This is a genomic window from Microvirga terricola (genome assembly GCF_011777495.1).
Lineage (GTDB): Bacteria > Pseudomonadota > Alphaproteobacteria > Rhizobiales > Beijerinckiaceae > Microvirga > Microvirga terricola.
In genome coordinates this window covers 453,793-562,906 of record NZ_JAATJS010000001.1, presented here as the reverse complement: position 1 = coordinate 562,906, position 109,114 = coordinate 453,793, and the positions used below count along the sequence as shown (strand labels likewise).

Below are 109,114 nucleotides of genomic sequence, written 5' to 3'. Positions count from 1 at the left end.
TACAGCCCTGTCTCGGAGATTTCCATGATTCATCGATTCGATGTCATCGTTGTCGGCGGCGGCCATGCCGGTGCCGAGGCCGCGACCGCTGCCGCGCGCATGGGCGCGCGCACGGCGTTGGTGACGCACAAGGCCGCCACCATCGGGGCCATGTCGTGCAACCCGGCCATCGGCGGTCTCGGCAAGGGACATCTGGTCCGCGAGATCGACGCCCTCGACGGCGTGATGGGGCGCATTGCCGACCAGGCGGGCATCCAGTTCCGCCTGCTCAACCGCCGCAAAGGCCCCGCCGTGCGCGGCCCCCGTACCCAAGCCGACCGTAAGCTCTATGCCCGCGCCATGCAGGCTGAGCTGGCGCAGACACCCAACTTGACCATTGTCGAGGGCGAGGCGGACGACATTCTGGTCCGGGACGGCCGGGTCACAAGCCTGCTCCTGAGCGATGGCCGCCGACTTGAGACCGGGGCCGTGGTGCTCACCACCGGCACGTTTCTCTCCGGCCTCATCCATATCGGCGAGCGCAAGATTCCGGCGGGGCGGATGGGCGAACGCCCGTCCCTCGGTCTCCCCAAGACCTTTCAGCGGCTCGGCTTCACCCTCGGGCGTTTGAAGACCGGCACGCCGCCCCGCCTCGACGGCCGCACCATCGATTGGGCCTCGGTGGAGAAGCAGGCCGCCGACGACGAGCCGGTGCCGTTCTCGGCCCTGACCTCCAAAATCACCGTGCCGCAGATCGAGTGTGGCATCACCCGCACCACTGCGCCGGTCCATGAGCTGATCCGGGGCAATCTGCACCGCGCGCCGATGTATTCCGGCGACATCCAGGGAAGGGGTCCGCGTTATTGCCCCTCCATCGAGGACAAGGTGGTGCGCTTCGGGGACCGGGATGGGCATCAGATCTTTCTGGAGCCGGAAGGGCTCGACGACATCACCGTCTATCCCAATGGCATCTCAACCTCCTTGCCGGAGGACGTGCAACTGAGCCTGCTGCCTCACATCCCCGGCCTCGAAAAGGTCCGCATGATCCAGCCGGGCTATGCGATCGAGTACGATTATGTCGACCCGCGCAACCTCACCCCGAGCCTGGAGACCAAGGCCGTGCGGGGGCTGTTTCTGGCAGGGCAGATCAACGGCACGACGGGCTATGAGGAGGCCGGAGCGCAAGGTTTGGTCGCGGGCCTCAATGCCGCTCGCCGGGCGGCCGGTCAGGATGGCGTCGTCTTCGACCGGGCGGAATCCTATATCGGGGTGCTGATCGACGATCTCGTGACCCGCGGCGTGAGCGAACCCTACCGCATGTTCACCTCGCGCTCGGAATATCGCCTGAGCCTGCGCATCGACAATGCGGATGAGCGGTTGACGGGCAGAGGGCTCGATATTGGCTGCGTCGGTGCCGAGCGCGCGGCCCACTTTGCGGCCTCGCAGGAGGCTATCCGCAGCACCACCGTGCAGCTCCAGGCCCTGGCGGTGACGCCGAAAGAGGCTGCCCGATACGGCCTCGAGCTCAATCAGGACGGCATCCGGCGCAGCGCCTATCAGCTCCTGTCCTATCCCAATATCGGCTGGGAGAAGCTGGTGACGGTCTGGCCGGAATTGGCCTCCGTGCCGGCCCCCGTCAAGGAGCGGCTGGAAACCGACGCGACCTACGCGGTCTATCTCGACCGGCAGAAGGCGGATATCGCCGCCTATCGCCGGGATGAGGGCGTGGTGTTGGAGGAGAGCATCGACTTCCAGAGTCTTCCCGGCCTGTCGAACGAGATCAAGGCCAAGCTCGATCTGGTGCGCCCGCAGACCTTGGGGCAGGCGGCCCGCATCGAGGGTATTACGCCCGCCGCGCTGACCCTTCTCGCTGCGCACGCCAAGAAGCATGCCGCGCGGACGACACCCGACATGGATGCCTTTGCCTCATGACCACCACTGCGGACCTTCTCGCGCCCTTCGATGTTTCACGTGAAACAGAGGAGAGGCTCTCCCTTCTCGCGAGCGAATTGCGCCGCTGGCAGGCGATCAAGAACCTGGTCGGGCCGGGCACCCTTGATCACATCTGGGACCGACACATTGTCGACTCGCTCCAGCTTCTCGACCTTCAACCGGAGGCACGGACCTGGCTCGATCTCGGATCGGGGGCGGGCTTTCCCGGGCTGGTGCTGGCCATCGCCGGTTTCGAGCGCGGCCTCACCGTCCACATGGTCGAGAGCAATTCGCGCAAATGCGCCTTCCTCCGTCACATCGCCCGGCTGACCGGGGTCCACGCCAAGGTGCACGAGGCGCGGATCGAGACAGTCATTCCGGATTTCGTCGGCGTCGCCGATGTGGTTTCCGCAAGGGCACTCGCCTCGCTAACCAAACTTCTGGAATGGACTGAACCATTGTTGAAAGCGGGGACAACTGGCCTGTTTCCGAAGGGCCGGGAGGTCGAGTCGGAATTGACCGAGGCGCGGGAATCGTGGACATTCGAGGCAGAGATCCTGCCAAGCCGGACCGATTCCGAGGCCAGGATCGTTCGTATCACCTCCATCGAGAGCCTGTCATGACCACCGACCCCAGCGGATCCGAAGCCGGAACGCGTCCGGGCAAGCCCCGCATTCTGGTGCTCGCCAATCAAAAGGGCGGCGTCGGCAAAACGACGACAGCCATCAACCTCGGCACGGCCCTTGCCGCCATCGGCGAGAAGGTCCTGATTGTCGACCTTGATCCTCAAGGCAACGCGTCGACCGGCCTTGGCATCGACCGCAAGAGCCGCAGCGTCTCCACCTATCATGTGCTCGCCGGCGAAGCGTCGCTGGCCGAGGCCATCACCGAGACGGTGGTGCCGCGCCTCTTCGTGGCGCCCTCGACTCTCGACCTGTTGGGCATCGAATTGGAGATCGCCAGCGAGCGCAACCGCGCGCACCGGCTCCGCTCGGCCATCGAGGCTCTGATGGGCGGTGAGGTAAGCGATCCCTTTACCTATGTTTTGATCGACTGCCCGCCTTCGCTAAATCTTTTGACAATCAATGCGCTCACGGCCTCTGACGCCGTTCTGGTGCCGCTCCAATGCGAATTTTTCGCGCTGGAAGGCCTCAGCCAGTTGCTCAAGACGGTCGAACAGGTCCGCTCGGCCCTGAACCCGCAATTGTCGATCCACGGCGTGGTGCTGACCATGTTCGACCCGCGCAACAACCTGGCAGGCCAGGTGGTGGCCGACGTGCGCGAGTTCATGGGCAACAAAGTTTACGAGACGATGATCCCGCGAAACGTTCGTGTGTCGGAAGCGCCGTCGCACGGCAAGCCGGTGCTGCTCTACGACCTGAAATGCGCAGGCTCGCAGGCCTATCTTCGACTCGCTTCCGAAATCATTCAGCGCGAGCGCGCCTTGCGCGCCGCGTGACAGTTAAAAAGTCAAAGCAATTGAGAAAACCGATGGCAGAAGAAGGTAAGTCGCGTTTGGGTCGGGGATTGGCGGCGCTGATCGGGGAGGTCGGCGACGAGATCGGCACGGTCGAGCGCGGCGGCGGCAAGGGCCAGCGCAAGGTGCCGGTGGAGTTCTTGCGCCCCAACCCGCGCAACCCGCGCAAGCATTTTGAGGATGGCGAGCTGCAGGAGCTGGCGCAGTCCATCAAGGATCGCGGCATTATCCAGCCCATCGTCGTGCGTCCCGTGCCGAACAAGGCGGATGCTTACGAAATCGTGGCGGGCGAGCGGCGCTGGCGTGCTTCGCAGGTCGCGGGCCTGCATGAGGTGCCGATCGTCGTGGTCGATATCGACGACAAGACCTCGCTCGAATACGCGATTCTCGAAAACGTCCAGCGCGCGGACCTCAACCCCATCGAAGAGGCGCTGGGTTATTCGCGCCTGATGGCCGAGTTTTCCTACACGCAGGACAATCTCTCAAAGATCATTGGCAAGAGCCGCAGCCATATCGCCAATATGATGCGTCTCAACGACTTGCCGGATTCGGTGAAAACGCTTCTGGTCAACCGCCAGATCACGGCGGGCCACGGTCGCGCTCTCCTGGCGGTGAAGGATCCACTCGGCGTCGCCAAAAAGATCATGAGCGCGGGCCTGAGCGTACGCCAGGTCGAGGAGATCGCGCAGACCGATAACGCCGAGCCTTCCAAGCTCGAGACGAAATCGGCCAAGCCGAAGCCGGCAAAGGACCCCGACACCCGCGCCCTCGAAAAGGCGCTGCAGGACGTGCTGGGCCTTGCCGTCACCATCGACCACAAGGGCGACGGCGGCGAATTGCGCATTCGCTACAAGACCCTGGAGCAGCTCGACGGCCTCTGCCGCCGGCTGAATCCGTAAGCGCGAAAAATCTTATTTATCAAAGGGTTGGGCAGGGAAGACCATGAGCGCACAAAGTCAAGATAACCCCGCCCTTCCGACGTATGAGGACGTGGTCGCTGCCGCCGGGCGGATCGAGGGAATCGCCCATCGCACGCCCGTGCTCACGTCACGCACGGCGGACGCGAAAACCGGCGCGACGCTGTTCTTCAAGGCCGAGAACCTGCAGCGGGGAGGGGCCTTTAAGTTCCGCGGGGCCTATAACGCCATTGCGCGGCTTTCGGGCGATGCGAGAAAATACGGCGTCGTGGCCTTCTCCTCGGGCAATCATGCCCAGGCCATCGCCTATGCGGGCCAGCTGCAATCCGTGCCGACCGTCATCATCATGCCACAGGATGCGCCGCCCCTGAAGATCGCGGCGACGAAGGCCTATGGCGCGGAGGTCGTGCTTTTCGACCGCTACAAGGACGACCGCGAAGAGATCAGCCGACGGCTCTCCACCGAGCGCGGCCTGACCCAGATCCCACCTTATGACCACAACGACGTGATCGCCGGGCAGGGCACGGCCGCCAAGGAACTGATCGAAGAGGTTGGTCCCCTCGATATGCTCGTGGCTTGTGTCGGCGGCGGCGGTCTGCTCGCCGGCTCGGCATTGGCGGCAAAGGCGCTTTCGCCAAACTGCCGCATTTTCGGCGTCGAGCCGGAAGCGGGCAATGACGGCCAGCAATCTTTTCGGACCGGCTCTATCGTCAAAATCGGCGTGCCGAAAACCATCGCCGACGGCGCACAGACTCCCTCTCTCGGCCAAAAAACCTTCCCTATTATCCGCGCTCTGGCGACGGACATGGTGACCGTCACCGACGCAATGCTGGTGGACACGATGCGCTTCTTCTTCGAGCGCATGAAGATTGTGGTCGAACCCACCGGCTGCCTTGCGGCGTCGGCGGTTTTGAACGGTGTCGTTCCCACCGCCGGCAAGCGCGTCGGCATCATTGTGAGCGGCGGCAACGTGGACCCGAAGGCTCTGGCGGGGCTTTTGGCTGACTGACGAGAGCGGCCCCTGAGACGCTTCGAAAATGACCGGTCTTTACCCAGAAATCGAACCCCATGACGCTGGCATGCTCGATGTCGGCGACGGGCATCGCATTTATTGGGAGATCTGCGGCAATCCTGAGGGCAAGCCCGCGCTCGTTCTGCACGGCGGGCCCGGCTCCGGCTGTACTCCCGGCGCGCGACGGTCCTTCGATCCTGACGCCTATCGCATCGTTCTGTTCGACCAGCGCGGATCCGGTCGAAGCACGCCGCATGCGAGCGAGCCCGGCATCGATTTGTCCGCCAACACCACCGCTCATCTGTTGGCCGATATCGAACGGCTGCGGGAGCATCTCGGAATCGAGCGGTGGCTGGTGCTCGGCGGATCATGGGGATCGACGCTGGCGCTGGCCTATGCCGAACGTCACCCTGATCGTGTGACCGAGATGGTGCTCTTCAGCATCGCCCTCACGTCAGCCTCGGAGATCGATTGGATCACGCGCGGCGTCGGCATGTTCTTTCCCGAAGCTTGGGCCCGCCTTCGCGACGGTGTCCGGGAGGCGGAACGCGACGGCTGCCTTGTCGAAGGCTACCATCGTTTGCTCATGAATCCCGATCCTGCGGTCCACGAAAAGGCGGCGCGGGACTGGTGCAATTGGGAAATGGCCATCGTCGCGGTTCATCCTAACCACAAGCCCCATCCCCGTTATGAGCAAGCGGCGTTCCGGTTGGGCTTCGCCCGCCTCGTCACACATTATTGGCGCCACAGAGGTTGGCTGGTGGACGGGATTCTGGTGCGGAACGCGGGCCGTCTCGCGAGTATTCCTGGCGTTCTGATCCATGGCCGCGTGGACATCGGCGGTCCGCTCATCACGCCCTGGCGGCTCAAGGAGCACTGGCCGGGGAGTGAACTCATCGTCGTCGGCGAGGCCGGCCATGATGCGCGTGATCCGGGCATGACCGAATCGATCGTCGCCGCCACGAACCGTTTCGCTGTGCGCCGCCACGTCTGAACTGCGGCCTCACCGCCGCGCCGCACGCGCCAAATCGAGCAGTGTTTTCGCCGCGATGGTATCGGCCAGGTCCGCCTGACGGCGGGTATCCAGCAGGCTCGCCTGGATCTGCGCGATCGCCTGCTTCAGACTTTCGCTCGTCCAGCGCTGCAACTGGCGTTCCACCAGCGGTTTGCGGCGAAAGTGCAGGCCGCGCAGGCTTTCCACCGCTGTGCTGACGGGGCGGCCTTCCTCGACGATGAGGCGGGCGGAGAGCAGCGTGAGCGCATGGCGCAGGGCCGCGCCCAGCACTTGTGAGGCATGGACACCCTCGGCCGCCAGACGGCGGGAGCCGGTTTCGAGGCCTGCGCCTTCGCCGGCAAAGGCGGCGTCCACCACCGCATCCATGGCGAGGCTCGAAACGTCGCTCATGATCGCGTCCACGTCGGCGAGCGTGATTTCGCCCTGGCCGTGGGCGTAGAGCATCAGCTTTGCGAGTTCTCCGCGCGTGGCGAGCCGGTCGCCGCCGAGGCTGGCCAAAAGGGCGGTGCGGGCATCGCGGCTCAGTGAGAAGCCACCTTTCTGCAAGGTCTCATCCACGACCGCGCCGAGATCGCGGCCGGTATCGCCGTAACAGGGCAGGGCGAGCGCGCGTTGCGAGCGTTCGCAGACGGTGCGCAAGGGCGCGGTTTTGGCGAGGTCGCCGCCTTCGATGACGATGACCGTGTCCTGCAACTCGCCTTTGAGCACCGCATCGACGGCGGGTGCGATGTTGCGGGACGTTGCCTTGATCCAAAGCGCCCGTTTGCCGCCGAATAGCCCGACCGTTCCCGCTTCGTCCGCCAGCCGTGCTGGATCGGAGGCGATGTCGTCGCCGTCGATGCGAATGAGCTGGAACGGGTCGGCGGGATCGTCGACCGAGCGCTCCGCAACCAGGCGGGCGCGCTCGTTGATCAGGCCGATATCGGGTCCATAGAAGAGATAGACGCCAATGCGTGGGTCGACGCGCCGCAGCACGCCGTCCACATCATTGGCCTTGACGGCGACCATCGATCAGGAGCGGGCCTGAAGGGTAGCCGCAAGCCGCGTCTTGACCTGTTCCGTCAGAGTTTTTGCGAGCCGGATCTCCGCCTCGCGCGCGGCGCGCACGCTTGCGAAACGCTGCTCGAACCGGTCGTAAGTGGCCTGCGAGGTCGCCGTACCCTTGGTGATCACGGTGGCGCCGTCGGGGGTCGTCAGCGTGTAGGTCAGATTGCCGACCAACGTTGCCGATTGTGCGCGGCCCGATTGGGCGTCGACGATCGGCGTGTTGAGTGTCTGAGCAAGCGACAGGTTCAGCACGTATTTCTTCGGCGTGGCCGAGCCCGAGCCATTGAGGGCATAGATCAGCTCGCTGCGCAGGTAATGGCCGATGCGCGCCTGCTGATCGGGCCATTTGACCTCCGGCACGTCGATGGAAGCCAGCACCGACTGGAGCGATTCGCCCGAAGCCGTCGGCCCGTAGAGGGGCCGGAAGCAGGCGGAGACGCTGAGCGTGAGGCCTGCCGCGAGAGCGAGGCGGGCGAGACCCGTGAAGTTCAGGCCCTTGAGGTTAAGCGACGACATTCACGATCCTCTGTGGGACGACGATGATCTTGCGAGGCGGCTTGCCTTCCATAGCCTTTTGCACGGCCTCAAGCGAGAGCACAGCGGCTTCGATGGTGGCCTGATCCGCATCGCGCGCCACGGTGACGTCGGCGCGCTTCTTGCCGTTCACCTGCACGGGCAGGGTGATGGAGTTTTCCACCAGCAACGAGCGGTCCACCGCCGGCCAGGCGGCCTCTGCGGCCAGCCCCGATTCGCCGAGCGCCTCCCAGCATTCCTCCGCCAGATGCGGCATCATGGGCGCGAGCATCTGGATGAAGATGCGGCCCGCTTCACGGACGGCCTGGGCCAGGCCCGGTTCGTTGGCGGCCTTCCCCTGCTGCACGAGGTCATGCAGGCTGTTGGCCAATTCGTAGAGCTGGGCGACGCCGCGGTTGAAGCGCAGGCGCTCGATGTCTTCCTCCACCGCGGCCAGCGCCTTGTGGGCGGCCTTGCGCAGGGCGGTGGCAATGGGGCCGTCCGCCGCCGCGCCGTCGGACGCGGTCGAACGGTCGGCGATTTCGCCGACGAGACGCCACACACGTTGCACGAAGCGACCCGCGCCCTGCACGCCTTCCTCGGTCCAGATCACGTCGCGCTCCGGCGGCGAATCGGACAGCATGAACCAGCGGGCGGTATCCGCGCCGTAGGAAGCGATGATCTCGTCCGGATCGACCGTGTTCTTCTTCGATTTCGACATCTTCTCGATGGAGCCGATGGAAACCGGAGCGCCCGTGGTGACGTGAAAAGCTTTTCGCGTGGCGCCGTCAGACTCGAAGCGCACTTCGCTCGGCTGAATCCACGCGCCGCTCGTGTCCTTGTAGGTCTCGTGTACCACCATGCCTTGCGTGAAGAGGCCGGCGAAGGGCTCGTCGAGCCCCGCATGGCCGACCTTCTTCATGGCGCGGGTGAAGAAGCGCGAATAGAGCAGGTGCAGAATCGCGTGCTCGATGCCGCCGATATACTGATCGACCGGCAACCAGGCATCGACCGTCGCACGGTCGGTGGGCTTGTCCGTCAGTGTCGGATCGGTGAAGCGCGCAAAGTACCAGGACGAATCGACGAACGTGTCCATCGTGTCCGTCTCGCGCCGGGCTTTTCCGCCGCATGTCGGGCACTTCACGTGCTTCCAGGTCGCGTGCCGGTCGAGCGGGTTGCCCGGCACGTCGAAGGACACATCCTCCGGCAAGGTCACCGGAAGCTGGTCCTTCGGCACGGGCACCACGCCGCAATCGTCACAGTGGATGATCGGGATCGGGCAGCCCCAATAGCGCTGGCGCGAAATGCCCCAGTCGCGCAGGCGGAAATTCACCTTGCGCTGGCCGACCGACTTGTTGCCGCGTGTTTCTGTCTCCAGACGGCGGGCGACCTCTTCCTTGGCATCCGCGATGGTCATGCCATCGAGGAAGCGGGAATGGATCATCCGGCCCTCACCGTCATAGGCCGTGTCGGTGATGACGAAGGTGGCGGGGTCCACGTCCGGCGGGCAGACGACCGGCGTGTTGCCGAGGCCGTACTTGTTGACGAAATCGAGGTCGCGCTGGTCATGCGCCGGGCAGCCGAAAATCGCGCCCGTGCCGTATTCCATGAGCACGAAATTCGCCACATAGACCGGCAGCGTCCATGACGGATCGAAGGGGTGAACCGCGCGGATGCCCGTGTCGAAGCCGAGCTTCTCGGCCTTGTCGATGGCCTCTTGGGCCGTGCCGGTGCGTTTGCACTCCTCGATGAAGGCAGCGAGATCCGCATTCTTTGCGGCGACGGCCTTCGCCAGCGGATGGTCGGCGGCTATCGCCACGAATTTTGCGCCGAACAGGGTGTCCGGGCGGGTGGTATAGACTTCGACCTCGGCCTCGCCGTTCGGCGCGCTCTGGGGCTGGAGTGCGAAGCGGACCAGCAAGCCCTCCGAGCGGCCGATCCAGTTGCGCTGCATCAGACGCACCTTTTCCGGCCAGCGGTCGAGGGTGTCGAGCTTGTCGTTCAGGTCCTGCGCGTAATCGGTGATTTTCAAAAACCACTGGGTCAGTTCGCGCTGTTCCACCAGCGCGCCCGAGCGCCAGCCGCGCCCGTCGATGACCTGCTCGTTGGCGAGCACGGTGTGGTCCACCGGGTCCCAGTTCACCTTGGCAGTCTTGCGGTCGACCAGGCCCCCCTCGAGAAAATCGAGGAACATGCGTTGCTGGTGCTTGTAATAGCTCGGATCGCAGGTCGCGATCTCGCGGCTCCAGTCGATGGCGAGCCCCATGGATTGCAGCTGGCCGCGCATGGTCGCGATGTTGGCGTAGGTCCATTCCTTGGGGTGGACCTTGTTCTGCATGGCCGCGTTTTCCGCCGGCATGCCGAAGGCGTCCCAGCCCATCGGGTGGAGCACGTTGAAGCCCTTGGCGCGCTTGTAGCGCGCCACCACGTCGCCCATCGTGTAGTTGCGGACGTGGCCCATATGGATGCGCCCCGACGGATAGGGGAACATCTCGAGCACGTAATATTTCGGCCGCGGGTCGTTATTGTCGGTCTTGAACAGATCGCGGTCGTTCCAGACCTTCCGCCATTTCGGCTCAGCTTCCTTGGCGTTGTAGCGCTCGGGCCTCATTTTTCTTCGATATCCGTCATTACAGCGATGGTGGCAGCTTGCGCCGCCGGGTTGGCGCGGACTAGGACACACCTCATCCGCGCGGTCAACGGCTTCGCGCGCGAGAGGAGGCTAAAGACGCCATGAGCGACACCGATTCCGTCGAACGCCTGAAAGAGGTCCAGGCCAGCGTGAAGCGCTGGGCTGGCGATTACGGGCGCGATCCCGCCTCGGTGATCCTGGTCGCGGTCTCCAAAACCTTCCCGGCGGAAGACATCGAGCCTGTGCTTGCCGCCGGACAGCGCGTGTTCGGCGAGAACTACGTGCAGGAGGCGAAGGCCAAGTGGCCGGCCCTGCGCAAGCGCTATCCCGGCGTCGAACTCCACCTCATCGGCCCGCTGCAATCCAACAAGGCCAAGGAGGCGGTCGAGCTTTTCGACGTGATTCACACCCTCGACCGGCCCTCGCTCGCCGAGGCGCTGGCAAAGGAAATCGCCAAGCAGGGCAAGAAGCCCCGCCTTCTGGTCCAGGTGAACACGGGCGAGGAGCCGCAAAAGGGCGGCGTCGCGCCTTCCGAGCTCGACGCGTTTCTGGAGGCCTGCCGAAACAAATACGGCCTCGTCGTCGAGGGCCTGATGTGCATCCCTCCGGCGGAGGACCCGCCGTCCCCGCATTTCGCCATGCTCAACACGCTGGCCAAGCGCAACGGCCTGACAATTCTCTCCATGGGCATGAGCGCCGATTACGACGCGGCGATCCAACTCGGGGCGACGCATGTGCGGGTGGGCAGCGCGATTTTCGGGACGAGGCCGAAGGCGGGCCTCAATTAAGTTGAGAAACTACCACCGGTAAAAAATCGAGTCGGATCAAATGTTTAGCTAAGTATTTGGTTTTTCGGCGAGAATCCTTGAAATCTTGGGATCAATCGTGTATACAACGCTAAGGCAGCCATGCGCCGGAGCAACCCAGAGCAGTCGAGAGATTGCAGGCGAGAAATCGCAATTATGGGCCGGGGGGCTGCCGACTTCATTTAAAAAGATCGATTAAACGTCTTTGCTCTGCGTTAAGCGTCATATCATTGTGCCGCGGTACGAGCTTAAGCCCGTAACTCAGATAGTTGCCATTCCGCTCGTAAACCGTCCGCTTTAGAAGCTCCGCATATCGCGACTCGCAATTCCCATACTTGTCAGCCTCAACCCCGCTTGCGAAAGCCGAAGCAACTACATCAGCTAATTGAAGGCCTGCGTGGGTAGAGTGATCTTTTGCATCGATGCCGTCTATATCGATAACCGGCCAGTGAATTTTTACATCGTTATCTTGGGCACTTCTTAAGCGCTCCAAATACGACCTAAAATCTGGGTATGACATGCCGCCGCGGCGGGAAAAGGTGATCATAACTCTTCCATCGCCTTGTGGTACGCGTGGACGCAAATCTCGGCAAAGCCAGGAAAGTCTCTCAATCAAATAACGAGTCAAATAGAAATAGAGCTGATTTTTATCGGTATATGTGCCGTCCGGAATAGTCGTTTTATTCGAGAGAATACTCAAAGAGCGAATTGGACGTGCTGCGAGGCTCCTGCAGGCGGCAAGTTTTTGCCCATGGGCCATGTGTGCAAAATGTATAGTTCTTTTTCGTTTCTCCGGCATCAAGGCGGAGATTTCATCACGCCAACCAACAGCGTCCAGATCAAACGACTTGCGAAAAACGCAGGCAGAAATCACAAGCCAACTTGATGAACCGCCATGTGCTCCGGGCTGGCGAAAATTTCCGATCCCATCATCTCCGGATTCATCAATGTAAGCGACAAAACTATGAGTCATGCCGCTTACGCTAAACGATGACTCAGCTTGGGAAAAAGCCACCTACAGCGCTTATCCCACAAAGAATTAAGTCCGCTTGAATTCTCGATTTGAGTTGAAACGTTCAAAAATCATGCTTAAGTTTCTCGATCCGCCACACGAACCAGGGAGGGCTGCATGTACAAGCGAATTCTGCAACGCATGTTTGGCCCCTGGCAGGCCCTGCAGCAGCTTGTTGCAGGGCGGACCATCGAACGGATCTAAGGGCTTCTCTCCCTTCAAAATCTCTTCCGGTCGGCTCTGAACGGCTTTTCGCGTCCGCCCCTAAAACGGGTCCGGCGCGTCCCAAAGGACGTTTGCGTTTCGCGCGCCTCAAAATGAACCCTCGCGGTCGGCGCGCTTTCTGACTGAAGAGATTTTCTCATGGGCTCCATCAGCCTTCGCGATGTTGCTGTCATCGCCTCCACGCCTCTTTTTCGAAATCTGAACCTCGTCATCGGCGAGCGGGACCGCCTCGGTCTCGTGGCCGGCAATGGCGCGGGTAAATCGACGCTTCTCAAATGTCTCGCGGGGCTCATCGAGCCGACCTCCGGCGAGATTATTCGTTCGCGCGGAATGCGCGTCGCGCTCGTCGAGCAGGATGTGCCCGAAACGTTGCTCGATCTCTCGCTGCATGATGCAGTGTTGAACGCGCTTCCGCCGCTCGAGCGCGACACGCAGGAATGGCGCGTGCATGTGGTGCTCGATGAATTTGAGACGCCGCCCGATCTGCGCGAGCGTCCTGTGCGCGCATTGAGCGGCGGCTGGCAGCGCCTGGCGCTGATTGCGCGGGCCTGGGTGACGGAGCCCGATGTACTGCTCTTCGACGAACCCACCAACCACCTCGACCTCGAAAAGCTTCTTCTGCTGGAACGCTGGATCGCGAATGCGGCGGGGTCGATTCCGATGGTGATCGCCAGCCACGACCGCGATTTTCTCGACGCCTGCACGACCAAAACGCTTTTCCTGCGCCCCGAGACTTCAGTGATGTTCGCGCATCCCTATCGCCGCGCGCGGGGTCTCTTGGCCGATCACGATGCAGCGCTCGCCGACAAGAACGAGAAAGATCGGCGCGAGATCAAACGGCTGCGGCAGAATGCGGGCGAATTGCGCAATGTCGGCATCAACAGCGGCAGCGATCTGTTGTTGACCAAAGCCAAGCAGCTCAACAAGCGCGCCGAGGCGCTGGAGGATGGCTTGCAGGCGCTTCACAAGGAGCGCTCCGGCGAGATTCGCCTCGGCAATCGCGGCACGCATGCGCGCGTTCTCCTGACGCTTGAAAATGTCACCGTGTGCAGGCCCGACGGCGCGCGACTGTTCGAAATCCCGAAGCTCGAAGTCGCTCAAGCCGACCGCATCGTCCTGTTGGGCAAGAACGGCGCGGGTAAATCCCAGCTCATCCGCCTGCTGCACAAAGCCATGAGGGCGCAAGGCGGTGAGGCGGGGATCAAGGTCAGCCCCTCGGTGGCTTTGGGCTACACGGATCAGGATATGTCGCAGCTGCCAGACAAGGCGACGCCGTTCGACTTCATCCTCTCCACCTTCCGCCTCGGCGACCAGAAGAGCATGGGCTTGCTCGCGGGCGCCGGCTTTTCGGTGGAGAAACAGCGTCAGCCGATCGCCAAACTCTCGCCCGGCCAGAAGGCCCGGCTGGGATTGTTGGCGCTGCGGCTCGTCGAGCCGAATTTTTATCTCATGGACGAACCCACGAACCACGTGGACATCCCCGGCCGGGAGGCCTTGGAGACCGAGATCCTCTCCACCGAGGCGACCGGCATCCTGGTCTCCCACGACCGCAGCTTCGTCAAAACCGTCGGTACGCGTTTCCTCGTGATCGAAAGAGCGCGGCTGCGGGAAGAGGACTCGCCGGACGTGTTTTTTGCGGCGCTCGCTGGAGATGCACCGTCCCGATAAGCGCCAAAAACTTCGGGAAGGCGGCTCAAATGCCTTCCCGGAGTTGTCCGGTCCTGGTCCAGCTAAAGTATAACTCTAGGATCCCTGTCCGGCGGTCGCTGTAACCCTAGATTGGTCCATAGCCTGGGAGTGCGCCTTCTGGGTGACCCGGGGGCTGAAAGGATTTTGCGGCGTTTCCGCGCCGATTTTCCATTGAGGCGACGTCATCGGGTCGTGTCGCATCGAGACGATGGGATCGGACCATGAGCTATCTGGATTTTGGCGCGCTTGCGAAAACGCCGCTGACGAAGCAGCCCTTCGACTATGTGATCGTTCCCAATTTCGTGAAGCCGGAGGCTTTCCGCAAAGTCGTGAGCGACTTTCCGGATGTGCCCGGCGCGGGCTCGCATCCGCCGGCGGAATTGAAGATCAGGGGACATTTTGCGGAACTGATCAAAGAGCTGCACGGAGACGCCTTCCGCAAGGCCGTCGAGGAGAAGTTCGACATCGACCTCTCGGGCCGGCCGACCATGTATACGGTGCGCGGTTTCTTGCGAAAGAAGGATGGGTCGATCCACACCGACAGCACGACCAAGATCATTACCGTGCTGCTTTATCTCAACGAGGATTGGGACTTTGACGGCGGACGTCTGCGCCTGCTGAACAACGGGACGGATCTTGAGGATTACGTCACCGAGGTGCCGCCGGTGAACGGCACGCTTCTGGTGTTCCGTCGCTCCGACAATTCCTGGCACGGGCACAAGCCCTATGAGGGCCGCCGCCGCGCCATCCAGTTCAACTGGGTGACGGAAGCGAAGGTCGTGACGAAGGAGCAATCGCGCCACCGCCTCTCGACCCGGCTCAAGAAGATCAAGAGCTTCTTCCTTCCTTCTGCGGCCTGACCTCACGGTGCATCATGACCTCTCTTCTGAACACCGAGGCGATCAGCCAAAGCCGCTATTCCGCCGAGCCCTATCCTCACTTTCTCGGCGCAGGCCTTCTGCGCGAAGAGGCGATCCCGGCCCTGCGCCGGGATTTTCCCAACATCACGAAGCCGGGCTACCTGACGGTCGATGATGTCGATCTCAAAGGCAGCTTCCGCGCGCTCATCGATCAGTTGGAGAGCCCGGAACTGACCGAGGTGCTCTCGAAGCGGTTCGGGATCGATCTGCATCCCTATCCCCGCCTGACGACCATCATGAAACAATCGCAGCCGAAATACGGCGTGATTCACACTGATGGTCCCTCCAAGGTCATGACCATGCTCGTTTACATGAACGACGCGTGGCAGGAAGGGGAGGGCGGGCGCCTGCGCGCGCTCTATAACGGCACCGATTACGAGCCCTATGCCTGCGAGGTGCCGCCCACCATGGGCACGGTCTTCGGCTTTTTGCGCACGGACAATTCCTGGCACGGGCACAGGCCGTTTGCCGGCGAGCGGCGCGTGGTGCAGATCGCCTGGATCAAGGACCAGAAGGAATTGGAGCGCAAGCGCCGTCGCAACGGCTTCGCGCAGATTTTGAAGGGCGTGTTCGGCCGTTGACCGCTTATGTTTCCGAGATGCGCCGCGAGGGGTTCGTGGAGGTCCCGTTCGGGATCTTCGCGCCCACCAATGCTGCCCGTTTCGGCATCGCGCTCACGCGCCGCCTGCCGCCGGGCTGGTTCGGCCGCCGGGCGGCGCTCGTCATCCGCCGCGTGGTGCGGTGGGTTCTGGCCGGGCGGCCGGTGGATACGATGGTCTTTGGCGCGCGGATGCGCCTGTTCGCCTCAGGCAATACCTGCGAGGGACGCATCCTCTTCACGCCGCATCATTTCGACCCGGAGGAGCTTGAATTCCTCGATGCGCGCGTGCGCGCCGGCTTCAAGTTCGTCGATGTCGGCGCGAATATCGGGCCCTATACATTCTTCGCCGCGACGCTCGGCGCGCATGTTCTGGCCTACGAGCCGCAGCCCGACCTGTTCGATCGACTCGCGTTCAACCTACGCCAGAACAACCTGCCGAATGTGAAGGCGATCAATTGCGCGCTCGCCGACCGCGACGGCGACGTGGTGATGTTCATCGACCCGAAAAACAAGGGTCAGTCGAGCATCCAGATCATGCCTGGCGGCGAGATTCTGAACAGCTTGAAGGTGAACGCTATCACGCTCCAGCGCGCGTTGGAGGACGAAGGTTTCGGGCGGCCCGATCTCGTGAAGCTCGATGTGGAAGGCGCCGAAGGCCTCATCCTCGAACCGTTCTTCCGCGAGGCGCCGAAAACGCTCTGGCCCGTCATGGTCATGACCGAGCGCACCCACCGCACCGCGACGAACGACGCGGCGGGAATTCTGGAACGAGCCGGCTACACCCTGATCCTGACGACGCGGCTCAATGTGGTTTATGAGCGGCTGCCGGAGACGGCCTGAGAAGGGCTCTGCCGGTTCAATCGACGAGCGAAGGCCGCAGCGAAATTTTCCGCGCTGCCGGGTGCGAATTCGCAATAGAGATAGGGCTCGATCAGCTCCAGCTCCATCAGCATGAAGCCATCCGCGCGGGCGAGACCATCGACGCGCGCGTAAAGCGGCGTTTCGGGTAGGAGAGCGAGGTAGCGCGACGCTGCTGCAATCACCTCCGGGCTCACATCGACCCGCTCCGGCGTGATGCCGTGCTGCTCGTTGGCTCGCCATTCTCCCGCTTTCAGAATGCGGCGGACGGCGTGGGAAAAGACGCCGTCGATGAAGGTCAGGGTCGTCTCACCCAGGTCACTGATATCGGGCTGGAATTCCTGAAGCAGCGCATCGCGTTTCACCGCATCGACAGGCCAGGTGTTGTCGGCCCGTTCCACCTTCCGCACGCCATGGCCGCTTTGACCGGAGGCGGGCTTGAGAACCGCGCTCTGCCAGCCTTCCTGCTGCATCCGCTCCTCGACCGCCCGGTGGTTCGCGTCAGGCAGATGAAAAGTCCTCGGGACGGCGAGGCCCGCCTCAGCCATCTCGAGCAGATAGGTTTTGCGGAGATTCCAGCGCAGCATCGCTGGCGGATTGAAGAGCCTTGCGCCCCTCGCTTCGAGATCGCCGATCCAATTCTCGAAGCGGGCGGGATCATCATGATAATCCCAGCAGCACAGCGGCAAAACCGCCTCGGCATCCGCGAAAACCTTTGGCGCGGTCTGCTTCCAAGGATGATGCGTCGCGGAAAGCCCCAACGATTCCAGCGCTTTCAGCAAAGCCGCCAGATTCGGGGTCGGGTGCGGATAATCGTTGCAGGTCGCAATCAGGATCATGCAGACCCGCTATCCCACGATCTCGATCTTCGTGTTCGGCCCGATGCGCTCCAGAAGCCGCCGGATCATGCGCGGGTCCACGGCGACGCAGCCCTCGGTCGGTGTGAAGCCGGGCCGGGCGAGGTGGAGGAAAATGGCGCTGCCCCGGCCGCGCCGGATAGGGCCGCGATTCCAGCCGATATCGATGACGATGTCGTAGAGATGATCGTCGCGCCACATCTTTTCGTGGCTGGTGGCGCAGGGCAGGGGGACGAGGCGGTTATAGCGCCGGTCCTTCGGATCATCGGACCAACCGTCGCTGTGGCGAATGGGTCGTAAGCGCAGGCCCGAGCGGGGCCGGGGGCCACGATCGGCCCGGTAAAAGGCCTGAAGCAAGCTGAACCGCCCGACCGGCGAGGCCCCGTCGCCCTCGCGCTTGGCATGGCTGGTGCCGGAGCGCCCGAGCGCGCAGGGTATGACGAGGTTTCCCGCCTGCAAGCGCCCCTGGCGATGGTCGAGCGGCGAGCGGAAGACCCGAATGAGGTTGACGTGGCGGTGCTTCATCGGCAGTGGAAGGGGTGGCGAAGGGCCTTGTTGTCAAGCTGCGAGTGACTACTCTAACGGTGAGAGCGTGATCCGGAAAAGGGGTTCGGGCCGCGTTCATGCGGATCATGCGTGAATAACAGGTCGCGGGCGCGATGGCTTGAGGGCAGGCTGGCGCGTTTCTTTTGCACCGCTCGTTGAGTTCCATTGTGTTGAAGGGTTTGAGATGTCGAATGCCAGCCGCCTCCTCGTCGTGGATGACGATAAGGACCTGCGCGACACGCTCGCCGAGCAGCTTGGATTCGACGAGGAGTTCGAGGTCGTCACCGCGGAAACTGCGACCGAGGCTCTGCAAGCGGTCAAGGCGGGCCGCATCGATCTCGCGATCATGGATGTGGGCCTGCCCGATATGGACGGGCGCGAGGCGGTCAAGATCATGCGGCGCGACGGTTTTCGCAGCCCGATCATCATGCTGACCGCGCAAGGCTCCGACACCGACACCGTCATGGGGCTGGAGGCAGGCGCCAACGACTATGTAGTGAAGCCCTTCAAATTCGCCGTACTTCTCGCCCGCATCCGCGCGCAGCTGCGTCAATACGAGGCCAGCGAGGACGCGGTTTTCCAGATCGGCCATTACACGTTCCGCCCCGGCTCCAAGCTTCTGACCACGGAAAAGGGCTCGAAGCTCAAGCTGACGGAAAAGGAAACCGCGATCCTGCGTTATCTCTACCGCGCCGGTCAGGCGGTCGTCGGGCGCGAAACCCTCCTCACCGAGGTCTGGGGCTACAATTCCAACGTCACCACCCACACCCTCGAGACGCATATCTACCGTCTGCGTCAGAAGATCGAGACCGACCCCTCCAACGCCCGCATCCTCGTCACCGAGCCCGGCGGCTACAAGCTGATTCCGTAAGAAAATGGCGCTCGAAGACGATATCGCGATTCTGGCCAGCGCGCCCCTGTTCAACCTGTTGGACCGGGATGCCCTGCGCCTCGTGGCCTTCGCCGCGGAGAGCCGCAATCTGCGCGCCGGCGACACGCTTTTTCGCAAGGGCGACCGTTCGGATGGCGGCTTCGTCGTCGCCAAGGGTGCCATCGCGCTTGACGCGCAGGACGACGGTTCGCCCGCCGCCTTCGTCGCGGGGCCTGGAGCGGTGATCGGCAAGGCGGCCCTGTTCGCCCGCATCGAGCGCCCCGCCACCGCCACCGCCACCGCTCGTGACGCCACGACCGTGATCCGCGTCAGCCCAAGCCTGATGCGCCGCGTGCTGGAGGAGTTTCCTAACGCGGCGGCGGCGATGGAACAGGCCATGGCCGAGGAACTGACCCGGCTTTCGCGCGGATTGGAGCAGGTGCGCCAGAAGCTGATCGCCATCGACGGCGAGGAAATTCCGGCCAAAATGCCGGATGGGGAGGAGTGAGGGCCTTTCGCCCTCACGCCGCCTTCACTTCCCCTAAGAAGACATCGACCTCACGGCCGAGATTTTCCGCGTGCCGCGACAACTCCTGAGCCGCGCCCAGAACTTGGCTCGCCGCTGCCCCGGTTGCGCCCGCCCCCTGACGCACATCGCCTATATTGCCGGTGACCTGCTCCGTTCCGCGGGCGGCCTCCTGCACGTTGCGGGCGATTTCCGCCGTGGCCGCGCCCTGTTGTTCCATGGCGGCAGCAATCGACACCGAGATCTGCGACATTTCGGCGATGGTCGTCGCGATCTGCTGGATCGCCGCGACGGCCTGTTCAGTCGCCTGTTGAACAGAGCCGATCTGATGCGAAATTTCCTCGGTCGCCTTTGACGTCTGCGTCGCCAATTCCTTGACCTCGGAGGCCACTACGGCAAAGCCCTTGCCAGCTTCCCCAGCCCGCGCCGCCTCGATGGTGGCGTTGAGGGCCAAAAGGTTGGTCTGGCCCGCGATGGTGTTGATTAGCGCAACGACGTCGCCGATCTTTTCCGCCGAACTGGCCAGTGTCTGGACTGTTCCGTTGGTGCGCTGCGCATCGGTCACCGCACGTTCGGCGATCTGCGAGGATTGGCTGACCTGGCTCGTGATCTCGCGGATTGAGATGGACAATTCCTCGGTTGCCGCTGCGACGGTTTGAACATTGGCCGAGGTCTGTTCGGCGGCGGCCGCGACGGCCACGGATTGGGTGTTCGTCTGCGCGGCGACCGCCGTCATGGATTGCGCCGTCCCTTCCATCTCGGTGGCCGAAGCCGCCAGAGTCTGCACGAGGTGACCGACCTTGCTCTCGAACGCCCCGGCCAGTTCCAGCATGGCCCGGCGCTTCTCCGCGCCGGCGCGCGCCGCCTGGGCCTGGCTGTCTTCTTCCAAGCGCTGGCGCTCGACCGCGTTGTCCTTGAACACGAGCACGGACTTGGCCATGTCGCCGATCTCGTCGCCGCGCGCCGCCTGCGACATGTCGACATCAAAGCGGCCACTCGACAGGGCCGTCATGATGGATTTCAGCGCCGTTATTGGCGACAGGACACGTCGGAACAGAACCATACCGGAAGCAGTGAGCGCCAAGCCGAGAATGCCGAGGCATACGGACAACCAGCGCTCCCAGCTGTCGGCCGCCGCGGTCGCTTGCGCGACCGCATTGGCGGTCCGCGTCTCCATCAACTCGAAGAATTCATCGACCGGCCGCATGATTTCGGCCTTATAGCGATGGTATTCCGCCGAGTGCAGCAGGTCGCGGGCAAGCTTGAGGTCCGGCTCTTTCTTGACCGTGTACTTGCCGGCGCTGTCGGCAAAAAGCCCCTTCACCGCGTTCATGGCCTTGACTTCGAGGCCGACGAGGCCGTCCGATTTGGCGGCGGCCAGCTCCAGCTTCTTGAATTCCTGATCGGTGAAGCCTGCCTCCTCCATCAAGGTAAGCAGTGCCTTCGTTTCGCCATTCGGGCGCGGCCGTTTGCCGTCTTCGCCGACGAGATCCCAATAAATCCGATGCGCCAGCTGTGGGCGCGGCTTCTCGCCGTTGCGCATAGCGATCACGTCGAGATACTGCGCCTCGTAGCGCGCGTCCCCGCTGATCGCATAAGTCCGAGCAAGGCGGGTGAGATCGTCGGAACTCTGCCGGAACTCGTCGGCAAGAAGATAGGATTGATACTGCCGCTGATAGGCCTGCACGAGATCGTGCGCCGATTCCTTTTGCTTGTACCAGGTCAACGCGACACCGCCGATGGCGAGGGCGTTGATGCCGAGCAAGGCGATGAAGGCGTTGCGAATGGAGAAGCTGAAGCCGTTGGACATGCTGTTTTGCTAGGGCCCGCCCGCAGCGCCGCGGGAAGCGCGCACCCCCGTGATGCGAACACTCTCAGGCACAAAAAAGCTAGGCTTCTTTGTTTACAGGATGGTTAATATGGCTGTCGTCGAAAGTAATCATTCGCACTATGAGCGCGTGATTATTATATGATGGAACTTTATTACTTATAAATAGAAGATATTATATGGCAAATTAGGATAATTTTCTAAGATTGAAAGTAACTCTGCCTACGGATCCGCCATAAAGTCCGGCGTAAGGGTGTGGACCTCTCAAAGCTCCAGCATCGCCGTCACTGGCGCGTGGTCGGACGGGCGGTCCCAGCCTCGGGTCTCTTTGGTGACTTCGACGGAGCGGATGGCGCCCGCGAGGCTCTGGGACAGCCAGATGTGGTCGAGGCGGCGGCCTTTGTTGGCGGCGGCCCAATCGGGCGAGCGGTAGCTCCACCAGGAATAGATCTTTTCGGGCTCGGGCCGGATATGCCGCATGGCGTCGGTCCAGCCGCCTTCCTGGCGCAGTTCTTCCAGGGCGGCGGTCTCGATGGGGGTGTGGCTGACCACGTCCAACAGCTGCTTGTGGCTCCAGACATCGTGTTCCAGTGGCGCGACGTTGAGGTCGCCGACGAGGATCGCGGGCGAGGCGGTGGGCTTGGAGCGTCCGCCCCAGCCGCGCAGCTCGTCCATGAATTGCAGCTTGTGGCGGAATTTTTCGTTGAGGTCGGGGTCGGGGATGTCGCCGCCGGCGGGCACGTAAAAATTATGGATCACGAGGCCCGAGGCTGCTTTCGCCTGGGGTGAGAGCGTCACCGTGATGTGGCGCGCATCCTGTCGGCCGCACATCTCCATCACGCTCGTCTGCGAGAACGGATAGCGCGAGAGGATCGCAACCCCGTTGTAGCCCTTCTGGCCCATGTGGACGACGAAGGGATAGCCTGAAGCTTGCAGGTCTTTGAGCGGAAACTTGTCGTCCGGGCACTTGGTCTCCTGAAGGCACAGGATGTCGGGCCGCTCATCCTGCAGGAAGCGGCGGACCTGGTCGATGCGCAGGCGGACGGAATTGATGTTCCAGGTGGAGACGGACAGTTTCACGCGAACAGACCCCTTTGGCAGAACCCTTTGGGGCTACGACAGATTTGTCCGCGAGGAAAGGGACATGGTGGCTCGCCCAAAGTCGAGGGCGCGCGCAAAAGCCTCATTCAGGGGAAGCTGACAGTCACCTACCGACTGACCCCGCCCCGGTCGGCGCATTGGGGATGCGGAACAGGCTCTGGTCGATGCTCCGGCTGCGGTCGATCTTGTTGAGCACCACCACGGTCTGGAAGCCTTGCGGATCGACAATCCGCCATTGGGTGAGGCTTTTCACCTCGGGGTCGAAATAGAGCACGATGCGCGATGTGCCGCCGAGCGTCGAACGATCCTCGAGGCTGACGCGCACCGCGCCGGCCTCGGTGGTAATGCCGGTGATCGGGATGTCCTGTCCGAGATTGACGTTATCACGCAGCAGGAATTTCAGCGGCGTCTGCTGGATGAAATACATGTCCTGCGTCAGCAGCTTCTTGTCACGCACGGAGATCGAGGTGCCGTCGGCGATCACTTCGAGGGTCGCGGGGGGATCGTATTCGAAGCGCAACTTGCCGGGGCGCTGCAGGTAGAGCGTTCCGCCGAGCTTGCGCCCGTCGCCGCCCACTTGCGTGAAATCGGCGACGAGAGTGCGCATGTTGGTGAAATAGGCGTTCGCTCGGGCGACGATCTCGTTGTTGGAAAGCGGCTCGATGCGCGTGGCGGCAGTCTGTCCCGGCATCGCGCCGATGATCGGCTTTGCCGCGATGACGACGGCATCGTCCGCCTTGTATTCAGCCTGCGCGACCGGGGTGACGGGCCGCACCGGCGGCAGCGGCGCACGCGCCGCGAAGGTCGGCTCAGGCTTGGCGGGCTCGGGAGCCGCGCTCGCTTGGGGTTCGCTCACCTGGGATTTTGGCGCGTTCGGCCGGAACGCGTGGGCAGGTGGCGGCGCGGAGGACAGGGTGAAACCCTCCGCCGCCGAGGAAATGCTGGCCGGGGTGCTGGCTGGCCGCTGCGGCGGCAGAAACATGTCCATCGGAAGGACCTGAGCCGCAGCCGGAAACGCGCCCGCGCCGATACCGGCGAGGACCGTCACAAGGCGAGCGAGGCTCGAAAACCGCATCCGAAAGAACTCCTGAACTGTCAGCACGGCCGGTGCGCTAGCTTTAACCTATGGCTATTCAATGGCTTGGCTGTTCGTTGACGCACCCGACGGGATTCGGTTCCCAAGCTTATCCCTATTCGTCATCCATGCCGGCGGTTTCAAGGAGGATCTCGCGTTTGCCCGCATGGTTTGCGGCGCCGACGATGCCTTCCTTCTCCATGCGCTCCATGAGGGAGGCCGCGCGGTTGTAGCCGATCTGCAGGCGGCGCTGGATGTAGGAGGTCGAGGCCTTCTTGTCCCGCAGCACCACGGCGACCGCCTGATCGTAGAGATCGCCCGAGCCGGAGCCGAACTCGCCCTGGTCGAAGACCGGCGTATCGCCGCCACCCTCGTCCTCGTCCGCCGTGACGGCTTCGAGATACTGTGGCCGTCCCTGGCGCTTGAGGTGGGCCACGACCTTCTCGACTTCCTCGTCGGAGCAGAAGGGGCCGTGCACGCGGGTGATGCGCCCACCGCCCGCCATGTAGAGCATGTCGCCCTGGCCGAGCAGTTGTTCCGCGCCCATCTCGCCGAGAATCGTGCGCGAGTCGATTTTTGACGTGACCTGGAAGGAAATGCGCGTCGGGAAATTCGCCTTGATCGTGCCGGTGATGACGTCGACCGACGGGCGTTGCGTTGCCAGGATCACGTGGATGCCTGCGGCACGGGCCATCTGTGCGAGGCGCTGGATCGCGCCTTCGATGTCCTTGCCTGCGACCATCATCAGGTCGGCCATCTCGTCGACGATGACGACGATGTAGGGCAGGGGATCGAGATCCATGATCTCGTCCTCGTAGATCGCCTGTCCCGTCTCCTTCTCGAAGCCGGTCTGCACGGTGCGCGTAATCACCTCACCGCGTGCCTTGGCTTCCGAGACGCGCGAGTTAAAGCCATCGATGTTGCGCACACCGAGCTTCGACATCTTCTTGTAGCGATCCTCCATCTCGCGCACCGCCCATTTGAGCGCGACGACGGCCTTTTTCGGATCGGTGACGACGGGCGTCAGAAGATGCGGAATGCCGTCATAGACGGACAGTTCGAGCATTTTGGGATCGACCATGATCAAGCGGCATTCTTTCGGCTTGAGCCGGTACACCAGCGACAGGATCATGGTGTTGATGGCGACCGACTTACCGGAGCCGGTGGTACCCGCGACGAGCAGGTGCGGCATGCGCGCGAGATCCGCGATCACCGGCTCGCCGCCGATAGTCTTGCCGAGGCACAGCGCCAGCTTCTGCTTGGTCGATTCGAAATCCTGGCTCGCGAGCAACTCGCGCAGGAAAACGGTTTCGCGCTTGTGGTTCGGCAATTCGATGCCGATGGCGTTGCGGCCCTGCACCACTGCGACGCGGGCGGAGATCGCGCTCATGGAGCGCGCGATGTCGTCGGCGAGCGAAATCACGCGCGAGGATTTGGTGCCTGGCGCGGGTTCAAGTTCATAGAGCGTCACGACGGGGCCGGGACGCACGTTGATGATCTCGCCCTTCACGCCAAAGTCTTCGAGCGTGCCTTCGAGAAGCGTGGCGTTCTGCTCCAAAGCATCGGCGGAGACGATCGGACCGGCGGGCTTCTTCGGCTCGGCGAGCAGGGTGAGCGCCGGCAGCGTGTAGTCGCCGCCGTCGTCCAGAAGCGAAGGCTGCGCCTCGCGCGCCATGCGGCGGCCGGGTTTCGGCGCGGCCGGGGCCGGGCCGACGCGGCTTGGCACGGGCGGCTCGGGGCGCGCGTTGACGCGGGAAGGGGTCTGCGGCGCGAGAGCATAATCCTCCTCCGCGTCCCAGGGCTCCTCGTCCTCGTCGTGCATCGGGGCTGCTGCAGGCGCGGTCCGCGCCCGCGGCGGGGGCGCGCCATCGAGAACCGGCTCACGGCGTTCGGCTTGGCTGCGTCGGCTCGGAGGCGGAAGGTCTTCCTCGTCCTCATGGCGGCGGCGCTCGCTCCAGCGTCGGGCCGCGCCGCGCAGGCTCATCAGGCCGTGGGCGAGCGCGCCCAGGGACACGATGCCCCAGCCAGGCTCGTCGTGACCGGAATCCTCGGTATCGTCCCAATCGGAGGCCTTTGCCTTCCGCTTGGCGGGGCGGGGGGCGTCGAATTCCTCGGGCTCGGGGCGCCGCCTGTCTTCTTCCGACGGGCTCAGGCTGCAGGCGGCAGTCAGGCTTAAGATGGCGATGCCGGCAAAGACGAAGCCGAGAAAGCCGCTGGAGCTGCCCGACAGGCCGGTCACGGCCTTTCCGCCGGCGAGAATCGCATCGCCCACCACCCCGCCGAGGCCGGAGGGAAGCGGCCAGTGGTCGGTCGGGGGCAGCGCGCTCGCGAGAGCCGTCGCCGCACCTGCGCCGAGCACCCACAGCACCAGCCGCAGCTGCGTGCGGCCGAGCTCGCCCGATTTCATGAGGCGCCAGCCCCAGAGCGCGAGCGGCAACAGGGCGGCGATGGCGCCGAGGCCCAAAAGCTGCATCAACACGTCCGCGACGATGGCGCCTGGCCAGCCTAGCGTGTTGCGGACGGGCATGTCGGTGGCGTTGTTGAGGCTCGGATCGTCCACCGACCAAGTGGCGAGCGCCACCGCCACGGCTCCGGAGAGCGCAATCAGGAACAGGCCGATCAATTCCTGCGCCCGGCGGGCGAAGAAGGCCCGCAAGGCGCTGGCGAGGCCGTCATAGGTGGAATGGGAGGAACGGCGGGCCGTACGCATCAACCGACTCAGATCAATCTCAATAATGTGTGACTCGGCGTCACCCTAGAACAGTCGGGTTAAGGGTCGTTTAACCGTACTCTTGCGGGCATGCCTGTTGACGACGCGCGGCGAAGGCGTCATGTCCCACGCATGGAAAACAGGGCATTCATGACCGGGTGGAAGCGGGCCGCGATTACGGCGGTCGTCGCCTATGCCCTGGCGCTTCAGGCCCTTTTCCTATCCTTCAGCGGTGCGGTCCATGCCGGCTCGGTTGCGGGGCCGCAGGGTATTCTCTGCGCGTGGGACGCCACACCCGCGCCGGATCATTCGCCCGCCAAGGCCCATGATGGCCTCTGCTGCATCCTGGGCTGCGGCGTCTCGTCCGCCGCTGCGGGGCCGGTTCCCTCCGCCATCGTCCTCGACCGGCTTGTGCCGGTCGCGACGCTCGTCGGCTTTTCCTTTGAAACGCCGCTCCTGCGTGTTGCATCAAAAGTCCTGCCTGTCGGTTCGCGCGCACCGCCGCGCCTCGGTTGATCGTTCTTCGACCCTATCAACCAACTTATCAGGACTGACTCTTATGAAATCGTCGCTCTTCCGCGGCGCGCTTGTCGCGGCCGCTTCCATCGGTCTTGCATCGCCCGCTTTCGCCCACGCCACGTTCGAGACCGCGCAGACCACGCCCAATTCCACCTACAAGGCGGTTCTGCGCATCGGCCATGGCTGCAAAGGTCAGCCGACCTTGAAGGTGCGCGTGCAGATCCCCGACGGCATCATTGCCGTCAAGCCGATGCCGAAGGCGGGCTGGACGCTGGAGACCACGAAGGCCGCTTATGCCAAGACCTATCAACTCTATGGCGACGCGCTCTCGGAAGGCATCACCGGCATCACCTGGACGGGCTCGCTGGATGATGGCCATTACGACGAATTCGTCTTCCAGGCGCGCGTGACCGACGCCTTCCAGCCGGGCGAGACGGTCTACATTCCGGTCGTGCAGGAATGTGCTTCCGCGAAGGAGGAATGGACGCAAATTCCCGCATCCGGACAGGACGCCCACAGCCTCAAATCGCCCGCACCGGGCGTGAAGATCGTCGCCGCTGCCGGCGCGCCGGCGAGCGTCAAGGCAGGCTCCCTCACCATCGAGCAGCCCTGGTCGCGCGCGACCCCTGCGGGCGCGAAGGTTGGCGGTGGATACTTACGCATCACCAATACCGGCAAAGAGTCCGACCGGCTGATCGGCGGTTCGTTCCCGCTCGGCTCCAAGGTCGAGGTGCATGAAATGTCCATGCAGGACAACGTCATGCGCATGAAGCAGGTCGAGGGCGGACTCGAGATCAAGCCGGGCGAAAGCGTGGAACTGAAGCCCGGCGGCTTCCATCTCATGCTGATGGATCTGAAGGAGCCGCTCAAAGAGGGCCAGACCTTCAAGGGCACGCTCGTGTTCGAGAGAGCCGGAACGGTGAATGTCGAGTACACAGTGCGCGGCATGTCCGGCCAGGGCGGCGGGGCCGCCGAGCATAAGCACTAGGCTTTCCTCTCACCGGATGCCCTGCTGTCGCGGGGCATCCGACTTGGAGACAACGATGGTTCTCAAACGCTCTCTCTTGTTGCCGCTCGGACTGTTTCTCGCGGCGGCGCTGACGCTTCTCGTCACCGTGCTGCTGCTGGTGCCCGACTCGAAGCAGAACGTCTCGCGGGCGCTGATCGGCGGCCCGTTCAAACTGACCTCGCAAGAGGGTAAGCCCTTCACCAATGAAGATCTGACGGGCAAGCCTTTCGCGATCTTCTTCGGCTACACCCATTGCCCGGACGTGTGCCCGACAACGCTCTACGACCTGACGCAGGATCTCGAATCCCTCGGCAAGGACGCGGACAAGATGCGGGTCGTCTTCATCACCGTCGATCCCGCGCAGGACACGTCGGATCTGATGAAGACCTATCTCTCCTCCTTCGACCCGCGCATCGTCGGGCTGACAGGAACGGACGAAGAGATCGCCGCGGTGGCGAAAGCCTACAAGGTCTACTACCGCAAGGTCCCGACCGATTCCGGCTACACCATGGACCATACGGCGACGATCTTTCTGATGGACAGCAAGGGCGACTTTTACGGCGCGTCGAATTTCCAGGAATCGGAAGAGATCCGTCGCGCGAAGCTGAAGCAGCTCATCAAGAACGGCTGATCCGCTCACCGACGGAGCAACAGCGACAACGAAAAAGCCCCGGCCTTGCGACCGGGGCTTTTCCATTTCGAGCCCTCTGGAAGGCTTACGTTTTTGTCAGTAATTATAGGCGCGCTCGCCGTGGTCGGCGAGGTCGAGACCTTCGCGCTCGGCTTCCTGCTTCGGACGAAGGCCGACGACGGCGTCGACGATCTTGAACAGGATGGCTGAGCCGATGCCGGTCCAGGCGATGGTGATCACTACGGCGATCACTTGCGTCCACACCTGGCCGCTGATGGAGTACTCACCCGCGCCAAGGCCGCCGAGCGACGGCGCCGCAACGATACCGGTGCCGATGGCGCCGACGATGCCGCCGACGCCGTGGATGCCGAACACATCGAGAGCGTCGTCATAGCCGAGCGCGTTCTTCACACTCGTCACAGCGATGTAGCAGACGACACCTGCGACGAGGCCGAGCACGATGGAGCCCATCGGACCCGCAAGGCCGGCCGCCGGAGTGATGGCGACGAGGCCCGCGACCACGCCCGAGGCGAGACCGAGGAGCGAGGCCTTGCCCTTGCCGAAGGCTTCGGCGCCCATCCACGCCAGACCTGCAGCCGCAGGAGCGACGATAGTGTTGATGACGGCGAGCGCCGCCGTGCCGGTGGCTTCGAGGTTCGAGCCCGCGTTGAAGCCGAACCAGCCGACCCACAGCAAGCAGGCGCCGACGAAGGTGAGCGTGAGCGCGTGCGGAGCGAGAAGATCCTTGCCGTAGCCGATGCGCTTGCCGATCAGCAGCGCGCCGATGAGGCCCGCGACGCCGGAATTGATGTGCACCACCGTGCCGCCTGCGAAGTCGAGCGCGCCGAGGCCGAAGAGATAGCCTTCCGAGAACCACACCATGTGCGCGATGGGGAAGTACACGAACGTGGCCCACAATGCCGTAAATAGCAGCACCGCGCCGAACTTGATGCGCTCGGCAAATGCGCCGACGATCAGAGAAGGCGTGATGGCCGCGAAGGTGAGCTGGAACGCCAGGAACGCGAATTCCGGAATCGCCACGCCCTTGGTGAAGGTGTCGGAGGTGGTCTCGGTCGTTACGCCGGCGAGGAAGGCCTTGGAGAAGCCGCCGATGAAGGCGCCGATGCCGCCGGGACCGGCGGTGAAGGCGAGTGAGTAGCCATAGAAGACCCAGATGATCGCGACGAGCGAGAAGATCGCCAGAACCTGGGTGAGCAGGGACAGCATGTTCTTGGTGCGCACGAGGCCGCCATAGAACAGCGCGAGGCCCGGGATCGTCATGAGAATGACGAGGATGGTGGACACCAGCATCCAGGTGGTGTCGCCCTTGTTGACGGTTGGCGCAGCGGCTTCTTCCGCCAGAGCGGGGGAGAGGGCGACGAGGCTTAAAGCCAACCCTCTTAAGGTGGTCGTGACACGGTGACGAAGGTTCATCGAAGGAAAACTCCGGAAGAGACAGGGAAAGGGTTGATCAGAGGGCATCGCCATCGGTCTCGCCCGTGCGGATGCGGACCGCTTTTTCGAGCGACAGGACGAAGATCTTGCCGTCGCCGATCTGGCCCGTGCGGGCGGCGGAGGTGATCGCGTCGATCACCTGCGGAACCAACTCGCTTGCCACCGCCACTTCGATTTTCAACTTCGGCAGGAAGCTCACGGCATATTCGGCGCCGCGATAGATCTCGGTATGACCCTTCTGCCGTCCGTACCCTTTCACCTCGGTCACGGTGAGGCCGTGCACGCCGAGGGCGGTTAGCGCATCGCGCACCTCCTCGAGCTTGAACGGCTTGATGACCGCCATCACGATTTTCATGGGTTGAGCCCCCTTTGCGACGTTGCCTGGACAGGAACTTAATCTGCCGCAGGACAACGAGTTCCACATGAACCCGCCCTGTTGGTGCGAGTGTCGTGAAGGGGATAAGCAAAAGCCGTGCCAGCGCTTGGCTGCGCATGCTTCAGGATGCGCTGCCTCTTTCATGGGCATGGGGAACTTGCTCTAAAAGATGCAGGTCGCCTAAGAACTGGGCAGCCAAAAACGGAGTTAAGGCGTGGATAGCTTGGCTATTCGATTGCGGAGAAATTTCCGAAACTCTCAAGAACCGTAGCAAGGACGTGGGATGACTGAGGACACTCGCCGGTTCAACATAAGCACGCTAGAGGGTGACATACTTTGCCCTGCATGCGGTTTTCCTGGCTACTTCAAAGGTTCCTCGTATGACGATGAGGGGGGCCGCATAGGAACAGGAATTTGTCCGTGTTGCCTATGGGAGCCAGGCTTCGACGATGACCCGAGTGCGAGTCGCGATGCCGAAAAGACAATTATAGATTCACTAAGACGCTATCGTCGTAGATGGCGGGATGACGGTCCCGTTTGGCGTGGTCACGCAACGACGATGCCTGTCGGTTGGGATGGTAAGGTTCAACTCGAACGACTGCTTACGATTGCTCCATTCGTCGCGTAATGAGCGGTCAATAGTTTAGGAGCTGCGGTCGCGGATCAGGCCTTCCTGCGCCACCGAGGCGACGAGGGTGCCGTCCTGCTTGAAGATCAAGCCGCGTGAAAAACCGCGGGCGCCGGAGGCGTTCGGCGTGTCCTGGGCGTAGAGCAGCCATTCATCCGCCCGGAAGGGGCGGTGGAACCACAGGGCATGGTCGAGGCTCGCGGCCTGGATCACCGGTTCGAACACCGTGCGGCCATGCGGCATCAGCGAGGTGTCGAGAAGGGTCATGTCCGTGGCGTAGGCGAGCACGCATTGGTGGATCGCCGGATCGTCGGGCAGGCGGCCCGTCGTCCTGATCCAGACATGGAAGTTCGGCTCCATGGGATCGCGCGACATGTAGCGGCCGATCTCGACCGGACGCATCTCGATGGGCCGCTCACGCTGGTAATAGGTGCGCATCGGCTCCGGCATGAGAGGCAGAAGATCGGCCTTCACCTCTTCCTCCGTCGGCAATTCGTCCGGCCCCGGCACATCCGGCATCGGCATCTGGTGGCTGAAGCCCGGCTCGTCGACCTGATAGGACGCCGACATGGAAAAGATCGCATGCCCGTGCTGGATCGCCACCACGCGCCGGGTGGTAAAACTCCTGCCGTCGCGGATGCGGTCGACCTCATAGATGATAGGCACCTTGGGGTCACCCGGCAGCAGGAAATAGCCATGCAGCGAGTGCGGATGGCGTCCCTCCACCGTGCGGCTTGCGGCCACCAGCGCTTGCCCGATCACCTGCCCGCCAAAAACTCTCTGCCAGCCGCTCTTCGGGCTTTGCCCGCGAAACAGATTCACCTCGAGCTGTTCGAGATCGAGAATCGATAGAAGGTTGGAGACGGCGTTGGACATGGCACTAATACTCCTTCGGGCGGAGCGCCATCCATCGGGGAGGCTCGTCGGAAGATCAAGAGAGAGTTCGAGCCGTCAAGATCGACACTGCTCGAAATGCGAATGCAGCACTAGTCCTTGATCATGGTCAGGGCTGCGACAGGCATTGTCAGAAACAGGATACCGATCCAAAGCTTCTTAAACAGCGAGGGTTTTTTGCCCGGAACGATCAGCATGCGTGTTGTCCTCCGGAGCCAGGCTTTTAGAGTATTTGATAAAACATAACAATCTGCCCCCTGTTTCTGGCAGGAATTTTTCCCCCGCCCCACTTACGCTTGACGTCGTTGTTGCGATGATAAACACCCGTTGCCGAAGCTCGAAGGAGAGAGCCATGACCGCAAACGTCCCCCGCGTCGTCGTTGCTGGCGGCGGCTTGGCGGGTTTGTCCCTGTCGCTCGCCCTCAAGGACGCCCTGGCTGACGGTGTCGACGTCGTCATGGCGGACCCGGCGCTCAAGCGCGATCCGCATGGCGACAAGCGCGCCTATGCCATCGCCGCCGCGGCCCGTCGGATGCTGGAGACGCTCGGCGTCTGGGACGCGGTCGCCGACAAGGCGCAGCCGATCCTCGACATGGTGATCACCGACAGCTCCCTCAACGATCCCGTGCGCCCGACCTTTTTGACCTTCGAAGGCGAAGTCGCCGAGGGCGAGCCCTTTGCGCATATGGTGACGGCGGGCGATCTGACCGCCGCCCTGATCGAAGCCAGCAAGACTGCGGGCGTCAGCCTCCGCTCCGAGGGCGTCACGAAATTTGCCGCCGATCCGGCGCGCGTCACTGTCACTTTCAGTGGCGGCGAAAGCATCGACGCCTCGCTTCTCGTTGCCGCCGACGGCGCGCGCTCGCGTCTGCGCGAACAAGCTGGCATCGGCTGGATTTCCTGGCCCTATCACCAGTCGGGCATCGTCGCGACCATTCTCCATGAGCGCGATCACGAGGGCAGGGCGGTCGAGCACTTTTTGCCCTCCGGCCCCTTCGCCATTCTGCCGCTCAAGCCTGAGACGCAGCCCGACGGCTCGGTGAAGCACCGCTCCTCGATCGTGTGGAGCGAAAAGACCAAAAACGTGCCGGCTCTGCTTGAATCCGATCCCGAGGACCTTCTGGTCGAACTGGAAAAACGCTTTGGGCTGCAACTCGGCAAGATTGCGTTCGAGACGAAGCCGCAGGCTTTCCCGCTTTCCTTCGGTGTCGCGCGCTCCTTCGTCGGTGAGCGCCTCGCGCTTCTGGGCGATGCGGCCCATGTCATCCATCCTATCGCCGGGCAGGGTCTCAATCTCGGCCTGCAGGATGCGGCAGCTTTGGCCGAAACCATCGCCGATGCGCTGCGGTTGGGGCTCGACCCTGGCACGGCGGATGTGCTGGAGGGCTACGAGCGCACGCGCCGCGCCGACATCACCGCCATGGGACTGATGACGGACGGACTCAATCGGCTTTTCTCCAATGATCTGTTGCCGGTGCGCCTGATCCGCGACCTCGGCCTCGGCCTCGTCGACCGCATGCCGGGCCTAAAACGCTTCTTCATCCGCGAGGCGGCGGGCCTGACGGATCGCGACACGCCGCGCCTGTTAAAGGGCGAAGCGCTTTAGGACTGCTGCGGAGGGGTCCTGCTTCAGACGAAGTGGACCTTCCGGCTAAGGGATCTAATCTTATCCTCCGAGCCCTGGATCGGTGCCGTTCCGGGCGAGGAGAAAAGATCCATGGCAGGCCATGCGATGCGCGATCCGCGTCCCCGAGGGGCTCGAATGGCCTTCGTCGTGTTGACGGCCGGAGCGTGGCTCTCCGGAATCTCGGCGACCGGCGCTCACGATTGGTATCCTCCCTGGTGCTGCAACGACCATGATTGCCGTGCGCTCTCGGAGGAGAAGGGTGAGACCGTTCGGGAGGCTCCTGACGGCTGGCACCTCTGGGATGGGCGGATCGCTGCCCGAGGAGCGGCGCGACTGTCGCCGGATCGAAAGTTCCATCTTTGCGAGGAACCGACGACGAGAGCCATCATCTGCTTCTTCGTGCCGCCTGGCTCGTCGTGAATCCTGCAAGTTTCGCAAAGTCCGACCGCGCATAAAAAATGGCCGGGGCGGTGCCCGGCCATTTCTCAGATGGAGGAAGATGGGCCCTCAGCCCTTGTTCTTCTTCGCCCGCTCGATGCCTTCCAGGATCAGGCGCTTGGCCTCGTCGGCGTCGCCCCAACGGATGATCTTGACCCACTTGCCGGGCTCCAGATCCTTGTAGTGCTGGAAGAAGTGCTCGATCTGCTTGAGTGTGATCTCGGGTAGGTCCTTGTAGCTCTTCACGCGGTCGTAGCGCTGGGTGAGGTGCGCGGACGGCACGGCGATGATCTTTTCATCCTCGCCCGCATTGTCTTCCATCACCAGCACGCCGACGGGACGCACGCTCATGGCCGCACCCGGAATGATGGCGCGAGTGTTGGCGATCAGCACGTCGCAGGGGTCGCCGTCGCCGGAGAGGGTGTGCGGGATGAAGCCGTAGTTCCCCGGATAACGCATGGCGGTGTAGAGGAAGCGGTCGACGAAGAGGGTGCCGGCATCCTTGTCCATCTCGTACTTGATGGGCTCGCCGCCGATCGGCACTTCGATGACGACGTTCACGTCGTCCGGCGGGTTCTTTCCAATCGCGATCGCATCAATGCGCATAAACGTCATCTCCGGGAGAGGGGAAAAAGGTCGCGGTTTCCCTAACCCATCATCTGCCGGCGAGGCAACGGCTGGGCGAGAAAGATCGTGCGCCTGGCGACACTTATGGGAAAAGATACGCCACCTTGGTCAGCTTCACGCCGCCGATGCGCTCTTCGACCCGTCCGGCGACGCGCCCGCCGAGGCCTTCATAGAACGCACAGGCGCGGGTGTTGTCGGCGAGCGCCCACAGCATGACCGGGGTCATCTCCTGTGCGCGCAGGTCGTTGCACACGGCCCTGAACAGGCGGCGGCCGAAGCCGAGGCCCTGATATTCGGGCAGCAGATAAAGCTCGTCGATCTCGCCGGCGGCGGGCGAAGCCCGGTCGCGGCACCGGCCATAGGACGCATAGCCGGCAATCCCCTGGCCGATATCCAGCACCGCCAGCGGGCGGCTGCGCGCCAGGGTCGAGCGCCACCAGCGCGGGCTACGCCGAACCAGCATCTTTTCGAGGGCAACGCCCGGAATGACCCCCTGATAGGCCTCACGCCACGCCGCCTCAAAGACCTTGGCCAGCCCTTGAGCATCGTCGGCCTTGGCGTGGCGAATGCTGACAAGAAGATCGCTCATGGCGGGTTCAAAAGGTCCTTCCGGAAAAACGGCGAGACGCTTCGCATACCGAAGCGTAACCATTGAAACAGAAGGTCTCGCGGCGCGCAGCTGGCAAAATGACGCAAAGGCGGAGAGCGCCGATTGGTAGGGTCCACCGCCGAGCGCACCTTCACGCATTTGGCCCTATCTTTCGCCTGTCGCACCGGCGGGCTTGCGATCGAGGAGAGCCATGCCGATCAGGCCCCATGCGGCACCTCCGGATGCGGCTTGCGGTGGTAGATCCGGCGGGAATACCTATGCAGCTTTCTGCCGAGGCGTTCGGCTACGGCAAGGCTACGACGGACAAACAAAGAATCCTGTATGATCGCGCCACCGGTAAAATGGCCTATGCCCCGGACGGTACAGGCTCTACAGCTCCTCGTATGTTCGCAATTCTCAACCAGCTGCCACTGACAGACTTGGAGCACCCACATCTCGACCACACGATGTTCTTCATCATCTGACGAAAAACGGGGCTGTCCTCACCCGGGAGCTCCGTGTAAAGCTAAACGTAACGTTATCTCTTATCAAAGAAACTGCTATGGGTGATTTTGTTCTTATCGTTAAACCGTCGCCGCAATCGGGCATTGGCGCCGACACCGTCCCGGGCGAACCGAACGCGGTTGCAATCAACGAGAACATTACCAACGGAACAATTGTCGCCGAGTTGACGGGGTGGGAAACCACAGCTTGGGGACCCGCGGGGCCGCGTGCGGTCATCGACAATGACATAGATGGTCGCTATGCGCTGCAGTGGGTCACGGACGCATCGGATGTGATGCGCCTCTATCTCGTCGTCAAAGACGATGGCGGAGATCTTCTGACAGGCGGCAAGAAAAACTTCGACTTCGAAGATGCTGCGTTCTACGGGGATGGCGCCTGCGTTCACCGCGGAATTTCTGTCAGCCTCTATGACGGGGCTGGCACTACAACGATTCATCAGGCGAATTTCAACGTATACCTGAACGACATCGTGGTCGAACCCCCCAACACGGCCCCCACAAACATTCGGTTCACGTCGTCGGGTACGGACACTATTTCGATTCAGGAGAATATGGGCGGCGTCATCGCGACGGTGACGGCGGATGACGATGGTGGCGTCAGTGGGCCTAGCTACGCCATCGCGGACAACGCCTACTTCACGATTGATGTCACGACCGGTCAGATCAGCGTGAAGACCGACGCGGTTCTCAACTATGAGCTGAAGCAGTCGTATGACGTCGTTGTCACGGTTACGGACGCAGGCGGCCTTCCGGCGACGAAGACGTTGACGATCACCCTCACGGATGTGAACGAGGCCGCGACGGATATCACCTTCACGGGCGGCAGCGGCATCAAGGTCGGTGACGGCGCTGGCGTGAGGGTCGTCACGGCGGCGGCGGTCGATGAGGACACGAACACGGAATTCCGCAACAACAAGTACAAGTTCACCAACGGTACTCTGCGAGACGGCATCTACACGATCAATGCCGACACGGGCGTCGTGACGACGAATGGTGCCGTGACGACGGCGGGCAGTAAGACGCTCTCGATCGTGACCTATGATGCGAGCACCTCGTGGTTGTCCTACGCCAAGGACTACACCTTTACGGTCGGTGTGGCCTCCAACACGGCACCGACGTTCTCGGTCACGGGTTCGACGAACATTCCGGCGGATGACAACGGTTCGGCGGTGAAGCCGTTCGGAGGTGTGACGCTGGCCGACGCGGACAACGACGACATCACGGTGACGTTGTCGTTCGCGGATGCCGAGGGCGTGCTGGCGAACCTCACGGGCGCGGGCGTGATCGTGACCAACAAAGGCGTCATGTCGGGAGCCCGCAGCTACGAGTTCGTGGGCAAGGCTGGTGCGCTGAATACGTTCTTCGACAATGTGACGTTCAACCCGACGGATTCGGCGGCCAACTCGGGCTCGTTCACGACGGGGTTCAGCTTCACCGTGAAGGACGCGACCCACACGGCGATGTCCCACAACAACGCTGTGAACGTGGTGACGACGATCAAGGACAAGACCCCGACCAACGCGGCGCCGACGCTTGTCGTCGATGCCGCGAAGGCTTCGACCGCAACGACGGATACCGGCACACCCGTCCTGGCTTTCGCCGGCGTGACGCTTGGCGACGCCGAGAACGACGACCTTACAGTCACAATCACCTTCGCAGATGCCGAAGGTGATCTGGTTCTGCCCACCACCCTCCCGACGGGTGTCACGAAGCTCTCCAGCGGCACCGCACTCGGTACCAAGTCCTATACCTTCAAGGGCAAAAAGGATACTCTGAACGACTTCCTGCAGAACGTGTTGAAGTTCGATCCTACGGACCATCCAGACGCGGCGAGCGAGTCCACAGTCAACACAGTTTTCAAGATCAGCGTGACGGATGCCAGCCACGCCGCGCCGGCCGAAAATGGGACTGTCAACGTGACCTCGACGGTTCTCGACAAGACGGCCGCGAACGAGGCGCCCGTGATCGCCGGGGCCGCGGCTCCGGTCATCAGGACGGTTGCCGATACCGCGACGGTGAATCCGTTCTCCGGCATCACGATCACCGATAAGGAGAAGGATCAGCTGACCCTGGCGGTCGCGTTCGATACAGCGAAGGGCAAACTGATCGACAAGGACGGCAACTTCATCATCAGCGGCACCTACACGGTCGTGGGTTCCGACACCGAAGTGACGGCTGCGATCAAGGCGTTGAAGTTCGATCCAACCGACAGGATCAATGCTGCGGCCGGCTCCATCGAGACGACAGATTTCACCATTACCGTCACGGACAGCAGCCATCCCACGGGCGTCAGCAACACGAATGTCCATGTGGACTCCGTCGCAGGAAACTCGGTTCCCGCTTACACCGGCCCGATCGTGATCAGCGTTCAAGAGCTCACCGCGAACGGAACGACTGTGGCAACGCTGAACGCAGCGGACTCGAACCCCGGCGACACCGTGTCTTACTCCTTGACCGACGAGCGTTTTGAGATCGTCGGCCGGGAACTGCGGGTGAAGAACGGCTTCAAGCTCGATTTCGAGCAGGCGAGGTCGCACACGCTCGTCGTGCAGGTGAAGGATAGTCACGGGGCCATCGTCAATCAGACGCTGACGATCAACGTGATTGACTGGAGCCCCGAGCGTACCGCCGGCAGCAGCGACAACGACGTGTTCAAGGGTGGTGCGGGCAAAGACACCCTGGGCGGCGGTGCCGGCAACGACACCCTTTGGGGCGGTCTCGGCAACGACGTGCTAACCGGTGGCATCGGTAAGGACGTGTTCGTGTTCGACACCAAGCTCAACGCGAAGACGAACAAGGACACGATCAAGGACTATAACGTCAAGGACGACTCGATCTGGTTGGAAAATAGCCTCTTCAAGTCGAACAAGGCTCTTTACGCCATGATCAAGAAGGGAACCGAGGTGAAGCCTGCCAAGCTCGCCAGCAAGTTCTTCACGGTCGGTGACAAGGCGAAGGACGCCGACGACTACTTCGTCTACGACTCGGCGAAGCGCGTCCTGTACTACGACGCGGATGGCAGCGGCGCGAAGGCTGCCGTCGCCATCGCGACCTTCACCAACAATAAGTACCTGAAGAACTTCACCTATAAGGAGCTGTTCTTCATCTAAGCCGCGAGAAATCGCAGAACCAGAGCCCCGGCAGGCGACTGCCGGGGTTTTTTGTTGCTGCGCTTCGGCGCGTTTGGGAATGCTCGTCACGGACCCACATTCGTCTCCGGCATTGTGGCAAGAGACGCGCGCGGGAGACTCGGACGACAGGACAGCACGGTTGCAGGGGGCAGGTCGGTCAAGCTCCCCAAGCGACCACCGCCGATTTTGTGCCCTCCGAATAAAAAAGCCCGCCCCTCGTCTCCGAGGGGCGGGCTTTTTTCAGGCGTACGCTTTTACGCCGCCAGCTGACGCAGGACGTATTGCAGAATGCCGCCGTTGCGGAAGTATTCTAGCTCGTCGAGCGTATCGATGCGGCAGATCAACGGGACCTTCTTCACCGAGCCGTCGGCGGAGGTGATTTCGGCTTCCATGCGCTGACGCGGCTTGAGGTCGCCGGCGAGGCCCTTGATGGTGACCTGCTCGTCGCCCTTCAGGCCGAGCGAAGCCCAAGAGGTGTCGCCCTCGAACACAAAGGGCACCACGCCCATGCCGACGAGGTTGGAGCGGTGAATGCGCTCGAAGCTCTCGGCGATCACCGCGCGCACGCCAAGCAAGTTCGTGCCCTTGGCCGCCCAGTCGCGGGACGAGCCGGTGCCGTATTCCTTGCCGGCGAGAACGACCAGCGGCACGCCTTCCTTCTGGTAGCGCATGGCGGCATCGTAGATCCACATGCGCTCGCCGGAGGGCTGGTGAATGGCGTAGCCGCCTTCCACCACTTGGCCAGCGTCATCCTTCACCACCTGGTTCTTGATGCGGATGTTGGCGAAGGTGCCGCGCATCATGACTTGGTGGTTGCCGCGACGGGTGCCGTACTGGTTGAAGTCGGCGACGCGGACCTGGTGCGACTGGAGATATTCACCGGCCGGGGAACTTGCGCGGATGTTGCCCGCGGGCGAGATGTGGTCGGTGGTGATCGAGTCGAGGAAGAGGCCGAGGATGCGCGCGTTCACGATGTCCGTGACCGGCTTCGGCTCCTTGGTCATGCCTTCGAAATAGGGCGGGTTCTGCACGTAAGTGGAGCCCATGTCCCATTCGAAGGTCTGGCCCGGCTTCACCGTCACCTTCTTCCAGTTGGCATCACCCGAGAACACGTCCGCGTAGCGGGTCTTGAACAGCTCGTTCGTGACCGTGCGGTCGATGAACTCCTGCACTTCAGCGGACGACGGCCAGATGTCCTTCAGATACACCGGCTTGCCGTCCGAGCCCGTTCCCAGCGGTTCCTTCGTCAGGTCGACGAGAAGCGAACCGGCAAGGGCGTAGGCCACCACCAGCGGAGGCGAGGCAAGGTAGTTCGCGCGCACGTCCGGGTTCACGCGGCCCTCGAAGTTGCGGTTGCCCGAGAGCACCGACGCGGCCACGAGATCGTTGTCGTTGATCGCCTTCGAGACGTTCTCCGGCAGCGGGCCCGAATTGCCGATGCAGGTCGTGCAGCCGAAGCCGACGAGGTTGAAGCCGAGCGCGTCGAGGTCCTTCTGCAGGCCGGCCTTGGCGAAGTACTCTTCGACGACCTGCGATCCGGGCGCGAGCGAAGTCTTGACCCACGGCTTCGACTTCAGGCCCTTCGCGACGGCGTTGCGAGCCAGAAGGCCTGCGCCGATCATCACGCTCGGGTTCGAGGTGTTGGTGCAGGAGGTGATCGCCGCGATCACCACGTCGCCGTGGCCGAGGTCGAAATTCGCGCCTTCGACCTTCACGCGCTTGCCGATCTCGGCGGCCTTGCGGAACTCCTTCTCCATCGCGGCCTCGAATTCGGGCTTCGCGTTGTCGAGGACCACGCGATCCTGCGGACGCTTCGGGCCCGCGAGCGAGGGCACCACGTCCCCGAGGTTGAGCTCGAGCGTGTCGGTGAAGACCGGGTCGGCCATGTCGGGGGTGCGCCACATGCCCTGCGCCTTGGCGTAAGCCTCGACGAGCGCGACGCGGTCAGCCTTGCGGCTGGTGGTCTTCAGGAAGTCGATGGTGCGGGTATCGATGGGGAAGAAGCCGCAGGTCGCGCCGTATTCGGGAGCCATGTTGCCGATGGTGGCGCGGTCGGCCACCGTCATGTCGTTGAGGCCGGGGCCGAAGAATTCGACGAACTTGCCGACCACGCCCTTCTTGCGCAGCATTTGCGTGACGGTGAGCACGAGGTCGGTGGCGGTGACGCCTTCCTTCAGCTTGCCGGTGAGCTTGAAGCCCACGACTTCCGGGATCAGCATGGAGACCGGCTGGCCGAGCATGGCGGCTTCCGCTTCGATGCCGCCGACGCCCCAGCCGAGGACGGCAAGGCCGTTGACCATCGTGGTGTGCGAGTCGGTGCCGACGAGGGTATCCGGATAAGCGACTTCGGTGCCGTCATTTTCTTTACGGGTCCAGATGGTCTGGGAGAGGAACTCCAGGTTCACCTGGTGGCAGATGCCGGTGCCGGGGGGCACGACGGAGAAGTTTTCAAACGCCGACTGGCCCCACTTGAGGAAGCGGTAGCGCTCGCCGTTGCGCTGATATTCCAGTTCGACGTTGCGGTCGAAGGCCTTGGGTGTGCCGAACTCGTCGACGATGACCGAGTGGTCGATGACGAGGTCGACCGGAACGAGCGGGTTGATCTTTTCCGGATCGCCGCCGAGGTTCTTCATGGCGTCGCGCATGGCGGCGAGGTCCACCACGGCGGGCACGCCGGTGAAGTCCTGCATCAGCACGCGGGCGGGGCGATAGGCGATTTCCTTCTCGTCCTTGCCCTTGTTCACGAGCCAGGCGGCAACCGCCTCGATGTCGGTCTTAGTGACCGTGCGGCCGTCCTCGAAGCGCAACAGATTTTCAAGCAGCACCTTCATGGAGAAGGGCAGCTTCGAGACACCGGTAAGGCCGTTTTTCTCGGCCTCAGGGAGCGAGTAATAGGTGTAGGTCTTGTCGCCGACTTTGAGGGTCTGGCGAGCATTAAAGCTGTTTGAGAGCGTCACGGCGAATCCTCGCGTGCATTTGGGTTACGAACGTTTTGTTCGGCCGAAAGCGCGATATGCGCGCGCCGCTCCGGGGGCGCCCGGACAGGGGAGAAGCGCGCGAGACGGATTGGACGCCTTGGCGCGCGGCGCAGCCGAGGGTGATATAGATCATTTCCCAGGACCCCGCTACACGGATTAGAACCATTCTGGGGTGGATTGAAGGCAAGGTTTCGCGTTTGCGTCTGGATGTTCAGAATTTGGCCTGTGACCGGGGAGAGCGCCGCATCTTCACGGGGCTGTCGTTCGCGCTGGCACCCGGCGATGCCCTCGTGGTCCGGGGTCGCAACGGGGCAGGAAAATCCTCGCTTCTCGACATCCTGGCCGGACGCTTACGGCCGGCGTACGGGGCGATTCGTCTGTCCGAAGCCGGCGAGCGCAGTCTTCCGGAGTGCCTCCACTCTATCGGCCACCGGGACGCCCTGAAGGCTGCTCTGACCGCCGAGGAAAACCTTTCCTTCGCCCGCGATTTTCTCGGCGATCCGGCTTTGCCGGTTCACGCGGCGCTCGATGCCGTGGGCCTTCTCCATGCCGCCCACCTGCCGGTTGCCTATCTCTCAGCCGGGCAACGCCGCCGGATCGCGCTGGCGCGGCTTCTCGTGGCGCGCCGTCCACTCTGGCTCTTGGATGAGCCGACTTCGGCGCTCGATACCGCCTCGCAGGACATGCTTCTGGGCCTGATGGAGCGGCACCGCACTGACGGCGGCATCGTGGTGGCGACGACTCATGCGCCGCTAGGCCTCAAGGACGCGAAGGAGATTCGCATCGAGCGGGAGGTTGCCAGCCTTGCGGGAGAGGGGGCCTGATGCGTTCCTTCCGCGCTCTCCTGATCCGCGACCTCAAGCTCGCCGCTCGCGTTGGCGGCTCTGGCATGATGGGGCTCGTCTTCTTCCTCGCCATCGTCACCCTCATTCCCTTCGCGCTCGGGCCCGATCTCAACCTCCTGTCGCGCATCGGCCCGGCGATCCTCTGGATCGCGGCTCTGCTCGCCACCCTGATCGGCCTCGACCGGCTGTTTCAAGCGGATGAGGAGGACGGCTCCCTTGACCTGCTGCGCCTCGCACCGGTGCCGATGGAAATTGTGGTGCTCGCCAAGGTTTTGGCCCATTGGCTGACGACGGGTTTGCCCCTGGCGCTCGCCGCACCTTTCTTCGGCTTGCTGGTCGCGCTGTCGCCGGAGGCGATGTTGGCGATGGTGGTGACGCTTCTGGTCGGAACGCCCGCGCTCACCTTTATCGGGGCCATCGGCGCGGCGCTGACCGCCTCGCTGCGACGGGGCGGATTGATCCTGGCGATTCTGGTCCTGCCCTTCATGATCCCGACGCTCATCTTCGGCGTCGCGGCGGCCAATGCGGCGGTGGGCGGTACCGTGCCGTTTGAAACGCCGTTTCTGATCTTGGCCGCTCTGTCGCTGATCGCTGCAGTGATCGGGACGTTTGGCGCGGCGGCAGCGCTGAGGGCGGGGGAGTGATGAAGCTCGTGGCGCGCACTATGCTCAGCTGAATCTCGACTTCAGTTCCGGAAAAAATTAAGCGCGGCTTTGCGTTTGCCTCTGTGCAATCGGTTTTGGTGCCGTCCATGCGTACAAAAATTGCCGCTTTGCATAAGAGATGCGGAAGAAATGTATAAATTGAGACTGCGCGCTTAACGTGCCTGGACCTGGTTCATTCTTGGAAATGTTTCCTTTTCGAGGATGAAATGTCTCTCAACGATCTCTTCTCGTTCCTGGAACTCGCCCGCAAATTCATAGCCGTTGCGAGCGCGACAGTTGAGTTCGCGCGTGCAATAAAGGGCACCAGAAAATTCTAGCGCGCGATCAAGGCCGCAACGCAACCCCAAACGCTTGCTCGATGGCGGGTTTGCCGTCTCGCACCACGCGGTAAACCGCGCGGTAGAGGCCGGGGCGGAAGCCGCCTTCCGGTTGCTTGATGCCGGTAAAGGACATGATCTGCGCCTTGTTGCGGTCAAGCGGCGGGGCCTTGTTCTGGGCGATCGGTTTGCCGTCGGGATCGAACAGGGTCAGCACCTGCTCGTCACCGCTTTTCAGGCCGATGGCGCGCACGAAAGTGACGAGGGCAGGCGAACGGGTGGTCGGCGTGTCCCGCTCCGCCGCGCCGGATTCGATTCCCTCCATGGTCACCGGGCCGGGGGCAAAGCCCTTGTTGATGACGGTGCCCGCTTCATACGCCAGCTGTCCGCGTAAGGAGGTCTGCCAAAGCGAGGTGCCGCCGCCGCAGGATTTTTCCGGCGCCTTGTAGGCGAACGGGTCCGCGACCTTGCCGTCTTTTCTTACCGTGAAATGCAGATGCGGAAACTCGGTCATCCCCGAGAGGCCGACCCGCCCGATTATGTCGCCCGCCTTGATGGTGTCGCCCGGCTTCACAGCGATGCTGCCTTTCGCCATGTGGCAATATTGCGTTTCCCACCCCTGGCCGTGGTCGATGACGGCTCCGTTGCCGCACTCGGTGTTCTCGACGCTCGCTTTTCCGCGTTCGTTGACGGAAATGTCGGCCACCCCGTCGCGGGTTCGCAGCACCGTGCCGTCGGCGGCGGCGATCACGTTCACGCCCGCTTTTTGCGCGGCCATCGTCGGCACACGGATGTCGGTGCCGTCATGCCCGTCATAGGTCATCGACCCGCAGCGATAATCGCTGACACTGGGAGAGGGGTCGCTGTCCACATAGTGCTGGATGAAGCAGGTTCGCCCCATTTCGCAGGCGACAGGCAGCCGGAGCGAGATGTCCTGCGCCAGCGCCGGCTCGGCGCAGGCGGTGAGGGCGAAAAGGCTCAGAGAGAGGGCGCGCATGTCGTCTCCGCAACAATGATACGAAAGATATAGCCTGCAGGGCATGGCCGATTAAAGGCGCGAGAATCGTTTTCGTGCCGATCACAACCTCGCAATTGCGGCAATCCTCTCGTTGCAGGTCGCGCGCCGGGCCGCTACACCGGGGCCATGATCCGCGATCTTGCGAACCCGACCCGTTTCATGAGCCTGGCCGGCGCGTTGCTGCCGTGGGTGTCCGGCGTGGCGGTTCTTCTTCTGGCCATCGGGCTCTATCAGGTCTGGTTCGTCGCACCCGCCGATTACCAGCAGGGCGAGACGGTCAAGATCATGTACATCCACGTGCCGGCCGCGTGGTTGTCGCTATTCTTCTATTCCACGATGGCGCTGTCGGCGCTCGGGACCCTGGTCTGGCGGCACCCGCTCGCCGACGTGTCGCAAAAGGCGGCGGCGCCGATTGGTGCGGCTTTCACGCTCATCTGCCTCGTCACCGGTTCGCTCTGGGGCAAACCCATGTGGGGCACCTATTGGCAATGGGATGCACGGCTCACCTCGATGCTTGTGATGCTGCTGATCTATCTCGGCATTCTGGCCCTGTGGAACGCCATCGAGGAGCCGAACCGAGCCGGAAGGGCAGTGTCAATCCTCACCCTTGTGGGCGCGGTCAACGTGCCCATCGTCAAGTTCTCCGTCGACTGGTGGAACACCCTGCACCAGCCGGCTTCCGTGTTCCGCCTCGGCGGGCCGACCATTCATTCCTCCATGCTCATTCCGCTTCTCGTCATCGCCGTGGCTTTCACCCTCGTGGGCGTGGCGCTGCATCTTGCGGGAATGCGCACGGAAATCCTGCGCCGCCGCGTGCGGACGCTGACCATCCTTGAGGCCGAGCGCCTCGACGCACGGGCCGCCTGATGACCCATGGTTTCTTCATCGCCTTCGCCTATGCCGTGACCGCTTTGGTGATCGGCGGGCTGGTTGTGCGCGCCGTCCTCGATCATCGCGCGCAGGCCCGCGCGCTTGCGGCGCTCGAAGCGCGCGGCGTGAGCCGGAGATCGCGCCGTGGCTGAGGCGGTAGCAAAACCCCGCAGCCGTCTTCTTTTCCTGCTGCCGGTCGCCGTCTTTGTCGGATTGGCGGCTCTTTTTGTCTTCCGCCTTGGTGGCGGCGATCCGTCGCGCATTCCGTCGGCGCTCATCGGTAAGCCCGCTCCGGCCTTCGCGCTCCCGGCGCTGGAGGGCCTGACGGCCGACGGCAAGCCTGTGCCCGGGTTCTCGAATGAGGACCTGAAGGGTCGGGTGACGGTGGTGAATGTCTGGGCCTCCTGGTGCGCACCCTGCCGCCAGGAACATCCGCTTCTGGTCGAACTGGCGAAGGACCCTTCAGTCCGGCTGGTCGGCATCAACCAGAAGGACAATCCGGACAACGCCCGCCGTTTCCTCGGCGCGCTCGGCAATCCGTTTGCCGCCGTCGGCACCGATTCCAACGGCCGCGTCTCCATCGATTGGGGCGTCTATGGCGTGCCGGAAACCTTTATCGTCGGTCCGGACGGCGTCATCCGCCACAAGCATATCGGGCCGCTGACCCCGGAGACGCTGCCCGCGTTCAAGGCGCGGCTGAAGGAAATCCCGCCCGCTTGAGCCGCACGACCGCAAGGTCGAGGGCCGACAGAAACGCCGAACGATCCTTGGCCGAAAAGGGTTTGGGCCCGCCGCTGACCTCGCCCATGGCGCGCAGGTCTTCCATGAGAGCGCGAGTCGCCATCGCCATGCCGATGGAGGCTTGCGTAAAAGGCTTTCCGGTCGGGCCGATGACGTCGGCCCCTGCCTTCAGGCTGCGGTCGGCCAGCGGAATATCGGCCGTGATGACGATGCTGCCGCGCCTTGCGCGCTCTGCGATCCAGTCATCCGCTGCGTCGAAGCTCGCGCTCACCACCACGCGCTCCACGAGGAGCGTCTGCGGCACGGCGATGAAGCTGTTGGCGACGACGAAGACTTTTAAGGCGTGCCGTTCCGCCACACGGTAGATTTCCGCTTTGACAGGGCAGGCATCGGCATCCACGTATATCTCAATAGCGTGAGGCTGATCGGTCATCGAACTTTATTCCTGTCATGGGCACGGTTCTGCCGAAATCGAGTGACATGGCCTTGTCGGATCGAGTCGAGCCCCATTCGCCGGTCGAGACGTGCTCCTCATAACCCGCAAAGCGATTGAAAGCCCGTGTTTCTTCGCCACCCCTTCTCCGCAATCTGGACCCGGTTCCTCACGTTGAGGACCACGCCCAATTTAAGCGACACGACGCAGCGCCTCATCCGAGAGGCCGACGTGGCCGCCTTGCGCCGCGCCGGGGTGGCGCGGGTTGTGGTCGCCGGAATTTTGCTCATCGCCGTGCTGCTGGCGACCGACGGCGTTCCCATGAGCGATGAGCTGGCCGTGCATCAGATCCGCGCGGCGGAGACGACGCTGACGCTTCTTGGCGCAGTGGGTTTGGCCGGAGCTTGGGCTGCCTCCCACCGCGTCGCGGTGACATGGCTGCCGGGCGCAACGGCGACGCTCGATGCTGTGCTCATCTTCGGCAATCTCGGCTACAGCCATTTCGTGCTGAACATGCCGGGTGGGCTTTTCGCGGTCTATCCCGGCATCTGGGTCATTCCGATCACCATGGCAGCGGCGGCGATCCACTACAGCCCGCGCCTTCAGGCCTATGTGGCCGTGCTCTATGTCACCGGTCTCGGCATCCTGGCATGGGGCAGCCGCTTCCTGAATCTGTCCGAGAGGCAGCAAGACCTCGGCGACTTTTCTGGCCAGTTCGGCTGGCAGGCCAACGTACTCCGCGTGGTGATGGTGTTCGCCGCCGGATTGATCCTGATCCTCGTCGCGCGCCAGGGCCGCCTCATGCTCGAGCGCGCGGTGCGCGAGACGACGTTGCGCGCCAATCTCACGCGCTATGTGCCGCGTGAACTCGCGCCCATCCTTTCGCAGCAGGCCTTCGCTTCCTTGCGCGACGGGCGGCGCATGCCGGTGACGCTTCTCTTCGTCGATATCCGTGCTTCCTCGGCGCTGGGCGAAGGCATGGACCCGGCGCGTCTCGCGATTTTCATGTCCTCCTTCCGCCGCCGCGTCATGCGTGCCGCCGCCCAGCATGGCGGCGTCATCGACAAGTTCATCGGCGATGGCGCGCTCATTCTCTTCGGCGTGCCGAATGCGGGAGAGGACGACACCGCCCGCGCGCTCGCCTGCGGCCGGACCTTGCTCGATCTCATCGAGCGCTGGAACGCGAAACGCGCGTTCAATCCGCCGCTGCGCATCGGCATCGGTATCCACACGGGCGAGGTTTTCTGCGGCGTGGTGGGCGACGAGGACCGGCTCGAATTCACCGTGCTGGGAGAGACGGTCAACATCGCCTCGCGCATCGAGCAGGCGACGAAGACGGCGCATTGCGATCTTCTGGCATCGCAAGAGGCGGTGTGTGCTGCGGGTGAGGAAGGGCTCTGGACCGCGATCGAGCACGAGCCGCTGCCGGGTGTGACCCGCACGCTCGTGCTGATGAAACCGGTTTAGAGCAAGATCCGATCTGACGGGATCGGATCTTGCTCCCTATCTCTTTGTTCTGCCGCATTTCCTTTCGGCGAACCGGTATCCACTTCGCCGGAAAATGCTCTAAGCCTGTTCCGCCTTCTTCGCCTCATAACGCATCAAAAGCGGCGTTTGCGCGATGGCGAAGACGATGGTCAGCGGCATGATGCCGAAAACCTTGAAGCTAACCCAGAAATCGGTCGTCTGCGTGCGCCAGACGATCTCGTTCAGCACCGCCAGCGCGAAGAAGAACAGCGCCCAGCGTACGGTGAGCTTGTTCCACCCCTCGTCCGTCAGCTCAAACACGCTGTCGAGCACGATTTGCAGCAGGGGCTTGCGGAAATAGAGGCCCCCGAGAAGCAACACGCCGAACAGCGTGTTCACGATGGTGGGCTTGAGCTTGATGAACAGGTCGTTCTGCAACGCGAGCGTCAGCCCGCCGAACACCACGACGACCACACCCGATACCATCGGCATGATCGGCAATTTGCGGATCAGCGCGTAGTTGATCGCCAACGCCGCGAGCGTCGCCCCGATGAACAGGGTAGTTGCGGCATAAATGCGCTGGTTGTCCGCATAGCCGAACTTGTCCGCATAAGCATTGGCGAAGAAAAACAGGGCCAGCGGCCCGAGTTCGAGCGCAAGCTTGAGAAGGGGAGGGAGGCGCTTTTGATCCGTCATACCGTCTCTTCTAACCCGACAATGGCGCGGGCGAAATCCCTGGCGTCGAAGGGCTCCAGATCCTCGACGCCCTCGCCGACGCCGATGAAATGGACGGGCAGGCCGAATTTTGCGGCGAGCGCCACCAGAATGCCGCCGCGCGCGGTGCCGTCGAGCTTGGTCATGACGAGGCCAGTGACGCCTGCGGCTTTCTGAAACAGCTCGACCTGGCTCATGGCGTTCTGGCCGACCGTGGCGTCGAGCACGAGAAGCGTGGCATGGGGCGCGGTGTCGTCGAACTTCTTGATGACGCGGACGATCTTTTCCAGCTCCGACATCAGCCCGGCCTTGTTCTGCAACCGGCCTGCGGTGTCGATGAGAAGCACGTCGGAGCCGTTGGCCTTCGCCTGCTGCAAGGCATCGAAGGCGAGGCCCGCTGCATCCGCTCCCTGCTCCCGGGCCAGAACCGGCGCGCCAACGCGCTCGCCCCAGACTTTAAGCTGCTCGATAGCGGCGGCGCGGAAGGTGTCGCCCGCCGCGAGCATGACGGTGAGGCCCTGATGGCGGAATTTTTGGGCGAGCTTGCCGATGGTGGTGGTCTTGCCCGCCCCGTTCACCCCGATCATCAGGATGACGAACGGCTTTTTGCTGCGGTCGAGGGTCAGCGGCACGGCGACAGGTGCGAGAGTCTTTTCCACTTCGCTCGCCAGAATGGCCTTCACCTCGTCCGGAGCGATTTCCTTGTCATAGCGGCCGGCCGAGATCGCCTTGGTGATTTGCATGGCGGTCTGGACGCCAAGGTCCGCCTGGACGAGCGCATCCTCGAGGTCCTCCAGCGTCGCCGCGTCGAGCTTGCGCTTGGTGAATAGGTTCGTGACGCTCTCCGACAGCGACGAGGAGGTGCGGCGCATGCCGTGGGTCAGACGCTGCCACCAGCCGCGCGGCTCGGCCGGCGGCGTGGTCTCGACCGGCTGCAGGTCCGCTCCCGCCAGCTCCTCGGGGAGCTTTTGGTAGGGTGCCAGATCGGGAGATTCCGACGCGACCGTCGGCGGGACGGCGACAAGCTCGTCCGCCGCATTGGCGAACGGAAGCGTCTCCGTTTCCGGCGCAGCTTCCTTCGCAGGCTCCGCCTGGCGTCCGAAGAGGCGGGACAGGAATCCGGGCTTGTCAGGCTTCGTCTCGGCCATGGGTCTCGTCATGCCTCTTGCATTGGTGGGTGAGCCTCGATAGCCGAGGCGTCATGAATGCGGAAGAGATAGTATCGAAGGTGCTCTATCGCGATGCCCTGATGCTCGTGATCGACAAGCCTGCCGGTTTGCCCGTCCATCCCGGCCCCAAGGGCGGGGAAACCCTGACCCACCACCTTGATGGCTTACGCTTCGGCCTGCCCCGGCGGCCGGAAGCCGCACACAGGCTCGACAAGGAAACCTCCGGCTGTCTCATCCTCGGCCGCCACGCCAAAGCCATCGCGCGGTTGAACGAGTTGTTCAAGCGAAACGAGATCGACAAGGTCTATTGGGCCGTCGTCGAGGGCGGGCCGGAGAGCGGGGAGGGGGAGATCGACTTGGCCCTCGCTCCTAAATCGCCGGATCGCGGCTGGTGGATGAAGGCCGATCCGAAAGGACAACCTTCGTTGACGAAGTGGCGGGTTTTGGGGCGGTCTGAAGGCCTGGCCCTGCTCGAACTGCGCCCCATCACCGGCCGCACGCACCAGCTTCGCGTCCATTGCGCCGCTTCCGGCTTCCCGATTTTGGGCGACCCGATCTACGGCACCGCTCCGCGCTTCGGCGGCCCCGGCCTGCATCTGCACGCCCGCAGCGTGACGGTTCCGCTTTATCCGAAAAAAGCGCCGATCACGGTGCAGGCGCCGGTGCCGGAGCATATGCGGGAGCAGGTTCAAGCCTGCGGCATCGATCCGCTTGGGTGAACAGGGCGCTTAAAGTTAAGCCGCCACCAAATCCCGCCCGTCATGCCCGGCAATAATCACTGGGCGGATTTCACCTGCCTCGACGGGTGATGAAAAGCGCACCAGCGTAAAACCTTCCGTACGGCCCACATTGCCGCGCTCGGTCAGCACCTGACGGCGCTGGCCGACTTCGTTTTGCAAGTGATTCAGCAACGCCGCCTCGCCACGCTCACGCAGGCGCTTCGCGCGCTCCTTCACCACCTCGCGAGCCACCTGCGGCATGCGGGCGGCGGGGGTGTCGGGGCGCGGGGAGAAGGGGAAGACGTGGAGATGCGTCAGGCCGCATTCCTCCACGATGTCGAGGGAGCGAGAAAACATCTCCTCCGTCTCGGTTGGAAAGCCCGCTATGATGTCGGCCCCGAACACCATGTCCGGGCGAAGCTTTTTCACCTCGTCGCAGAAGCGGATGGCGTCTTCGCGCAAGTGACGGCGCTTCATGCGCTTCAAGATCATGTCGTCCCCCGCCTGCAGCGAGAGATGCAGATGCGGCATGAGGCGATTGTCGTTGCCGATGGCGTCCAAAAGGTCGTAATCGGCCTCGACGGAATCGATGGATGAGATGCGCAGGCGTTCGAGTTCGGGAATGTGGCGTAACAGGCTTTTGACTAGCGCGCCGAGCTTCGGCGCGCCGGGAAGATCCGCGCCGTAGCTCGTGATATCGACGCCGGTCAGCACCACCTCGCGCGCGCCGTGTTCAACAAGCGTGCGCACCTGCTCCACCACCGCCCCCATAGGAACCGAGCGCGAATTGCCGCGTCCGAACGGGATGATGCAGAAGGTGCAGCGGTGGTCGCAGCCGTTCTGCACCTGCACGAAAGCGCGCGTGTGGCCGCGCAATCCGTCCAACAGATGCGTCGCGGTTTCCTTCACCGCCATGATGTCGTTGACGCGGATTTTTTCGGTGCCGAAATCCCGCAGGCCCGACCAGGTCGCGGCCCTCATCTTCTCGTCGTTGCCGAGAACCTGCGCCACTTCCGGCATGGCCGCGAAGGTTTTGGGGTCCACCTGCGCGGCGCAGCCGGTGACGACGATGCGGGCGTCCGGCTTTTCCCGCGCGATGCGGCGGATGGATTGGCGTGCCTGCCGTGTCGCTTCCGCCGTCACCGCGCAGGTGTTGACGATGACGACATCGCCCAACCCCGCCTCTTCCGCATGACGCCGCATCGTCTCGGATTCGACGATGTTGAGACGGCAGCCGAAGGTGACGAGCTCGACCGTCATCAGGCCGCGCCGGCAAAGAGGGCAGGCGAAAAGGTGCCCTCGTGCTCCAGTTCCGTCGGCCCGGTCATAAGCACGTGGCCGTCACTCTCGCGCCATTCGATCAAAAGATCGCCGCCGGGCAGCGAGATTGTGGCCTTGCGGCCGGTCAGACCCTTGCGGGAGGCCGCGACAAGCGTGGCGCAGGCGGCGGAGCCGCAGGCGCGCGTCTGTCCTGCGCCGCGCTCCCACACGTGCAGCAGGATGTGATCCGGCTTGAGCACCTGGGCGAGCGAGATATTGGCCCGCTCCGGCAGCATGGCATCATGTTCGAGGATCGGGCCGATGCGCGGCAGATCATAGGCCGCCGCATCCTTCACGAAGAAGATGACGTGCGGATTGCCCATGCTGACGGCCGAGGGCTTTTGCAGTTCGGGCGCATCGGGCAGGCGCGTGACGATATCGATTTCGCGCGTGTCCGGTTGCGGATCGCGCAAAGGAATCTCGTTCCAGGCAAAACGCGGCGCGCCCATATCGACGGTGAACACGGTCTCGGACACCTGTTCGACAGGCAACAGCCCGGCCTTGGTCTCGAGCATCAGCCCGCCGGTCTTAGTCCCTCGCATTTCAGAGTCCGCCGTCATCGCCCAGGCGACACAGCGGGTGCCGTTGCCGCAGGCCCCGGATTCCGAGCCGTCGGTGTTGTAGATGCGCATATAGGCGTCGGTGCCGGGCGTGACGGGATCGTGCAGCACCATCAGCTGGTCGAAGCGCGAGCGCGGATCGGCGGCGATGGCGCGCGCTTCCGCGGCGCTCACACGCAGCGGCGTGCCGCGCAGGTCCAGCACGGTGATCTCATTGCCGAGACCGTTCATCTTCAGAAAACGGCGGTTCGCGAGGGCGCTCATGGGCCGTATATGGCGGAAATCGCCAGAAATCGCGAGAGGAATTCCCAATTCCTGCGGCAACGGGATCGGGCTCAGGTCCTTATCCCCACTCGCCACCGGGTGAGAATCGGTTAAGAGAGTTATGCTATCGCATTTCAAACCTCTGGAAGTGAGTTATTCCGATGAAATCAATTCTCCCGGCTTTTGCCCTCCTCGTCATTGCCACCTCGGCCCAGGCCGAGACCGTCTGGATGCCCGCCACCGCCTGCCAGTCGAAGGCGACTGCCGTTCAGGCCTTCAAGCTTCTCTCCGATGGAGACAAGGCCGGACTCGATCGCTTTACCAAGGAAAAGGCCGCGAGCGGTGAGTGCACGGCGCTCAAGAAAGATACGAAGGTCACAATGGAGGACCTGTCGATCGACGACGGCCTCGTCTGCGTCAAGGCGGCGGGTGCGGCCTCCTGCCTCTGGATGCCGCTCGGCGCGATTAACTAAAGGCGAAAGCCAGGGGCGGCCCCAGTGTTTCATGGCTGGGCCGTCCTCCTGCCTCTGTTGAGCATATCCGGAGGATTGTCTCGCGATCCGGCAGGAACGTCTTTATGCTAAGGACGAATCTTCCACGCCAGATCGGGGACTCGTGTCCATGCGGCTTCGCTTCGTCACTATTGGATTGAGCCTGGTTCTGGGAGCGGGTTTGAGTTTCGCGCAGACACCTCCGGCGACGGACAGCGCGCCTGCGCCGTCCGCTCAGGCCCCCGCCGCAACGCCCGCGCCCGCCCCGGTTCCTCCTGTTTCCACGACCCCGCCCGCCAGCGCATCGGCACCCGTTCCGACAGAGCCTGCTCCCGCGAGCCCGGCACCTCAGGCGACCCCGGTGCCTGCGCCCGCTGCCGAGGTGCCGCCTTCAAGCACACCCGCGCCAGCCGCTTCCGCTCCTGCGCCCGCGACGCCGGCTGAGCCGCAATCGCCCACAACGGCACAGCCTGCGCCCACGCCTGCTCCAGCCTCGCCCGCGCAGCCAACTCCGGCGCCTGCCCAGCAGACGGCGCGCTCGACCCTGTTCCCGGGTGCCGGCGACCCGACAAATGTGGAAGAGGGCGTGCTCGTGACGAAGCCGACGGCGGTTTTTTCCGGCACGACGACCTGGGATGACGGGTTCAAAACCCTGAAAAATGCCTTCCGCAAGATCGAGGATGAGTTGAAGAAGGCGGGCATCGCCCCCGCCGGACGTCCGGTGACCGTCTTCGCTCACACGGACGACAAGGGCTTTCGCTTCGAGGCGATGATCCCGCTGGCATCGGTCCCTGAGGGCAAGACGGAGCTGACGCCCGAGATCAAGTTCGGCAAGACGCCGGAGGGCAAGGCCTTCCGCTTCGTGCACAAGGACGCCTACGACGAGATCGACGGCACCTACGAGACGATCACAGCTTATCTCGACGCCAAGGACATCGAGTCGAAGGATGCTTTCGTCGAGGAATACGTCTCCGACCTGACGGATTCGGCGGACACCAATCTCGAAGTGAACATCTACGTTCAGCCCAAGTGAGCCTTAAAGGTGAGGCTCAAAAGCCTCGCCCGGCCGCAAGGCTCTGAACCGCTCATGTAAAATTTCGGCCTGCCGCAGCGCCTCTGCCAGCGCCTGCGGCGGCTCGTGGACGCCCTCGTCGGTCAGGCGGAAGGTACCCCAATGGTGGCCGAGCGCCTGTTCCGCGCCGAGCAGGCGGAACGCTTTGACCGCATCCTCGGGATTCATGTGCTGCGGCGCCATGAACCAGCGCAGCTCGTAAGCGCCGATGGGCAGATGCGCGAGGCGGGGCGCGCCGAAGCGCTCGCGGACGTCGTGAAAAATCTTGCCGTCGCCAAAGCCCGTATCGCCGACGTGATAGATGACGCCTGAGGGCGTGGTCAGCACATAGGCGCACCACAGGGCCATGCGCCGGTCGCGCACGCCCCGCGCGGACCAGTGGTAGGCCGGGGTGAAATGGACGCTGACGCCGTTTCCGAGGTCGATACCCTCGCCCCAATCGCCGCTCTCGACGTCCATTTCCGGATACCAGCTCCGAATGATCGTGCCGTTTCCGAGCGGCGCGATGAGGCGCGGGCGATGCTCCCGCCAGATCCGCCCGAGCGCCTTGAGGTTGAGGTGGTCGTAGTGGTTATGCGTAATCAGCACCGCATGGATCGGCGGCAGATCTTTTAGCGCGATGCCGGGCGAATTGACCCGCTTCGGACCGGCGAAGGCGAGGGGGCTCGCACGCTCGGAAAAGACCGGGTCGGTCAAGATGTTGAGCCCCGCCACCTGGATCAGGAACGAGGCGTGGCCGATCAGCACGCTGCGCAGGCCGGGCACCGTGGCCGGGGGCTTGTCCTGAAACGGGCTTGGAAAGCTTTGAGGCCAGGGCGTGGGTTTGCGCTCCTTTTGCCAGCGCAAAACGTCTCCCGGCCGCTTGTCCACCGCCTGCACGGGCGAGAAGAACCGGACGCCATCGAAATGATCCGAGGCGGGACCCTGGTAATAGGGGTTGCGCGGTTGGGAGCGGCGAAGAGTTTTGAAAATTTTCTGCTTCATGAGGGATGCGTTCAGCCCGTGTCCCTTGCAGGTGGCGTGCCGCGCAAGCGGACGCAAGGCCGGCAAGGGTCCTCTTCCTTGACTCTGTAACCTTTTGGCCTTAATCCACAGTCCCTAAATCTGTAGAGCGAGCCCTTTGAGCCGCCGACCAGCCCGAGAGGCTGGAGGTCAACGTCCGACAGCGCGATGCGCCCTCGGGCGCGTTTCTCTTTGGGGCTTTCTCGCCCGTCATGGCCGGGCCCGTCCCGGGCGTGACGAAAAAGGATGAGTGGATGTCGAAGGACGCATTGCGCATCGAGGACGCGGTCAACGAGACCTGCCCGTGGTCGGGGAAGCCGATCGCGGCGGACTCGCTCACCCTCTATAACGGCGCAGTGGTCGGCTTCTGCAATCCGGGCTGCCGCGACAAGTTCGAGGCGGCGATCCGCCATTTCGAGAACGCGCTCCAGTCGCGCCGGGCAGATACTGCCCAGAACGGTGAGTGATCCATGTTCGACGGCCTTTCCGAAAAGCTATCCGGCATCCTCAACACGCTGACGCGCCGCGGCGCGCTCACCGAGGAGGATGTCAACGCAGCTTTGCGCGAGGTTCGCCGCGCACTTTTGGAAGCGGACGTCGCGCTCGAAGTGGTGCGCTCGTTCACCGACAAGGTGCGCGCCCGCGCGGTCGGTGCCGAGGTCATCAAGTCGGTTTCGCCCGGCCAGCAGGTCGTCAAGATCGTCCATGACCAGCTCGTCGAGATGCTGGGCGCGGATGCGGAAATCATTGATCTCAACGCCGCCCCGCCGGTCGCCATTCTCATGGTCGGCCTCCAGGGCTCGGGTAAGACGACGACCACGGCCAAGATCGCCAAGCGCCTCACCGATCGCGAAAAGCGCAAGGTTCTGCTCGCCTCCCTCGACACCCGCCGCCCGGCGGCGATGGAGCAGCTCGCGGTTCTCGGCAAGCAGGTCGGCGTCGATACGCTCCCCATCGTTGCCGGCCAGTCGGCGGTGCAGATCGCGCGGCGTGCCATGGAGGCGGCTCGCCTCGGTGGCTACGACGTCGTCATGCTCGACACGGCGGGCCGCGTCACGGTCGATGAAGGCCTGATGATCGAGGCGGCCGATGTGAAGGCCGCGACCGATCCGCATGAGGTGCTGCTCGTCGCCGATGCGCTCACCGGTCAGGACGCGGTCAACACCGCGCGCGCGTTCGATGAGCGCCTCGGCGTCACCGGCATCGTGCTGACCCGCATGGACGGCGACGCGCGTGGTGGTGCTGCTCTTTCGATGCGCGCCGTCACTGGCAAGCCTATCAAGCTGATCGGTACGGGCGAAAAGGTCGATGCGCTGGAGGAGTTTCATCCCTCGCGCGTCTCCAGCCGCATCCTCGGCATGGGCGACATCGTCTCGCTCGTCGAGAAGGCGGCGGAACATATCGACCAGGAGAAGGCGCTGCGCATCGCTGAAAAGATGCGCAAGGGCAAGTTCGATCTGGAGGACCTGCGCGACCAGCTGTCCCAGATGGAAAAGATCGGCGGCATCGGCGGCATGCTCGGCATGTTGCCCGGCATCGCCAAGATGAAGTCGCAGCTCGAAAACGCCAATCTCGACGACAAGGTCATCAAGCGTCAGCGCGCGATCATCGATTCCATGACGCCCGCCGAGCGCCGCAACCCGGACATCCTGAAAGCGTCGCGCAAAAAGCGCATCGCGGCGGGTTCCGGCATGAAGGTCGAGGACATCAACAAGCTCCTGAAAATGCACCGCCAGATGGCCGACGTCATGAAGATGATGGGCGGCGGCAAAGGCAAGGGGATGGCCGGTGCGCTCGGAAAGATGTTTGGCATGGGCGGCGGCATGCCCCAGCCGACGCCGGAGCAGATTGAAGCGCTGCAGAAGCAGATGGGCGGCAAGCTGCCCGAATTCCCCGGCACTGGCGGCGGTCTGCCGCCCATGCCGAAAGGCGTGCCCGGGCTTCCTGGCCTTGGCGGACCGAAGATCCCCGGATTGCCGGGGCTCGGCGGCTTCCCGTTCGGGAAAAAGAAGTAACGCCGATGTCAGCCGCGATGCAGCCAAATCCTGTGGTGAGCGATGAGTTGCAGCGCCTGCGCGATTCCATCGACAATCTCGATGCCGTGCTCATTCACACGCTGGCAGAGCGTTTCAAGTGCACGCAGCAGGTCGGAGAGCACAAGGCGAAATACAGCCTGCCTCCGTCCGATCCGATCCGCGAGGCGGCGCAAGTCAAGCGACTGCGCTCTCTCGCCGAAACCGCGAAGCTCGATCCCGACTTCGCAGAAAAATTCCTGACCTTCATCGTCAAGGAAGTCATCCGCCATCACGAAGCCATTGGCGCCGGAGGCCAAAGCCAGTGACCAGCGTGGCGGTGCTCGATCCTCCCGTGAGGCTGTCACCGAACAGCGAGGCTTTGCTGGCTTCGCTCATGGGACGTTTCGTGCGATTCAACGTTCCGGACGGACGGGTCTTCCTGAATTCACTTTTCGACGCTCAGGGCGTCATCATTGAGCACTTTCCTGAGCGCGAACGTCCGTGGCAGCAGCAGTTTCTCTATCTTTGCGGCATCGTCGGCCGCGAGAAGCAGCGTCGATCCTGGGCCATTCGCGAAATCAGGATTCTCTCCCGGCTTCCCATCGGGCTGTTTAAGAACTGCTATGAATGGAGGCCGAAACTGAAAGGCTATGTCCGAAAGGGCGGCACTGCGATCGTAACTTTTTCTGGCGGCTTTCGTAGGCTCGCCAAAATCGAGATTTTCTCCGAACTTGTCTCATTCGACGACGGAGAGGAGGAAGTCGAACGCGTCTTCGCGGAAGCGGATCGCCGGATCTGTTTCACTTATGACAACGGCGAAAGCATTGCGTTCGAAACTGACGACAGCGGCAACCAGCCCCTGCTCATCACTGACGGCGAGATTCGTCCCCTGGACCGCTCGCTCAACACTTTGAAGTCCCGCCTCGTTCTCACAGAGGTGAGCGCGGCGCATGGGACTTCGGCTGGACATTAAAAGGAGAAACCAATGTCCCTCAAGATCCGTCTGACCCGTGGTGGCGCGAAGAAGCGTCCTTACTACCGCATCGTCGTCGCCGACGCCCGTTCGCCGCGCGATGGCCGTTTCATCGAGAAGGTCGGCACCTACGACCCGATGAAGCCGAAGGACGACGCCGGCCGCGTGACGCTCGATGTCGAGAAGGTCAAGGCCTGGCTCGCCAAGGGCGCGCAGCCGACCGACCGCGTGCTCCGCTTCCTCGACGCCGCCGGCCTCCTGAAGCGCGCTGCGCGCAGCAACCCGCAGAAGGCCGTCCCGGGCAAGAAGGCCCAGGAGCGCGCCGAGGCGAAGGCAGCTGCCGCTGCTTCGGCCGAAGGCGAGGCTGCGTAAGCATCATGAAGAAGGAGCGGGGGCCGAAGCTTGGCCCTCTCCCCCTTGCGGGAGAGGGTGGCCCTCGCGTCAGCGAGGGTCGGGAGAGGGGGCGTTCACCAATGTCGACGGTCTCTTCTCCCGGCTCGCTCCGCTCTCGACCTTCCCCCGTAAAGGGCGAAGCGCGGGGAGGGTTGATCCTCGTCGGCGAGTTCGGTCGCGCTCATGGCCTGAAAGGCGAGGTGCGGCTGAAATCCTACACGGGCGACCCTGTCGCGATTGCCGCTTACAAGCCGCTGACCGCCGCTGACGGCCGCGTGTTCTCTCTCAAAAATCCCCGTCAGGCTCCCGGTGGGGCGCCCGACATGCTCGTCGTCCGGGTCGAGGGCGTGACCTCGCGCGAGGCGGCGGAGGCGCTCAATCGCGTTCAGCTTCACGTCGACCGCGAAAAACTGCCGAAGTCCGACGACGAAGACGAATTTCTGCTGGCCGATCTCATCGGCCTCCCCGTGCAGGACGATACGGGGGCCATTCTCGGCACCATCGTCGATGTGCCGAATTACGGCGGCGGCGATCTTTTGGAGATCAAGCCTGCGTCCTCCGGCGCAACCGCGCTTCTGCCCTTCACGAAAGCCTTCGTGCCGGTGGTCGAGATTGCGCAAAAGCGCATCGTCGTCGCGCTGCCGGAAGATTTCTTCGCGCCTGCTAAAGCGGCGCCCGAGGATGAGGCGTGATGTTTTCCGCCACCATCCTCACGCTTTATCCAGAAATGTTTCCCGGCCCGCTCGGCATCTCGCTCTCCGGCGATGCGCTGGCGCGCGGGTTGTGGAGCCTTGAGACCGAAAACATCCGCGATCACGGCATCGGCCGGCACAAGAACGTCGATGACACGCCCGCCGGCGGCGGCGTTGGCATGGTGCTGCGTTGCGACGTGCTGGCCGCGGCCCTCGATGCTGCCGTGCCCGCGGACGATCCGCGCCCAAAGCTTTTGATGACACCGCGTGGAAAACCTTTGACGCAAGGCCGCGTGCGCGAGCTCGCAGCGGGGCCGGGCGTGGTCATCGTCTGCGGCCGTTTCGAGGGCGTCGATGAGCGTGTGATCGAGGGCAGGGGCTTAGAGGAAATTTCCATCGGCGATTATGTGCTCTCCGGCGGAGAGATGGCGGCGATGGTGGTGCTCGATGCCTGCGTGCGCATCATCCCCGGCGTCATGGGCAAGGAAGCCTCCGGCCACGACGAAAGTTTCGAGACGAACCTTTTGGAATATCCGCAATACACGCGGCCGCGCGAATGGGAGGGGCGGGGCCTTCCCGATGTTCTGCTCTCCGGCAATCACGCGCTCATTGAGAAGTGGCGGCGGGAAGAGGCCGAGCGCATCACGCGCGAAAGACGGCCCGATCTGTTGATACGATAGGTACGTCCGGCCCCGCGGCGCCTAACGAACCGGGAACACCGGGCTCAAGCCCGGTGATGACGAGGGGGGGCGGTCGCTTCCCCTAGGCTACTTGCCCCGCCCGCTATTCACCACGCGCCCCCGTCATCCAAGCCTCCGCTCGACAACCCCGCAAAAACCCTGTATAGCCGCCGCCTCAACTTAAAACAGGACGCCGAAATCCAGTGAGGCTCAGGCCCGTCCCGAGACCTTGCAACGGCAGGAGTTCAAAATGAACGTCATTCAGCAGCTCGAAAAAGAGCAGATCGAGAAGCTCGGCAAGACGATCCCCGAGTTTTCGCCCGGTGACACCGTCATCGTCAACGTGAAGGTGAAGGAAGGCGAGCGTAGCCGCGTGCAGGCCTATGAAGGCGTCTGCATCGCCCGCTCCGGCGCTGGCTTCCAGGAGAGCTTCACGGTTCGCAAGATTTCCTACGGCGAAGGCGTCGAGCGCGTTTTCCCGATCTATTCGCCGATGATCGATTCGATCAAGGTCGTGCGCCGCGGTGTGGTGCGTCGCGCCAAGCTGTACTACCTGCGCGACCGTCGCGGTAAGTCGGCCCGCATCACCGAGCGCCAGGAGAAGGCTGCTGCCGAGTAAGCAGCGTCTCTTTCTCGAAAAAAGGCTCGAAAGCGCGGTCCCGGCCGCGCTTTTTTGTTGTCCCGGGCAACGCGGCGCGGCTGAATTGAAAAATTTTATTGCGCTACCAAGCCTGTCAGCTATGCGATACTTTCAATCCTCTGCGCTTACCGGACACCTTTCCCTCTTGCGCGAGTCCCGCTAAACACCACATCGAATTCACATCTGGTGGAAGAGAAACAATGGCCAAAGCCCGTACCCTCTATGACAAGATCTGGGACGACCATGTCGTCGATCAGCAGGCTGACGGGACGTGCCTTCTCTATATTGACCGCCACCTCGTGCACGAAGTGACGAGCCCGCAGGCTTTTGAGGGCCTGCGCAATGCGGGCCGCAAAGTCCGCGCGCCGCAGAAGACGCTGGCCGTGGTCGATCACAACGTGCCGACGACCGACCGCTCCAAGGGCATCGACGATCCGGAATCGGCGACGCAGGTCGAGACGCTTGCCAAGAACGCCAAGGAATTCGGCGTCGAGTACTATAATGAGCTCGACGCTCGCCAGGGCATCGTGCACGTGGTCGGTCCCGAGCAGGGCTTCACGCTGCCGGGCATGACCATCGTCTGCGGCGACAGCCACACCTCGACCCATGGCGCGTTCGGCTCGCTGGCGCACGGCATCGGCACGTCGGAAGTCGAGCACGTGCTCGCGACCCAGACGCTGATCCAGAAGAAAGCCAAGAATTTCCGCGTCACCGTCGATGGCAAGTTGCCGGAAGGCGTGACCGCGAAGGACATCATTCTCGCCATCATCGGCGAAACCGGCACCGCCGGCGGCACCGGCCACGTCATGGAATATGCGGGCGAAGCCATCCGCTCGCTGTCCATGGAAGGCCGCATGACGGTCTGCAACATGGCCATCGAAGGCGGTGCGCGCGCCGGCATGGTTGCGCCTGATGAAAAGACCTATGCCTATCTGAAGGACCGCCCCAAGGCGCCGAAGGGCGACGCGTGGGACGCGGCGGTGCGTTATTGGGACTCGTTGCGCACGGACGAAGGCGCGTTCTTCGACACCGAACTCAAGCTCGACGCGGCGAACCTGCCGCCTATCGTCACCTGGGGTACGTCGCCTGAGGACGTGATCTCGGTCGCGGGCGCGGTGCCGAACCCCGATGACATCCAGGACGAGAACAAGCGTCGCTCCAAGTGGCGCGCGCTCGAATACATGGGCCTGAAGCCCGGCACCAAGATCACCGACATCACGCTCGACCGCGTCTTCATCGGCTCCTGCACCAACGGCCGCATCGAAGACCTGCGCGCAGTGGCGAAGATCGTCGAGGGCCGCCAAGTGCATCAGGCGGTCAACGCCATGATCGTGCCCGGCTCCGGCATCGTGAAGATGCAGGCGGAAGCGGAAGGCCTCGACAAGATCTTCAGGGCCGCCGGTTTCGACTGGCGCGAGCCTGGCTGCTCCATGTGCCTGGCCATGAACGCCGACCGTCTCGCTCCCGGCGAGCGCTGCGCGTCGACCTCGAACCGCAACTTCGAGGGCCGCCAGGGCTTCAAGGGTCGCACGCACCTCGTCTCCCCCGCCATGGCGGCGGCAGCGGCGATTGCCGGACGCTTCGTGGACATTCGGAAGTTCTAATGTAACAAGAGGCCATGAGAAAGATTTCATGGCCTCTCCTTTTCGTTGTTGTCTCAGCGGTGGTTCTGGCGGGATGCCAGACCCGTCGCGCGCCTGGGTTGCCGACGCGTCCGCTGACCGTCGCCCAGGAATGTGACGAACAGCGGCGGACCTTCGAATACAATCTCGAGCCGCTCCGGCAGTACCCAGGCGCGCTGGCGGCGTGGATGTATGGCCACAAGCCGACCGACAAGCTCGACTATGGCATGTGCTACAACGACAGAGAATGGCTTAAGCGGAAGATCGCGATCGATAACTGGAAGAAGACGACAAGCCCCGCCTGCCAGAAACATTTCCGCGACGAAGATGCCCGATATTCTTATCGGGGCAAACCGGAAACCATCGCCGAAGAAATCGCTCGGTATAACGAGGCATGCTCGCATACGATGGCCGGGACGTTATAGTCTCGGAAAGAGACGGAGCAGATCGACACCATGAGTGATCGCGAACAGGAATCCCGCGAAGCGCTGGAGCGTGTCGCGCGGGATTCCGAGACCCTTGGCACCTCGTCTCTCTCCCGCATGAGCAACCGTCTGCGGGATCATTTTGCCGCCAAGGATGCCATCGGCGACGCGGAAGGCGGCGGCACCGATCCCATCGAATTGTGGGGCCGCCGCATCGGCCGCGCGCTTTCCGTGATCGGCTTCATGGTTCTCGTCTATTGGCTCGCGGTTCAGCTTCGCCTTTTGTGATCCATGATCCATCTGGCAAATTTGCACGCTCCGTCGCTGGCCGATTTCGAAGTTCTCGCGGAATCCGCCTATCGGCGCTTGCCGGAGGAGTTTCGCCGGTTGTGCGAAGGCGTCGTCATCAGGGTCGAGGATTTTCCTGACGACGAGACTATGCGCGAGATGGAATGCGAAACGCCGTTCGACTTGCTCGGCCTGTTTCGCGGCGTTGGTCTCGCGCAGGGCGGCGGCATCATGCACACCGGCCAGTTTCCCAACATGGTCTGGCTCTATCGCCGCCCCATCCTCGACTATTGGGCGGAGCACGAGGACAGCCTCGGCGCGCTCGTGACGCATGTGCTGGTGCATGAGATCGGCCACCATTTCGGCCTCTCGGATGAGGACATGGAAGCCATCGAGGCGGCGGCCGGCTAAGGCCGACTCGCGGCGTCAGAAGCACTGCCGTTCACATGGTGGTGAACCTTTGCGCTTTGCGGATCGCTAGCCGGAACGGCTACCTCGGAAGAGGCGTTCGATCCTGGGACACGAGAACAGGACATCGTCATGCGCACGCTCATCCTCACCGCGCTTGCAGCCGCAGCGGTCGGCGCGGCATCGCTCTTGACGGGCTCCGCCACGCCCGTTCAAGCGCAAAGCTTTTCGACACAGGACCTGAGGAATCTCGTCGCGACACCGAAGGAGCAGACCGCCCCGCACCGCCGCGTCGTGCATCGTCACTATCCGCGCAGGGTCGCGCGATACGGGTATTATTACGGGTATTATTATGCGCCGAATCCCTACAGCGTCACGGGTGCCATCGGCCCCGCCGGCACCGGACCCGAGCTATGGCCCCCGTGCTATTACGGCCCGCCGGCCTGCACGGCCGCCGGCTATCCGAACCTAAACTATTATCGCGAGCTTCAGGGCTACCCGTCCTACTGAACGCGCAAAAAACCCCCGGCCACGATGGGCCGGGGGCGTCAAAGCAGATCGGTCTCGGACGTCAGATGATCAGGAAGTCGGCAGCGGTCATCTTCAGCTTTGTCGAGAGTTTGGCGATCTCAACCGCCTTCCCTTTCCCTAAGCCGTCGGCATCGTAAGAAAGAACGCCGGTCTTGTTGTTGTAGATCAGATAATCGTTGGCACCCTTCGCCTTGTCGCCGATGGTGAAGAAGTTCTTGTTCAACTTGCCGGGCTTCGAGATCGTACCCTTGCCGAGCTTGGGAAACATCGCATCGTTGAGATAGATCGTGTCGTCTTTGACATTGAAGTCGGTGATGACGTCGAAGTTTGTCTTCTTGTTCGGCTTGGTGTCGAGCACGAACACGTCCTTGCCCGTGCCGCCGGTGAGCGTGTCATTGTCGACTCCGCCGCCGACCGTGTCGTTCCCACCGGCGCCTGACAACTTGTCCTTGCCCTTGCCGCCAAGGATCTTCTCCGCTGAGACAGTGCCAGTGACCCTCTCTCCGATGACATCGCTGACTTTGAATGTGATGGACGACGCAATACTAACGCCGCCCCTGCCGTCTGATGCGGTGGCTTGGAACGTGTAGGTCGATCGCTGCTCGAAATCGAGCGCTCGTGTCAGAACAAGATCGCCATTCTCCTGGAGTCGAAAAAGCCCATCGTAATTGTTCGTGATGCTGTAGGAGAGTGCATCAAGATCGACATCAAACGCCCGGACGGTGCCGATAACCGAGCCGGCCAAAGCCCCTTCGCTGACGACCTGTGTGGAAAAGATCGGAGGAAGAGGCGAATGGTTAGGGCCTCCCGTGCCGGACCCGTCAACACCTTTCATTATAACAGTCTTCGAATCCGTGAGACCGCCTTTGTCGGTGACCGTTACCGTTACCGCGCTGTCATATATTGACGACGAGTCTCTTACGAATTCGATATGATGAAGGATGTAATCGACCGCTTCTTGCGTAGCATTGTCGGAAAATCCGAAAAAGAGATCGCTATAGCCTCCGTACGCACTCTTGGAGTAATTTCCAATTTTAATTCCGTCGAAGTAGATAGCGAAATCCCCGGAAGAATCTTTAATGAAGTTGAGTCTGTCAGTTGAGACGATACGGGCGTAATCGGAAGAGAACCCCGATTTGACCTCTACGAAAACTCGTCTTATCGTCCCCTGGTCATCTGACACTGTGGCGTCAGATGCCGCGTCAAGCAGCACAATTTCACCAGGGCGAACGAGACGTTGCTCTTCCGATAAATTCGAAATCACTGGTGGCGGGTTTGTCGTTTCGAGTCCCGTATCGTCAACGACCTTGTCGTAGCCGGAATTGTGAGCCAGCGCTCGGTCGGCGTCTGATAGCGTTCCGAAAAATCGCAATGTCTCGCCTTTAGTGTAAAAGGCATCGACATAATCGAGCTTTGAAAGCTCATTTGCATAAACGGTCGCATTCGGATCAATATCGATCCCCCACACTTGGGAAATCGACTTGCCTCGAATATCAACGATTGATCCGACAATTTGGAGACGGTTGTACCAAGTTCCTTCAATCGTCGTAATGCCGTCGAACTGTGCGCCGGTCATCTTGATGCGGAAAGCGGCGTCGGTCGTGATCGTCGTAAATCCGCTAAACTCGGCTTGAGTTAAGTCGAACATGTCCGTCGAGTTGCCACTCAACGCGAGTGTATCGGCTCCTCCGCCGACGAACTTGCCCCCAGGCAGCTGATCAAATGTAACGGTCCGGATTGCCATCGCTTTTTCCCAAGAAGCAACCACAGCTATATGTTATGATTTAACAAATCAACTACTGTATATTCGGACGGATCGTTCGATGTAGGGCAGTCGCAAATACTGAACGCGCACAAAAAAGGCCCCGGCCACGATGGACCGGGGGCGTCAAAGAGGATCGGTCCCAGACGTCAGATGATCAGGAAGTCGGCAGCGGTCATCTTCAGCTTTGTCGAGAGTTTGGCGATCTCAACCGCCTTACCGGCGCCGTTGCCATCGGCGTCGTAAGAAAGAACGCCCGTCTTCTTGTTGTAGATCAGGTAGTCGTCCTTATCCTTCGCCTTGCCGATGGTGAAGAAGTCCTTGTTCAGCTTGCCTGGCTTCGAGAGCGTGCCCTTGCCGAGCTTCTTGAACACCGCATTGTCGAGATAGATGCTGTCGTCCTTCACGTTGAAGTCGGTGATCGTGTCGAAGTTCGTCTTCTTGTTCGGCTTGGTGTCGAACACGAAAACGTCCTTGCCCTTACCGCCGGTCAGCGTGTCGTTGCCAAGCCCGCCGAAGAACGTGTCATTGCCGCCCCCGCCGACGAACTTGTCCGCGCCGGAAGTTCCCCGAGCGCGTTCGGGCGAAACATCCTCGACGTTGATTGTGCATTCCTTCACGAACGTTGCGTTGCCGCTATCGGTCACCTGAACCTTGATCTTGTGCGACGTGTTCTGCTCGTAGTCGAGCTTCGTGCCGTCGGCGACGACGATCTTGTTGCCCTGCACGGCGAAGCGTCCACCCGGATTGTCCAGGAGCTTGTAGGTTGCGCTCTCGCCCTCATCGCCATCGGTGGCCGACAGCACGCCAACCACCGTGTTGTTGGCAGAGAGTTCCTTGACCGACATCTTATCGAGGCTGATATCGGTCGGCGCGGCGTTCACGTTCTTGATGGTGATCGTGAACTTCTCGATCTTCTCGCCGCCATGGCCGTCGGTGACCTTGATGAAGATGTCGTGGTCGGTCGTCTTCGGCACGAGGGTCGAGCCCTTGGACACGATCCGATAAACGAGCGTGCCATTCACTTCCTCGCTCGCGATCTCAAAGAACGCGTCCGTGACCTCCTCGGTGCCGGATGCGTTCACGAGCGTATAGGTCAGCACATCGCCGTTGGAGTCGTGGGCCTGCAACGACCCCACCGTGCCGGCCGTGGCGCTCTCGTTGATGACGGTGTTCGACAGCGTGAGCGTGTCCGGCGCGCGATTTTGGGTCTCCGACACGTAGCTGTAGGTCTGGGTGCCCTTCAGGCCACCCTTGTCCTGGACGGTGACCGTAAAGCTGATGGTTTCGACCGATCCGGCCTCGACGGCGCGCTCCCGCGCTTTGAATTGAAGCGCCTGGAACGCCGCCTGCGCGGCCTCCGCCGTCCCGATGAAGGTGAAGATACCGGTTTCGGGATCGTAAGTTCCGCCCGCCGACGGGTGGAATGCCCCCAGAGCCTTGTCGGAGAGCTCGACGGTCAGCGTAATTTCGTCGCCGATGTCTTCATCAGCAATCGTCGCGATATCGAATGGAGAGATGGGTGCGCCGTCCAGGACCCGTGACGTCGGGCTCAAGGGGATGGTGAGGATCGGCGCTTCGTTGACATCGGTCACGTTCACGACGACGGGGCGATAATCCGGCCCTTCGGAGTGATTGATGACGACGACCACGTTCAGGAGGTGATCGGGGATTGCCTCGTAATTCAGAGTGCTGTCGGCCTTCAGGGCGAGCTTGTACAGGCCGTCTTCAAAGACGATCTTGAAGGGGCTGTTGACGCCGCCTTGGACAGCATAGTCTGCGTCTGCAGGGTCGCCGGCCTTGCTGATGATGCCGATAATGTAAGGTGTCGCGCCGGAATACATTTCCGGGACCGTGAAATTGAATTCCTCGTCAATTGTGGGAGAGGGCATGGCGGATTCCTATCAGTGAATAGGTTATTACTATACGTAATAACATTTCTTCACAATAGAGGTGGCCGCCTTCCAGAGAGAAACGAGGCGAACGGCCTGATTGAGCCGGCTTAACCTTAGGGGAGAAGCGGCGCGCGACCCGCGACGAGGATTGGCCTAGGCGTCTGCGTCAGGCTTTGATAAGAGGCATCCCAAAGGCGGGCTGATGCCGCTTGAGGATGACAAGACCATGGATAAGTTCACTGTGTTGGAGAGCGTCGCGGCGCCGCTGCGGATCATCAATATCGACACCGATATGATCATCCCCAAGCAGTACCTGAAGACGATCAAGCGCACAGGGCTTGGCAAGGGCCTTTTCTCCGAGATGCGCTACCGTGAGGATGGCTTGGAGAACCCGGATTTCGTCCTGAACCAGCCAGCTTACAAGAATGCCAAGATTCTGGTGGCGGGCGACAATTTCGGCTGCGGCTCCTCGCGTGAGCACGCCCCGTGGGCGCTGCTCGATTTCGGCATCCGCTGCGTCATCTCCACGAGCTTCGCCGACATCTTTTACAACAACTGCTTCCAGAACGGCATTCTGCCGATCAAGGTCTCGCCGGAAGATCTGGAAAAGCTGTACGACGACGCCGACCGCGGCGCGAATGCGACCTTGACCATCGATCTCGAAAACCAGGAAATCCGCGGCCCCGATGGCGGCACAATCAAGTTCGACATCGACCCGTTCAAGAAGCACTGCATGCTCAACGGCCTCGACGGCATCGGCCTGACCATGGAAAAGGGCGCCGCCATCGACTCCTACGAGAAGAAGCTGTCCGAGCGCGCCTGGGCTTAAGGCAAGCTGTCATGGCCGTCCCTGGACTTGATCCGGGGATTAGTCCTGGCCATCTTGCTTCCGAAGAGTGTCTCGCTCTTCTCGTAGAGATCACCCAGCTGGATCGCCAATGGCGCAAGGTAAGCCTCAGGTCCTCGATCGCGCCGACTGGGCGTCCCACGCGGACCTCTGGAAGGGCCGGATCGAGGGGTATCGTCTTGGCACCGGTGTGACCGTCCTTTTTTATGCCACCGATGAGGTCGGCGCGGGACCGCGATGGCACGTCCATCCGTATGACGAGCTCTTCATCATTCGTCAGGGGCGGGCTCTCTTCACCGTGGGTGACCAGCGCTTCGAGTGCGAGGCAGGGCAGATCGTCTTCGGTCCAGCCGGAATTCCGCACAAATTCACGAATCTCGGTCCGGGCCGTCTCGAAACCACCGACATTCACGTCAGTGACCGCTTCATTCAGACCGATCTTCCAGAGCCCGAAGCCAGTTCCGATTAAGCGGCTAGTGAAAAGGGCGCCGACCCTGGTCACGAGGGGGAGGGGACGGGGATTCCGGCCAAGTTTCCTTATATTAACCAAATTCACTGCACACTCGGGGGCATGATTCGTCTCATTGCCCCCGCGATTTTTGCTCTTGCCGGGCTTGCTGCCGCGACGCCGGCATGGGCCCAGGCCGATTTCCGCTCGTGCCTGTCCTCTCTGCGTGCCCAAGCGGCTGCCAAGGGTGTCTCCGGTCAGGCCTTTGATCTGGCGACCCGGAATATCGCGCCGGACATGCCGATCCTTGACCTCATGGACAACCAGCCTGAGTTCAAGACGCCGATCTGGGACTATCTCGCGGCCCTCGTCGACGATGAGCGCGTGCAGGACGGCAAGGCCGCCATGGGCCGCTGGGCGCAGGCCCTTGCCTCCGCGGAAACACGCTTCGGCGTCGACCGCCATGTGATCGCCGGCGTCTGGGGCGTCGAATCCAACTTCGGCAAGGATATTGGCGGGCGGCCGCTCGTTCAGTCGCTCTCGACGTTGGCCTGCTACGCCCAGCGCCGCCGCGAATACTTTACCGGCGAGCTGATGGCGACGCTCAAGATCGTGCAGGACGGGGATATCGATCCCGCGAACCTGCGCGGCTCATGGGCGGGGGCCTTTGGCCACACCCAGTTCATGCCCTCCACTTTCCAGCGTCTCGCCGTCGATGGCGACGGCGACGGGCGTCGCGATATCATGGCCTCCGTGCCGGATGCGGTGGCCTCGACCGCCAATTTCCTGAAAAAAGCGGGCTGGGAGAACGGCCTGCCGTGGGGCTATGAGGTCCGCCTGCCGGCCAATTTCAACGCAAGTCTTGCCGGGCGCAAGAACAAGCGTCCGCTCGCCTCCTGGGCGGCGATGGGCGTCACGCGCATCGACGGGCGTCCGCTTTCGGGCAACTACGCCGCCGGCATCATCATTCCGGCGGGCGTCGATGGCCCGGCCTTCGTGGTCACCAAGAACTTCGACGCGGTCTATTCCTACAACGCCGCCGAGTCCTATGGCCTCGCCATCGCGCTTCTCGGCGACCGCATGAAGGGCCGGCCTGGAATCCGCACCGCCTGGCCCACCGACGATCCGCCGCTCTCCCGCGCCCAGCGCCGGGAATTGCAGCAACTTTTGAGCGCGCGCGGCTACGATGTCGGTGAGCCGGACGGCAAGATCGGCCAGAAGACCCGCGAAGCCATCAAGGACGTAGAACGCCGCATCGGCCTCGAGCCGCGCGGACGGCCCGGCGGCAAGGTGCTGGAAGCGCTGCGGCGGGCGTGATGTCCTAACCTCTCAAGACAGGTTCTGCTCCGAAATAGAATAATGGTATATCCTATCGCACCCAATTCGGCGGGAGATAGGAATGGACATCGATCGACATAGGCCTGCGTCCATCATGCTGCGGTCGTCGGTCCAAATTGCGGCGTTGTTGATTTGGGGGGCCCTACCGTTTCTGCCGATGCTGATTGGCCTTCATTGGCCAACGCTAACGTTTGTATTATTGGGCGGTTTCCTCGTTCTTGTTCTTGCCCTTCCCGTCCTGGGTGGCCCCGTTGCTTTCTCAGCGGAAAGTCCATCTATCCTTCAAAAGTACCTCAAACGTCGTGCTTTCCTTATCAGCTTTCTTCTTCTTTCCGGTACCGTCCTTGTCTGTACAGAACTCGTCCTTGTGGCTCGAGCCATGGCGGAGCGGAGTCACACGTCGTGGCTTCTGGCCATAGCGTCATTTCAAGACGCGGTCGTAAATCTGCTCTCGCCTTACATCCCCGCTTTGGAGCGACTTCCCGCCGATTTGAAGCATGCTGGATTTGAGGCACGAATAAGCGTCGTGACGGGTGCTTTTGGAATTGCTTATTTGGCGTCTGTGATACTCCTGGCATTCACAATCCCGGCGACCGTCCTCTCGATCGTCGTCCTGTGGCGCGATCCCGGCCCCGGCTGGGACCTTAAGGAGAGGCTGAATACTTCCTCCCAATGGTTTGCTTCTCTCTTCGGACCCAGCTTCTTCGCACCTTTCGCGATCTACATGGTCTATATCGCGACCGGGGTACAGGAACTGCCGGGGAGGAAAGAGATATTTGCAAATTTCGAGACGTATGATCTTGATCTTATCTATCGCGCGACCCTTGCGGCGGGCATGGGCGGCCTCGCATTACCCCTGATGTTTGTGCCTTGTGCTATGGCGTGGCGAGTCCGCATGAAACAATGCGAAGGGAGAACCGCCTAATCTGCCAGGTTCCTGGAGGGAGCCCGACCGAAGTCAGGTATGGAGTGGATATGTCCTGGAACACCTTTCTCCTTTTCGCCCCGGCCTGCTTTGCGATCAACCTCGCCTTCGGCCCCAATAACCTTCTGTCACTGACCTACGGCATGCGCAGCGGCGTGCGGATTGCGACCGTGGCAGCGCTCGGCCGGCTCGTGGCCTTCGCGCTGATGATCCTGCTGACCGCCATCGGCCTTGGCGCGGTTCTGGCCGCATCGGAACTAGCCTTCACGGTCGTGAAATGGGTCGGGGCCGCCTATCTCGTCTGGCTTGGGTTCAAAATCCTCCGAAGCGCCAAAGCTGGCGCAATCGAGACGAAAGAAACATCCCCGCAGCGGTCCCTTTCGGCTCTCATGGCCCAAGAGTTCTGGACCGCCATCGGCAATCCGAAGGCGATCCTGGTCTTCACCGCCTTCTTCCCACAATTTCTCGATCTCAACGCCTATGGCGCGAGCTTTGCGGTGATGGGCGTGACCTTCTTGGGTCTCGAAGTGATCGCGGTGATTTTCTACGCGGTCATTGGGTGGCGTCTTGGCGCGCTCGCGCGCACAGGCGCGGTGCTGACGTGGTTCAACCGCATTTCGGGGTCGATGATGATCGCCTTCGGGATCGCTCTCGCCTTCACCCGCCGACCGGCGTGATGGCGGGGCTTCGTGCCCCAACGCACCTCGCTTTCCTACGACCCGGCTAAGCTAAAACTGAGAAATGCGAGCAGGATCGATGTCGATCCGGTAGGTTGCGAAACGTTATCTCGTTTTTGCTATACAAAGGCTGTAGAGGATCGCGCTGCGAATCAGAATCAGCGCGATGTCCGGGAGAAAAGCGATCCCGACCAATCACGTTATCAACCATGACAACTCGATCAACGTCACCGATAGGAATGGTCTCGAGATGGCGGTGGGCGATACCCTGTGGCTCGAGGAAACCGGCAGGATCGTGGTGAACAGCACTGCCTGGTACGGCGTAAACATTACCGGCACGGACACGAAACTGAACATCGAGGGCAAGGTTCTGACCCAACTCGGTGCCATTCAAGTCAATGGTGCCCGTACCCAGATCAATGTCGGGGCGATGGGGGAATTGTCCTCGAGCTCAAGCATGGTCTCGACTATCGAATTGTACGGCTGGACGGATGGGGCTCTCATAATCAACAATTACGGCCGCATCGTCTCGACCGGAACGGGCGGCGCCATTGCCTCGAGCGTCGCGCTCAATGTCTTCAACGCGGGGCTGATTTCGACGGCTCCGCGATCTTTGGCGGCAAAGCGGATGATATCGTCAACAACACGGGTCGGATCGAGGGCAGAATCATCCTCGACGATGGCAATGACGTTTATTATGGCGGCGCCGGCGTCGTGACAGGCGAGGTCATTCTTGGTCGGGGCAACGACCGAGCCTATGGTGGCGCATCCGCTGAAACGTTCGATCTCGGTATTGGCAACGACTATCTCAACGGTGGCGGGGGACAGGATACGATTGTCTTCTCGGTCGTGGACCTACCCAGCTCCACCGCAATCACGATCGACCTTAATCTGACCGGCCCGCAGGTCACGCCGTTTGGCATCAAGACCATCGTCAGCGTTGAAAACATCAAGGTGGTTACAACCGGCGATGACAAATTGATTGGCAACGGGGTTGCGAACGAGCTGTCCGGTGGCGATGGTAAAGATACGCTCGAAGGCGGAGGCGGTGACGATATTCTGAACGGCGGCGCGCACGACGATCGGCTCGATGGCGGCTCCGGATTCGACACGGTGGTCTTTCGCGATCTCGGCGTCGGCGTTGTCGCGAACATGGCGAATCCGGCGGATGCCGCCAACACGACCGGCGCGGATCGCTATATCAACGTCGAGGCGCTGCGCGGCACCGCCTATGCGGACAAGTTCACCGGCGACGGCATAGGCAACCTTCTCTCCGGCTTGGCCGGCAACGATACGCTCGACGGCGGCGAGGGCGCAGACCAGCTGATCGGCGGCCTCGGCAACGACACCTACATCATCGATACGACCGACACCGTGGTCGAACTCGCCAGCCAAGGCACGGACACGGTGATCGCGAGCATCTCTTACACGCTCGGCGCCAATCTCGAGAACCTTACCGCGGGCGGCGCGGGCGCGATCCAGCTCACCGGCAATACCTTCGGCAACGTCATCGTCGGCAACGGCGCGGCCAACGTCATCAGGGGCGGGCTCGGCAACGACACGCTGACGGGTGGAGCGGCCAAGGATATCTTCGTGTTCGACACCAAGCCGAACAAGAAGACCAACTTTGACACGATCACCGACTTCAACGTGAAGGACGACACGATCTGGCTCGACAATGCCGCCTTCACCAAGCTCGGCAAGGGCACGCTGGCCAAGCCGGGCGAGCTGAACAAGGCCTTCTTCACCATCGGCGACAAGGCCAAGGATGGTAACGACTACCTGATCTACAGCAAGAAGACCGGGGTCCTTTACTACGATGCCGACGGCAGCGGAGCCGGCAAGGCGGTGGAGATCGCCCAGCTCAAGAAGGGCCTCAAGATGACCTATGCCGATTTCTTCGTGATTTAGGCCGCCAAAGTTCCGAGACCCCTTCGTCTAACGGAGGACACGAGCGCGCGCGACAAATGCTTGCCAAGCTTATGTCCCGCGCCTAAACCCTCCCCGTCCTGGCCGGCCCCCGGGGCCGGCCTTTCCATTTCACTTCGCGCCGAGCGCAAAGCCGACGCTTCAGCGATCAGGGATCGATCATGGCAACGCACAAGCTTCTCCTTCTCCCCGGCGACGGCATCGGCCCGGAAGTGATGCGCGAGGTCGAGAAGCTTGTGAGCTGGTTCCGCGCCCGCGGCATCGGTTTCGAGACCGAAACCGACCTCGTGGGCGGCTCGGCCTATGATGCGCACAAGGTGTCGATCACTGAAGACGCCATGAAGCGCGCGCAAGCCGCGGATGCTGTGCTGTTCGGCGCGGTCGGCGGCCCGAAATGGGACAACGTGCCTTACGCGGTCCGTCCCGAAGCGGGCCTGCTGCGCCTGCGCAAGGATCTCGGCCTCTTCGCCAATCTTCGCCCCGCCATCTGCTATCCGGCGCTGGCCGATGCTTCTTCGCTGAAGCGCGAGGTGGTGGAAGGGCTCGACATCATGATCGTGCGCGAGCTGACCGGCGGCGTCTATTTCGGCGAGCCGAAGGAGCTCGTGACGCTGGAAGACGGCTCGCAGCGCGCCGTCGACACGCAGCTCTATACGACCGGTGAAATCGAGCGCATCACCCGCGTCGCCTTCGACCTCGCGAAGAAGCGCCGCAACAAGGTCTCGTCGGCCGAGAAGAGCAACGTCATGAAAACCGGCGTTCTGTGGCGTCAGGTCGTGACGAAGATTCACAAGGCGGAATTCGCCGATGTGCAGCTCGAGCATGTGCTTGCCGACAACTGCGCCATGCAGCTCGTCAAGAACCCCAAGCAGTTCGACGTGATCGTCACCGACAACCTTTTTGGCGACATTCTCTCCGACATCGCCGCAATGCTCACCGGTTCGCTCGGCATGCTGCCGTCCGCCTCGCTCGGCGCGGTCGACCCAGTGACGGGCAGCCGCAAGGCGCTCTACGAGCCGGTGCACGGCTCCGCGCCCGACATCGCGGGCAAGGGCCTTGCCAACCCGCTCGCCATGATCGGCTCGTTCGGCATGGCGCTGCGCTATTCCTTCGATCTGCTCAATGAAGCGGACCTTCTGGACAAGGCGATTGCCAACGTGCTCGCCTCCGGCACCCGCACGAAGGACATCGCGCCTTCCGGCACGAATGCGGTCGGCACCCAGGAGCTAGGCGATGCTATCGTCAAGGAGCTGAACGCTCTCTCGTAAAAAAATGCCCCGGAGATTCTCCGGGGCTTTTTTGTCGGACTAGTAGCCGGGCGACCGGCAGCGATAACCCACCGGGCATTGCGCCGTATTCGATGTCGGCACCCAGGCGGGCTCCAGAACTTGGTCGAGCTGGCAGGAATTCTGGCTGCTCACATAGCGGTCATAGGTATTGGGCCCGGTGCTGAGCACCGCCGCGCCCTCTGAGGACACCATGCCGGCCGCCTCCTCGCATGTCATTGAGAGCGTCGATGTCTGCGCCATCGCGCTCGATGCGAAGACAATCAGGGCCGCGGCAAGCGGAATTCCCTTCCTCATCATATCCTCCTGGCTTGAGGATCTCACCGGAGCGATCCGGTGAAATCTATGGGGCGAACGGGTTGCGCGCGCCGACAAAGGGGCCATTGGTGATGGGATCGGGCAGAACGCCCAGACCACCGAGAGTTTCGCGCTGCTGCGTATAAGGTGGCATCAGTAGAAGGGACTGCGTCTGCCCGTAGCCGCTGATGCCGGGATTGATGGAATCGGGGAGCACCATCGTGCCGGGATCGAGATAAGACCGCGGCGTGACCCTGAGCACCAAGGGACGCTCACGGCGGGTTTGAGCTTCGGCGGCAATGGAAAGGGCCGTGGTCGCGGCCAGTGTACCTAAGGCCAACACAGCAAAGCGGCGCATGTCGAGTCCTCCAGCATTCGTGCGCTGTCATCCTCCGCCGCGGCGCCGCTTAAATGAGGGCGCATTGTTAAGATAAGGCGTCGCCGTATAATTTGTTCCGACATCGACGACCCATGGAGTGGCACTTGAGGATGGTGGGATGATGGACCGGCCCGAGGATGACAAACGCCTTCCCGACAAGGACCGCCTGATCATCTTGAGCGAAACGCCGCTGGTGGCCGAGACGCCCGTGGACCTTCTGGACGATGAGACGACGCCCATCTCAAAGTTCTTCATCCGCAACAACGGCCTGCTGCCGGAGATCACGACGGAGCCGGATGCGTGGAGCCTCATGATCGACGGCGAGGTGGAGCGCTCGCTCCTCGTCACGCTCGCGGATCTGAAAGGCCATTTTGCGCAAAAGACCTTTCGCATGGTGCTGGAATGCGGCGGCAACGGCCGTGCGTTCTTTACGCCGCCCGCGGCGGGGAACCCTTGGGGCCACGGTGGTGTCGGCTGTGCCGAATGGACCGGCGTGTCGCTCGCCGATGTGCTGCACCGCGCCGGTCTGAAAGAAACGGCGCTGTTTACTGCCCATTACGGGGCCGATCCCGATTCTTCAGGCGATCCGGATCGCCCCGCGATCTCGCGCGGCGTGCCCATCGCCAAGGCACTTGAGGAACACACGCTTTTGGCCTGGGCCATGAATGGCGAGCCGCTGCCGTTCTCTCATGGCGGCCCCTTGCGCCTGATTGTGCCCGGCTGGCCCGGGTCGCTTAGTCAGAAATGGCTGAAGCGCATCTGGATCCGCGACCGGGAGCACGACGGCTCTGGCATGACGGGCCTGTCCTACCGTGTGCCGGTGTATCCGATCCCGCCGGGCGCGGCGACGGATGGCGTCGAACTCCGCGTGCTGGAATCGATGCCGGTGCGCAGCATCATTTCGTTTCCGGTCGACGGTACCGCCTATCCGGTGGGTACGGAGGCCATCGCAGTTCGCGGCGCGGCCTGGGCGGGCGATTCGGTGGTGGGGAGGGTCGATCTGTCCATTGATGGCGGGGCCACCTGGGTTCCGGCGGCGCTGCAGCCGCCGCGCAACCGCTACGACTGGGTGCGTTGGAGCGCCACGCTTCTCCTGCCGGCCGGGGGTTACTACGAAATTGCTGCGCGGGCGACCGACATCGATGGCCGCGCGCAGCCCTTCCGGGCTCCCAACTGGAACCCGAACGGCTACGGCTGCAATGTGATGCACCGGGTGGCGATTACGGTCGGTTCTTGACGCCGATGGAGGCGGTTTTCGCCGCGGGCGAGCAGACCTCCAGGCGGCTGCGTTCCGCGCGCGCGAACAGCGCCTTAAGCGTCGAATAATCGCCGTTCGTCAGCGTGATTCGGTCGACGAAGCAGGCAAGCTGCACGTCATCCGCGGTCGGGGCCGCTGCTCCGCAAAGCCAGCCATGGAAGCCGAAGTTGTTCGACGCATCCGCGAACCGGAAAGCCTGGCAGCTTTGTTCGGTTGCGCCGACGAGCGTGACGGCAGCGGTTTCGACCGGGCCGAATTTCGTCGCCACCATCCGGCTCTGCGTGTTGCGCGCGACCGAGAGGCCTGCCTCTGCGGCGCGGCGTGCGAGGTCGACGAAGAAACTCCGCGCCGGTTCGGAAAAGCCCTGTATGAGCGCGATGCGGGCATGACGGGCTTCGCCGAAGGTGCCGAGGGTCAGCGTATCCTCGCGCCCGCCGCTGGTGTGCTGGCGCGCTTCAGCTGTTGCGGGGCCAAGCGACTTGTCGAGGGCGTAGAGGGCAGGGGAGGCGGGGATCGGCTTCCAGACCGGGGCCGGCGCGATCAGCACGGAGGGCGTGAGGCCCTTTGGGGCACCTGACTCATCGGGCTCGTCTTCACGGGCAAAATAGGCGAGAGCGGCAATCGCGAGCGAAGACAGGAAAGCCATCCGCAGCCACGGCACGGGCTTGCGGCGGCGCGGCAGGGACCGCTCCTCCGCGAGGTCGAACATGTCGTCCTCGTCCAAATGTGCAGTGAGGGCCTTGGGCATGACGCTTGAACATCCCGCTCGTTGGCGATTTCATGGGCGGGATTGTTCTAGCGTAGCGTTGGCGCGGCATCGAAAGCTTTCGCTAAGCAACGTGAATTAAAGGTTACCGCGGCCCGCCGCATCTTAACGAGGCAAACATGCTTCCGCTTCATATCCGTCTTGCTGCCATCGAGGATGCGCCCGACGTCGCGGCGATGGTCCGGGCCGTTGACCTGCACTATGTCGGGCCGGAGGTTGCGCGGCCCATCGAGCCGACGCTTGCCATGGTCGAGCAGTCGATGCGCGAGACCGAAGGCACGCGCTATGCCCTGGCCTTTCTCGACGGACGCGCGGTGGGCCTTGCCTGTTTCGCGATTCTACGGCCCGGTTTCCGGCTCTCGGGGCTTCTTTTCGTGAAGGAGCTTTTTGTCGCCGAGGAGGCGCGAGGCCGCACTATTGGCGAAGCTCTGATGCACTGGCTTGCGGATCATGCCCGCGAACGCGGCGCCACCCGCATCGATCTCACGACCGACGCCGGCAACTACGGCGCGCAGGCGTTTTACGAGCGGCTCGGCGCGACGAGGCAGGACAAGGTCTTCTACCGCTTCAACCTCTCGTCGGATGTGCTGACAGGCGAGGGAATCCGCCAGGACACGCAAGAGAGCGCTTGACGAAAGCTGGCCTTTGGTGTGTTTCTGCCAGACCGAACCCGAAGCGGGTTTCGGATGGACGAAGGCTATGACGCTGCTCACCCACACGACGAGCAAAACGAAAACCGTCACGACGGTCGTGAAAACGACCGGCGCCTAAGCCTCGTCGTCCCCGGTCCTCTCTCCCGTCGGGGCGAGAGGCGACACCCGAAAAGGGTCACCATATCTCCCGGGGAGAGCGACAACAGGAGAAGTCCAATGGGTTACAAGGTTGCTGTCGTCGGCGCGACGGGCAATGTGGGCCGCGAGATGCTTGGCATTCTCGCCGAGCGCGCCTTCCCCGCCGATGAGGTGGTGGCGCTGGCCTCCCGCCGCAGCCAGGGTGTCGAGGTGTCTTTCGGCGACAAGACGCTGAAGACGAAGGCGCTCGACACGTATGACTTCTCCGATGTTGATCTCTGCCTCATGTCGGCCGGCGGCGAAGTTTCCAAGGAATGGTCGCCCAAGATCGCGGCGCAAGGCGCGGTGGTGATCGATAACTCCTCCGCCTGGCGCTACGACCCGGAGGTGCCGCTGGTGGTGCCGGAGGTGAATGCCGAGGCCGTCCGCGCGATGAAGAAGGGCATCATCGCCAACCCGAATTGCTCGACCGCACAGCTCGTCGTCGCGCTCAAGCCTCTGCATGACCGCGCTACGATCAAGCGCGTGGTGGTCGCGACCTATCAGTCCGTCTCCGGCGCCGGCAAGGACGGCATGGACGAACTCGACCGTCAGACCAAGGCGCTCTACTCGCTCCAGGACGTGCAGGAAAAGAAGTTTCCCAAGCGCATCGCCTTCAACCTCATCCCCCACATCGACGTGTTCATGGAGGACGGGTACACGAAGGAAGAGTGGAAGATGATGGCGGAGACCAAGAAGATTTTGGATCCGAAGATCAAGCTCACCGCTACTTGCGTGCGCGTACCGGTCTTCATCAGCCATTCGGAAGCGGTGAACGTGGAATTCGAGAAGCCGATCACGGCGGATGAGGCGCGCGATATCCTGCGTGCCGCGCCCGGCATCGTCGTCATCGATAAGCGCGAGCCCGGCGGTTACATCACGCCGCACGAGGCGGCCGGTGAGGACGCGACCTACATCTCCCGCATCCGTGAGGACATCACGGTCGAGAATGGCCTGTCCTTCTGGTGCGTGTCCGACAACCTGCGCAAGGGCGCGGCCCTCAATGCGATTCAGATCGCGGAGTCGATGGTCAATCGCGGATTGCTGCCGTCGAAGAAGAAGGCAGCCTAAAGACGGACCTGACATTACGGAACGACCAAAAGGCGGCTCTCAAGCCGCCTTTTTTGTTGCGGGGTTCGCCCCAAAGTTGCAGAACCATTACAACGAAATAATGTTCTAATTGGGGGCTGCTGTGTTCGTCCGGTTTTCTCGTCTCGGCCTCTTGGGCCTCCTCCTCCTGATCCTCGCCATGCCCTCCGCAGGCATCGCTCAGACGAGCGCCACGCCATCGATCGAGGAGCAGCAGAAGACCGCGGCGGCGAATGCGGAAAAGGTTGCCAAGGCAGGTCCTGTCCAAGTGGCGCTTTCGACCCAGGCCGTTTTGAACCTCCCGGCGGGGTATCGTTTTATTCCGGTGCCGGAGGCCGGTGACCTTCTGCGGTCCTGGGGCAATCGTCCGTCGCAGGATCTCCTTGGAGTCATCGTATCCGACGGCGAGGGCGACTGGTTTGTTATCGCTCGCTTCATCCCGGCGGGCTATATCAAGGACGACGACGCCAAGAACTGGAACGTTGATGAATTGCTGACCAGCCTGCGCGAGGGAACCGAGGAAACGAACAGGGAACGGCGCGAGCGCGGCTTCAGCGAACTCGAACTGAAGGGTTGGATCGAGCGGCCGGACTACGATGCCGCGACGCATCGTCTGGTCTGGTCGGTGCTCGGCGTGAAAAAGAACGCTCCCGACCCCGATGGATCCGTCAATTACAACACCTACATGCTCGGCCGCGAAGGCTACATCAGCCTGAACTTCGTGACGACGCAAGCTATGATCGCGGGCGAGAAGAAGTTCGCGAAGGAACTCTTGGCCGCCGTCTCCTTCACCGACGGCAAGGCCTACGGGGATTTCAATGCCTCGACCGACCGTGTCGCCGAATACGGGCTTGCCGCTCTGGTCGGCGGCGCGGTGGCGAAAAAACTTGGCTGGTTGGCGCTTCTCGGCGCGTTCGCCGCGAAGTTCGCCAAAATCATCTTCGTGGGATTCGCGGCCCTCGCCGCCGCCATCGGCAAGTTCTTCCGCCGTGGCGGGTCAAAGAACCCTCAGGGTTGAACCGATGGGTCGCGCCCCCCTTTCGGGGCCGCGACCCCGCAGGTTATCGCGACGCGCGTTAACCATCCGTTTCTTCGGCGGGAAAGATCGCGGTGCGGCGACTTCTACGGAACAACGTCAAAAATGTGGCCTAAATTGGCGTTTTTCTGTTGCAGATCTCGAGGGGATGCTGTTATCGGTTGAAAGGAAATATTATTTCGTCGGTGGTTGACATGCCCAAGCGCCTTTTTCGGCTCGCACTCTGCGCCTTTCTCGTCGGCGTCGGCATGTCCTGCTCGACCTACTCATAGGCTCGGCGCAACGCTCCCTTTCAGCGCAGTCGTAACCCCTTCTCAATGAAGCTGATTCTCCTTCTTCTCGCTGGTCTCAAGTTCGGAAAGATCTTCACGACCGGCGGCACCATGCTGATCTCCGTCGCGGCTTATGCCTTGGTCTACGGCTGGTGGTATGCGGCCGGTTTCGTCGGCCTGCTCTTCATCCACGAGATGGGTCACTACATTGCCGCCCGCCAACGCGGCCTTGCGGTCGGCGCGCCGACTTTCATCCCCTTCGTCGGCGCCTGGATCGAGCTGAAAGAGCAGCCGATGGATGTGGAAACGGAAGCCCATGTCGCCATCGCGGGGCCGTTCTATGGAGCGCTGGCGGCCTTCGCGGTGTATTTCTGGGCACGGTCGGAGGAGAGCCAACTGCTCCTCGCCATCGCCTATTCGGGCTTTTTCCTCAACCTGATCAATCTCTTGCCGGTGTCTCCGCTCGATGGCGGGCGGATCACGGCCATCATCTCACCGCGGGTCTGGCTTTTGGGCGCGCCGCTGATGCTGGGGCTTCTGATCTATCGTCCGAGCCCGGCCCTGCTTCTGGTCGCGCTTCTCGCCGCGCCGCAGGTCTGGCGGGCCTGGAACTACGATCCCTCAGCTGAGGAAAATCGCGCGTATTACGACGTGCCCAACCGGGTGCGGTTCGAATACGGCGTGATCTATCTCGGCCTCACAGCCGTGCTCGGCCTCATGACCTATTCCGTGCATGAGATGCTGGTGACGCGCAGCTTCTAAAACCGCTTACGAGCAGCGGATCCGCGCGATGCGGTCCGGCATGTCCTCGACCGCCGGCTTGAAGTCACCCGTTTCCGGATCGCGGACCATCAGGACGCCGGTGGCGACGCCGAAATACGCACCGTGGAGCTGAAGCTTCCCGCGTTCCGTCAGGATGCGGACGCAAGGGAACGTCATCAGGTTCGTCAGGCTGTTCTCGATGGCGGCGTATTCCAGCTTGGTCTGATATTCGACCGGATCGCCCGTGCGCGGGCCGAGCTTTTCGGCGGCAGGCGCGATCAGGTTCATCCAGCGACCGATGAAATCGCCCGGTGACAGCGGGGCGCTGTCGTCGGCGAAGGCGCGGATGCCGCCGCACCGAGCGTGGCCGAGAACGACGATGTGCTTCACCCGCAGGGCCTGCACTGCGAACTCGAGCGCCGCCGAGGTGCCGTGGTAGTCGCCGCCCGTCTCATAGGGGGGCACGAGGTTCGCCACATTGCGGACCACGAACAATTCGCCCGGGCTGGCGTCAAAGATCACCTCCGGCGAGACGCGGCTGTCGCAGCAGCCGATCACCATGATTTCCGGCGATTGCCCTTTCTCGGCGAGCTGCTCGTAGCGCCCCTTCTCGCGAGCGAAGCGCTCGTCGAGGAAGCTGCGATAGCCGTCCGTGAGGCGGGGTGGAAACATGGCGGGCTCCTTATCTGCGGTCCCTCCAGAAGCACTTTCCGGTCCGATGAGCAACGCTTCTTGACGCATTTCGATGCACGACCGCGCAACAATGTCCTTGTGTGATGGCTCGCATTCTCAAAACTGATTGGATTTTTGAGACTCCGACATGGTGTTGTCGGCCCAACTCGAAAAGGGGCCGCCTGATGGTCGTCGACACCACGAATCCCATTGCCTTCGGGCTCGTTGCGCTCGGCATGGTTCTCACGCCCGGTCCCAACATGATCTATCTGATTTCCCGCTCGATCTGTCAGGGGCGGGTGGCGGGCTTGATCTCGCTCGGCGGCGTCGCGCTCGGGTTCATCTTTTACATGCTGTGCGCGGCTTTCGGCATCACCTCGCTCGTCTTCGCCGTGCCGTATGCCTATGACGCGCTGCGGCTGACCGGAGCGGCCTATCTCCTCTACCTCGCCTGGCAGGCCCTGAAGCCGAATGGCCGTTCGCCATTCCAGGTCAGGCAACTGCCGCAGGACAGCAACCGCAAGCTTTTCACCATGGGGTTGGTGACGAACCTTCTGAACCCCAAGGCCGCGATGCTCTATCTCTCCCTGCTGCCGCAATTCATCGACCCGTCGAAGGGGCATGTGCTGGCGCAGTCGATCACCCTCGGCTCGACCCAGATCGCCATCAGCGTCACCGTCAACGCCATGATCGCCATCACGGCCGGCACCATCGCCGCGTTTCTGGCGCGCAATCCCCGCTGGATCACGGCGCAGCGTTGGCTCATGGGCACGGTCCTGGGCGGCCTCGCCGTGCAGATGGCCATTGAAGCGAAGAGGTAGACGGGGCGGCTCCTGAGAGGGAGAGCGGTTGCGAGTTCGCAACGGCTGCGGGCATAGTCTCCTATCCGCGAAAGCGTCAGCGAACGGAGCCCACGATGCAGATGAACCCCTATCTCATTTTCGACGGCCGCTGCGAGGCGGCCTTCAAGTTCTACGCGACCTGTTTCAAGGGCGAGATCGTCGCCATGATTCCCCATCGCGGCACCCCGGCGGCGGAGCACGTGCCGCAGGAATGGCAAGACAAGATCATGCACGCCCGCCTCGTTGCCGGCGACAACGTGCTGATGGGCTCCGACGCGCCGCCCGACCGTTACGAGGGAACGAGGGGCTTCTCCGTCAGTATTAACACCGACGATCCGACTGAGGCGGAGCGCATCTTTCATGCGCTGGCGGAAAACGGAGAGGTACGGATGCCGATCCAGGAAACCTTCTGGGCCCGCCGTTTCGGCATGTTGGTCGATCAGTTCGGAATCCCGTGGATGGTAAACTGCCAGAAGCCCGCCTGATCAGCGACGGCACGCGACCTAAGCCGCGTGCCGCGCAGACATGGTTTTAAGCGAACCAGAAATCGCTTGCTTTCAGATTCGTCACACCGGCGACGGTGATATCGTTGTTTGTGTCGAAATGAATGATGCTCTTGCCGCCGCCGCTATCGATGTTCAAATCGGAGAAACCGTGAATATTGTTCGCGGCAAGAGCGGTCAGATCGATCTTGTCTTTGCCATTCTCAAAGTCGCGGATCGTATCGTGTCCGTTCGATGAGGCGAAGACAAACGCGTCAGCACCGGCTCCGCCGAAGAACATGTCATCTCCGGTTCCGCCGACCAAGGTGTCCTTTCCCGCTCCACCATCCAGGACGTTTCCAGTGCCGCCGACGACCGTCAGCCGATCGTCGCCGCTGCCGCCCTTCAGGAAACTTGCACCTATCGAGCCTGGTGCGACCGTTGCCAAGAGAGTGTCGGTTCCCGAACCGCCATCGAGATGATTCTCGGCTCGGAGAGTTCCCGAACTCGAGCTCATGGAAATGAATGCCTCCAGGCGATCATTGCCACAGCCGCCATTCAGGATGTTTGATACATCGAAATCGGACGCAGAGCTGCCTTCGATGCGCGCCGTCAGCACGTCTTTCCCGTCACCCCCTTCAAGATGATTCATCGCCTTGACGACGACGCCCTTCACCATGGACACGGCTTTGAGAACATCATTTCCCCGCCCGCCGTCCAGATTGCTGGTGACGTCTGTGATGGAATTCATGCCGGTGGAATGGGACGCTTCCAGCCTATCGTTGCCGTCACCGCCCCACAGTTCGTTGAGGCCGACCGGAACCCGGGAGTTGGAGTTCGTTTCGTTGACCGCCCGCAGGATGTCATCGCCGCTGCCGCCGTAAAGGGAGTTTGACACCAGCCGCGTCCCGTTAGCCTGGCCGATGGCGGTCGCTTCAAGGATATCGTTGCCCGCACCTCCCTTGAGAATGTTGATGGCGGTGGCGTTGGATCCATTGAACTCCGTCAACGCGGAGGCTGTAATGCGATCGTTGCCCTCGCCGCCATCGATGGAATTCTGGGCGAAATTGTCGGCGAGAGCGCCACGGGCATCCGCGACGGCATTGATGACGTCATTGCCGCCGCCACCGATGATGTCGGTCTTGACGGTCACATCCGCAAAGACGGGCTGCGAGACTTTCGCGATGGCGTTGATCGTATCTTTGCCGCTCCCGCCATCGAGGAACACCTCTGCGGTCAGGATTCTTTCCTTGCCGGTCACGTCGCCGCCTTGAAGGGTCACGGTCGCGTTGAGGGTGTCGTTGCCCGCGCCCCCGATTTGGACAGCGATGCCGTGGACGGGGTTCGCGTCTTGCAGAGGAACAAGAAGGTCGGTGGTCAACCGATCGTCACCCTTGCCGCCAATCAGTGCGGTTCTGTTCGACGTGCTGCTCAAGACGTCGTTGCCGCCGCGTCCGAACACCACATCGCCGTCAGCCTGCGCGGCAAGCGTATCGTTGTGCGGGGTGCCGACGATCACGTGGTTGATTGGCGCAATGAGGGAAAGCCAATCGAGCGTCGACTTGTGATGGGACATTGCTCGACCTTTCATATCGTTGGAATTCGCCATCTTCCGTTCTCCTTGGTGCTGCCAACATCCTCCCAAACGGACTTGGGCGATCGCGCTTAGATCTCAAGTGAAGATGGACCACGCAAAATCGAATACACGCCGGATGCAATGCCGCTGGGGCTGTGCCGGCGAATCGGGCCCGGACTAATGTGAACTTGAATGAAACTGCGTCCGTTAGAAGTTTGGGTGTTGCGTGAATTTAAGTGGTTCAACGAGCGGAAGCGGGACAGCAGGCTGTGCGATGGGGTATTGCCTGCGGTTGAATGATCCGCGCGCCGGTCTTCGCCGATTGCAGTTTATCGGCGGTACAAATTCAACCGATCTTAGGGGGTACCGGGCGTCCCCGGGCGGCGATTATGGAAATGTTGCACCGGCTGTGGCTTGCTAAGCTCTGCAACCTTGATCGCCACCTGTTCGATCACTTTTCACGCAAAGCTTTTCACCGCATCGTCAAGTTTGGCGAGTTCCACATTCGCGCCGCAAAGCAAAATGCCGATCCGTTCGCCGGAAGCGGGTTTGTAGGCGCCTGAGGTAAGCGCGGCCAAAGCCGTTGCGCCGCCGGGCTCGGAAGCGATGCGCCAGTCGCGCCAGAGCTGGGCCTGTGCATCGCGGATGGCGTCGTCGGTGACGAGCGCCACGTGGTCGACGGCTTCGCGGCAGATCGCATAGACGAGTTCGCCCGCGCTGCGCGCACCGAGCGAGTCGGCAGCGACGGATTGCACGTCCACATCGACGGGGCGTCCCGCCTCGAGCGCGGCGTGGAGCGCACGGGAGCCCTCCGGCTCGACGCCGACCACCTTGACCCGGCCCGCCCACCAGCTTGCGACGCCGGAAATCAACCCGCCGCCGCCGACCGCGACAAGAACCGTATCGAGGGCAGGAGCATCCGCCTCCCATTCGCGCGCCAGCGTGCCCTGGCCGGCGATGGTGGTGTCGGCATCGAACGGGTGAACGCGGAGCGCGCCGCTTTCCGCCACATAGCGGTCGCAAGCCGCTTGCGCATCCGCATAGCGCGCGCCGCCGATGACGACCTCGGCCCCGTGGGAGCGGATGACGGCGATCTTGGCCGGGCTCGAAATCTCCGGCACGAAGATGCGGGCCTTTGCTCCGAGCTGCTTGGCCGCATAGGCCACCGCCGCCCCGTGATTGCCGCCGGACGCCGCCGCGATGCCGGCCGCCGGCACGGGCTTCGACAACAGCGTGTTGAAGGCGCCGCGCGTCTTGAACGAGCCCGCATGCTGCAAGAATTCCAGCTTCAGGCTCACCGGCCCGCCGTGGCCGAAGGCCCCGGGCAGGGTCCAGGCCGGTGTGTGGCGGATATGCGCCGCGATGCGGGTGTGGGCGGCTTCGATATCGGCGCGGGTGATGGTGGGGTTTGCCAAAATTTTAGAAAATCCTGACTCAGAGGGGCGGGAAGGCGACGCTTGGTCTGGCTCGAAGCTCCAAATAGCAGCAGGCAAGCCAAAATCGTCGCGCTCGGGGGGATTAGGATAGGGCTTTCCTCGCCCGAGGGCTATTTGTTCAGCAACAACCAAAGCCGCCAGCGCGTCAAGCAGATCATCGATCTTTGCTCCATTTGGCGGTGCTAGCTCGACTATTCGACTTGGAATGCCGCCCTTGCGCAAAAGCGCCCGCCGCAGATCGATGCCAGCTTGGGTTCTCTTCGTGTCAGATAGCGAAAGTTGCCCATTCATCGTCCGAAACGCCACCTCTGGGTGGACTTCATACACCCGCTCACAAAGATGAGGACTCTCCCGAAGCAGGGAGTCGATCTGTCGGATCCGTGGAAAAATCGCGTTCGCAACGGGCGAAGGGGCAAATGGTTGAAGCCCCGTTCGGGCGAGATCAATCGCGGAAGAATAGTCACTCGCATAGACGACAGGCCTTGTAGATGTCGGGAACACTGAATTCCTCAGAGGCCCGAGCAACGGACGCACCATCTCCTCGGCCTTTCGCCCCAGTCTACCGACTTGGTTAGGGAGCCCGATCGGCATGTCCATTGCGATGACAACAGGATTTTCTTTGCAATCGATCACTGCTGCAAAGGCGGACTCAATCCGAATTTCGATGCGCTCTGGAAAGTCGAGGTCGCGAAAAGCAACGATCCAACCATTCTTGCAGCCGTCCACGCCGGCGACCCAACGTCCCATGATTCGCTCCTGCTAGCTTGTGCCAGCATATATTCTCGTTGAAGGTTGAGGTTGTTCGATATTTTGCTTTGGAGGTCTGGCCATGACCCCGATTCGTCCCCGCCGCAGCGCGCTTTACATGCCGGGCTCCAATGTCCGGGCGCTTGAGAAGGCGCGAACGCTTGCGGCGGACACGCTGATCTTCGATCTGGAGGACGCCGTCGCGCCCGACATGAAGGTCTCGGCACGCGAACGAGTCTGCGATGCGGTGCGCAGCGGCTATGGGTCGCGCGAGGTGGTGGTGCGGATCAACGCGCTCGACACGCCCTGGGGCGAGGCCGATCTGATCGCGGTCGCCAGCGCCGCGCCGGATGCGGTCCTCGTCCCAAAAGTCTCCTCGGCCGAGACGCTGGTTGCCATCGGCACGCGGTTGCGGCGGTTCGGCGCGCCGGAACGCACGCGGGTCTGGGCGATGATCGAGACGCCGCTCGCCATTCTGGAAGCCCGCTCCATCGCCAGTGCCGCGCATGACGTGGATACGCGCCTGTCCTGCTTCGTCATGGGCACGAACGATCTTGCGAAAGACACGCGCACCCGCCTTCTGTCCGGTCGCGCGGCGATGATGCCCTGGCTGATGACGGCGCTCGCGGCGGCGCGGGCCTATGGCATCGACATTCTCGACGGTGTTTACAACGCGCTGTCGGACGAAGAGGGTTTTCGCGCCGAATGCGAGCAAGGCCGCGATTGGGGTTTCGACGGCAAGACGTTGATTCATCCCAACCAGATCGAAACCGCAAATACAGTCTTCGCGCCGACGCCTGCCGAGGTTGAATCCGCCCGCGCCATCATCGCCGCCTTCGAGCGACCCGAGAACGCGCATAAGGGCGCGGTTGCCGTCGACGGCAGGATGGTCGAGCGGCTTCACGCGGAGATGGCCAAGCGTGTGCTGGCGCTGGCGGCGGCGATTGGGGAGCGAGGCTTCTAGCTCAATCGGTGAGCGGCCGCGCTTCCTCCGGCAGCATGATCGGGATGCCGTCGCGGATCGGATAGGCGAGCTTCGCCCGGCGCGAGATGAGCTCCTGGCGCACGGGATCGTAGTCGAGCGATTCCTTGGTCAGCGGGCAGACCAGAAGTTCGAGAAGTTTTGGGTCGATGCGCGTCGGGTCGACAATGTGGGAGGCGTCGTCGGTCATGTCCTGCGATTCCTATTGCATCGGCGTGTCGGATGTCACGCCGCCGCGCGCCAATTCGATTTCGGTCAGCGCGATCAGCACCTCCGCGCGCCTCTTGAGATTGGGTGCTTCCAACAACGCCTGTTTCTCACGCACGCCGAAGGGACTCATCATGCACAGCGCGTTGACGAGGGCCTCGTTCGGCGCCTCCTCGATGCCGCGCCAATCGACGCGCACATCTGCCGCCTCCACGAAATCGCGCAGCGCCTTCACGACGCCCTCGCGGTCGACGTCGTTCTCGCCCGCGCGAGCGACGAAATCCGCGGCGAACGGCTCGAAATCGACATGGCATTGGCGGTAGAGGGCCGCGGAGGTCTTTTCTTCCTCGACGCGGAAGCGCGAGATTCCGACGAGCGTGATGAGATAGCGCCCGTCGCCCGTCTCGGCGAACTGCGTGATCCGCCCCGCGCAGCCCACATGATAGAGCCTGGGCACGAGCGCCGTGCCGCCGCCGTCAGCATCAGGTTGCACCATGCCGATGACGCGCTCACCGCGCAAAGCATCGTCCACCATCGCGAGATAACGCGGCTCGAAGATGTTGAGCGGAATCTGTCCGCGCGGCAGCAGAAGCGCGCCCGGAAGCGGGAAGACCGGAATAACCGTGGGGCAATCCGCTGGCCCTCGGTAAACCGCATTCATTCCCATTCCGATCTCCTAAAAGGTGGAGTCTGTCATGCAAACAGGATCGAGGACAATCTCCGGCGTCCTGTCAGCGTCATCTCGTCCGTCGGGCCCCAGGCTTCGAAGAACTGGACGAGCTGCTTGCGCGCGCCGTCATCGTTCCAATTGCGGTCGCGACGCGCGATTTCAAGGAGGTGATCGAGCGCTTCCTCGCGCCGTCCGCGCGCGTTGAGTGCGAGCGCGAGATCGAAGCGCGCCTGATGATCGAGCGCGTTCGCCTCCACCTTGCGTACGAGTTCCGCGACATCGCCGAGCGACTCGGCCTGTTCGGCGAGTTCGATGGCGGCGCGCGCGCCGAGAATCGCGGGGTCGGTCGCCTTGGCGGCGGGCGCGGCGTCGAGCAGGCGCTTCGCGCCCTCAAGATCGCCCACATCCACATGCAGCTTCGCCAGGGCGGCGAGAGCAGCGACGTTTTCCGGCTCTTGCGCCAGCACGGCGGCGTAAAGCTCGGCCGCGGCACCGGCATCGCCGTTCGCCGCAGCCTGCGCTGCTTCCGCCATCAATTCATCGACGGCGGTCGGGCCGAGCGGGCCGACGAGGCGCTCGATGAATGTCTTGATCTGGCTTTCCGGCAGCGCGCCCATGAAGCCGTCGACCGGCTGGCCGCGCTGGAAGGCGAAGACGGCGGGAATCGATTGCACGCCGAGCTGGCCCGCGATCTGCGGGTGCTCGTCGATGTTCATCTTGACGAGCTTCACCTTGCCGCCCGCATCCTGCACGGCCTTTTCGAGCACGGGGGTGAGCTGCTTGCAGGGTCCGCACCAGGGCGCCCAGAAATCGACGAGCACCGGCTGCTTCATCGATTCGGTCAGCACGTCCTGACGGAACGTGGCCGTCGTCGTGTCCTTCACGAGGTCGTTGGGAGAAGTCCCGGGGGAGGGCGTGTCGGCGAGCATGTTTTCCTCGGATGCGATCGTGAAGGACTTTAGTCGATTCCTAGATGGGGGGTCAGGAGGCGTCTGGCAATTCTGGCGGCGGTTCGGGCAGGCGCATGATCAGGGGATCGTGTCCGGTGGAGCGCAGAAACCGTACCAGATCCTCGCGCGAGACGCCGGTCGTCATGGAATTGATGAGCGGGTGACAATTCACGCGCTCATGCTCCATCAGGTTGGCGTCGAGAACCATCGTAACCTGCTTCTCCGTGTCGTTGGCGACCGCAAACGGCGTCACCGAGCCGGGCTCGACGCCAAGCACGGTTCGCAGCTGCTCCGCCGAGCAGAAGGAGAGGCGGCCCGACGCGCCGATGGCCTCATGGGTCCGCTTGAGGTCGATGGCGGTCTCGTGCTGGGCCGTGATGAGGAAAAGCCGGCCCTTCTTGTCCTTAACGAACAGATTCTTGGCGTGAGCGCCCGGAATCTGCGCCTTCACATGGCGCGATTCGGCAACCGTGAAGACCGGCTCGTGCTCCACCGTCTCGGCGGGAATGCCGAGTTCGGCGAGACGCTCCAGAAGCTCTTGCGGGGACAGATGGGCCAAGGCGATCAAACTCCACACGACACAAGGGCTTCTAACGGTCTGCTTCATTGCCCTCAAGCGGCCTGCGAAAAAGTTCTGAGCGACCCTCTTGCAATGTGAATCGATTTGGGGCAAATGAGCGGCCTCGCAACGGCGCAAGCGCCGCGGAGCGCGGGTGTAGCTCAGGGGTAGAGCACAACCTTGCCAAGGTTGGGGTCGAGGGTTCGAATCCCTTCGCCCGCTCCAATTTCCAAACAATGTTTGGATTTGCAAAAACCGCCTTCGGGCGGTTTTTTGCTGTTTGGGCGCCACGAGGCCCGCCGCGCCAAGTTTGCCCCTCCGGGCTCCCCATGCTACCGCCACCGGCAGTCAGACGCAGAAGTTGGTTACTATGGCCCGCAAAAGCCTCTTTCGGGGCGATACCCTTCCCCTGATCCGCCGCCTGTGGCGGGACTGGATGCGTCCCCATGCGCGGACGTTGGCGCTGGTGCTCGTCCTGGTCACTTTGGTTTCGGGGGCGACGGGGCTTTATCCGGTGCTGATCAAGGAGGCTTTCGACGCCTTTTCGGTCAAGGACCAGACGGCGATCTATCTGGGGCCGCTTTTCGTCATCGCGGTAACTTCGGTGAAGGGCTTTTCGCTCCTCGCCCTGACGATTCTGACCAACAAGGTGGTGACGAAGATCGAGGCGGACATGCAGACCGCCCTCTACGGCCACATGATCGGGGCGGATCTTGCCCAGATCGGCCGCGAGAGCCCGGCGGCGCTGACCCAGCGCTTCACCACCGATTTTCTCTTCATCAAGGAGGCGCTGACACGCCTCTCCACGGTCTTCCTGCGCGAAGTCACGACCATCATCGCGCTCATCGGCGCGATGCTCTGGATCGATCCGGTGTTGACGCTGGTTGCGGGCGCCACGGTGCCGTTCATCGCGCACCCTATCGGCAAGATCGGCAAGAAGCTGCGCCGGGTGGCGATCTCGACGCAGGAGCAGACCGGGCAGATGGCTAGCCTGATCACGGAAAGCCTCGCCGGCACGCGCATCGCCAAGACCTATGGGCTCGAAGGCTATCTCAGAGGCAAAGCGGCCAACACCTTCGACGAGGTGCGCAAGCTCAAGATGAAGGCTGCCAATGCACGTGGGCGGCTCGACCCGTTGCTCGAGGCGGGCGGCGGTTTTGCGGTGGCGGCGGTTCTCGTGCTCATCGGTCAGCGCATCGTCTCCGGCGGCAGCACGGTCGGCGACTTCACGGGCTTCGTCTCTGCCCTGATCCTCGCAGCACAGCCCATCCGCGCGCTCGGCAACCTCAATGCCATCGTGCAGGAGGCGGCGGCGGCGCTTCAACGCACCTTCGACGTGATGGACGAGAAGCCGCAAATCACCGACCGGCCGGGCGCGAAGCCGCTCGTCGTGTCGGGCGGTGAAATCCGGTTTGCGAATCTAGGCTTCTCCTATCGCGACGACGTCGTGGCGCTGAACGGCATCGATCTCGTGGCCGAGGCGGGCCGCACCACCGCACTCGTCGGGCGCTCGGGCTCGGGCAAGTCGACGCTGATCTCTCTTGTGCCGCGTCTTTACGACGTCACCGAGGGTGCGGTGCTCATCGACGGACAGGACGTGCGCGACGTGACATTAAAGAGTCTACGCGCCGCCATCGCGGTGGTGAGCCAGGACGTGGTGCTCTTCGACGATACGGTGCGCGCCAACATCGCCTTCGGACGGCCGGACGCTTCGGAGGAGGAGATTGTGGCTGCGGCGAAGGCGGCGGCGGCGCATGACTTCATCATGAAGATGCCGGAGGGCTACGACACGCTGGTCGGTCCCGGCGGCGGCCGCCTGTCGGGCGGTGAGCGCCAGCGTGTGTCGCTCGCCCGCGCGTTCTTGAAGAATGCGCCGATCCTGCTTCTCGACGAGGCGACGAGCGCGCTCGACTCGGAATCGGAAAGCCTCGTGCAGGAAGCGGTGAGAAAGCTCATGCAGGGCCGCACGACCCTCGTGATCGCCCACCGGTTGTCGACCGTGCGCGATGCGGACCGGATCGTGGTGATGGAGGCCGGACGCATCATCGAGACGGGCTCGCACGACATGCTGGTATCGAACGGCGGCACCTATGCCCGCCTGCACCGACTGCAGCTCTCCAACGACGCGGAGCCTGCTACGCCCGCCGCATGACCTTGCCGAAAAACCGGTTCCCACTTTTTCGGGTCATGCTCATTCCCGCCGCATGATGCGGTCGACCAGAAGGTTCGACCAGAAGCCGGGGCGGAACTCCCGCTCGAGGACTTGCGGGTCGTAGTGCTTGTCGACCCAGGTCATGAAGGGGATTCCCTTCGCTTCGCCGTCGCGACGATAGGCTTCGAAGAACGCATCCAGAATGCCGGTCTTCGAGAATCGGAAATGACCGTAGCGGACGGAGAGCTGTCCCAGTGCCTCGTCGACGGTCTTGCCTTCGTGCACGATCAGATAGAGCGCCGCCACGAAGCCGGCCCGGTCTGCGCCCGACTTGCAGTGCATGATCGCCGGATAGGCGATGGTGTCGAAAAAATCCTTGGTCGTGAGCAGCGTTTCCCGGCTCGGGGCCTCGCGTGAGCGCACGATGAACTCGGCGAGGTGAACGCCGAGCCTGGCGCAGGTCTCCTTCTGAAGCTGCCAGGAGCCGTGCTCCCGCCCGCCGCGCAGGTTGATGATGGTGCGCACGCCCTCGGCCTTCAACCGCGCGATCTGGTGGGGCGCGGGCTGCGCCGAGCGCCAGAGTCGATCCGACACCCGGTGCCTGTTGAGATAGACGAGGCGGAAAACCCCATGATCGACCAGAAGCATGTTGGCCCAGGCGCGCATGCGCCCCGCCCCGCCCTCGATGGGGCGGTCCCAGCGGGCGATGCGGGCCATGCGCCGGGCGTAGCGCACTTCGGGCTTGAGGAGCCGGTTGAACACGTCGTTCCGATCAGCAGGTCGCGTTGAGAAAAATTCGCGTCCTTATCGACGATGGGCGCGAATTAATCAATCGAAGGGCGCGACGAGGGGCGACTCCCGCTGGGTCAGATGACGAGGAAATCGGCCTTGGTCAGAGCGAGCCCCGCCTTGAGCCTGGCGAACAGGATCTGTGGCGCTTCCCCGACCCCGTCAGGATCGTAGGAGAGATAGCCCGTGGCCTTGTCATAGATGATGCGATCCTCGGCGGTGTGTGCCGCGGTACCGGTCCAGAAGGCGGTTTCCGAAAGAATCCCCGCGGGCAGTATGGTGAAAATCGCCTGCCTCAAGTGGATCGTGTCGTCCTTCACGTTGAAGTCGCGGATCAAGTCGACGTTGTTCGCCCGGTCGAGCGCCGTGCTGAACACGAAGACGTCCTTCCCCGCGCCGCCGTTCAGGGTGTCGTTGTCGCCGCCGCCGTTGAGGATGTCGTCCCCGGCCCCGCCATAGAGTTTGTCGTTGCCGCTCTCGCCGGTGAGGTAGTCGTTGCCGCCATTGCCGTAGAGGACGTCGTCGCCATTCCAGCCGTAATAGGCATTGCTCTCGCTTCCGCCCTTCAGCACGTCCCGGCCTTCACCACCGTAATAAGGGCTGTAGGTCTTGCCGCGCGGAATGCCAGAAAAAGTCGGGAAGCCGGGCGCGAGTGCCTGTACGTTGAAAGCAGCCGCGTAGTCGACCACAACATGAGGCGTTACATCCGGAATCGTCACCGCAAACGCCGATTCGTCAGGAAAATTTACCATAACGACGATCCATGAAAGGAGCTTTCAAGGCTCAAGCCGAACTCGAAGATCTTCTCGAGGCCGTTGAAGCCAAACTTTGCATAGGATCGTTATTGAATAACATATAATCTTGCAAGGATATACTATCATGAAGAGGTCAGGCGAATATCTCTTCGGCAATCGGTGGTTTTGAAGGGCGAATTAACTCGCCCCGAGGTGCCGAAACCTCTGCGGATTTTGCAGGCATGCCCCAGAGGAAATCGGGGTTTGGTCGCCTAATGGTAGAGGGGCCAGCTTATCCTATCAGTTGCCGCTTGGCCGCCGCTCGTGTAAGGGGTGCCTTTCGAGACAACCCTCTTTGACGTAAAGAGCGGTCTGAGACCGGGCGCCAGCCCCGCCACCGCCGCACCGTCGAGACCACGCATTTGCAGGAGAGCGGCGCTATGTCGTCCACCTTTGAGACCGTCGCCGGAATCATTTCCGAGACCGCCGACATTCCGCGCGACCAGATCACGCCGGAAAGCCACGCCATCGACGATCTCGGCATCGACTCGCTGGCCTTCCTCGACATCGCGTTCGCCATCGACAAGGCCTTCGGCATCAAGCTGCCGCTGGAGCAGTGGACGCAGGAAGTGAACGAGGGCAAGGCTCCGGCCGAGGAATACTTCGTTCTGAAGAACCTCGTGGCGCGCATTGAAGCGCTGATCGCCGCCAAGGCCGCTTAACAACTCTCAAGACCCATCCCGGCGAGCTGGCCTTCGGCCGGCTCGGAGAGGCGATCCATCAAGAACTCCCCTTCGTGGATTCCGATCCCCTGATTGACCCCGGCCGGGCGACATGGGTTCATTGGGCTGGTTCACAAGGATTGAGTTCGGGTACCGGATGCGCCTCGAATATTTTGAAATGATCGACCGGGTGACGCTTCTCGACCGCGAGGCGAAGCGCATCGAGGTGTCATCCACCGTGCCGATGGAAAGCCCCGTCTTCGAGGGGCATTTTCCCGGCCATCCGCTCGTCCCGGGCGTCCTGCTCACCGAGACCATGGCCCAGGCCTCCGGTTACCTCGTGCTGGGCGTCATGAACTTCACCCACATGCCGTTCCTGATGGGCGTCGACAAGGCGCGCTTCCGCACCTTCGTCGGGCCGGGTACTGTCCTCACGGTCACCGCCCAACTGGAGCATGAAGGCTCCGGCTACGCGGTGACGAAGGCCAAAATCGCCGCCGAGGGTAAGCCGATCTGCGATGCGGAATTGCGGTTCAGGATCATGCCCTTCCCGGAGGGCATGGACGGCTTGATGCGCGCACAGGCGCGCCGCATCGGCCTGTTGACGGAGAATGCGTAATGCGTGACGTCGTCGTAACCGGCATCGGTCTCATCTCCTGCGCGGGCGAGGGGGTCGAGGCCCATCTCGCCGCTCTCAAGAGTGGCGCGGCGCCCCGCACGGATATCGAGACCTTCGCGCCCTATCCGGTGCACCCCGTCGCGCAGCCGGATTACGACAAGCAGATCGCCAAAAAGGCCGACCAGCGGCAGATGGAGCCCTGGCAGAAGCTCGGATGCTTTGCTGCCGGCCTCGCGCTCGAATCGGCGGGCGTGAAGGACGACGCGGACCTGAAGAGCCGCATGCATCTCGTCGTCGCCGCCGGCGGCGGCGAGCGCGATTATGCGGTCGACGGGCAGATCCTGACCGGCCTGCGCTCCGCCGACAATCCCGGCGTGTTTCTCAACGAACGCCTGATGAGCGACCTGCGTCCGACGCTGTTTCTGGCGCAGCTCTCCAATCTGCTTGCGGGCAACATCTCCATCGTTCACGGCGTCACCGGCGCTTCGCGCACTTTCATGGGCGAGGAATCGAGCGGCATCGACGCGCTGCGCGTGGCGCAGGCCCGCATTGCGTCGGGCCAGAACGATATCTTTCTCGTCGGCGGCGCATACAACGCCGAGCGGCCCGATGCATTGCTGATCTACGAAATGGGCGGCTTTCTCTGGAAGAAGCCGCATCGCCCGGTCTGGGACCGTCCCGCTGATGGCGGTGGCCTCATTCTGGGCAGCGGCGCGTGCTTCCTCGTTCTCGAATCGCGTGAACATGCCACGGCGCGCGGCGCGACGGCTTTTGCGGCTATCACCGGTGTCACGTCGGACCGTCATCGGCGCAACGCCGGCAGCGTCGGCGAGAAGCTGCGCGCACAGGCTGCGGTGCTTGGCGCGAAGCCTGATGTGGTGCTCTCCGGCGCAACCGGCGTGAAGGGCATCACCGAAGACGAACAGGCCGCGCTGAAAGCTCTCGCACCGAACGCCGCCATCCACGCGACGGCCGATCTCATTGGGCACACCATGGAGGCGCAGGCGCCGGCAGGCGTGGCGCTCGCGGCGGCCTTGATTGCGAAGGGCGAGGCCTCCGACGCGCTGGTCACGTCCGTGGGCCATTGGCGCGGCGAGGGTGCCGTGCGAGTCACCAAGGCGGGTTGAGGAGGAACGGCATGGCATACGACAAACACGGCCGCCCGCTCGTTGCCGTCACCGGCATGGGTGTGGTCACCTCCATCGGCCAGGGCAAGAACGACACCTGGGCGGCGCTCACCGCAGGCAAATCCGGCATCCGCCGTATCAGCCGCTTCCCGGTCGAGGGGCTTCGCACCACGATTGCGGGCACCATCGACGATGTGAAGGTCGATCCCTTCTGCGCCCCGATGCTCTCCGAGCGCCTCGCCGTGCTCGCGGCTGAAGAGGCGATTGGACAATCGGGTCTGGCGCTCAACGATTTTCCCGGCGCGCTGTTCATCGCCGTGCCGCCGGTTGAAATGGAGTGGCCGCAGCGCGAGGCGCTGGCCAAGGCCTCCGGCCAGCCGGGCGACGTGACCTACGCGGATGTCTTGAAGGCCGCCTCCGGCGGGCAGTTCAAGGCGTGGCACGATCTTTTCATTTTCGGCACGGTCGCCGACCGCGTGGCCGACACCTTTGGCACCAAGGGCTCGCCGATCTCGCTCTCGACCGCCTGCTCGTCGGGCGCGACCGCGATCCAGCTCGGCGTCGAAGCGATCCGCCGCGGTGAGACGAATGCGGCACTCTGCATCGGCACCGACGGTTCCGTGAACCCGGAATCGCTGATCCGTTTCTCGCTGCTCTCGGCACTCTCGACGCAGAATGACGTGCCGGACGGCGCGTCAAAGCCTTTCTCCAAGAACCGCGATGGCTTCGTGATGGGTGAGGGCGGCGCGGCGCTCGTGCTTGAAAACGCGGAATCGGCGAAAGCGCGCGGCGCAAAAATTCTCGGCTATGTGCTCGGCTGTGGTGAAAAGGGCGACGGTTTCCACCGCACCCGCTCGAGCCCGGACGGCATGCCCGGCATTACCGCGATCCGCGAAGCGCTCGCCGATGCGGGCCTGTCGCCTGATGATATCGGCTACATCAACGCCCACGGCACCTCGACGCCGGAAAACGACAAGATGGAAGCCTCCAGCTGCACCTCCGTGTTCGGTGAGCGCATGGCGAGCCTGCCGATTTCTTCGAACAAGTCGATGATCGGCCACACGCTCACCGCCGCCGGCGCGGTGGAAGCGGTGATGTCGCTTCTCACCATCGGTGAGGGTCGCATTCCGCCGACTATCAATTACGCCGTGCCGGATCCCGCGATCCCGCTCGATGTGGTGCCGAACGTGGCGCGCGATGCGCGCGTCGATTTCGTGCTCTCGAACTCCTTCGGGTTCGGCGGCCAGAACACCTGCCTCGTTTTCGGGGCGGAGCCTAAGTAAGCGGCTTCGCTCGACCCGGAATCGTCAAGCGCCGACCTGCCCTTTCGCCCCTTGGGGGGAGAGTTGGAGAGGGGTGTGAGCGCGACGTTTCCGAATGAGAGGTGACAGTTGATGTTGCAGAGAACCGGGATTGGCCGGGACGATCCGGGACATTGTGGGATAATCCTTAGCCCCCCAGGGTTTCGTGGCCGGCGCGCCGCTGGAGCACGACCGTCCCCCGGTTTTGCAGAGGTTCCGCCCCCGGCGTGCCGCCGCCATTAGACTTTGCAGAAAGCGGCGCGCCGGTCCAGTGCCGCTCAGACCTTCATAAGAGCCTCTTAATGAGCCCTTTTGCCGCTCTTAACGGCGTGGCGGCCAGACGACTTCGCCTACGATCTCTACGCCGGCCATCTCCTGCGGGGTCAGGTGTTGCGTGACGTACCTCGGATTGTCGCTGATCAGCGAGATCGGCCCGTTTAGCCGGCGCTGAAGCCTTTTGACCAGCAGTTCGGCGTCGATGCGCAAGACGTAGATGCTATCAGTCCGGACATGCCGTACCGAGCGATCAACCAGGATCGGCTCGCCATCGACAAGCGTGGGTTCCATGCTATCGCCCTTCACTTCGATGAGCACCAAATCCTTAAGGTTGGCGCGAATTCCTCGGAGCACCAGCTCGTGGAACGGGACGCGCCCGACCAAGTGCTCCGCCTCGACCAATGCGCCCGTTCCAGCGGCTGCCCGAACATCATAGTGCGGGATCCACACCAGCCGCCCATAGGCGCTTGAGGGAACCTCGGCCTCGATCGTGTGTTCGGGGTTCTCATGTGGAACTCCGAAATCCTGCAGTACTGCACCCTCGTCTCTTCGGAGTTTCAAAATTCCTTGATACTCAAGGGATTGAGCGGCTTCGCCAGGACGTCCGGCACGCTCCAAACTCCGAAGCGTTTCTCGGCCCGCGACCGGGTTGCCAGTCCTGAGCCATTCCAATGGCACATCTGCTGCAGCGGCTAATGCTTCGATGACCTCATGGGGCACCTCACCAGAGGCCAAGTAGCGTTTCACTTGGATCCAGCTGCGGCCCAGCAAATCACCCACCGCGTTCGTGTTCGAAAATCGCTTTAAGAGCAGCGCTACGGCGGCTCTTATCCGGTATTTTCGATCATAAACACTCGCATCCGGCAGACTTGTCCACCGCTCTGAACGAGATGCCGAAGGGTCAAAAAATCTAGCGTTTACAAGAGCTTCCATCAACATCGACGGAATCTCTTGCAGAGTTTCGCTCACCGGGCGGCCGCGTGTTCGTTTTTCTAGTTGATTTTCGATCATGTATGTTCGAAATTCACGTTCGTGACTAATTGCACTCCAAAAAACCCGCGCTGAAGACGCGGGCTTTCAAAAGGGCGGCCCATGGTTCGCGCAACCGACTGGCATCGCGAAAAGGTCAAGTACGAGGTCCGCACTAAGGGCCTCTCCTTGTCCGATCTCGCACGCCAGTTCGGCTACACGGACTCCGCCGTCCGCAAAGCACTCGGCCGCCCTTGGCCTGCTGTCGAACGAATCATCGCTGACTTCATCGGACAGGAACCAAGAAACATTTGGCCGAGCCGTTACCACGACGACGGCACCCCCCGCTCAACGGGGAGTAGTCGGGACCATACGCGCCGCCGCCGCCGTCGTCATCGTCAAAAAACAACATGAGGACTGACATGAGCGAAGGCTTCTTACCTACGGTCATTAGTATCCCGGTCAAGAACATCACCATTCCGAAGAACCGGCTGCGGAAAATCGATCGGGATCGTGCGCAGTTCCTAGCTGTCGGCATCGAGGAGCGCGGGCTTGAGACCCCGATCCGCGTGCGACCGGGAAAGAAAGAAAACTCCTACATCCTCATCGTCGGCGGCCATCGCCTTGAGGCTGTTAAGTTTCTCGAATGGTCCGAGATTTTGGCCGAGGTTCACAACATCGGTGAAGCTGAAGCCGAGCTTATGGAGATTGATGAAAATCTCTTCCGGGCCGAGCTGACGGTGTTGGACAGGGCGATCTTCCTTTCGCGCCGCAAGGAGATCCACGAAAAGCTCCATCCCCACACGAAGCATGGCGGTGATCGCAGTGAGCAAGTCGCCAATGTTGGCGACTTGGCAGCGCGCTTCACGGATGAAGTTGCCGAACGGCTTGGTATCTCCGAGCGTGCTATTCAGCGCTCGGTCTTCCTTGCAAAGAATATCGCACCGGACATCCGGTCGAAAATCTCAGGCACGCCGTTCGCCGACAACCAGGCGCAGCTTGAAACCCTGGCACGTGCAGAGCCGGATCATCAAACGAGCGTGGTTGAATTGCTCTTCTCCAATGAAGAGGATCGCCCGCGCTCGATCTCGGACGCTCTCAAGCGTGTGAAGGGCATCCAGTCCAAGGTTCCCAACGAGAAAGACACTCAACTCGAAGCTCTTCTGTCCGCATGGCGTCGCGCCGGCGCTCCAGCGCGCGACCAGTTCATCGAGTTCCTCGAAGCCGAGGGCGTCCTCGAACACCAACAAGCCGCGTGAGGTGAGCGCCATGACGGTCGTGCGCCTTCTCGTTATCGCGTTCTTTGCGATCGCTCCGGTCGCGATGAACTTGCTCGCGGGGTGTTTGGCATCGGCGAGCCTCTCCACTGATGCGTCACTGATGATCGCACTCGTGGCGATCATCGGTGGAGGCCTCCTAGTCTGTTTGGGAATGCAGATTGCCTACTACGACGGCCACCGCGTCGGAGTCAGGCGGTCATGCGACCGCAAACTCTGCGGCTTGGAGTGAGCCATGAACCGGCCGACGATCCAACAACAGATCGTTGCGGTCGATGCAGCCTACCGCGCTGCGAGAGAGGACCTCGCTCGCATGGAGCGAGATCCAAAAACGTCACGCGACGATCGTGACGATCAACTAACCCGCGTTCAGCAGCTCAGGGCAGCGCGCGACACCTTGCGAGAAGAGGCTTCTCGACGGGCTCAACACGTCAAGGTGCTCGACACGGTCCTGAGTTCGCTGACCACGCTTCGCCAACTCGATGCTCATCGGCTTGGCGACCTTCTTCTGCCCGAAACTCTCGGAGTCGACGCATGAGCCGTCACCGCCGCCGATGCCCCGACACAAACGATCTGTTGGCCTGGGAGGCACCGCAGCCTGTCAAGGCGTTCCAGCCTGAGACGATCCGCGCTGCGTCGTTGGGGGCGCAGCTGTCGAAGGCCATCAGCCGGGCGTTGAAAGAGTGCGGAAAGACACGCGATCAGGTCGTGAAGGACATGTCATCCTATCTCGGCTCCAGGCTCACTGAGGACATGCTCAACAAGTATGCGTCCGAGGCTGCCGAGGATCAGATCATCAACGTGGTGCGCTTCATCGGGCTCATTCACGTTACGCGCGACCGCCGATTGCTGCAGATGGTCGCCAGTCATTTCGGATGGGCGGTCGTCGAAGAGAAACACGTCGACGCCATCAAACTCGCCGTAATGCTCGAAGAACGCGAGGCGATGAACCGCAACATCGAGGCGACGCGCCGCAATCTTCAATCGAAGGGCGGCCTCTGATGTCAATGCGCTTCTACACACCAGCGGAACTCGCCTCCATGTCGCTGCCCGGCCTGCCGGGGACCGAGCGCGGGGTCCAACTTCTGGCAGACCGGGAAAACTGGCGTCAGGACAAGCTTGCCTGGCCAGCCAATCTCAACGGGCTGTGGCGGCGGCGCGAAGGCCGTGGAGGCGGCTTCGAATATGCCGCTGGCATTCTCCCACTTCGCGCGCAAACCGCGCTCTCATTGAAGGAAAAACGGGAGCGCGGCGAAGACGAGCGTAAAGTCGTCAAGAGCGATCTGGCGCGTGAGGACGTGTGGCGGTCCTTCGAGAGCATGCCCGAAAAAAAGAAGGCTGAAGCGCGCCGCCGTCTGGAAGCACTCGATGCCGTCAACGACATGGAGCGCGCCGGCACGAAGCGCGACGTCGCTATGATGCTGATCGCCAACAGCATCAACGTCTCGCTGCGGACGCTCTACGGCTGGTCGGCCCTCGTCGCTGGCCGTCCGCGCGCTGATTGGTTGCCATACCTTGCTCCGCGTCATGCAGGGCGACAGGCTGAAGTCGAATGCTCTGCCGAAGCCTGGGACGTCATCAAGGCTGACTATTTGCGGCCGGAGCGCCCGGCCTTTGCCGACTGCTATCGCCGCCTCAAGACGATCGCTGCCGAGAAGGGCTGGACGATCCCGGCCGAGCGGACGCTGCAGCGCCGCATGGACGCGATGCCGCGCGCGGTGATCGTGCTGGCCCGCGAGGGACAGGAAGCGTTGAAGCGCCTTTATCCCGCTCAGCAGCGCGATCGTTCAGGCTTCCACGCGCTCGAAGCCGTCAACGCGGACGGCCACAAGTTCGACGTTTTCGTGAAATGGCCGGATGGCACCATTGGCCGCCCCGTTCTCACGGCGTTTCAAGATCTCTATTCCGGTCTGATGCTGGCGTGGCGCATCGAGCGCACGGAATGCAAGGAAGCCGTCCTGCTAGCGTTCGGCGATCTTGTCGAGACCTACGGTATTCCCGACGCCTGCTGGCTCGATAACGGCCGTAACTTCGCCTCCAAATGGCTCACCGGCGGCACGGCGAACCGCTATCGCTTCAAGGTGCGCGATGACGAGCCGGCGGGCGTCATGACGACGCTCGGTGTCGAGGTGCATTGGACGACGCCATATTCAGGCCAGTCGAAGCCTATCGAGCGCGCCTTCCGCGACTTCTCTCAAAGCATCGCCAAGGATCCGCGTCTCGCCGGCGCGTGGACCGGCAACACGGTTGCGAACAAACCGAGCAATTACGGCTCGAATGCAATCCCGATCGAACTGTTCGAGAAAGTCATCGCTGAAGGCATCGCGGAACACAACGCGCGGCCCGGTCGCCGCTCCCAGGTGTGCAATGGCCGGTCGTTCATGGACGCGTTTCAAGCGAACTACGCGCAATCGCCGATCCGCAAGGCCACGGCGGAGCAGCGTCGCCTTTGGCTCCTTGCCGCCGAGGGCGTCAGCGTCAGGAGCCAGGACGCCACCATTCACCTCCTCGGAAACCGCTTCTGGTGCGAGGCGCTCGTCAATATCGCCGGCGGCAAGGTCGTCGCTCGGTTCGATCCGGATGCACTGCACGATGGCATTCATGTCTATCGGCTGGACGGATCCTACGTGGCCCACGCGCCTTGCATCGAAGCTGCCGGCTTCGCCAGCACGGCAGATGCCCGCATCCATGCCCAAGCCCGCAAGGCTTGGATGAAGGGGCAGGCGCAGATCCTCGCCGCAGAAACCAAGCTTGGGATCGATGGCGTCGCCGCGCTCCTTCCAACGCTGCCCGAACAAGATCCGGCTCCTCTTCCCGTTCCCAATGTCGTGCGACCACTCTTCGGCAATCTCGCCGTGAAGGCCACGCCCGTTGAGGACATCTCCCCTGACGAAACCTTGGCCGCGTTTTCGCGCAGTGTCCTGCGTCTCGTCCAATCCCAAGAGGCCGACTAGGCCCGTCGTCACAACCAAAAAGGTCACAACATGAACAACGAAACGAAGAAATCCTGGGCCGTCGAAGACATGGACAACCTGCGCAGTCAGGTGCGGTCCATCTCTGAAAAGGAGGGTCTCAAGCTTTCGGTCATCGCGCCTGAGACGGGTATTCCTTACGGCACCTTCACGAGCTGGCTAAACGGCACATATGCCGGCGACAATGACAGGATCGCCACTGCCGTCGAGAAGTGGCTTCAGGCGCGAAACGAACGCGCACAAACGTCCGCAATTTTGCCCACGGAACCGGGTTTTCAGACAACGCCGACAGCCGAAAAAATCCTGGCGCTGCTGTCGTTCTGCCATCACGCGCCTGACTTCGGTGTCATCTCCGGCGGTGCCGGCATCGGCAAAACCACCACGATCGAATCTTACAGGCAGCGCGCGCCGAACGTCTTCGTCGTCACGGCCGAGCCGGTCGCGAAGTCGTCTCACGCCCTCCTGATGGACCTTGCCGAAGCGATCGGGGTGGTCGAGCGATCGCCGGTGCGCCTGTCCCGCGCGATCCAGAACCGCTTGAAAACGATGAAGGCGCTCCTCGTTGTAGACGAGGCGCAACACTTGCCGACCGCCACGCTTGAGCAGCTGCGCACCATCCACGATCTCGCCAAGTGCGGCCTCGTTCTTTCCGGAAATCAGACGGTTTACTCGCGCCTTGCTGGTGGCGCGGCCAAGGCTGAATTCGCGCAACTCTTCTCCCGTGTCGGCATGAAGATGAGCCAGGACCGTCCATTGGATGAGGATGTCGTTTCTCTCGCACGAGCTTGGGGCGTAACGAGTGAAAACGAGATCAACCTCTTGCGCGTCATCGGCCGCAAACCGGGAGCGTTGCGCGGCGTGGCCAAAACCATTCGCCTTGCGCACATGGTGGCGATCGGAAGTAACGAGACCCTGAGCGAACGCCACATACGTGCTGCCTGGAAGCAGCGCGGATCCGATCCTCTCGATACAGCGGCGTGAGGTCACCATGATCACGCCCGACATACGGACCTATTCCGACTTCGTGTCCGATCTGCAGGAGCTGTTCGCCACGCATGTCGACTCCGGCATTCACCTCGATGGTGAACTGTGTTCTGCGTTCGCTGATGGGCTGAACGACTTGCACGGCTTCGTCGAGGTCATGGAGCGCCATGCGGCGGCGCATGGCTACCAGGACGGTGACCGGACGGTCATGGAAGGGCGGCGCTCGACCGCCGCTCGCCGCGAACTTGTTCTCGATGTCCTCCGCGAACCGGGGACGAATATCTTCCGGCTTCCTGATCTCGCGCCCCGTGGCGCGACGCACGGAGGCGATGCCGCATGATCGAGCCTCTGCAGCTCCTCACCATCGACGGTGCGCTCGCCGTTGCAGAGCGCATCGCAGCCGGTGGTCGCCACGCGGCGACGACCGCTTCGGTGATCGAGATCCTCTCGATCGCCACCCTCCTCACGAACCTCTGCGCCGCGGATCTCAACGATCCATCAACATCAAAGGACGATGACAATGCAACAGCCTGAAACGATGTCCACCACCGAGCCTCCGGTCGTCACTTCGAGCGGCGTGGAAGTCGTCGGAAGTGACCGATACTATCGCGATGCCAAGGGATGCCTCATCCCCGAAAACCTAGTTCCTGCGAAGGACAGGCTTGTCGACGACGTCGTGCGGAAGATCGTGGGTTATGCCGATGATATCTCGGCCCAAGTCGCTCGTTTCAAGGGTCACACGTTTGACGACGTCAACACGACCCTTGATCTCATCGCGGATAAGTACGGCGCGAAGCTCGGTGGCAGCAAAGGGAACGTCACCCTGATGAGCATCGACGGCACCTTGAAGGTACAGGTTGCTGTTGCCGATCAACTGACCTTCGGCCCGGAGCTGCAGGCGGCGAAGAGCCTCATCGACGAGTGCATCGCCAGTTGGTCCGAAGGATCCCGCGACGAGATCCGTGCACTCGTGAACCACGCCTTCCAGGTCGACCGGGAAGGAAAGATCAACCGCACCGCGATCTTCCAGCTTCGCCGCGTTCAGATCGAGGACGAGCGCTGGCAGCAGGCCATGACGGCCATCGGCGACGCCATTCGTGTCGTCGGCTCGAAGGAGTACGTGCGCTTTTACAAGCGCAGCAGTGCGACCGATGGCTGGAAGGCCGTGACGGTCGATCTGGCTTCCGCGTGAGGGAGGAAGCGATGACAGTGCGTCTGCCTCAGGGCGTCAAGGCAACCATCACCATCTATCTTATCGGAGCGGACGGGGAAGGCATCTCGCTTGCGATCAGCAATCTCCCCGTTGTCCCGGATATGGACCGGGGAGAACTCTCCCCTGCGGACCTCATTCGCGCCCTCAAACCAGCATCGAAAGAGGTCTTCGAGTTTGTGGGCGACTGGCGCTTTATGACGGACGCCGAGATCGCCGACTATCAGCGCGAGCAGGAAGAGGGAGAGTTTTAATGCGAGCCTCCCTCAAACGGCACAAACAGAACCTTGCGCCATTCTCCGCTGACGCTCCCAGCCTTGAGGAAGTTGTCCGCCTTTCCGAGATCGCGCCCGAGATGCGCAGCTTCGTCAAAGACGAGGCGCTGGCAATGATCCTCACCCATGCCCATGAGGTCGCCACCAAGTATGGCGGCCCCGCGATTGAAGCCCACTGCGCGCGTCTGCTTGAGCAGCGCCGTAGCATCATCGACCGCCTTTCCACTCCGGTGCCGCTATGAAAGAAACCGTCGCTTTTTGTTGGAGGTCCGGCCAGATCGAGTTCGGCAGCGGCACTCCACCTAACTCGCTTCCACTTCTACAAGGAACAGAAGCTGAAGTCCGCGCAATCGTCGGTGTCTTAGCACGGTACGCCTACGACAACGTCACTCTGCTGGTCCCAGGCGTCCCCGAGGCTGAAAGCGATCTCAAAGCCGTCGATGCCGTTATCAGCTTCCGCCAGCAGGCTGAGCAGCGCCTGGAGCAACGACGTGCCCGTGCGAGAGCGCGGCTCGCACTCACGGCCGATAGGTACGTGGAGGCAGCGTAATGAAAGTCATGATCAAGCTACCCTTCGAAGGCCCGTGGGAGGCCAATCGTGAAGGCATGGTCAAGGCCGCGACCGGCGAACGGCTCGGATACACCCGGTTCGAAAACCTCGGCATGACGCCGAACTATCAGGCCGTTAGCCGCTTTTGGGCCGCCAGCCCGTGCCTTGCCACCGCTCTCGCTACTCTCGTCGCGGCGGGCGATGCGACCGTGCGCGCCGCCGTGTCGGGTGGAGACGTCGCAGACGCCGCTATCACTTTCCAGGAGGCCAGAGCGCAGGCCATCGCGGCTCTTCAACGTCTCTACGACCCGATGATTGCTCGAAACATCGGCATCAACGTGCCGGTCAGCGCTGCTCTCGAACGCCTGCAGGGAGGCAAGTGATGAGCATGTATCGGTTCGGTCGATTTGGCAGCCTGTTGCGGGACGATCATCCAATCGCGCTCTATGTCGGTGGCCGTCGCCTTAGTCCGCCGCCGAGGCTCGTGTGGTGGTTCCCGTGGAACTGGGTCGTTGCCGCAATAGCCCTACCTATCGCCGTTGTTCGCGCAGTCCGCGATGTCCGCGTTTCGCGCATCGGGAGCGAGTGACATGACCACGGACCTCAACTCGCTGCTCGAAAAACTGGTGAATGCACAAGGGCCGGATCGGGAACTGGACAAGACCCTTACTCTCGCGTTCGGGATCACAACGCCGTCCGGCATTCCGGCGTTTCCCTTCTGCCTCGGGATCCCATCGCTCACGTCTTCGATTGATGACGCCCTGAAGTTTGCGAAACACCTCGGTTTCAATCCGCGCATCGTGCTCGTCGTCGCGGCCGCCATGGCGGAGGGGCGAGAGGCAGATAGCGGAAAGCCGTTCGCTCATTGGCTGCCTCTCGCTATCGTCGCGTCCAGCGTCAGCGCCAAGCTCGCCGAGGAGCCGCAGGTATGAGCGCGCGTCAAGCCCTCATCGTGAAGATCCATGTCGGCAAGAAGCAGCTGCAGCTGACCGATGATGAGTATCGCGACACTATCCGCCGCGCGTGCGGCTACGACTCGTGTCGCGATCTCAGCATCGGGCAGCTCGAACTGGTCGCCGGCGAGTTGAAGCGAATGGGCTTCATCGAGCCCGTCGCGCATAGCCGTCGTGAGAAGGCTCCGCGCCATGTCCGGCACATCTATGCGCTATGGCACGAGTTGCGCGACTTGGGGGCGCTCTCAGACAGCTCCAAGAAGGCTCTCAGATCCTTCGTCAAGCGCCAGACGCAGTCGCTGAAACCCGGCGGTTTCGACGCCCCTGAGTTCCTGTCGGCTGATGATGCTCGGCCTGTCGCGGAGGCTCTCAAGAGCTGGATCGCGCGCGCCAAGGAGGCGAGACATGCAGCCGCTTTGCCGCATTAACCAAGCTTTCACATCGCCTCACGGTGCCGTTGCGACACGGCCTTCCGCTCACAACCCTTTGGCGAATATATCGGCCTCGGGTGCTAGTAACACCCGCACAAGTATAGCCACAGCGGTTTCCGCGCCGTCGAAGCGGTCTCTCCATGTCGGGGGGTGCAGGGAGATAAGTCGTGCCTTCGGGCGCGGACGAATAACCTCGCGTCGCCTGTGGTCGGCGTTACTAGCCCCCCGGCACCAGGCCGTTTTTGGGGGGATCGGAAGCGAAGGCTATGGACAAGATGAATTTTTCAGATGGACGCAATGTGTCGGCCGAGCAGGCAGGACCGGAGGGATCGGTCGTGAGGTCTCCACGGTTCGTGATCGGCACACATCGCGGTTTCAGCTCGCCTATGTCGCTGCTGATCAGCGTTCACCGCATGGACGGACCATCCTCAAACCGGCGGTCGGGCGAACCGCAACGGACCGACACGCTCTCGGTGGAAGAGACGGAGCGACTCCTCGGCACGATGATCCGCTGTATTCCAGCGATCTAGCCTTTCAACAGACCAACAGGGAGGATTGGCGATGACCGATCTCCCTGCAGCTCCTCCTGCGGTTCAGCGCCTCATCGATCTGATCGGTGAGGAGAAGATCCTCGCCTTCATCGAGCACTTCGCCGGCCAGCGGATCTACGTGCCGAGAAGCATATCGGAACAGGCGGAAATCACGACAATCGTCGGCGCTGAAGCCGCGTTGGCTCTCGCAACTGAATACGGCGGAGGTTATCTCACCGTGCCTGTTGCGCGTGAGTGGCGAGTGCTCGTATACAAATCGCAAAATCTATCTTATCGATATATCGCGAAGCGCGCTGGAACCAGCGAGGGGAATGTCTGGCGCATCCTCGACAAGAACGACGCGACGCAATCTCAACTCGATCTCTTCTCTACCTGACAGCCACAGCGCTATGGC

At 62.5% G+C, this 109,114-nt stretch carries 120 protein-coding genes, 1 tRNA gene and 1 pseudogene; 83 read left to right on the top strand and 39 right to left on the bottom strand.

All coding sequences use genetic code 11. From position 1 onward, the window contains the following. The first annotated feature begins 24 nt into the window (after positions 1-24). Genes mnmG through pip form a run of 6 tightly spaced genes read left to right on the top strand, consistent with a single transcriptional unit; the run spans position 25 to position 6,311 of the window. The gene (gene mnmG, locus HB375_RS02705) at positions 25-1,911 is read left to right on the top strand and encodes a tRNA uridine-5-carboxymethylaminomethyl(34) synthesis enzyme MnmG (protein WP_167671403.1); all 1,887 of its coding nucleotides are present in this window, start codon (positions 25-27) and stop codon (positions 1,909-1,911) included. After that, positions 1,908-2,534, top strand: coding sequence for a 16S rRNA (guanine(527)-N(7))-methyltransferase RsmG (gene rsmG / locus HB375_RS02700; protein WP_167671402.1), 627 nt, complete (start codon positions 1,908-1,910; stop codon positions 2,532-2,534). The genes mnmG and rsmG overlap by 4 nt, the downstream gene beginning before the upstream one ends. After that, on the top strand, positions 2,531-3,370 hold the full coding sequence (locus HB375_RS02695) for a ParA family protein (RefSeq protein WP_167671401.1): 840 nt from the start codon (positions 2,531-2,533) through the stop codon (positions 3,368-3,370). Before rsmG ends, HB375_RS02695 begins: the two co-directional genes overlap by 4 nt. 32 nt (positions 3,371-3,402) lie before the next feature. Beyond that, positions 3,403-4,287, top strand: coding sequence for a ParB/RepB/Spo0J family partition protein (locus HB375_RS02690; protein WP_167671400.1), 885 nt, complete (start codon positions 3,403-3,405; stop codon positions 4,285-4,287). Between the two features lie 43 nt (positions 4,288-4,330). Continuing rightward, positions 4,331-5,314, top strand: a complete 984-nt coding sequence (locus tag HB375_RS02685) for a threo-3-hydroxy-L-aspartate ammonia-lyase (protein WP_167671399.1) — start codon at positions 4,331-4,333, stop codon at positions 5,312-5,314. Between the two features lie 28 nt (positions 5,315-5,342). Beyond that, on the top strand, positions 5,343-6,311 hold the full coding sequence (pip, locus tag HB375_RS02680; RefSeq protein ID WP_167671398.1) for a prolyl aminopeptidase: 969 nt from the start codon (positions 5,343-5,345) through the stop codon (positions 6,309-6,311). A 9-nt stretch (positions 6,312-6,320) separates the two neighbouring features. On the opposite strand, the gene holA is transcribed toward pip, so the two are convergent. The 3 genes from holA to leuS are packed head-to-tail and all read right to left on the bottom strand — an operon-like array spanning position 6,321 to position 10,503. Then, a complete protein-coding gene (gene holA, locus HB375_RS02675) occupies positions 6,321-7,340 on the bottom strand; it encodes a DNA polymerase III subunit delta (protein WP_167671397.1) in 1,020 nt (339 codons plus the stop codon). 3 nt (positions 7,341-7,343) lie between these two features. Continuing rightward, a complete protein-coding gene (gene lptE, locus HB375_RS02670) occupies positions 7,344-7,895 on the bottom strand; it encodes an LPS assembly lipoprotein LptE (protein ID WP_167671396.1) in 552 nt (183 codons plus the stop codon). Beyond that, positions 7,882-10,503, bottom strand: a complete 2,622-nt coding sequence (gene leuS / locus HB375_RS02665; RefSeq protein WP_167671395.1) for a leucine--tRNA ligase — start codon at positions 10,501-10,503, stop codon at positions 7,882-7,884. The genes lptE and leuS overlap by 14 nt, the downstream gene beginning before the upstream one ends. 122 nt (positions 10,504-10,625) lie before the next feature. On the opposite strand from leuS, the gene HB375_RS02660 reads away from it, so the two are divergent. Then, positions 10,626-11,312: a YggS family pyridoxal phosphate-dependent enzyme gene (locus HB375_RS02660; protein WP_167671394.1), complete on the top strand. Its 687-nt coding sequence runs from the start codon at positions 10,626-10,628 to the stop codon at positions 11,310-11,312. Between the two features lie 196 nt (positions 11,313-11,508). Here the strand turns inward: HB375_RS02660 and HB375_RS02655 are convergent, their stop codons facing one another. Next, a complete protein-coding gene (locus HB375_RS02655) occupies positions 11,509-12,345 on the bottom strand; it encodes a DUF3800 domain-containing protein (RefSeq protein WP_167671393.1) in 837 nt (278 codons plus the stop codon). A 360-nt stretch (positions 12,346-12,705) separates the two neighbouring features. Between HB375_RS02655 and HB375_RS02650 the strand changes: the two genes are divergently transcribed. The 4 genes from HB375_RS02650 (at position 12,706) to HB375_RS02635 (ending at position 16,617) form a co-directional block, all read left to right on the top strand. Then, positions 12,706-14,235, top strand: a complete 1,530-nt coding sequence (locus tag HB375_RS02650; RefSeq protein ID WP_167671392.1) for an ATP-binding cassette domain-containing protein — start codon at positions 12,706-12,708, stop codon at positions 14,233-14,235. Between the two features lie 242 nt (positions 14,236-14,477). Continuing rightward, a complete protein-coding gene (locus HB375_RS02645; RefSeq protein WP_167671391.1) occupies positions 14,478-15,116 on the top strand; it encodes a 2OG-Fe(II) oxygenase in 639 nt (212 codons plus the stop codon). Positions 15,117-15,130: 14 nt separating this feature from the next. Further along, the gene (locus HB375_RS02640) at positions 15,131-15,757 is read left to right on the top strand and encodes a 2OG-Fe(II) oxygenase (protein ID WP_167671390.1); all 627 of its coding nucleotides are present in this window, start codon (positions 15,131-15,133) and stop codon (positions 15,755-15,757) included. Beyond that, positions 15,754-16,617 (top strand): FkbM family methyltransferase, encoded by an 864-nt coding sequence (locus HB375_RS02635; protein ID WP_167671389.1) that lies wholly within the window; start codon positions 15,754-15,756, stop codon positions 16,615-16,617. The genes HB375_RS02640 and HB375_RS02635 overlap by 4 nt, the downstream gene beginning before the upstream one ends. On the opposite strand, the gene HB375_RS02630 is transcribed toward HB375_RS02635, so the two are convergent. Continuing rightward, positions 16,590-17,474, bottom strand: a complete 885-nt coding sequence (locus HB375_RS02630) for an ATP-grasp domain-containing protein (protein ID WP_167671388.1) — start codon at positions 17,472-17,474, stop codon at positions 16,590-16,592. The two genes, HB375_RS02635 and HB375_RS02630, sit on opposite strands and share 28 nt — an antisense overlap. Positions 17,475-17,483: 9 nt before the next feature. Beyond that, positions 17,484-18,017 (bottom strand): L,D-transpeptidase family protein, encoded by a 534-nt coding sequence (locus HB375_RS02625; RefSeq protein ID WP_167671387.1) that lies wholly within the window; start codon positions 18,015-18,017, stop codon positions 17,484-17,486. 205 nt (positions 18,018-18,222) lie between these two features. On the opposite strand from HB375_RS02625, the gene HB375_RS02620 reads away from it, so the two are divergent. Beyond that, the gene (locus HB375_RS02620; protein WP_167671386.1) at positions 18,223-18,909 is read left to right on the top strand and encodes a response regulator transcription factor; all 687 of its coding nucleotides are present in this window, start codon (positions 18,223-18,225) and stop codon (positions 18,907-18,909) included. A 4-nt stretch (positions 18,910-18,913) separates the two neighbouring features. Continuing rightward, the gene (locus tag HB375_RS02615) at positions 18,914-19,417 is read left to right on the top strand and encodes a cyclic nucleotide-binding domain-containing protein (RefSeq protein WP_167671385.1); all 504 of its coding nucleotides are present in this window, start codon (positions 18,914-18,916) and stop codon (positions 19,415-19,417) included. Positions 19,418-19,430: 13 nt separating this feature from the next. Here HB375_RS02615 and HB375_RS02610 read toward each other — a convergent pair whose 3' ends face one another. The 4 genes from HB375_RS02610 to HB375_RS02595 form a co-directional block, all read right to left on the bottom strand. Beyond that, entirely contained in the window at positions 19,431-21,245 is a 1,815-nt protein-coding gene (locus HB375_RS02610) for a methyl-accepting chemotaxis protein (protein WP_246728292.1), read from the bottom strand. 282 nt (positions 21,246-21,527) lie between these two features. Next, complete coding sequence (gene xth, locus HB375_RS02605) at positions 21,528-22,343, bottom strand: exodeoxyribonuclease III (RefSeq protein WP_167671384.1); 816 nt, start codon at positions 22,341-22,343, stop codon at positions 21,528-21,530. Positions 22,344-22,467: 124 nt separating this feature from the next. After that, positions 22,468-23,439 carry an outer-membrane lipoprotein carrier protein LolA gene (locus tag HB375_RS02600; protein WP_167671383.1) on the bottom strand — a complete coding sequence of 324 codons (972 nt, stop codon included), beginning with the start codon at positions 23,437-23,439 and terminating at the stop codon, positions 22,468-22,470. 115 nt (positions 23,440-23,554) lie between these two features. Beyond that, positions 23,555-26,149 carry a DNA translocase FtsK gene (locus HB375_RS02595; RefSeq protein WP_167671382.1) on the bottom strand — a complete coding sequence of 865 codons (2,595 nt, stop codon included), beginning with the start codon at positions 26,147-26,149 and terminating at the stop codon, positions 23,555-23,557. 150 nt (positions 26,150-26,299) lie between these two features. Between HB375_RS02595 and HB375_RS02590 the strand changes: the two genes are divergently transcribed. Genes HB375_RS02590 through HB375_RS02580 form a run of 3 tightly spaced genes read left to right on the top strand, consistent with a single transcriptional unit; the run spans position 26,300 to position 28,308 of the window. Beyond that, positions 26,300-26,665 carry a hypothetical protein gene (locus HB375_RS02590; protein WP_167671381.1) on the top strand — a complete coding sequence of 122 codons (366 nt, stop codon included), beginning with the start codon at positions 26,300-26,302 and terminating at the stop codon, positions 26,663-26,665. A 43-nt stretch (positions 26,666-26,708) separates the two neighbouring features. Then, a complete protein-coding gene (locus HB375_RS02585; protein WP_167671380.1) occupies positions 26,709-27,656 on the top strand; it encodes a copper chaperone PCu(A)C domain-containing protein in 948 nt (315 codons plus the stop codon). A 55-nt stretch (positions 27,657-27,711) separates the two neighbouring features. Beyond that, positions 27,712-28,308 (top strand): SCO family protein, encoded by a 597-nt coding sequence (locus tag HB375_RS02580; protein WP_167671379.1) that lies wholly within the window; start codon positions 27,712-27,714, stop codon positions 28,306-28,308. A 96-nt stretch (positions 28,309-28,404) separates the two neighbouring features. Here the strand turns inward: HB375_RS02580 and HB375_RS02575 are convergent, their stop codons facing one another. From HB375_RS02575 to tesB, 3 genes are all read right to left on the bottom strand, one after another. After that, complete coding sequence (locus tag HB375_RS02575; RefSeq protein WP_167671378.1) at positions 28,405-29,742, bottom strand: ammonium transporter; 1,338 nt, start codon at positions 29,740-29,742, stop codon at positions 28,405-28,407. A 37-nt stretch (positions 29,743-29,779) separates the two neighbouring features. Continuing rightward, the gene (locus tag HB375_RS02570; protein ID WP_167671377.1) at positions 29,780-30,118 is read right to left on the bottom strand and encodes a P-II family nitrogen regulator; all 339 of its coding nucleotides are present in this window, start codon (positions 30,116-30,118) and stop codon (positions 29,780-29,782) included. A 664-nt stretch (positions 30,119-30,782) separates the two neighbouring features. Next, a complete protein-coding gene (tesB, locus tag HB375_RS02565; protein WP_167671376.1) occupies positions 30,783-31,643 on the bottom strand; it encodes an acyl-CoA thioesterase II in 861 nt (286 codons plus the stop codon). A 370-nt stretch (positions 31,644-32,013) separates the two neighbouring features. On the opposite strand from tesB, the gene HB375_RS02560 reads away from it, so the two are divergent. Next, complete coding sequence (locus HB375_RS02560; protein WP_167671375.1) at positions 32,014-33,267, top strand: ubiquinone biosynthesis hydroxylase; 1,254 nt, start codon at positions 32,014-32,016, stop codon at positions 33,265-33,267. Between the two features lie 111 nt (positions 33,268-33,378). Further along, positions 33,379-33,708 carry a hypothetical protein gene (locus HB375_RS02555; protein ID WP_167671374.1) on the top strand — a complete coding sequence of 110 codons (330 nt, stop codon included), beginning with the start codon at positions 33,379-33,381 and terminating at the stop codon, positions 33,706-33,708. 87 nt (positions 33,709-33,795) lie between these two features. On the opposite strand, the gene ppa is transcribed toward HB375_RS02555, so the two are convergent. Together ppa and HB375_RS02545 are read right to left on the bottom strand one after the other, a co-directional pair. Continuing rightward, complete coding sequence (ppa, locus tag HB375_RS02550) at positions 33,796-34,332, bottom strand: inorganic diphosphatase (protein WP_167671373.1); 537 nt, start codon at positions 34,330-34,332, stop codon at positions 33,796-33,798. 103 nt (positions 34,333-34,435) lie between these two features. Next, positions 34,436-34,942 carry a GNAT family N-acetyltransferase gene (locus tag HB375_RS02545; protein ID WP_167671372.1) on the bottom strand — a complete coding sequence of 169 codons (507 nt, stop codon included), beginning with the start codon at positions 34,940-34,942 and terminating at the stop codon, positions 34,436-34,438. A 278-nt stretch (positions 34,943-35,220) separates the two neighbouring features. On the opposite strand from HB375_RS02545, the gene HB375_RS02540 reads away from it, so the two are divergent. Next, positions 35,221-35,427, top strand: a complete 207-nt coding sequence (locus HB375_RS02540) for a hypothetical protein (RefSeq protein ID WP_167671371.1) — start codon at positions 35,221-35,223, stop codon at positions 35,425-35,427. A 77-nt stretch (positions 35,428-35,504) separates the two neighbouring features. After that, entirely contained in the window at positions 35,505-38,576 is a 3,072-nt protein-coding gene (locus HB375_RS18340; RefSeq protein WP_167671370.1) for a cadherin domain-containing protein, read from the top strand. A 275-nt stretch (positions 38,577-38,851) separates the two neighbouring features. Here the strand turns inward: HB375_RS18340 and acnA are convergent, their stop codons facing one another. Beyond that, complete coding sequence (acnA, locus tag HB375_RS02530; RefSeq protein ID WP_167671369.1) at positions 38,852-41,554, bottom strand: aconitate hydratase AcnA; 2,703 nt, start codon at positions 41,552-41,554, stop codon at positions 38,852-38,854. Between the two features lie 218 nt (positions 41,555-41,772). Between acnA and ccmA the strand changes: the two genes are divergently transcribed. Beyond that, on the top strand, positions 41,773-42,399 hold the full coding sequence (gene ccmA, locus HB375_RS02525) for a heme ABC exporter ATP-binding protein CcmA (protein ID WP_167671368.1): 627 nt from the start codon (positions 41,773-41,775) through the stop codon (positions 42,397-42,399). Next, positions 42,399-43,064 carry a heme exporter protein CcmB gene (ccmB, locus tag HB375_RS02520; protein ID WP_205800014.1) on the top strand — a complete coding sequence of 222 codons (666 nt, stop codon included), beginning with the start codon at positions 42,399-42,401 and terminating at the stop codon, positions 43,062-43,064. The genes ccmA and ccmB overlap by 1 nt, the downstream gene beginning before the upstream one ends. Before the next feature lie 345 nt (positions 43,065-43,409). Here the strand turns inward: ccmB and HB375_RS02515 are convergent, their stop codons facing one another. Then, the gene (locus HB375_RS02515) at positions 43,410-44,399 is read right to left on the bottom strand and encodes a M23 family metallopeptidase (RefSeq protein WP_167671367.1); all 990 of its coding nucleotides are present in this window, start codon (positions 44,397-44,399) and stop codon (positions 43,410-43,412) included. 147 nt (positions 44,400-44,546) lie between these two features. Here HB375_RS02515 and HB375_RS02510 point away from each other — a divergent pair, with 147 nt between their 5' ends. The 3 genes from HB375_RS02510 to HB375_RS02500 are packed head-to-tail and all read left to right on the top strand — an operon-like array spanning position 44,547 to position 46,010. Continuing rightward, positions 44,547-45,287, top strand: coding sequence for a heme ABC transporter permease (locus HB375_RS02510; RefSeq protein WP_167671366.1), 741 nt, complete (start codon positions 44,547-44,549; stop codon positions 45,285-45,287). Then, positions 45,287-45,442, top strand: coding sequence for a heme exporter protein CcmD (gene ccmD, locus HB375_RS02505; RefSeq protein WP_167671365.1), 156 nt, complete (start codon positions 45,287-45,289; stop codon positions 45,440-45,442). Before HB375_RS02510 ends, ccmD begins: the two co-directional genes overlap by 1 nt. After that, positions 45,435-46,010: a DsbE family thiol:disulfide interchange protein gene (locus HB375_RS02500; protein WP_167671364.1), complete on the top strand. Its 576-nt coding sequence runs from the start codon at positions 45,435-45,437 to the stop codon at positions 46,008-46,010. Before ccmD ends, HB375_RS02500 begins: the two co-directional genes overlap by 8 nt. Here the strand turns inward: HB375_RS02500 and HB375_RS02495 are convergent. After that, positions 45,976-46,464: a YaiI/YqxD family protein gene (locus tag HB375_RS02495; protein WP_167671363.1), complete on the bottom strand. Its 489-nt coding sequence runs from the start codon at positions 46,462-46,464 to the stop codon at positions 45,976-45,978. The two genes, HB375_RS02500 and HB375_RS02495, sit on opposite strands and share 35 nt — an antisense overlap. A gap of 126 nt (positions 46,465-46,590) precedes the next feature. Here HB375_RS02495 and HB375_RS18465 point away from each other — a divergent pair, with 126 nt between their 5' ends. Continuing rightward, positions 46,591-47,931 carry an adenylate/guanylate cyclase domain-containing protein gene (locus tag HB375_RS18465; RefSeq protein ID WP_167671362.1) on the top strand — a complete coding sequence of 447 codons (1,341 nt, stop codon included), beginning with the start codon at positions 46,591-46,593 and terminating at the stop codon, positions 47,929-47,931. 99 nt (positions 47,932-48,030) lie between these two features. On the opposite strand, the gene HB375_RS02485 is transcribed toward HB375_RS18465, so the two are convergent. Next, entirely contained in the window at positions 48,031-48,627 is a 597-nt protein-coding gene (locus tag HB375_RS02485; RefSeq protein ID WP_167671361.1) for a septation protein A, read from the bottom strand. Beyond that, positions 48,624-49,793: a signal recognition particle-docking protein FtsY gene (gene ftsY, locus HB375_RS02480; protein WP_167671728.1), complete on the bottom strand. Its 1,170-nt coding sequence runs from the start codon at positions 49,791-49,793 to the stop codon at positions 48,624-48,626. Before ftsY ends, HB375_RS02485 begins: the two co-directional genes overlap by 4 nt. A gap of 53 nt (positions 49,794-49,846) precedes the next feature. Here ftsY and HB375_RS02475 point away from each other — a divergent pair, with 53 nt between their 5' ends. Further along, on the top strand, positions 49,847-50,533 hold the full coding sequence (locus HB375_RS02475) for an RluA family pseudouridine synthase (RefSeq protein ID WP_167671727.1): 687 nt from the start codon (positions 49,847-49,849) through the stop codon (positions 50,531-50,533). A 15-nt stretch (positions 50,534-50,548) separates the two neighbouring features. On the opposite strand, the gene mtaB is transcribed toward HB375_RS02475, so the two are convergent. Continuing rightward, complete coding sequence (mtaB, locus tag HB375_RS02470) at positions 50,549-51,793, bottom strand: tRNA (N(6)-L-threonylcarbamoyladenosine(37)-C(2))-methylthiotransferase MtaB (RefSeq protein WP_167671360.1); 1,245 nt, start codon at positions 51,791-51,793, stop codon at positions 50,549-50,551. Continuing rightward, a complete protein-coding gene (gene dapF, locus HB375_RS02465) occupies positions 51,793-52,677 on the bottom strand; it encodes a diaminopimelate epimerase (protein ID WP_167671359.1) in 885 nt (294 codons plus the stop codon). The genes mtaB and dapF overlap by 1 nt, the downstream gene beginning before the upstream one ends. A gap of 161 nt (positions 52,678-52,838) precedes the next feature. Between dapF and HB375_RS02460 the strand changes: the two genes are divergently transcribed. Further along, complete coding sequence (locus HB375_RS02460; RefSeq protein ID WP_167671358.1) at positions 52,839-53,150, top strand: hypothetical protein; 312 nt, start codon at positions 52,839-52,841, stop codon at positions 53,148-53,150. Between the two features lie 148 nt (positions 53,151-53,298). Further along, the gene (locus tag HB375_RS02455) at positions 53,299-54,201 is read left to right on the top strand and encodes a GyrI-like domain-containing protein (protein WP_167671357.1); all 903 of its coding nucleotides are present in this window, start codon (positions 53,299-53,301) and stop codon (positions 54,199-54,201) included. A gap of 3 nt (positions 54,202-54,204) precedes the next feature. On the opposite strand, the gene HB375_RS02450 is transcribed toward HB375_RS02455, so the two are convergent. Continuing rightward, positions 54,205-55,224 (bottom strand): MBL fold metallo-hydrolase, encoded by a 1,020-nt coding sequence (locus HB375_RS02450; protein ID WP_167671356.1) that lies wholly within the window; start codon positions 55,222-55,224, stop codon positions 54,205-54,207. A 272-nt stretch (positions 55,225-55,496) separates the two neighbouring features. Between HB375_RS02450 and HB375_RS02445 the strand changes: the two genes are divergently transcribed. From HB375_RS02445 to HB375_RS02385, 13 genes are all read left to right on the top strand, one after another. Continuing rightward, the gene (locus HB375_RS02445) at positions 55,497-55,709 is read left to right on the top strand and encodes an eL24 family ribosomal protein (RefSeq protein WP_167671355.1); all 213 of its coding nucleotides are present in this window, start codon (positions 55,497-55,499) and stop codon (positions 55,707-55,709) included. Positions 55,710-55,712: 3 nt separating this feature from the next. Then, a complete protein-coding gene (ffh, locus tag HB375_RS02440; RefSeq protein WP_167671354.1) occupies positions 55,713-57,257 on the top strand; it encodes a signal recognition particle protein in 1,545 nt (514 codons plus the stop codon). Positions 57,258-57,262: 5 nt separating this feature from the next. Continuing rightward, positions 57,263-57,583: a chorismate mutase gene (locus tag HB375_RS02435; RefSeq protein WP_167671353.1), complete on the top strand. Its 321-nt coding sequence runs from the start codon at positions 57,263-57,265 to the stop codon at positions 57,581-57,583. Continuing rightward, the gene (locus tag HB375_RS02430; protein ID WP_167671352.1) at positions 57,580-58,230 is read left to right on the top strand and encodes a hypothetical protein; all 651 of its coding nucleotides are present in this window, start codon (positions 57,580-57,582) and stop codon (positions 58,228-58,230) included. The genes HB375_RS02435 and HB375_RS02430 overlap by 4 nt, the downstream gene beginning before the upstream one ends. A gap of 12 nt (positions 58,231-58,242) precedes the next feature. Further along, a complete protein-coding gene (gene rpsP / locus HB375_RS02425; protein WP_167671351.1) occupies positions 58,243-58,602 on the top strand; it encodes a 30S ribosomal protein S16 in 360 nt (119 codons plus the stop codon). Positions 58,603-58,703: 101 nt separating this feature from the next. Further along, on the top strand, positions 58,704-59,315 hold the full coding sequence (gene rimM, locus HB375_RS02420; protein ID WP_167671350.1) for a ribosome maturation factor RimM: 612 nt from the start codon (positions 58,704-58,706) through the stop codon (positions 59,313-59,315). Then, positions 59,315-59,995, top strand: coding sequence for a tRNA (guanosine(37)-N1)-methyltransferase TrmD (trmD, locus tag HB375_RS02415; protein WP_167671349.1), 681 nt, complete (start codon positions 59,315-59,317; stop codon positions 59,993-59,995). Before rimM ends, trmD begins: the two co-directional genes overlap by 1 nt. Before the next feature lie 250 nt (positions 59,996-60,245). Then, positions 60,246-60,614: a 50S ribosomal protein L19 gene (rplS, locus tag HB375_RS02410; protein WP_167671348.1), complete on the top strand. Its 369-nt coding sequence runs from the start codon at positions 60,246-60,248 to the stop codon at positions 60,612-60,614. Between the two features lie 221 nt (positions 60,615-60,835). Further along, complete coding sequence (gene leuC, locus HB375_RS02405) at positions 60,836-62,239, top strand: 3-isopropylmalate dehydratase large subunit (protein WP_167671347.1); 1,404 nt, start codon at positions 60,836-60,838, stop codon at positions 62,237-62,239. Between the two features lie 98 nt (positions 62,240-62,337). Further along, positions 62,338-62,682: a hypothetical protein gene (locus HB375_RS02400; protein ID WP_167671346.1), complete on the top strand. Its 345-nt coding sequence runs from the start codon at positions 62,338-62,340 to the stop codon at positions 62,680-62,682. A gap of 30 nt (positions 62,683-62,712) precedes the next feature. Then, positions 62,713-62,970, top strand: coding sequence for a hypothetical protein (locus HB375_RS02395; protein ID WP_167671345.1), 258 nt, complete (start codon positions 62,713-62,715; stop codon positions 62,968-62,970). 3 nt (positions 62,971-62,973) lie between these two features. Then, entirely contained in the window at positions 62,974-63,381 is a 408-nt protein-coding gene (locus tag HB375_RS02390) for a metallopeptidase family protein (protein WP_167671344.1), read from the top strand. Positions 63,382-63,510: 129 nt separating this feature from the next. Beyond that, the gene (locus tag HB375_RS02385) at positions 63,511-63,888 is read left to right on the top strand and encodes a hypothetical protein (RefSeq protein ID WP_167671343.1); all 378 of its coding nucleotides are present in this window, start codon (positions 63,511-63,513) and stop codon (positions 63,886-63,888) included. Between the two features lie 61 nt (positions 63,889-63,949). Here HB375_RS02385 and HB375_RS02380 read toward each other — a convergent pair whose 3' ends face one another. Further along, positions 63,950-65,653, bottom strand: a complete 1,704-nt coding sequence (locus HB375_RS02380) for a cadherin domain-containing protein (RefSeq protein ID WP_167671342.1) — start codon at positions 65,651-65,653, stop codon at positions 63,950-63,952. A 167-nt stretch (positions 65,654-65,820) separates the two neighbouring features. Beyond that, positions 65,821-67,563, bottom strand: a complete 1,743-nt coding sequence (locus HB375_RS17930; RefSeq protein ID WP_205800013.1) for a cadherin domain-containing protein — start codon at positions 67,561-67,563, stop codon at positions 65,821-65,823. Positions 67,564-67,792: 229 nt separating this feature from the next. On the opposite strand from HB375_RS17930, the gene leuD reads away from it, so the two are divergent. From leuD to leuB, 8 genes are all read left to right on the top strand, one after another. Continuing rightward, positions 67,793-68,395: a 3-isopropylmalate dehydratase small subunit gene (gene leuD / locus HB375_RS02370; protein ID WP_167671341.1), complete on the top strand. Its 603-nt coding sequence runs from the start codon at positions 67,793-67,795 to the stop codon at positions 68,393-68,395. A gap of 109 nt (positions 68,396-68,504) precedes the next feature. Further along, complete coding sequence (locus tag HB375_RS02365; protein WP_167671340.1) at positions 68,505-68,882, top strand: cupin domain-containing protein; 378 nt, start codon at positions 68,505-68,507, stop codon at positions 68,880-68,882. Positions 68,883-68,984: 102 nt separating this feature from the next. Then, complete coding sequence (locus tag HB375_RS02360; protein ID WP_167671339.1) at positions 68,985-70,178, top strand: lytic murein transglycosylase; 1,194 nt, start codon at positions 68,985-68,987, stop codon at positions 70,176-70,178. A gap of 82 nt (positions 70,179-70,260) precedes the next feature. After that, positions 70,261-71,124 (top strand): hypothetical protein, encoded by an 864-nt coding sequence (locus HB375_RS02355; protein ID WP_167671338.1) that lies wholly within the window; start codon positions 70,261-70,263, stop codon positions 71,122-71,124. Between the two features lie 50 nt (positions 71,125-71,174). After that, a complete protein-coding gene (locus tag HB375_RS02350) occupies positions 71,175-71,801 on the top strand; it encodes a LysE family translocator (protein WP_167671337.1) in 627 nt (208 codons plus the stop codon). Positions 71,802-71,967: 166 nt separating this feature from the next. Continuing rightward, entirely contained in the window at positions 71,968-72,519 is a 552-nt protein-coding gene (locus HB375_RS02345) for a hypothetical protein (protein ID WP_167671336.1), read from the top strand. Then, positions 72,516-73,712, top strand: a complete 1,197-nt coding sequence (locus tag HB375_RS18460) for a calcium-binding protein (RefSeq protein ID WP_167671335.1) — start codon at positions 72,516-72,518, stop codon at positions 73,710-73,712. Before HB375_RS02345 ends, HB375_RS18460 begins: the two co-directional genes overlap by 4 nt. 179 nt (positions 73,713-73,891) lie before the next feature. Beyond that, positions 73,892-74,998 carry a 3-isopropylmalate dehydrogenase gene (gene leuB / locus HB375_RS02335; protein ID WP_167671334.1) on the top strand — a complete coding sequence of 369 codons (1,107 nt, stop codon included), beginning with the start codon at positions 73,892-73,894 and terminating at the stop codon, positions 74,996-74,998. Positions 74,999-75,037: 39 nt separating this feature from the next. Here leuB and HB375_RS02330 read toward each other — a convergent pair whose 3' ends face one another. After that, positions 75,038-75,211: a hypothetical protein gene (locus HB375_RS02330; protein WP_167671333.1), complete on the bottom strand. Its 174-nt coding sequence runs from the start codon at positions 75,209-75,211 to the stop codon at positions 75,038-75,040. Here HB375_RS02330 and HB375_RS02325 point away from each other — a divergent pair. Continuing rightward, positions 75,210-75,356, top strand: a complete 147-nt coding sequence (locus HB375_RS02325; protein WP_167671332.1) for a hypothetical protein — start codon at positions 75,210-75,212, stop codon at positions 75,354-75,356. The two genes, HB375_RS02330 and HB375_RS02325, sit on opposite strands and share 2 nt — an antisense overlap. A 3-nt stretch (positions 75,357-75,359) precedes the next feature. Here the strand turns inward: HB375_RS02325 and HB375_RS02320 are convergent, their stop codons facing one another. Further along, positions 75,360-75,671: a hypothetical protein gene (locus HB375_RS02320; protein WP_167671331.1), complete on the bottom strand. Its 312-nt coding sequence runs from the start codon at positions 75,669-75,671 to the stop codon at positions 75,360-75,362. 139 nt (positions 75,672-75,810) lie between these two features. Between HB375_RS02320 and HB375_RS02315 the strand changes: the two genes are divergently transcribed. Continuing rightward, positions 75,811-76,929 (top strand): sulfite oxidase, encoded by a 1,119-nt coding sequence (locus HB375_RS02315; protein ID WP_167671330.1) that lies wholly within the window; start codon positions 75,811-75,813, stop codon positions 76,927-76,929. On the opposite strand, the gene HB375_RS02310 is transcribed toward HB375_RS02315, so the two are convergent. Continuing rightward, the gene (locus HB375_RS02310; RefSeq protein ID WP_167671329.1) at positions 76,913-77,698 is read right to left on the bottom strand and encodes a hypothetical protein; all 786 of its coding nucleotides are present in this window, start codon (positions 77,696-77,698) and stop codon (positions 76,913-76,915) included. The two genes, HB375_RS02315 and HB375_RS02310, sit on opposite strands and share 17 nt — an antisense overlap. Positions 77,699-77,835: 137 nt before the next feature. On the opposite strand from HB375_RS02310, the gene HB375_RS02305 reads away from it, so the two are divergent. From HB375_RS02305 to HB375_RS02290, 4 genes are all read left to right on the top strand, one after another. After that, a complete protein-coding gene (locus HB375_RS02305; RefSeq protein ID WP_167671328.1) occupies positions 77,836-78,348 on the top strand; it encodes a GNAT family N-acetyltransferase in 513 nt (170 codons plus the stop codon). A 237-nt stretch (positions 78,349-78,585) separates the two neighbouring features. Beyond that, positions 78,586-79,617, top strand: a complete 1,032-nt coding sequence (locus HB375_RS02300) for an aspartate-semialdehyde dehydrogenase (RefSeq protein WP_167671327.1) — start codon at positions 78,586-78,588, stop codon at positions 79,615-79,617. Positions 79,618-79,738: 121 nt separating this feature from the next. Next, a complete protein-coding gene (locus tag HB375_RS02295) occupies positions 79,739-80,653 on the top strand; it encodes a DUF2167 domain-containing protein (protein WP_167671326.1) in 915 nt (304 codons plus the stop codon). Positions 80,654-80,988: 335 nt separating this feature from the next. After that, a complete protein-coding gene (locus tag HB375_RS02290; RefSeq protein WP_167671325.1) occupies positions 80,989-81,705 on the top strand; it encodes a site-2 protease family protein in 717 nt (238 codons plus the stop codon). Positions 81,706-81,711: 6 nt separating this feature from the next. Here HB375_RS02290 and HB375_RS02285 read toward each other — a convergent pair whose 3' ends face one another. Next, the gene (locus HB375_RS02285) at positions 81,712-82,377 is read right to left on the bottom strand and encodes a carbonic anhydrase (protein WP_167671324.1); all 666 of its coding nucleotides are present in this window, start codon (positions 82,375-82,377) and stop codon (positions 81,712-81,714) included. Between the two features lie 185 nt (positions 82,378-82,562). Between HB375_RS02285 and HB375_RS02280 the strand changes: the two genes are divergently transcribed. Further along, positions 82,563-83,198 carry a LysE family translocator gene (locus HB375_RS02280; protein ID WP_167671323.1) on the top strand — a complete coding sequence of 212 codons (636 nt, stop codon included), beginning with the start codon at positions 82,563-82,565 and terminating at the stop codon, positions 83,196-83,198. Positions 83,199-83,293: 95 nt separating this feature from the next. Then, positions 83,294-83,704: a VOC family protein gene (locus HB375_RS02275; RefSeq protein ID WP_167671322.1), complete on the top strand. Its 411-nt coding sequence runs from the start codon at positions 83,294-83,296 to the stop codon at positions 83,702-83,704. A gap of 46 nt (positions 83,705-83,750) precedes the next feature. Here the strand turns inward: HB375_RS02275 and HB375_RS02270 are convergent, their stop codons facing one another. The 3 genes and pseudogenes from HB375_RS02270 to HB375_RS02260 form a co-directional block, all read right to left on the bottom strand. Beyond that, positions 83,751-85,277: a calcium-binding protein gene (locus HB375_RS02270; RefSeq protein WP_167671321.1), complete on the bottom strand. Its 1,527-nt coding sequence runs from the start codon at positions 85,275-85,277 to the stop codon at positions 83,751-83,753. A 458-nt stretch (positions 85,278-85,735) separates the two neighbouring features. Further along, positions 85,736-86,692, bottom strand: coding sequence for a threonine/serine dehydratase (locus tag HB375_RS02265; RefSeq protein WP_205800041.1), 957 nt, complete (start codon positions 86,690-86,692; stop codon positions 85,736-85,738). Between the two features lie 102 nt (positions 86,693-86,794). Then, positions 86,795-87,460, bottom strand: a pseudogene (locus HB375_RS02260) (DUF429 domain-containing protein); the annotation flags it as partial. A gap of 82 nt (positions 87,461-87,542) precedes the next feature. Between HB375_RS02260 and HB375_RS02255 the strand changes: the two are divergent. Beyond that, the gene (locus HB375_RS02255; RefSeq protein ID WP_167671320.1) at positions 87,543-88,424 is read left to right on the top strand and encodes an HpcH/HpaI aldolase/citrate lyase family protein; all 882 of its coding nucleotides are present in this window, start codon (positions 87,543-87,545) and stop codon (positions 88,422-88,424) included. Between the two features lies 1 nt (position 88,425). On the opposite strand, the gene HB375_RS02250 is transcribed toward HB375_RS02255, so the two are convergent. The 4 genes from HB375_RS02250 to HB375_RS02235 are packed head-to-tail and all read right to left on the bottom strand — an operon-like array spanning position 88,426 to position 90,828. Next, positions 88,426-88,632 (bottom strand): Trm112 family protein, encoded by a 207-nt coding sequence (locus HB375_RS02250; protein ID WP_167671319.1) that lies wholly within the window; start codon positions 88,630-88,632, stop codon positions 88,426-88,428. Positions 88,633-88,644: 12 nt separating this feature from the next. Continuing rightward, entirely contained in the window at positions 88,645-89,316 is a 672-nt protein-coding gene (locus tag HB375_RS02245) for an LON peptidase substrate-binding domain-containing protein (protein ID WP_167671318.1), read from the bottom strand. 26 nt (positions 89,317-89,342) lie between these two features. Next, positions 89,343-90,248 (bottom strand): thioredoxin, encoded by a 906-nt coding sequence (gene trxA / locus HB375_RS02240; protein ID WP_167671317.1) that lies wholly within the window; start codon positions 90,246-90,248, stop codon positions 89,343-89,345. Between the two features lie 52 nt (positions 90,249-90,300). Then, on the bottom strand, positions 90,301-90,828 hold the full coding sequence (locus tag HB375_RS02235) for a prolyl-tRNA synthetase associated domain-containing protein (RefSeq protein WP_167671316.1): 528 nt from the start codon (positions 90,826-90,828) through the stop codon (positions 90,301-90,303). Positions 90,829-90,978: 150 nt separating this feature from the next. Between HB375_RS02235 and HB375_RS02230 the strand changes: the two genes are divergently transcribed. Beyond that, positions 90,979-91,053 (top strand) — tRNA-Gly (locus HB375_RS02230). 145 nt (positions 91,054-91,198) lie between these two features. Further along, positions 91,199-92,980 (top strand): ABC transporter ATP-binding protein, encoded by a 1,782-nt coding sequence (locus HB375_RS02225; protein ID WP_167671315.1) that lies wholly within the window; start codon positions 91,199-91,201, stop codon positions 92,978-92,980. Between the two features lie 39 nt (positions 92,981-93,019). Here the strand turns inward: HB375_RS02225 and HB375_RS02220 are convergent, their stop codons facing one another. Both HB375_RS02220 and HB375_RS02215 read right to left on the bottom strand, forming a co-directional pair. Next, positions 93,020-93,742, bottom strand: a complete 723-nt coding sequence (locus HB375_RS02220; RefSeq protein WP_167671314.1) for a fused DSP-PTPase phosphatase/NAD kinase-like protein — start codon at positions 93,740-93,742, stop codon at positions 93,020-93,022. A gap of 104 nt (positions 93,743-93,846) precedes the next feature. Further along, entirely contained in the window at positions 93,847-94,521 is a 675-nt protein-coding gene (locus HB375_RS02215; protein WP_167671313.1) for a calcium-binding protein, read from the bottom strand. Positions 94,522-94,943: 422 nt separating this feature from the next. On the opposite strand from HB375_RS02215, the gene HB375_RS02210 reads away from it, so the two are divergent. From HB375_RS02210 to HB375_RS02195, 4 genes are all read left to right on the top strand, one after another. Then, positions 94,944-95,225, top strand: a complete 282-nt coding sequence (locus HB375_RS02210) for an acyl carrier protein (RefSeq protein ID WP_167671312.1) — start codon at positions 94,944-94,946, stop codon at positions 95,223-95,225. Positions 95,226-95,382: 157 nt separating this feature from the next. Continuing rightward, positions 95,383-95,844: a 3-hydroxyacyl-ACP dehydratase FabZ family protein gene (locus tag HB375_RS02205; RefSeq protein ID WP_167671311.1), complete on the top strand. Its 462-nt coding sequence runs from the start codon at positions 95,383-95,385 to the stop codon at positions 95,842-95,844. After that, positions 95,844-96,971: a beta-ketoacyl-ACP synthase gene (locus HB375_RS02200; RefSeq protein WP_167671310.1), complete on the top strand. Its 1,128-nt coding sequence runs from the start codon at positions 95,844-95,846 to the stop codon at positions 96,969-96,971. The genes HB375_RS02205 and HB375_RS02200 overlap by 1 nt, the downstream gene beginning before the upstream one ends. Positions 96,972-96,982: 11 nt before the next feature. Next, entirely contained in the window at positions 96,983-98,254 is a 1,272-nt protein-coding gene (locus HB375_RS02195; RefSeq protein ID WP_167671309.1) for a beta-ketoacyl-ACP synthase, read from the top strand. Positions 98,255-98,593: 339 nt separating this feature from the next. On the opposite strand, the gene HB375_RS02190 is transcribed toward HB375_RS02195, so the two are convergent. Continuing rightward, a complete protein-coding gene (locus HB375_RS02190) occupies positions 98,594-99,559 on the bottom strand; it encodes a S24 family peptidase (protein ID WP_167671308.1) in 966 nt (321 codons plus the stop codon). An 81-nt stretch (positions 99,560-99,640) separates the two neighbouring features. On the opposite strand from HB375_RS02190, the gene HB375_RS18565 reads away from it, so the two are divergent. The 18 genes from HB375_RS18565 (at position 99,641) to HB375_RS02100 (ending at position 109,096) form a co-directional block, all read left to right on the top strand. Next, complete coding sequence (locus HB375_RS18565; RefSeq protein ID WP_167671307.1) at positions 99,641-99,931, top strand: helix-turn-helix domain-containing protein; 291 nt, start codon at positions 99,641-99,643, stop codon at positions 99,929-99,931. 8 nt (positions 99,932-99,939) lie between these two features. Continuing rightward, complete coding sequence (locus HB375_RS02180) at positions 99,940-100,776, top strand: ParB N-terminal domain-containing protein (protein ID WP_167671306.1); 837 nt, start codon at positions 99,940-99,942, stop codon at positions 100,774-100,776. A gap of 10 nt (positions 100,777-100,786) precedes the next feature. Further along, positions 100,787-101,026, top strand: a complete 240-nt coding sequence (locus tag HB375_RS02175; RefSeq protein WP_167671305.1) for a hypothetical protein — start codon at positions 100,787-100,789, stop codon at positions 101,024-101,026. Between the two features lie 3 nt (positions 101,027-101,029). Next, entirely contained in the window at positions 101,030-101,332 is a 303-nt protein-coding gene (locus tag HB375_RS02170; protein ID WP_167671304.1) for a hypothetical protein, read from the top strand. Continuing rightward, complete coding sequence (locus HB375_RS02165; RefSeq protein ID WP_167671303.1) at positions 101,329-101,796, top strand: DNA transposition protein; 468 nt, start codon at positions 101,329-101,331, stop codon at positions 101,794-101,796. The genes HB375_RS02170 and HB375_RS02165 overlap by 4 nt, the downstream gene beginning before the upstream one ends. Continuing rightward, positions 101,796-103,748 (top strand): transposase domain-containing protein, encoded by a 1,953-nt coding sequence (locus HB375_RS02160; RefSeq protein ID WP_167671302.1) that lies wholly within the window; start codon positions 101,796-101,798, stop codon positions 103,746-103,748. Before HB375_RS02165 ends, HB375_RS02160 begins: the two co-directional genes overlap by 1 nt. A gap of 30 nt (positions 103,749-103,778) precedes the next feature. Further along, positions 103,779-104,747: an AAA family ATPase gene (locus tag HB375_RS02155; RefSeq protein WP_167671301.1), complete on the top strand. Its 969-nt coding sequence runs from the start codon at positions 103,779-103,781 to the stop codon at positions 104,745-104,747. A gap of 7 nt (positions 104,748-104,754) precedes the next feature. Next, positions 104,755-105,090: a hypothetical protein gene (locus HB375_RS02150; RefSeq protein WP_167671300.1), complete on the top strand. Its 336-nt coding sequence runs from the start codon at positions 104,755-104,757 to the stop codon at positions 105,088-105,090. Continuing rightward, positions 105,087-105,284, top strand: coding sequence for a hypothetical protein (locus tag HB375_RS02145; protein ID WP_167671299.1), 198 nt, complete (start codon positions 105,087-105,089; stop codon positions 105,282-105,284). Before HB375_RS02150 ends, HB375_RS02145 begins: the two co-directional genes overlap by 4 nt. Beyond that, on the top strand, positions 105,271-105,942 hold the full coding sequence (locus HB375_RS02140) for a DUF3164 family protein (RefSeq protein ID WP_246728291.1): 672 nt from the start codon (positions 105,271-105,273) through the stop codon (positions 105,940-105,942). Before HB375_RS02145 ends, HB375_RS02140 begins: the two co-directional genes overlap by 14 nt. Positions 105,943-105,953: 11 nt before the next feature. Continuing rightward, positions 105,954-106,214, top strand: a complete 261-nt coding sequence (locus HB375_RS02135; protein ID WP_167671297.1) for a hypothetical protein — start codon at positions 105,954-105,956, stop codon at positions 106,212-106,214. Continuing rightward, the gene (locus tag HB375_RS02130) at positions 106,214-106,477 is read left to right on the top strand and encodes a hypothetical protein (protein WP_167671296.1); all 264 of its coding nucleotides are present in this window, start codon (positions 106,214-106,216) and stop codon (positions 106,475-106,477) included. Before HB375_RS02135 ends, HB375_RS02130 begins: the two co-directional genes overlap by 1 nt. 307 nt (positions 106,478-106,784) lie before the next feature. Then, positions 106,785-107,168 carry a hypothetical protein gene (locus HB375_RS02125; RefSeq protein WP_167671295.1) on the top strand — a complete coding sequence of 128 codons (384 nt, stop codon included), beginning with the start codon at positions 106,785-106,787 and terminating at the stop codon, positions 107,166-107,168. Further along, positions 107,168-107,374, top strand: a complete 207-nt coding sequence (locus tag HB375_RS02120) for a hypothetical protein (RefSeq protein WP_167671294.1) — start codon at positions 107,168-107,170, stop codon at positions 107,372-107,374. The genes HB375_RS02125 and HB375_RS02120 overlap by 1 nt, the downstream gene beginning before the upstream one ends. A gap of 1 nt (position 107,375) precedes the next feature. Further along, positions 107,376-107,717, top strand: coding sequence for a hypothetical protein (locus HB375_RS02115; RefSeq protein ID WP_167671293.1), 342 nt, complete (start codon positions 107,376-107,378; stop codon positions 107,715-107,717). Then, positions 107,714-108,166, top strand: a complete 453-nt coding sequence (locus HB375_RS02110) for a regulatory protein GemA (protein ID WP_167671292.1) — start codon at positions 107,714-107,716, stop codon at positions 108,164-108,166. Before HB375_RS02115 ends, HB375_RS02110 begins: the two co-directional genes overlap by 4 nt. A 278-nt stretch (positions 108,167-108,444) precedes the next feature. Then, complete coding sequence (locus HB375_RS02105; protein WP_167671291.1) at positions 108,445-108,699, top strand: hypothetical protein; 255 nt, start codon at positions 108,445-108,447, stop codon at positions 108,697-108,699. Positions 108,700-108,730: 31 nt separating this feature from the next. Next, complete coding sequence (locus tag HB375_RS02100) at positions 108,731-109,096, top strand: hypothetical protein (protein ID WP_167671290.1); 366 nt, start codon at positions 108,731-108,733, stop codon at positions 109,094-109,096. The last annotated feature ends 18 nt before the right edge of the window (positions 109,097-109,114 follow it).

Bases quoted from the DNA above. Each gene is read 5' to 3' on its own strand.
- mnmG (WP_167671403.1), top strand. From the start codon at position 25: ATGATTCATCGATTCGATGTCATCGTTGTCGGCGGCGGCCATGCCGGT.
- rsmG (WP_167671402.1), top strand. From the start codon at position 1,908: ATGACCACCACTGCGGACCTTCTCGCGCCCTTCGATGTTTCACGTGAA.
- HB375_RS02695 (WP_167671401.1), top strand. From the start codon at position 2,531: ATGACCACCGACCCCAGCGGATCCGAAGCCGGAACGCGTCCGGGCAAG.
- HB375_RS02690 (WP_167671400.1), top strand. From the start codon at position 3,403: ATGGCAGAAGAAGGTAAGTCGCGTTTGGGTCGGGGATTGGCGGCGCTG.
- HB375_RS02685 (WP_167671399.1), top strand. From the start codon at position 4,331: ATGAGCGCACAAAGTCAAGATAACCCCGCCCTTCCGACGTATGAGGAC.
- pip (WP_167671398.1), top strand. From the start codon at position 5,343: ATGACCGGTCTTTACCCAGAAATCGAACCCCATGACGCTGGCATGCTC.
- holA (WP_167671397.1), bottom strand. From the start codon at position 7,340: ATGGTCGCCGTCAAGGCCAATGATGTGGACGGCGTGCTGCGGCGCGTC.
- lptE (WP_167671396.1), bottom strand. From the start codon at position 7,895: ATGTCGTCGCTTAACCTCAAGGGCCTGAACTTCACGGGTCTCGCCCGC.
- leuS (WP_167671395.1), bottom strand. From the start codon at position 10,503: ATGAGGCCCGAGCGCTACAACGCCAAGGAAGCTGAGCCGAAATGGCGG.
- HB375_RS02660 (WP_167671394.1), top strand. From the start codon at position 10,626: ATGAGCGACACCGATTCCGTCGAACGCCTGAAAGAGGTCCAGGCCAGC.
- HB375_RS02650 (WP_167671392.1), top strand. From the start codon at position 12,706: ATGGGCTCCATCAGCCTTCGCGATGTTGCTGTCATCGCCTCCACGCCT.
- HB375_RS02645 (WP_167671391.1), top strand. From the start codon at position 14,478: ATGAGCTATCTGGATTTTGGCGCGCTTGCGAAAACGCCGCTGACGAAG.
- HB375_RS02640 (WP_167671390.1), top strand. From the start codon at position 15,131: ATGACCTCTCTTCTGAACACCGAGGCGATCAGCCAAAGCCGCTATTCC.
- HB375_RS02630 (WP_167671388.1), bottom strand. From the start codon at position 17,474: ATGATCCTGATTGCGACCTGCAACGATTATCCGCACCCGACCCCGAAT.
- HB375_RS02625 (WP_167671387.1), bottom strand. From the start codon at position 18,017: ATGAAGCACCGCCACGTCAACCTCATTCGGGTCTTCCGCTCGCCGCTC.
- HB375_RS02620 (WP_167671386.1), top strand. From the start codon at position 18,223: ATGTCGAATGCCAGCCGCCTCCTCGTCGTGGATGACGATAAGGACCTG.
- HB375_RS02615 (WP_167671385.1), top strand. From the start codon at position 18,914: ATGGCGCTCGAAGACGATATCGCGATTCTGGCCAGCGCGCCCCTGTTC.
- HB375_RS02610 (WP_246728292.1), bottom strand. From the start codon at position 21,245: ATGTCCAACGGCTTCAGCTTCTCCATTCGCAACGCCTTCATCGCCTTG.
- HB375_RS02600 (WP_167671383.1), bottom strand. From the start codon at position 23,439: ATGCGGTTTTCGAGCCTCGCTCGCCTTGTGACGGTCCTCGCCGGTATC.
- HB375_RS02595 (WP_167671382.1), bottom strand. From the start codon at position 26,149: ATGCGTACGGCCCGCCGTTCCTCCCATTCCACCTATGACGGCCTCGCC.
- HB375_RS02590 (WP_167671381.1), top strand. From the start codon at position 26,300: ATGACCGGGTGGAAGCGGGCCGCGATTACGGCGGTCGTCGCCTATGCC.
- HB375_RS02585 (WP_167671380.1), top strand. From the start codon at position 26,709: ATGAAATCGTCGCTCTTCCGCGGCGCGCTTGTCGCGGCCGCTTCCATC.
- HB375_RS02580 (WP_167671379.1), top strand. From the start codon at position 27,712: ATGGTTCTCAAACGCTCTCTCTTGTTGCCGCTCGGACTGTTTCTCGCG.
- HB375_RS02575 (WP_167671378.1), bottom strand. From the start codon at position 29,742: ATGAACCTTCGTCACCGTGTCACGACCACCTTAAGAGGGTTGGCTTTA.
- HB375_RS02570 (WP_167671377.1), bottom strand. From the start codon at position 30,118: ATGAAAATCGTGATGGCGGTCATCAAGCCGTTCAAGCTCGAGGAGGTG.
- tesB (WP_167671376.1), bottom strand. From the start codon at position 31,643: ATGTCCAACGCCGTCTCCAACCTTCTATCGATTCTCGATCTCGAACAG.
- HB375_RS02560 (WP_167671375.1), top strand. From the start codon at position 32,014: ATGACCGCAAACGTCCCCCGCGTCGTCGTTGCTGGCGGCGGCTTGGCG.
- HB375_RS02555 (WP_167671374.1), top strand. From the start codon at position 33,379: ATGGCAGGCCATGCGATGCGCGATCCGCGTCCCCGAGGGGCTCGAATG.
- ppa (WP_167671373.1), bottom strand. From the start codon at position 34,332: ATGCGCATTGATGCGATCGCGATTGGAAAGAACCCGCCGGACGACGTG.
- HB375_RS02545 (WP_167671372.1), bottom strand. From the start codon at position 34,942: ATGAGCGATCTTCTTGTCAGCATTCGCCACGCCAAGGCCGACGATGCT.
- HB375_RS02540 (WP_167671371.1), top strand. From the start codon at position 35,221: ATGCAGCTTTCTGCCGAGGCGTTCGGCTACGGCAAGGCTACGACGGAC.
- HB375_RS18340 (WP_167671370.1), top strand. From the start codon at position 35,505: ATGGGTGATTTTGTTCTTATCGTTAAACCGTCGCCGCAATCGGGCATT.
- ccmB (WP_205800014.1), top strand. From the start codon at position 42,399: ATGCGTTCCTTCCGCGCTCTCCTGATCCGCGACCTCAAGCTCGCCGCT.
- HB375_RS02515 (WP_167671367.1), bottom strand. From the start codon at position 44,399: ATGCGCGCCCTCTCTCTGAGCCTTTTCGCCCTCACCGCCTGCGCCGAG.
- HB375_RS02510 (WP_167671366.1), top strand. From the start codon at position 44,547: ATGATCCGCGATCTTGCGAACCCGACCCGTTTCATGAGCCTGGCCGGC.
- ccmD (WP_167671365.1), top strand. From the start codon at position 45,287: ATGACCCATGGTTTCTTCATCGCCTTCGCCTATGCCGTGACCGCTTTG.
- HB375_RS02495 (WP_167671363.1), bottom strand. From the start codon at position 46,464: ATGACCGATCAGCCTCACGCTATTGAGATATACGTGGATGCCGATGCC.
- HB375_RS02485 (WP_167671361.1), bottom strand. From the start codon at position 48,627: ATGACGGATCAAAAGCGCCTCCCTCCCCTTCTCAAGCTTGCGCTCGAA.
- ftsY (WP_167671728.1), bottom strand. From the start codon at position 49,793: ATGGCCGAGACGAAGCCTGACAAGCCCGGATTCCTGTCCCGCCTCTTC.
- HB375_RS02475 (WP_167671727.1), top strand. From the start codon at position 49,847: ATGAATGCGGAAGAGATAGTATCGAAGGTGCTCTATCGCGATGCCCTG.
- mtaB (WP_167671360.1), bottom strand. From the start codon at position 51,793: ATGACGGTCGAGCTCGTCACCTTCGGCTGCCGTCTCAACATCGTCGAA.
- dapF (WP_167671359.1), bottom strand. From the start codon at position 52,677: ATGAGCGCCCTCGCGAACCGCCGTTTTCTGAAGATGAACGGTCTCGGC.
- HB375_RS02460 (WP_167671358.1), top strand. From the start codon at position 52,839: ATGAAATCAATTCTCCCGGCTTTTGCCCTCCTCGTCATTGCCACCTCG.
- HB375_RS02455 (WP_167671357.1), top strand. From the start codon at position 53,299: ATGCGGCTTCGCTTCGTCACTATTGGATTGAGCCTGGTTCTGGGAGCG.
- HB375_RS02450 (WP_167671356.1), bottom strand. From the start codon at position 55,224: ATGAAGCAGAAAATTTTCAAAACTCTTCGCCGCTCCCAACCGCGCAAC.
- HB375_RS02445 (WP_167671355.1), top strand. From the start codon at position 55,497: ATGTCGAAGGACGCATTGCGCATCGAGGACGCGGTCAACGAGACCTGC.
- ffh (WP_167671354.1), top strand. From the start codon at position 55,713: ATGTTCGACGGCCTTTCCGAAAAGCTATCCGGCATCCTCAACACGCTG.
- HB375_RS02435 (WP_167671353.1), top strand. From the start codon at position 57,263: ATGTCAGCCGCGATGCAGCCAAATCCTGTGGTGAGCGATGAGTTGCAG.
- rpsP (WP_167671351.1), top strand. From the start codon at position 58,243: ATGTCCCTCAAGATCCGTCTGACCCGTGGTGGCGCGAAGAAGCGTCCT.
- rimM (WP_167671350.1), top strand. From the start codon at position 58,704: ATGTCGACGGTCTCTTCTCCCGGCTCGCTCCGCTCTCGACCTTCCCCC.
- trmD (WP_167671349.1), top strand. From the start codon at position 59,315: ATGTTTTCCGCCACCATCCTCACGCTTTATCCAGAAATGTTTCCCGGC.
- rplS (WP_167671348.1), top strand. From the start codon at position 60,246: ATGAACGTCATTCAGCAGCTCGAAAAAGAGCAGATCGAGAAGCTCGGC.
- leuC (WP_167671347.1), top strand. From the start codon at position 60,836: ATGGCCAAAGCCCGTACCCTCTATGACAAGATCTGGGACGACCATGTC.
- HB375_RS02395 (WP_167671345.1), top strand. From the start codon at position 62,713: ATGAGTGATCGCGAACAGGAATCCCGCGAAGCGCTGGAGCGTGTCGCG.
- HB375_RS02390 (WP_167671344.1), top strand. From the start codon at position 62,974: ATGATCCATCTGGCAAATTTGCACGCTCCGTCGCTGGCCGATTTCGAA.
- HB375_RS02385 (WP_167671343.1), top strand. From the start codon at position 63,511: ATGCGCACGCTCATCCTCACCGCGCTTGCAGCCGCAGCGGTCGGCGCG.
- HB375_RS02380 (WP_167671342.1), bottom strand. From the start codon at position 65,653: ATGGCAATCCGGACCGTTACATTTGATCAGCTGCCTGGGGGCAAGTTC.
- HB375_RS17930 (WP_205800013.1), bottom strand. From the start codon at position 67,563: ATGCCCTCTCCCACAATTGACGAGGAATTCAATTTCACGGTCCCGGAA.
- leuD (WP_167671341.1), top strand. From the start codon at position 67,793: ATGGATAAGTTCACTGTGTTGGAGAGCGTCGCGGCGCCGCTGCGGATC.
- HB375_RS02365 (WP_167671340.1), top strand. From the start codon at position 68,505: ATGGCGCAAGGTAAGCCTCAGGTCCTCGATCGCGCCGACTGGGCGTCC.
- HB375_RS02360 (WP_167671339.1), top strand. From the start codon at position 68,985: ATGATTCGTCTCATTGCCCCCGCGATTTTTGCTCTTGCCGGGCTTGCT.
- HB375_RS02355 (WP_167671338.1), top strand. From the start codon at position 70,261: ATGGACATCGATCGACATAGGCCTGCGTCCATCATGCTGCGGTCGTCG.
- HB375_RS02350 (WP_167671337.1), top strand. From the start codon at position 71,175: ATGTCCTGGAACACCTTTCTCCTTTTCGCCCCGGCCTGCTTTGCGATC.
- HB375_RS02345 (WP_167671336.1), top strand. From the start codon at position 71,968: ATGTCCGGGAGAAAAGCGATCCCGACCAATCACGTTATCAACCATGAC.
- leuB (WP_167671334.1), top strand. From the start codon at position 73,892: ATGGCAACGCACAAGCTTCTCCTTCTCCCCGGCGACGGCATCGGCCCG.
- HB375_RS02325 (WP_167671332.1), top strand. From the start codon at position 75,210: ATGCCGGCCGCCTCCTCGCATGTCATTGAGAGCGTCGATGTCTGCGCC.
- HB375_RS02330 (WP_167671333.1), bottom strand. From the start codon at position 75,211: ATGGTGTCCTCAGAGGGCGCGGCGGTGCTCAGCACCGGGCCCAATACC.
- HB375_RS02320 (WP_167671331.1), bottom strand. From the start codon at position 75,671: ATGCGCCGCTTTGCTGTGTTGGCCTTAGGTACACTGGCCGCGACCACG.
- HB375_RS02315 (WP_167671330.1), top strand. From the start codon at position 75,811: ATGATGGACCGGCCCGAGGATGACAAACGCCTTCCCGACAAGGACCGC.
- HB375_RS02310 (WP_167671329.1), bottom strand. From the start codon at position 77,698: ATGCCCAAGGCCCTCACTGCACATTTGGACGAGGACGACATGTTCGAC.
- HB375_RS02305 (WP_167671328.1), top strand. From the start codon at position 77,836: ATGCTTCCGCTTCATATCCGTCTTGCTGCCATCGAGGATGCGCCCGAC.
- HB375_RS02300 (WP_167671327.1), top strand. From the start codon at position 78,586: ATGGGTTACAAGGTTGCTGTCGTCGGCGCGACGGGCAATGTGGGCCGC.
- HB375_RS02290 (WP_167671325.1), top strand. From the start codon at position 80,989: ATGAAGCTGATTCTCCTTCTTCTCGCTGGTCTCAAGTTCGGAAAGATC.
- HB375_RS02285 (WP_167671324.1), bottom strand. From the start codon at position 82,377: ATGTTTCCACCCCGCCTCACGGACGGCTATCGCAGCTTCCTCGACGAG.
- HB375_RS02280 (WP_167671323.1), top strand. From the start codon at position 82,563: ATGGTCGTCGACACCACGAATCCCATTGCCTTCGGGCTCGTTGCGCTC.
- HB375_RS02275 (WP_167671322.1), top strand. From the start codon at position 83,294: ATGCAGATGAACCCCTATCTCATTTTCGACGGCCGCTGCGAGGCGGCC.
- HB375_RS02270 (WP_167671321.1), bottom strand. From the start codon at position 85,277: ATGTCCCATCACAAGTCGACGCTCGATTGGCTTTCCCTCATTGCGCCA.
- HB375_RS02255 (WP_167671320.1), top strand. From the start codon at position 87,543: ATGACCCCGATTCGTCCCCGCCGCAGCGCGCTTTACATGCCGGGCTCC.
- HB375_RS02250 (WP_167671319.1), bottom strand. From the start codon at position 88,632: ATGACCGACGACGCCTCCCACATTGTCGACCCGACGCGCATCGACCCA.
- HB375_RS02245 (WP_167671318.1), bottom strand. From the start codon at position 89,316: ATGGGAATGAATGCGGTTTACCGAGGGCCAGCGGATTGCCCCACGGTT.
- trxA (WP_167671317.1), bottom strand. From the start codon at position 90,248: ATGCTCGCCGACACGCCCTCCCCCGGGACTTCTCCCAACGACCTCGTG.
- HB375_RS02225 (WP_167671315.1), top strand. From the start codon at position 91,199: ATGGCCCGCAAAAGCCTCTTTCGGGGCGATACCCTTCCCCTGATCCGC.
- HB375_RS02215 (WP_167671313.1), bottom strand. From the start codon at position 94,521: ATGGTAAATTTTCCTGACGAATCGGCGTTTGCGGTGACGATTCCGGAT.
- HB375_RS02210 (WP_167671312.1), top strand. From the start codon at position 94,944: ATGTCGTCCACCTTTGAGACCGTCGCCGGAATCATTTCCGAGACCGCC.
- HB375_RS02205 (WP_167671311.1), top strand. From the start codon at position 95,383: ATGCGCCTCGAATATTTTGAAATGATCGACCGGGTGACGCTTCTCGAC.
- HB375_RS02200 (WP_167671310.1), top strand. From the start codon at position 95,844: ATGCGTGACGTCGTCGTAACCGGCATCGGTCTCATCTCCTGCGCGGGC.
- HB375_RS02195 (WP_167671309.1), top strand. From the start codon at position 96,983: ATGGCATACGACAAACACGGCCGCCCGCTCGTTGCCGTCACCGGCATG.
- HB375_RS02190 (WP_167671308.1), bottom strand. From the start codon at position 99,559: ATGATCGAAAATCAACTAGAAAAACGAACACGCGGCCGCCCGGTGAGC.
- HB375_RS18565 (WP_167671307.1), top strand. From the start codon at position 99,641: ATGGTTCGCGCAACCGACTGGCATCGCGAAAAGGTCAAGTACGAGGTC.
- HB375_RS02180 (WP_167671306.1), top strand. From the start codon at position 99,940: ATGAGCGAAGGCTTCTTACCTACGGTCATTAGTATCCCGGTCAAGAAC.
- HB375_RS02175 (WP_167671305.1), top strand. From the start codon at position 100,787: ATGACGGTCGTGCGCCTTCTCGTTATCGCGTTCTTTGCGATCGCTCCG.
- HB375_RS02170 (WP_167671304.1), top strand. From the start codon at position 101,030: ATGAACCGGCCGACGATCCAACAACAGATCGTTGCGGTCGATGCAGCC.
- HB375_RS02165 (WP_167671303.1), top strand. From the start codon at position 101,329: ATGAGCCGTCACCGCCGCCGATGCCCCGACACAAACGATCTGTTGGCC.
- HB375_RS02160 (WP_167671302.1), top strand. From the start codon at position 101,796: ATGTCAATGCGCTTCTACACACCAGCGGAACTCGCCTCCATGTCGCTG.
- HB375_RS02155 (WP_167671301.1), top strand. From the start codon at position 103,779: ATGAACAACGAAACGAAGAAATCCTGGGCCGTCGAAGACATGGACAAC.
- HB375_RS02150 (WP_167671300.1), top strand. From the start codon at position 104,755: ATGATCACGCCCGACATACGGACCTATTCCGACTTCGTGTCCGATCTG.
- HB375_RS02145 (WP_167671299.1), top strand. From the start codon at position 105,087: ATGATCGAGCCTCTGCAGCTCCTCACCATCGACGGTGCGCTCGCCGTT.
- HB375_RS02140 (WP_246728291.1), top strand. From the start codon at position 105,271: ATGCAACAGCCTGAAACGATGTCCACCACCGAGCCTCCGGTCGTCACT.
- HB375_RS02135 (WP_167671297.1), top strand. From the start codon at position 105,954: ATGACAGTGCGTCTGCCTCAGGGCGTCAAGGCAACCATCACCATCTAT.
- HB375_RS02130 (WP_167671296.1), top strand. From the start codon at position 106,214: ATGCGAGCCTCCCTCAAACGGCACAAACAGAACCTTGCGCCATTCTCC.
- HB375_RS02125 (WP_167671295.1), top strand. From the start codon at position 106,785: ATGAAAGTCATGATCAAGCTACCCTTCGAAGGCCCGTGGGAGGCCAAT.
- HB375_RS02120 (WP_167671294.1), top strand. From the start codon at position 107,168: ATGAGCATGTATCGGTTCGGTCGATTTGGCAGCCTGTTGCGGGACGAT.
- HB375_RS02115 (WP_167671293.1), top strand. From the start codon at position 107,376: ATGACCACGGACCTCAACTCGCTGCTCGAAAAACTGGTGAATGCACAA.
- HB375_RS02110 (WP_167671292.1), top strand. From the start codon at position 107,714: ATGAGCGCGCGTCAAGCCCTCATCGTGAAGATCCATGTCGGCAAGAAG.
- HB375_RS02105 (WP_167671291.1), top strand. From the start codon at position 108,445: ATGAATTTTTCAGATGGACGCAATGTGTCGGCCGAGCAGGCAGGACCG.
- HB375_RS02100 (WP_167671290.1), top strand. From the start codon at position 108,731: ATGACCGATCTCCCTGCAGCTCCTCCTGCGGTTCAGCGCCTCATCGAT.